At 70.6% G+C, this 112,729-nt stretch carries 105 protein-coding genes, 2 pseudogenes and 1 riboswitch (1 of these 108 running past the window's edge); of the genes and pseudogenes, 52 read left to right on the top strand and 55 right to left on the bottom strand.

Translation table 11 applies throughout. The features are described 5' to 3' along the window. Positions 1–260 precede the first annotated feature (260 nt). The 3 genes from ACIP6N_RS25360 to ACIP6N_RS25350 all read right to left on the bottom strand — a co-directional run bounded on the left by ACIP6N_RS25360 (position 261) and on the right by ACIP6N_RS25350 (position 2,234). Entirely contained in the window at positions 261–806 is a 546-nt protein-coding gene (locus ACIP6N_RS25360; RefSeq protein WP_401819135.1) for an excalibur calcium-binding domain-containing protein, read from the bottom strand. Between the two features lie 200 nt (positions 807–1,006). After that, positions 1,007–1,198 carry a CsbD family protein gene (locus ACIP6N_RS25355; protein ID WP_401819133.1) on the bottom strand — a complete coding sequence of 64 codons (192 nt, stop codon included), beginning with the start codon at positions 1,196–1,198 and terminating at the stop codon, positions 1,007–1,009. A gap of 163 nt (positions 1,199–1,361) precedes the next feature. Beyond that, positions 1,362–2,234, bottom strand: a complete 873-nt coding sequence (locus ACIP6N_RS25350; protein ID WP_401819130.1) for an undecaprenyl-diphosphate phosphatase — start codon at positions 2,232–2,234, stop codon at positions 1,362–1,364. Positions 2,235–2,489: 255 nt separating this feature from the next. Here ACIP6N_RS25350 and ACIP6N_RS25345 point away from each other — a divergent pair, with 255 nt between their 5' ends. Genes ACIP6N_RS25345 through ACIP6N_RS25330 form a run of 4 tightly spaced genes read left to right on the top strand, consistent with a single transcriptional unit; the run spans position 2,490 to position 8,698 of the window. Then, positions 2,490–4,367, top strand: coding sequence for a methylmalonyl-CoA mutase family protein (locus ACIP6N_RS25345; RefSeq protein ID WP_401819128.1), 1,878 nt, complete (start codon positions 2,490–2,492; stop codon positions 4,365–4,367). Beyond that, positions 4,367–6,571: a methylmalonyl-CoA mutase gene (gene scpA / locus ACIP6N_RS25340; RefSeq protein ID WP_401819125.1), complete on the top strand. Its 2,205-nt coding sequence runs from the start codon at positions 4,367–4,369 to the stop codon at positions 6,569–6,571. Before ACIP6N_RS25345 ends, scpA begins: the two co-directional genes overlap by 1 nt. Before the next feature lie 4 nt (positions 6,572–6,575). Continuing rightward, a complete protein-coding gene (gene meaB, locus ACIP6N_RS25335) occupies positions 6,576–7,583 on the top strand; it encodes a methylmalonyl Co-A mutase-associated GTPase MeaB (protein WP_401819271.1) in 1,008 nt (335 codons plus the stop codon). Between the two features lie 56 nt (positions 7,584–7,639). Then, a complete protein-coding gene (locus ACIP6N_RS25330) occupies positions 7,640–8,698 on the top strand; it encodes an enoyl-CoA hydratase/isomerase family protein (protein ID WP_401819123.1) in 1,059 nt (352 codons plus the stop codon). Here ACIP6N_RS25330 and ACIP6N_RS25325 read toward each other — a convergent pair whose 3' ends face one another. Next, complete coding sequence (locus tag ACIP6N_RS25325) at positions 8,699–9,403, bottom strand: TVP38/TMEM64 family protein (protein WP_401819121.1); 705 nt, start codon at positions 9,401–9,403, stop codon at positions 8,699–8,701. 420 nt (positions 9,404–9,823) lie between these two features. On the opposite strand from ACIP6N_RS25325, the gene tuf reads away from it, so the two are divergent. The 3 genes from tuf (at position 9,824) to ACIP6N_RS25310 (ending at position 12,863) form a co-directional block, all read left to right on the top strand. Continuing rightward, a complete protein-coding gene (gene tuf, locus ACIP6N_RS25320) occupies positions 9,824–11,008 on the top strand; it encodes an elongation factor Tu (protein ID WP_401819119.1) in 1,185 nt (394 codons plus the stop codon). A 109-nt stretch (positions 11,009–11,117) separates the two neighbouring features. Further along, a complete protein-coding gene (locus tag ACIP6N_RS25315; RefSeq protein ID WP_401819116.1) occupies positions 11,118–11,957 on the top strand; it encodes a patatin-like phospholipase family protein in 840 nt (279 codons plus the stop codon). Positions 11,958–12,017: 60 nt separating this feature from the next. Beyond that, positions 12,018–12,863, top strand: a complete 846-nt coding sequence (locus ACIP6N_RS25310) for a spermidine synthase (RefSeq protein WP_401819114.1) — start codon at positions 12,018–12,020, stop codon at positions 12,861–12,863. Here the strand turns inward: ACIP6N_RS25310 and ACIP6N_RS25305 are convergent. Continuing rightward, complete coding sequence (locus tag ACIP6N_RS25305; protein WP_401819113.1) at positions 12,825–14,093, bottom strand: MFS transporter; 1,269 nt, start codon at positions 14,091–14,093, stop codon at positions 12,825–12,827. The genes ACIP6N_RS25310 and ACIP6N_RS25305 overlap by 39 nt on opposite strands. A 95-nt stretch (positions 14,094–14,188) precedes the next feature. Continuing rightward, positions 14,189–15,355 carry a hypothetical protein gene (locus tag ACIP6N_RS25300; protein WP_401819111.1) on the bottom strand — a complete coding sequence of 389 codons (1,167 nt, stop codon included), beginning with the start codon at positions 15,353–15,355 and terminating at the stop codon, positions 14,189–14,191. A gap of 93 nt (positions 15,356–15,448) precedes the next feature. On the opposite strand from ACIP6N_RS25300, the gene ACIP6N_RS25295 reads away from it, so the two are divergent. Both ACIP6N_RS25295 and ACIP6N_RS25290 read left to right on the top strand, forming a co-directional pair. Beyond that, complete coding sequence (locus tag ACIP6N_RS25295) at positions 15,449–15,901, top strand: DUF4442 domain-containing protein (RefSeq protein WP_401819109.1); 453 nt, start codon at positions 15,449–15,451, stop codon at positions 15,899–15,901. 72 nt (positions 15,902–15,973) lie between these two features. Then, positions 15,974–16,672 carry a DedA family protein gene (locus tag ACIP6N_RS25290; RefSeq protein ID WP_401819108.1) on the top strand — a complete coding sequence of 233 codons (699 nt, stop codon included), beginning with the start codon at positions 15,974–15,976 and terminating at the stop codon, positions 16,670–16,672. A gap of 54 nt (positions 16,673–16,726) precedes the next feature. Here the strand turns inward: ACIP6N_RS25290 and ACIP6N_RS25285 are convergent, their stop codons facing one another. Next, on the bottom strand, positions 16,727–17,257 hold the full coding sequence (locus tag ACIP6N_RS25285; RefSeq protein WP_401819105.1) for a gamma carbonic anhydrase family protein: 531 nt from the start codon (positions 17,255–17,257) through the stop codon (positions 16,727–16,729). Positions 17,258–17,481: 224 nt separating this feature from the next. On the opposite strand from ACIP6N_RS25285, the gene ACIP6N_RS25280 reads away from it, so the two are divergent. Continuing rightward, positions 17,482–18,720: a cytochrome P450 gene (locus tag ACIP6N_RS25280; RefSeq protein ID WP_401819104.1), complete on the top strand. Its 1,239-nt coding sequence runs from the start codon at positions 17,482–17,484 to the stop codon at positions 18,718–18,720. Positions 18,721–18,811: 91 nt separating this feature from the next. Here ACIP6N_RS25280 and ACIP6N_RS25275 read toward each other — a convergent pair whose 3' ends face one another. From ACIP6N_RS25275 to ACIP6N_RS25255, 5 genes are all read right to left on the bottom strand, one after another. Beyond that, positions 18,812–20,077, bottom strand: a complete 1,266-nt coding sequence (locus ACIP6N_RS25275) for a cytochrome P450 (protein ID WP_401819102.1) — start codon at positions 20,075–20,077, stop codon at positions 18,812–18,814. Further along, on the bottom strand, positions 20,074–20,688 hold the full coding sequence (locus ACIP6N_RS25270) for a GTP-binding protein (protein ID WP_401819100.1): 615 nt from the start codon (positions 20,686–20,688) through the stop codon (positions 20,074–20,076). The genes ACIP6N_RS25275 and ACIP6N_RS25270 overlap by 4 nt, the downstream gene beginning before the upstream one ends. Beyond that, positions 20,669–21,028 (bottom strand): DUF742 domain-containing protein, encoded by a 360-nt coding sequence (locus tag ACIP6N_RS25265; protein WP_401819098.1) that lies wholly within the window; start codon positions 21,026–21,028, stop codon positions 20,669–20,671. Before ACIP6N_RS25265 ends, ACIP6N_RS25270 begins: the two co-directional genes overlap by 20 nt. Continuing rightward, entirely contained in the window at positions 21,025–21,471 is a 447-nt protein-coding gene (locus tag ACIP6N_RS25260) for a roadblock/LC7 domain-containing protein (RefSeq protein WP_401819095.1), read from the bottom strand. Before ACIP6N_RS25260 ends, ACIP6N_RS25265 begins: the two co-directional genes overlap by 4 nt. A gap of 122 nt (positions 21,472–21,593) precedes the next feature. Next, on the bottom strand, positions 21,594–23,324 hold the full coding sequence (locus ACIP6N_RS25255; RefSeq protein WP_401819094.1) for a sensor histidine kinase: 1,731 nt from the start codon (positions 23,322–23,324) through the stop codon (positions 21,594–21,596). 363 nt (positions 23,325–23,687) lie between these two features. Here ACIP6N_RS25255 and ACIP6N_RS25250 point away from each other — a divergent pair, with 363 nt between their 5' ends. After that, positions 23,688–24,443 carry an acyltransferase gene (locus tag ACIP6N_RS25250; RefSeq protein WP_401819092.1) on the top strand — a complete coding sequence of 252 codons (756 nt, stop codon included), beginning with the start codon at positions 23,688–23,690 and terminating at the stop codon, positions 24,441–24,443. Positions 24,444–24,553: 110 nt separating this feature from the next. Here ACIP6N_RS25250 and ACIP6N_RS25245 read toward each other — a convergent pair whose 3' ends face one another. Continuing rightward, positions 24,554–25,420 (bottom strand): EamA family transporter, encoded by an 867-nt coding sequence (locus tag ACIP6N_RS25245; RefSeq protein ID WP_401819089.1) that lies wholly within the window; start codon positions 25,418–25,420, stop codon positions 24,554–24,556. 92 nt (positions 25,421–25,512) lie between these two features. On the opposite strand from ACIP6N_RS25245, the gene ACIP6N_RS25240 reads away from it, so the two are divergent. The 3 genes and pseudogenes from ACIP6N_RS25240 to ACIP6N_RS25230 all read left to right on the top strand — a co-directional run bounded on the left by ACIP6N_RS25240 (position 25,513) and on the right by ACIP6N_RS25230 (position 28,457). Next, entirely contained in the window at positions 25,513–26,085 is a 573-nt protein-coding gene (locus tag ACIP6N_RS25240) for a helix-turn-helix domain-containing protein (protein WP_401819088.1), read from the top strand. Between the two features lie 76 nt (positions 26,086–26,161). Continuing rightward, a pseudogene (locus ACIP6N_RS25235) lies at positions 26,162–27,201 on the top strand (helix-turn-helix domain-containing protein); the annotation flags it as partial. A gap of 323 nt (positions 27,202–27,524) precedes the next feature. Continuing rightward, on the top strand, positions 27,525–28,457 hold the full coding sequence (locus ACIP6N_RS25230) for an aminoglycoside phosphotransferase family protein (RefSeq protein ID WP_401819086.1): 933 nt from the start codon (positions 27,525–27,527) through the stop codon (positions 28,455–28,457). A 135-nt stretch (positions 28,458–28,592) separates the two neighbouring features. On the opposite strand, the gene ACIP6N_RS25225 is transcribed toward ACIP6N_RS25230, so the two are convergent. Continuing rightward, positions 28,593–29,000 (bottom strand): CoA-binding protein, encoded by a 408-nt coding sequence (locus ACIP6N_RS25225; RefSeq protein ID WP_401819084.1) that lies wholly within the window; start codon positions 28,998–29,000, stop codon positions 28,593–28,595. Positions 29,001–29,104: 104 nt separating this feature from the next. Between ACIP6N_RS25225 and ACIP6N_RS25220 the strand changes: the two genes are divergently transcribed. The 3 genes from ACIP6N_RS25220 (at position 29,105) to ACIP6N_RS25210 (ending at position 34,214) form a co-directional block, all read left to right on the top strand. Beyond that, positions 29,105–29,731, top strand: coding sequence for a YigZ family protein (locus ACIP6N_RS25220; protein ID WP_401819082.1), 627 nt, complete (start codon positions 29,105–29,107; stop codon positions 29,729–29,731). Between the two features lie 218 nt (positions 29,732–29,949). Further along, on the top strand, positions 29,950–31,119 hold the full coding sequence (locus ACIP6N_RS25215) for an exonuclease SbcCD subunit D (RefSeq protein WP_401819080.1): 1,170 nt from the start codon (positions 29,950–29,952) through the stop codon (positions 31,117–31,119). After that, positions 31,116–34,214, top strand: coding sequence for an AAA family ATPase (locus ACIP6N_RS25210; protein ID WP_401819079.1), 3,099 nt, complete (start codon positions 31,116–31,118; stop codon positions 34,212–34,214). Before ACIP6N_RS25215 ends, ACIP6N_RS25210 begins: the two co-directional genes overlap by 4 nt. A 34-nt stretch (positions 34,215–34,248) precedes the next feature. Here the strand turns inward: ACIP6N_RS25210 and ACIP6N_RS25205 are convergent, their stop codons facing one another. Then, positions 34,249–35,154 (bottom strand): LysR family transcriptional regulator, encoded by a 906-nt coding sequence (locus tag ACIP6N_RS25205; protein ID WP_401819077.1) that lies wholly within the window; start codon positions 35,152–35,154, stop codon positions 34,249–34,251. A 110-nt stretch (positions 35,155–35,264) separates the two neighbouring features. On the opposite strand from ACIP6N_RS25205, the gene ACIP6N_RS25200 reads away from it, so the two are divergent. Continuing rightward, positions 35,265–36,539 (top strand): MFS transporter, encoded by a 1,275-nt coding sequence (locus tag ACIP6N_RS25200; protein ID WP_401819075.1) that lies wholly within the window; start codon positions 35,265–35,267, stop codon positions 36,537–36,539. Positions 36,540–36,662: 123 nt separating this feature from the next. Here ACIP6N_RS25200 and ACIP6N_RS25195 read toward each other — a convergent pair whose 3' ends face one another. Both ACIP6N_RS25195 and ACIP6N_RS25190 read right to left on the bottom strand, forming a co-directional pair. Continuing rightward, positions 36,663–38,345, bottom strand: coding sequence for a DUF885 domain-containing protein (locus tag ACIP6N_RS25195; protein WP_401819072.1), 1,683 nt, complete (start codon positions 38,343–38,345; stop codon positions 36,663–36,665). A gap of 161 nt (positions 38,346–38,506) precedes the next feature. Then, complete coding sequence (locus ACIP6N_RS25190) at positions 38,507–39,919, bottom strand: GNAT family N-acetyltransferase (RefSeq protein ID WP_401819071.1); 1,413 nt, start codon at positions 39,917–39,919, stop codon at positions 38,507–38,509. A 245-nt stretch (positions 39,920–40,164) separates the two neighbouring features. Between ACIP6N_RS25190 and ACIP6N_RS25185 the strand changes: the two genes are divergently transcribed. The 3 genes from ACIP6N_RS25185 (at position 40,165) to ACIP6N_RS25175 (ending at position 42,624) form a co-directional block, all read left to right on the top strand. Then, positions 40,165–40,929: a GntR family transcriptional regulator gene (locus tag ACIP6N_RS25185; protein ID WP_401819070.1), complete on the top strand. Its 765-nt coding sequence runs from the start codon at positions 40,165–40,167 to the stop codon at positions 40,927–40,929. 237 nt (positions 40,930–41,166) lie between these two features. Then, on the top strand, positions 41,167–42,171 hold the full coding sequence (locus ACIP6N_RS25180) for a hypothetical protein (RefSeq protein WP_401819068.1): 1,005 nt from the start codon (positions 41,167–41,169) through the stop codon (positions 42,169–42,171). A 30-nt stretch (positions 42,172–42,201) separates the two neighbouring features. Further along, on the top strand, positions 42,202–42,624 hold the full coding sequence (locus ACIP6N_RS25175) for a hypothetical protein (protein ID WP_401819067.1): 423 nt from the start codon (positions 42,202–42,204) through the stop codon (positions 42,622–42,624). 65 nt (positions 42,625–42,689) lie between these two features. Here the strand turns inward: ACIP6N_RS25175 and ACIP6N_RS25170 are convergent, their stop codons facing one another. Further along, the gene (locus ACIP6N_RS25170) at positions 42,690–43,847 is read right to left on the bottom strand and encodes an ROK family transcriptional regulator (protein ID WP_401819065.1); all 1,158 of its coding nucleotides are present in this window, start codon (positions 43,845–43,847) and stop codon (positions 42,690–42,692) included. 150 nt (positions 43,848–43,997) lie between these two features. Between ACIP6N_RS25170 and ACIP6N_RS25165 the strand changes: the two genes are divergently transcribed. Beyond that, complete coding sequence (locus ACIP6N_RS25165; protein WP_401819063.1) at positions 43,998–44,441, top strand: nitroreductase family deazaflavin-dependent oxidoreductase; 444 nt, start codon at positions 43,998–44,000, stop codon at positions 44,439–44,441. A gap of 116 nt (positions 44,442–44,557) precedes the next feature. Here the strand turns inward: ACIP6N_RS25165 and ACIP6N_RS25160 are convergent, their stop codons facing one another. Further along, positions 44,558–45,208 (bottom strand): response regulator, encoded by a 651-nt coding sequence (locus ACIP6N_RS25160; RefSeq protein ID WP_401819061.1) that lies wholly within the window; start codon positions 45,206–45,208, stop codon positions 44,558–44,560. A 55-nt stretch (positions 45,209–45,263) separates the two neighbouring features. Then, positions 45,264–46,433, bottom strand: coding sequence for a sensor histidine kinase (locus ACIP6N_RS25155; protein ID WP_401819060.1), 1,170 nt, complete (start codon positions 46,431–46,433; stop codon positions 45,264–45,266). 106 nt (positions 46,434–46,539) lie between these two features. Here ACIP6N_RS25155 and ACIP6N_RS25150 point away from each other — a divergent pair, with 106 nt between their 5' ends. Genes ACIP6N_RS25150 through ACIP6N_RS25140 form a run of 3 tightly spaced genes read left to right on the top strand, consistent with a single transcriptional unit; the run spans position 46,540 to position 48,656 of the window. Further along, positions 46,540–47,454, top strand: a complete 915-nt coding sequence (locus ACIP6N_RS25150) for an ATP-binding cassette domain-containing protein (protein WP_401819059.1) — start codon at positions 46,540–46,542, stop codon at positions 47,452–47,454. Positions 47,455–47,456: 2 nt separating this feature from the next. After that, complete coding sequence (locus tag ACIP6N_RS25145) at positions 47,457–48,197, top strand: ABC transporter permease (RefSeq protein ID WP_401819057.1); 741 nt, start codon at positions 47,457–47,459, stop codon at positions 48,195–48,197. A 33-nt stretch (positions 48,198–48,230) separates the two neighbouring features. Then, positions 48,231–48,656: a hypothetical protein gene (locus tag ACIP6N_RS25140; protein ID WP_401819054.1), complete on the top strand. Its 426-nt coding sequence runs from the start codon at positions 48,231–48,233 to the stop codon at positions 48,654–48,656. Positions 48,657–48,674: 18 nt separating this feature from the next. On the opposite strand, the gene mug is transcribed toward ACIP6N_RS25140, so the two are convergent. From mug to bioB, 10 genes are all read right to left on the bottom strand, one after another. Beyond that, positions 48,675–49,214 (bottom strand): G/U mismatch-specific DNA glycosylase, encoded by a 540-nt coding sequence (gene mug, locus ACIP6N_RS25135; RefSeq protein ID WP_401819051.1) that lies wholly within the window; start codon positions 49,212–49,214, stop codon positions 48,675–48,677. A 1-nt stretch (position 49,215) separates the two neighbouring features. Then, positions 49,216–50,658 (bottom strand): adenylosuccinate lyase, encoded by a 1,443-nt coding sequence (gene purB / locus ACIP6N_RS25130; protein WP_401819049.1) that lies wholly within the window; start codon positions 50,656–50,658, stop codon positions 49,216–49,218. 100 nt (positions 50,659–50,758) lie between these two features. After that, complete coding sequence (locus tag ACIP6N_RS25125) at positions 50,759–51,541, bottom strand: SGNH/GDSL hydrolase family protein (protein WP_401819047.1); 783 nt, start codon at positions 51,539–51,541, stop codon at positions 50,759–50,761. Positions 51,542–51,622: 81 nt separating this feature from the next. Continuing rightward, the gene (locus ACIP6N_RS25120; protein WP_401819045.1) at positions 51,623–52,636 is read right to left on the bottom strand and encodes a hemolysin family protein; all 1,014 of its coding nucleotides are present in this window, start codon (positions 52,634–52,636) and stop codon (positions 51,623–51,625) included. Continuing rightward, positions 52,633–53,991 (bottom strand): hemolysin family protein, encoded by a 1,359-nt coding sequence (locus ACIP6N_RS25115; RefSeq protein ID WP_401819043.1) that lies wholly within the window; start codon positions 53,989–53,991, stop codon positions 52,633–52,635. The genes ACIP6N_RS25120 and ACIP6N_RS25115 overlap by 4 nt, the downstream gene beginning before the upstream one ends. Positions 53,992–54,163: 172 nt before the next feature. Beyond that, positions 54,164–54,589 (bottom strand): GNAT family N-acetyltransferase, encoded by a 426-nt coding sequence (locus ACIP6N_RS25110; RefSeq protein WP_401819042.1) that lies wholly within the window; start codon positions 54,587–54,589, stop codon positions 54,164–54,166. Between the two features lie 103 nt (positions 54,590–54,692). Further along, positions 54,693–55,058 (bottom strand): VOC family protein, encoded by a 366-nt coding sequence (locus tag ACIP6N_RS25105; RefSeq protein WP_401819039.1) that lies wholly within the window; start codon positions 55,056–55,058, stop codon positions 54,693–54,695. Positions 55,059–55,158: 100 nt separating this feature from the next. Next, a complete protein-coding gene (gene bioD / locus ACIP6N_RS25100) occupies positions 55,159–55,878 on the bottom strand; it encodes a dethiobiotin synthase (RefSeq protein ID WP_401819036.1) in 720 nt (239 codons plus the stop codon). A gap of 1 nt (position 55,879) precedes the next feature. Next, positions 55,880–57,229 carry an adenosylmethionine--8-amino-7-oxononanoate transaminase gene (locus ACIP6N_RS25095; RefSeq protein WP_401819034.1) on the bottom strand — a complete coding sequence of 450 codons (1,350 nt, stop codon included), beginning with the start codon at positions 57,227–57,229 and terminating at the stop codon, positions 55,880–55,882. Next, positions 57,222–58,409, bottom strand: a complete 1,188-nt coding sequence (gene bioB / locus ACIP6N_RS25090; RefSeq protein ID WP_401819270.1) for a biotin synthase BioB — start codon at positions 58,407–58,409, stop codon at positions 57,222–57,224. The genes ACIP6N_RS25095 and bioB overlap by 8 nt, the downstream gene beginning before the upstream one ends. 143 nt (positions 58,410–58,552) lie before the next feature. Between bioB and ACIP6N_RS25085 the strand changes: the two genes are divergently transcribed. Further along, a complete protein-coding gene (locus tag ACIP6N_RS25085) occupies positions 58,553–59,698 on the top strand; it encodes an 8-amino-7-oxononanoate synthase (RefSeq protein ID WP_401819031.1) in 1,146 nt (381 codons plus the stop codon). Positions 59,699–59,731: 33 nt separating this feature from the next. Here ACIP6N_RS25085 and ACIP6N_RS25080 read toward each other — a convergent pair whose 3' ends face one another. Both ACIP6N_RS25080 and ACIP6N_RS25075 read right to left on the bottom strand, forming a co-directional pair. Beyond that, positions 59,732–60,016 carry a DUF397 domain-containing protein gene (locus ACIP6N_RS25080; protein ID WP_401819030.1) on the bottom strand — a complete coding sequence of 95 codons (285 nt, stop codon included), beginning with the start codon at positions 60,014–60,016 and terminating at the stop codon, positions 59,732–59,734. Positions 60,017–60,024: 8 nt separating this feature from the next. Further along, on the bottom strand, positions 60,025–60,879 hold the full coding sequence (locus tag ACIP6N_RS25075) for a helix-turn-helix domain-containing protein (protein ID WP_401819027.1): 855 nt from the start codon (positions 60,877–60,879) through the stop codon (positions 60,025–60,027). Positions 60,880–61,136: 257 nt separating this feature from the next. On the opposite strand from ACIP6N_RS25075, the gene ACIP6N_RS25070 reads away from it, so the two are divergent. Next, positions 61,137–61,568, top strand: a complete 432-nt coding sequence (locus ACIP6N_RS25070; protein WP_401819025.1) for an ATP-binding protein — start codon at positions 61,137–61,139, stop codon at positions 61,566–61,568. Between the two features lie 124 nt (positions 61,569–61,692). On the opposite strand, the gene ACIP6N_RS25065 is transcribed toward ACIP6N_RS25070, so the two are convergent. The 3 genes from ACIP6N_RS25065 to ACIP6N_RS25055 all read right to left on the bottom strand — a co-directional run bounded on the left by ACIP6N_RS25065 (position 61,693) and on the right by ACIP6N_RS25055 (position 63,693). Beyond that, positions 61,693–62,166, bottom strand: coding sequence for a C40 family peptidase (locus ACIP6N_RS25065; RefSeq protein WP_401819023.1), 474 nt, complete (start codon positions 62,164–62,166; stop codon positions 61,693–61,695). Positions 62,167–62,169: 3 nt separating this feature from the next. Continuing rightward, positions 62,170–62,355, bottom strand: a riboswitch (cyclic di-AMP (ydaO/yuaA leader). Between the two features lie 377 nt (positions 62,356–62,732). After that, the gene (locus ACIP6N_RS25060) at positions 62,733–63,041 is read right to left on the bottom strand and encodes a hypothetical protein (RefSeq protein ID WP_401819021.1); all 309 of its coding nucleotides are present in this window, start codon (positions 63,039–63,041) and stop codon (positions 62,733–62,735) included. Positions 63,042–63,048: 7 nt separating this feature from the next. Then, a complete protein-coding gene (locus tag ACIP6N_RS25055) occupies positions 63,049–63,693 on the bottom strand; it encodes an ATP-dependent Clp protease proteolytic subunit (RefSeq protein ID WP_401819019.1) in 645 nt (214 codons plus the stop codon). A 72-nt stretch (positions 63,694–63,765) separates the two neighbouring features. On the opposite strand from ACIP6N_RS25055, the gene ACIP6N_RS25050 reads away from it, so the two are divergent. The 8 genes from ACIP6N_RS25050 (at position 63,766) to ACIP6N_RS25015 (ending at position 70,704) form a co-directional block, all read left to right on the top strand. Then, the gene (locus ACIP6N_RS25050) at positions 63,766–64,092 is read left to right on the top strand and encodes a type II toxin-antitoxin system Phd/YefM family antitoxin (RefSeq protein WP_401819016.1); all 327 of its coding nucleotides are present in this window, start codon (positions 63,766–63,768) and stop codon (positions 64,090–64,092) included. Positions 64,093–64,365: 273 nt separating this feature from the next. Then, entirely contained in the window at positions 64,366–64,668 is a 303-nt protein-coding gene (locus tag ACIP6N_RS25045) for an urease subunit gamma (RefSeq protein ID WP_401819015.1), read from the top strand. Between the two features lie 15 nt (positions 64,669–64,683). Next, the gene (locus ACIP6N_RS25040) at positions 64,684–64,995 is read left to right on the top strand and encodes an urease subunit beta (RefSeq protein WP_401819013.1); all 312 of its coding nucleotides are present in this window, start codon (positions 64,684–64,686) and stop codon (positions 64,993–64,995) included. Next, positions 64,988–66,709, top strand: a complete 1,722-nt coding sequence (locus tag ACIP6N_RS25035; RefSeq protein ID WP_401819011.1) for an urease subunit alpha — start codon at positions 64,988–64,990, stop codon at positions 66,707–66,709. Before ACIP6N_RS25040 ends, ACIP6N_RS25035 begins: the two co-directional genes overlap by 8 nt. Next, entirely contained in the window at positions 66,709–67,371 is a 663-nt protein-coding gene (locus ACIP6N_RS25030) for an urease accessory protein UreF (RefSeq protein WP_401819010.1), read from the top strand. The genes ACIP6N_RS25035 and ACIP6N_RS25030 overlap by 1 nt, the downstream gene beginning before the upstream one ends. Before the next feature lie 63 nt (positions 67,372–67,434). Further along, entirely contained in the window at positions 67,435–68,112 is a 678-nt protein-coding gene (gene ureG, locus ACIP6N_RS25025; protein WP_401819009.1) for an urease accessory protein UreG, read from the top strand. Further along, positions 68,109–68,870 carry an urease accessory protein UreD gene (locus ACIP6N_RS25020; protein WP_401819007.1) on the top strand — a complete coding sequence of 254 codons (762 nt, stop codon included), beginning with the start codon at positions 68,109–68,111 and terminating at the stop codon, positions 68,868–68,870. Before ureG ends, ACIP6N_RS25020 begins: the two co-directional genes overlap by 4 nt. Before the next feature lie 250 nt (positions 68,871–69,120). Further along, complete coding sequence (locus ACIP6N_RS25015) at positions 69,121–70,704, top strand: alpha/beta hydrolase (RefSeq protein ID WP_401819006.1); 1,584 nt, start codon at positions 69,121–69,123, stop codon at positions 70,702–70,704. 67 nt (positions 70,705–70,771) lie between these two features. Here the strand turns inward: ACIP6N_RS25015 and ACIP6N_RS25010 are convergent, their stop codons facing one another. Further along, positions 70,772–71,821 carry an NAD-dependent epimerase/dehydratase family protein gene (locus ACIP6N_RS25010; RefSeq protein ID WP_401819004.1) on the bottom strand — a complete coding sequence of 350 codons (1,050 nt, stop codon included), beginning with the start codon at positions 71,819–71,821 and terminating at the stop codon, positions 70,772–70,774. A gap of 64 nt (positions 71,822–71,885) precedes the next feature. Beyond that, entirely contained in the window at positions 71,886–72,629 is a 744-nt protein-coding gene (locus ACIP6N_RS25005) for a lysophospholipid acyltransferase family protein (protein ID WP_401819001.1), read from the bottom strand. 223 nt (positions 72,630–72,852) lie between these two features. Here ACIP6N_RS25005 and ACIP6N_RS25000 point away from each other — a divergent pair, with 223 nt between their 5' ends. Next, positions 72,853–73,722, top strand: a complete 870-nt coding sequence (locus ACIP6N_RS25000; RefSeq protein ID WP_401818999.1) for an LLM class flavin-dependent oxidoreductase — start codon at positions 72,853–72,855, stop codon at positions 73,720–73,722. Between the two features lie 3 nt (positions 73,723–73,725). Here the strand turns inward: ACIP6N_RS25000 and ACIP6N_RS24995 are convergent, their stop codons facing one another. Further along, positions 73,726–75,414 (bottom strand): ABC transporter family substrate-binding protein, encoded by a 1,689-nt coding sequence (locus tag ACIP6N_RS24995; protein WP_401818997.1) that lies wholly within the window; start codon positions 75,412–75,414, stop codon positions 73,726–73,728. Between the two features lie 186 nt (positions 75,415–75,600). Between ACIP6N_RS24995 and ACIP6N_RS24990 the strand changes: the two genes are divergently transcribed. The 8 genes from ACIP6N_RS24990 to ACIP6N_RS24955 all read left to right on the top strand — a co-directional run bounded on the left by ACIP6N_RS24990 (position 75,601) and on the right by ACIP6N_RS24955 (position 83,984). After that, the gene (locus ACIP6N_RS24990; protein ID WP_401818995.1) at positions 75,601–76,581 is read left to right on the top strand and encodes an ABC transporter permease; all 981 of its coding nucleotides are present in this window, start codon (positions 75,601–75,603) and stop codon (positions 76,579–76,581) included. A gap of 13 nt (positions 76,582–76,594) precedes the next feature. Next, positions 76,595–77,512: an ABC transporter permease gene (locus ACIP6N_RS24985; protein WP_401818992.1), complete on the top strand. Its 918-nt coding sequence runs from the start codon at positions 76,595–76,597 to the stop codon at positions 77,510–77,512. After that, positions 77,509–79,545, top strand: coding sequence for a dipeptide ABC transporter ATP-binding protein (locus tag ACIP6N_RS24980; protein ID WP_401818990.1), 2,037 nt, complete (start codon positions 77,509–77,511; stop codon positions 79,543–79,545). The genes ACIP6N_RS24985 and ACIP6N_RS24980 overlap by 4 nt, the downstream gene beginning before the upstream one ends. Before the next feature lie 125 nt (positions 79,546–79,670). After that, entirely contained in the window at positions 79,671–80,552 is an 882-nt protein-coding gene (locus tag ACIP6N_RS24975) for an ABC transporter substrate-binding protein (RefSeq protein WP_401818988.1), read from the top strand. After that, positions 80,549–81,448: an amino acid ABC transporter permease gene (locus tag ACIP6N_RS24970; RefSeq protein WP_401818985.1), complete on the top strand. Its 900-nt coding sequence runs from the start codon at positions 80,549–80,551 to the stop codon at positions 81,446–81,448. The genes ACIP6N_RS24975 and ACIP6N_RS24970 overlap by 4 nt, the downstream gene beginning before the upstream one ends. Then, a complete protein-coding gene (locus ACIP6N_RS24965; protein WP_401818982.1) occupies positions 81,445–82,224 on the top strand; it encodes an amino acid ABC transporter ATP-binding protein in 780 nt (259 codons plus the stop codon). Before ACIP6N_RS24970 ends, ACIP6N_RS24965 begins: the two co-directional genes overlap by 4 nt. 234 nt (positions 82,225–82,458) lie before the next feature. After that, entirely contained in the window at positions 82,459–82,680 is a 222-nt protein-coding gene (locus tag ACIP6N_RS24960; protein WP_401818979.1) for a hypothetical protein, read from the top strand. Between the two features lie 83 nt (positions 82,681–82,763). Next, entirely contained in the window at positions 82,764–83,984 is a 1,221-nt protein-coding gene (locus ACIP6N_RS24955) for an SPFH domain-containing protein (RefSeq protein WP_401818977.1), read from the top strand. 45 nt (positions 83,985–84,029) lie between these two features. Here the strand turns inward: ACIP6N_RS24955 and ACIP6N_RS24950 are convergent, their stop codons facing one another. The 7 genes from ACIP6N_RS24950 to ACIP6N_RS24920 form a co-directional block, all read right to left on the bottom strand. After that, positions 84,030–84,404: an ArsR/SmtB family transcription factor gene (locus tag ACIP6N_RS24950; protein ID WP_401819268.1), complete on the bottom strand. Its 375-nt coding sequence runs from the start codon at positions 84,402–84,404 to the stop codon at positions 84,030–84,032. 71 nt (positions 84,405–84,475) lie between these two features. Continuing rightward, positions 84,476–84,937, bottom strand: coding sequence for an SRPBCC family protein (locus ACIP6N_RS24945; RefSeq protein WP_401818974.1), 462 nt, complete (start codon positions 84,935–84,937; stop codon positions 84,476–84,478). Between the two features lie 169 nt (positions 84,938–85,106). Beyond that, positions 85,107–85,265, bottom strand: a complete 159-nt coding sequence (locus tag ACIP6N_RS24940; RefSeq protein WP_401818971.1) for a hypothetical protein — start codon at positions 85,263–85,265, stop codon at positions 85,107–85,109. 60 nt (positions 85,266–85,325) lie between these two features. Further along, a complete protein-coding gene (locus ACIP6N_RS24935) occupies positions 85,326–86,279 on the bottom strand; it encodes a cytochrome c oxidase assembly protein (protein WP_401818970.1) in 954 nt (317 codons plus the stop codon). Between the two features lie 193 nt (positions 86,280–86,472). Further along, positions 86,473–87,498 (bottom strand): 6-phosphofructokinase, encoded by a 1,026-nt coding sequence (locus ACIP6N_RS24930; RefSeq protein ID WP_401818968.1) that lies wholly within the window; start codon positions 87,496–87,498, stop codon positions 86,473–86,475. A gap of 134 nt (positions 87,499–87,632) precedes the next feature. Then, positions 87,633–88,361 (bottom strand): type 1 glutamine amidotransferase, encoded by a 729-nt coding sequence (locus tag ACIP6N_RS24925; protein WP_401818965.1) that lies wholly within the window; start codon positions 88,359–88,361, stop codon positions 87,633–87,635. Positions 88,362–88,411: 50 nt separating this feature from the next. Beyond that, positions 88,412–89,650, bottom strand: a complete 1,239-nt coding sequence (locus ACIP6N_RS24920; RefSeq protein ID WP_401818964.1) for a MurT ligase domain-containing protein — start codon at positions 89,648–89,650, stop codon at positions 88,412–88,414. Between the two features lie 115 nt (positions 89,651–89,765). Here ACIP6N_RS24920 and def point away from each other — a divergent pair, with 115 nt between their 5' ends. Then, positions 89,766–90,308 (top strand): peptide deformylase, encoded by a 543-nt coding sequence (gene def / locus ACIP6N_RS24915; protein WP_401818961.1) that lies wholly within the window; start codon positions 89,766–89,768, stop codon positions 90,306–90,308. Between the two features lie 86 nt (positions 90,309–90,394). Here the strand turns inward: def and ACIP6N_RS24910 are convergent, their stop codons facing one another. Further along, positions 90,395–91,033 (bottom strand): TetR family transcriptional regulator, encoded by a 639-nt coding sequence (locus tag ACIP6N_RS24910; RefSeq protein ID WP_401818958.1) that lies wholly within the window; start codon positions 91,031–91,033, stop codon positions 90,395–90,397. Positions 91,034–91,207: 174 nt separating this feature from the next. On the opposite strand from ACIP6N_RS24910, the gene ACIP6N_RS24905 reads away from it, so the two are divergent. Further along, on the top strand, positions 91,208–92,437 hold the full coding sequence (locus tag ACIP6N_RS24905; protein WP_401819266.1) for an acyl-CoA dehydrogenase family protein: 1,230 nt from the start codon (positions 91,208–91,210) through the stop codon (positions 92,435–92,437). Between the two features lie 235 nt (positions 92,438–92,672). On the opposite strand, the gene ACIP6N_RS24900 is transcribed toward ACIP6N_RS24905, so the two are convergent. From ACIP6N_RS24900 to ACIP6N_RS24890, 3 genes are all read right to left on the bottom strand, one after another. After that, positions 92,673–93,161, bottom strand: a complete 489-nt coding sequence (locus ACIP6N_RS24900) for a glutathione peroxidase (RefSeq protein ID WP_401818955.1) — start codon at positions 93,159–93,161, stop codon at positions 92,673–92,675. Between the two features lie 82 nt (positions 93,162–93,243). After that, positions 93,244–94,146: an acyl-CoA thioesterase gene (locus tag ACIP6N_RS24895; RefSeq protein ID WP_401818954.1), complete on the bottom strand. Its 903-nt coding sequence runs from the start codon at positions 94,144–94,146 to the stop codon at positions 93,244–93,246. A 107-nt stretch (positions 94,147–94,253) separates the two neighbouring features. Beyond that, entirely contained in the window at positions 94,254–96,827 is a 2,574-nt protein-coding gene (locus ACIP6N_RS24890) for a DEAD/DEAH box helicase (RefSeq protein WP_401818952.1), read from the bottom strand. Between the two features lie 60 nt (positions 96,828–96,887). Here ACIP6N_RS24890 and ACIP6N_RS24885 point away from each other — a divergent pair, with 60 nt between their 5' ends. Further along, positions 96,888–97,682, top strand: a complete 795-nt coding sequence (locus ACIP6N_RS24885; protein WP_401818951.1) for a metal-dependent hydrolase — start codon at positions 96,888–96,890, stop codon at positions 97,680–97,682. A 66-nt stretch (positions 97,683–97,748) separates the two neighbouring features. On the opposite strand, the gene ACIP6N_RS24880 is transcribed toward ACIP6N_RS24885, so the two are convergent. From ACIP6N_RS24880 to ACIP6N_RS24865, 4 genes are all read right to left on the bottom strand, one after another. Next, the gene (locus ACIP6N_RS24880) at positions 97,749–98,600 is read right to left on the bottom strand and encodes an endo alpha-1,4 polygalactosaminidase (RefSeq protein WP_401818949.1); all 852 of its coding nucleotides are present in this window, start codon (positions 98,598–98,600) and stop codon (positions 97,749–97,751) included. A gap of 158 nt (positions 98,601–98,758) precedes the next feature. Beyond that, positions 98,759–100,540, bottom strand: a complete 1,782-nt coding sequence (locus ACIP6N_RS24875) for an ABC transporter ATP-binding protein (protein WP_401818948.1) — start codon at positions 100,538–100,540, stop codon at positions 98,759–98,761. Further along, entirely contained in the window at positions 100,537–102,393 is a 1,857-nt protein-coding gene (locus tag ACIP6N_RS24870) for an ABC transporter transmembrane domain-containing protein (protein WP_401818946.1), read from the bottom strand. The genes ACIP6N_RS24875 and ACIP6N_RS24870 overlap by 4 nt, the downstream gene beginning before the upstream one ends. Positions 102,394–102,554: 161 nt before the next feature. Then, positions 102,555–103,004, bottom strand: coding sequence for a MarR family winged helix-turn-helix transcriptional regulator (locus ACIP6N_RS24865; protein ID WP_401818943.1), 450 nt, complete (start codon positions 103,002–103,004; stop codon positions 102,555–102,557). Positions 103,005–103,107: 103 nt separating this feature from the next. Here ACIP6N_RS24865 and ACIP6N_RS24860 point away from each other — a divergent pair, with 103 nt between their 5' ends. Both ACIP6N_RS24860 and mltG read left to right on the top strand, forming a co-directional pair. After that, the gene (locus tag ACIP6N_RS24860; protein ID WP_401818941.1) at positions 103,108–105,033 is read left to right on the top strand and encodes an ABC transporter ATP-binding protein; all 1,926 of its coding nucleotides are present in this window, start codon (positions 103,108–103,110) and stop codon (positions 105,031–105,033) included. Positions 105,034–105,417: 384 nt separating this feature from the next. Further along, positions 105,418–106,281 (top strand): endolytic transglycosylase MltG, encoded by an 864-nt coding sequence (mltG, locus tag ACIP6N_RS24855; RefSeq protein WP_401818939.1) that lies wholly within the window; start codon positions 105,418–105,420, stop codon positions 106,279–106,281. A gap of 33 nt (positions 106,282–106,314) precedes the next feature. On the opposite strand, the gene ACIP6N_RS24850 is transcribed toward mltG, so the two are convergent. Together ACIP6N_RS24850 and ACIP6N_RS24845 are read right to left on the bottom strand one after the other, a co-directional pair. Then, positions 106,315–107,403: an NAD(P)-binding domain-containing protein gene (locus ACIP6N_RS24850; RefSeq protein ID WP_401818937.1), complete on the bottom strand. Its 1,089-nt coding sequence runs from the start codon at positions 107,401–107,403 to the stop codon at positions 106,315–106,317. 225 nt (positions 107,404–107,628) lie between these two features. After that, positions 107,629–107,823 (bottom strand): annotated as a pseudogene (locus ACIP6N_RS24845) (ABC transporter permease); the annotation flags it as partial. Between the two features lie 66 nt (positions 107,824–107,889). On the opposite strand from ACIP6N_RS24845, the gene ACIP6N_RS24840 reads away from it, so the two are divergent. From ACIP6N_RS24840 to ACIP6N_RS24830, 3 genes are all read left to right on the top strand, one after another. After that, entirely contained in the window at positions 107,890–108,312 is a 423-nt protein-coding gene (locus ACIP6N_RS24840) for a secondary thiamine-phosphate synthase enzyme YjbQ (protein ID WP_401818935.1), read from the top strand. Positions 108,313–109,304: 992 nt separating this feature from the next. Then, positions 109,305–111,449, top strand: coding sequence for an ATP-dependent nuclease (locus ACIP6N_RS24835; protein WP_401818933.1), 2,145 nt, complete (start codon positions 109,305–109,307; stop codon positions 111,447–111,449). Beyond that, positions 111,446–112,729, top strand: partial view of a UvrD-helicase domain-containing protein gene (locus tag ACIP6N_RS24830; RefSeq protein WP_401818931.1) — the 5' portion only. Its footprint extends 531 nt past the window's final position; only the first 1,284 of its 1,815 coding nucleotides appear in the window; its start codon is at positions 111,446–111,448; the stop codon falls past the right edge of the window. Before ACIP6N_RS24835 ends, ACIP6N_RS24830 begins: the two co-directional genes overlap by 4 nt.

The raw sequence follows: 112,729 nt of genomic DNA, 5'->3' as shown, positions 1-112,729 counted from the left end.
GGCCGAGGCTGAGCGGAACCCGGTGGACCGCGAACGGCGGGAAACGTTTCGGGGGTGACCCATTTCATGAACCACTGCGCGGGGACCACCGCCCGGGACGCGCCGCCGCGCCCCACTGGTCCGCACGATGCCCCGCCCTCGGAGCCGTCCCGGGTACGACCCCCTCGGCCGACACGGTCGAGCAGCGACACGCCCCCTCCGTACGGAGGGGGCGTTCTTGTTGCCGGGCCGGCTGATGGAGGCGGTCCGGCGCCGCGCGGCTATTCGCAGCCGACGCCGTCTCCGTCCCGGTCGAGGTGGCGCCCGTAGCCGGGGTCCCCGGCATGGACCGGGGCGGCCCCCGCGGCGCGGGCGGCGGAGCAGTTCGCGTAGTACGCCGAGCCGCCCCCGCCCCCGCCCCCGCTGCCGGAGCCCGAGCCGGACCCGGATCCCGAGCCGCCGGATGTTCCGCTTCCCCCGCCGGCCGCCGGGGCGACCGTGACGCGGACCGTCTTGGTCTCCGTGACGGTCGGCGCCGGTCGCGGCTTGGCCGTGACCGTTTCGGTGACCGCGGGCAGGGGTGTCGCGGAGGCGGTCGTCGTGGCCGTGACGGTCGCCGCCGGGATCGGTTTCACGCTCGCCGCCTGCTCCGCCCGGGCCGGATCGTCGGCCGCCCCCAGGCCGATTCCGAGTGCGAACAGCAGACCCGCCGCGGGGAAGAGAACCCGCTTCCGCGTCCACTTCGGCCGCCCGGCCGGGGACCCGGCGTAGGGATTCGGTCCTGCGGGCGGCTGAGCCCACTGGCCCCACTGCGGCTGGTACGACACACGTCCCCCTATGGGTAGTTCGAGAGGGATGACCGTAGCCGTGGTGGTTGAGCCGGCCGAGGGGTATGCGCTTTTAGTGACTGATCCGTAATGAAAACGTGGAGGCGCGAGTGTGTGGCCGAGCCCTGTTCCGCGAACGGCCGGGCCCCCGCCGATCGCTGGAACTCACGATCGTGGCGGGGGCCCGGTCACCACGGGGCTCAGCTGTCGTCGTGCTTCAGGGAGTCCTTCATGCCCTTGGCACGGTCGCCCGCGTCGTCCATGGTGCTCTTCGCCTTGCCCTTGGTCTGATCGGTCTTGCCCTCGGACTCCTTGCGGCGGTCCCCGGTGGCCTTCCCGGTCATCTCCTTGGCCTTGCCCTTCATCTTGTCCATGGCGCCGTCGTCGGCCATTACTGCTCCTCGGTAGGTGCGATCCCTGCCCCCTCCCACCGTAGGACCGGACGGTGCCCGCTGCCCGGTGAGCGGTCCGCCGGACCCACCCGGTCGTGCCGGGTACGGGAAAGGCCCGGCGCGTGGAGCGCCGGGCCTTTCGTACGGAGCGGGAAGCGCGGCCTCAGCCGGCCGACTCACCGGCGTGCGGGCTCAGCACACCGGCTCCGACCAGGATGAACAGCGCGATGCCGAGCAGGATCCGGTAGATCACGAACGGCATGAAACTCTTCGTGGTAATGAATTTCATGAACCATGCGATGACCACATAACCCACGACGAACGCGACCACCGTGGCCAAGATGGTCGGCGGCCACGACGTGTGGCTCTCGCCCGCGTCCTTCAGCTCGAACACCCCGGAAGCCAGGACGGCGGGGACGGCGAGGAGGAAGGAGTAGCGCGCCGCGGACTCGCGGGTGTAGCCCATCAGCAGACCGCCGCTGATGGTGGCGCCCGAGCGGGACACGCCAGGAACGAGGGCCATGGCCTGGCAGAAACCGAAGATCAGGCCGTCCTTGACGCCCAGATCCTTCAGCGACTTGCGTTCCCTGCTCGCCCGGTGCTTGCGGCCCGTCTCGTCACGGGCCGCGAGGCGGTCGGCGACACCGAGGATGATGCCCATCACGATCAGCGTGGAGGCGATGAGGCGCAGATCACGGAACGGACCCTCGATCTGGTCCTTGAGCGTGACACCGAGCACGCCGATCGGAATCGAGCCGACGATGACCAGCCAGCCCATCTGCGCGTCGTGGTTCTGTCGCATCGCCTTGTTCGTCAGCGAGCGGAACCAGGCCGAGACGATGGTGACGATGTCCTTGCGGAAGTAGATCAGGACGGCGGCCTCGGTGCCGATCTGAGTGATCGCGGTGAAGGCGGAGCCCGGGTCGTGCCAGCCGGCGAAAGCGGCCGTCAGCCGCAGATGCGCGCTGGACGAGATGGGCAGGAACTCGGTCAGCCCCTGCACAAGCCCGAGGATGAAGGATTCGAACCAAGACATGAGGTACTACGCCATCCAAGGAATCATCATGCGCCGGCCGGCGGAGCCGCGGCGCGGTGGCGGACTGAGGGGCGGACAGGGGGCAGACGGGCGATCAGATCAGGCAATGCTCGCTCCGATCATATGGAGAGGCGCGCGCCCGGCTCACGTCGGCTCCGCTTTGCGCCGGCCGACCCCTAGTTCCGACCCGTAGAGACCCCTGATTCCGGCGCCGCCCCAGAAGCGCCGGGAACCGTCTGCTCTAGCATCGGGACCATGACGGTCCTGCCTGACGACGGCCTTTCCCTGGCAGCCGAGTTCCCTGACGCGACCCATGAACAGTGGCAGAGCCTGGTAGCGGGCGTTCTGCGCAAGTCGGGTCGGGACGTCTCGGGCGCGGCGGCGGTGGAGGCGCTCTCCACCACGCTCCCTGACGGGTTCGCCACCCGCCCGCTCTACACCGCCGCGGATGTCTCGCCCGACACCGGCTACCCGGGGTTCGCGCCGTTCACGCGCGGGAGCCGCCCCGAGGGTGCCACGGTCTCGGGCTGGGACGTACGCCAGCGCCATACGCGGCCCGACCCCGCACGGACGAACGAGGCGGTGCTCGCCGACCTGGAGAACGGGGTCGCCTCCCTCTGGATCGCGGTCGGCTCCGCCGGGGTGCCGGTGTCCGGACTCGGCAGGGCGCTCGCCGGCGTCTACCTCGACCTGGCCCCGGTCGCGCTCGACGCGGGTGACGCATTCGGCCCGGCCGCGCGGGAGTTGCTGCGGCTGTACGACGAGCGCGAAGTGGTCCGCGAGCAGGCGCGCGGCACGCTGGGCGCCGATCCGGTCGGACTGCTCGCGCGTACCGGACGGGAAACCGCCGGCCACACCGAAGAAGCCGTCGAACTCGCCCTGCTCTGCCACCGGGACCGCCCCGGACTGCGCGCCATCACCGTGGACGCGCTGCCGTACCACGAGGCCGGTGGCTCGGACGCGCAGGAACTGGGCTGCTCCCTCGCCACCGGCGTGGGCTGGCTGCGTGATCTCACCGCCGCCGGCCTTTCCGCCGAAGCGGCCTGCGCGCAGATCGAGTTCAGGTACGCGGCCACTGCCGACCAGTTCCTGACCATCGCCAAGCTGCGCGCCGCGCGGCGGCTGTGGGCGCGCGTGGCGCAGGTGTGCGGGGCCGGGTCCGCGGGCGGCGCGCAGCGCCAGCACGCCGTGACCTCACCGGTGATGATGAGCAGGCGCGACCCGTGGGTGAACATGCTCCGCACCACGGTCGCCTCACTGGCCGCGGGGGTCGGCGGCGCCGACGCCGTGACCGTACTGCCCTTCGACCACGCCCTCGGGCTGCCCGACGACTTCGCCCGCAGGATCGCCCGCAACACCTCGACGATCCTGGTGGAGGAGTCCCACCTCGGCCGGGTCGTCGACCCGGCGGGCGGCTCCTGGTACGTGGAACAGCTCACCGACGAACTCGCCCACACCGCCTGGGCCTGGTTCCAGGAGATCGAGCGCGCCGGAGGCCAGCGCGCCGCCCTGCGTGACGGACTCGTCGGCGAACGGCTCGCGGCCACCTGGAAGCGCCGCTCCGAGCAACTGGCCAGGCGCCGCGAACCCATCACCGGTGTCAGCGAGTTCCCGCAGCTCGCGCAGGCCCCCGTGGAGCGCGACCCGGCCCCCGAGGTCCCCTCGGGCGGTCTGCCGGTCGTGCGCAGGGACGAGGCGTACGAGGCGCTGAGGGCCCGCTCCGACGCGCATCTCGCCGCCACCGGCGCGCGCCCGAAGGTCTTCCTGGCCGCGCTCGGCCCGGCCGCCGCGCACACCGCGCGCGCCACGTTCGTCAGCAGCCTCTTCCAGGCCGGCGGTATCGAGCCCGTCCACGACCCGGTGTCGGTGGACGCGGACACGGCCGCCGGTGCCTTCACCCGCAGCGGCGCCGCGGTCGCCTGCATCTGCTCCAGCGACGCGCTCTACGCCGAGCAGGCGGAGCCCGTCGCGCGGGCACTCAAGTCCGCGGGGGCCCAGCTGGTGTTCCTCGCCGGGCGCCCGGGCGAACAGCGTGAGACATATCTACAGGCCGGGGTCGACGAGTTCGTCGTCGCGGGCGGCGACGCGGTCGCCGTCCTCACCTCCGTCCTCGACCGGATGGGAGTGGCGTGATGGGGATCCCGGACTTCTCCGAGATCGAACTCGGCGACGGCGCGGCGGACGCTGCCGTCACCGAGGAGCAGTGGCGTACCGCGCTCAAGGAGAACACCGGGGCGTCCGACGGCGAACTGTCGTGGGAGACCCCGGAAGGCATCGCCGTCAAGCCGCTGTACACCGAACAGGACCTGAAGGGCCTCGACTTCCTCGCCACGTACCCGGGCACCGCGCCCTACCTGCGCGGCCCGTACCCGACGATGTACGTCAACCAGCCCTGGACGATCCGGCAGTACGCGGGCTTCTCCACGGCCGAGGAGTCCAACGCCTTCTACCGGCGCAACCTCGCGGCCGGGCAGAAGGGCCTCTCGGTCGCCTTCGATCTGCCCACGCACCGCGGTTACGACAGCGACCATCCCCGGGTGACCGGTGACGTCGGCATGGCGGGCGTGGCCATCGACTCGATCTACGACATGCGTCAGCTCTTCGACGGCATCCCGCTCGACCGGATGAGCGTGTCGATGACGATGAACGGCGCCGTACTGCCCGTACTCGCCCTGTACATCGTGGCGGCCGAGGAGCAGGGCGTACCGCCGGAGAAGCTGGCGGGGACCATCCAGAACGACATCCTCAAAGAGTTCATGGTCCGCAACACCTACATCTATCCGCCGACTCCGTCGATGCGGATCATCTCCGACATCTTCGCGTACACCTCGCAGAAGATGCCCCGCTACAACTCCATCTCGATCTCCGGCTATCACATCCAGGAAGCGGGGGCCACGGCCGACCTGGAGCTGGCCTACACCCTCGCCGACGGTGTGGAGTACCTGCGCGCCGGGCTCGATGTCGGCCTCGACGTCGACGCGTTCGCGCCCCGGCTCTCGTTCTTCTGGGCGATCGGCATGAACTTCTTCATGGAGATCGCCAAGTTGCGCGCGGCCCGGCTGCTGTGGGCCAGACTGGTCAAGAAGTTCGACCCGAAGAACCCCAAGTCGCTTTCACTGCGCACCCATTCGCAGACCTCGGGCTGGTCGCTGACCGCGCAGGACGTCTTCAACAACGTCACCCGCACCTGCGTCGAGGCCATGGCGGCCACCCAGGGCCACACCCAGTCGCTGCACACCAACGCCCTCGACGAGGCGCTGGCCCTGCCCACCGACTTCTCCGCCCGCATCGCCCGCAACACCCAGCTGCTGCTCCAGCAGGAGTCGGGGACCTGCCGGGTCATCGACCCCTGGGGCGGCAGCGCGTACGTCGAGAAGCTGACGTACGACCTCGCCAGGCGCGCCTGGCAGCACATAGAGGAGGTCGAGGCCGCGGGCGGCATGGCCAAGGCCATCGACGCGGGCATCCCCAAGATGCGCGTCGAGGAGGCCGCGGCCCGTACCCAGGCGCGGATCGACTCCGGGCGCCAGCCCGTCATCGGCGTGAACAAGTACCGCGTCGAGACCGACGAGAAGATCGACGTGCTCAAGGTCGACAACTCGTCCGTGCGCGCCCAGCAGATCGAGAAGCTGCGCCGGCTGCGCGAGGAACGCGACGAACAGGCCTGCCAGGACGCCTTGCGCGCGCTCACCGCGGCGGCCGAGGCCGGTTCCACCCCCGGACTCGAAGGCAATCTGCTCGCCCTCGCGGTGAACGCGGCGCGCGCGATGGCGACCGTCGGCGAGATCTCCGACGCCCTGGAGAAGGTGTACGGGCGGCACGCGGGCCAGATCCGTACGATCTCCGGTGTGTACCGCAACGAGGCAGGGAGTTCACCGGCCGTGGACGTCACCCGCACCGCCGTCGAGGAGTTCGAGCAGGCCGAGGGCCGCAGGCCGCGCATCCTGGTCGCCAAGATGGGCCAGGACGGCCACGACCGGGGCCAGAAGGTGATCGCCACCGCCTTCGCCGACCTGGGCTTCGACGTCGACGTCGGCCCGCTGTTCCAGACGCCGGCCGAGGTGGCGCGGCAGGCGGTCGAGGCGGACGTGCACATCGTGGGCGTCTCGTCGCTGGCCGCCGGGCACCTCACGCTCGTACCGGCGCTGCGCGAACAGCTCGCCGCCGAGGGGCGCGAGGACATCATGATCGTCGTCGGCGGAGTGATCCCGCCCTCGGACATAGAGGAACTGCACCGGGCCGGCGCCGCCGCGGTCTTCCCGCCCGGCACGGTCATCCCGGAGGCCGCGCAGGATCTGCTGAAGGCGCTCGCCCACTCACTCGGTCATGAGCGGTGAGCGCGTGCCACCGCGGATCGACATCGACAGCTACGTCAAGGGCGTTCTGGACGGCTCCCGTTCGTACATCGCCCGCGCCATCACCCTGGTCGAATCGACCAGGCCCGACCACCGCGCGCTCGCCCAGCACCTGCTGACCGAGCTGCTGCCGCACGCCGGAAAGGCCCGCAGGATCGGCGTCAGCGGTGTCCCCGGCGTGGGCAAGTCGACCTTCATCGACGCGCTCGGAACGATGCTCACCGGCCTCGGCCACCGGGTGGCGGTGCTGGCCGTCGACCCGTCGTCCAGCAGGACCGGCGGTTCCATCCTGGGCGACAAGACCCGGATGGAACGCCTGGCCGTCGACCCGGCCGCGTTCGTCCGGCCCTCGCCCACCGCGGGCACACTGGGCGGCGTGGCCAAGGCGACCCGCGAGACCATCGTCGTGATGGAGGCCGCGGGCTACGACGTCGTCCTCGTCGAGACCGTCGGCGTCGGCCAGTCGGAGACCGCCGTCGCCAACATGGTCGACACCTTCCTGCTGCTCTCCCTCGCACGCACGGGCGACCAGCTCCAGGGCATCAAGAAGGGCGTCCTGGAGCTGGCGGACGTCATCGCCATCAACAAGGCGGACGGTTCGCACGAACGCGACGCGCGCTCCGCCGCACGTGAACTCGCGGGCGCACTGCGGCTGATGCACCCAGCGGACGCGGCCTGGACACCACCGGTGCTCAGTTGCAGCGGCCGTGAGGGCAGTGGGCTCGACGTCCTCTGGGAGCGCCTGGAGCAGCACCGCGCGGTCCTCGGCGCGGACGGCCGCCTCGAACGCAAGCGGCGCGACCAACAGGTCGACTGGACCTGGACGATGGTCCGCGACCACCTGCTCGACCGGCTGCGCGAGCACCCAGGAGTCAAGCGGCTCACCCCCGGACTCGAACAGCGGGTACGGGAAGGAACCCTCACCCCGACGCTCGCGGCCGACCGGATCATCGAGGCGCTCGACCTGCCGGGAACGGGCACCGGGAACGCCTGAACGGCCCGGAACGGTACGGCGGCACGCCGTCACGACCAGGGAAGGACCCGCGCGAGATGGCCCACGAAGAACCGGTGCTGTGCGGCCTCGCCGGCCGCACGGCCCGTATCACGCTGAATCGGCCCCGCGCGCTCAACGCACTCACCCACCCCATGGTGACCGCGATCGACGCGGCCCTCACGGAGTGGGAGCGGGACGGACGCGTCGCGGCCGTCGTCATCGACGGAGCGGGGACACGCGGGCTGTGCGCGGGCGGCGACATCCGCGCGATCCACGAGGACGCGCGTACGGGCGGCGGTGCCTCGGCGGCCTTCTGGCGTGACGAGTACCGCCTCAACGCCCGCATCGCCCGTTACCCCAAGCCGTACATCGCGCTGATGGACGGCATCGTGATGGGCGGCGGTGTCGGTGTCTCGGCGCACGGGAGCGTACGGATCGTCACCGAACGCTCCGTCGTCGCCATGCCGGAGACCGGCATCGGCCTGGTCCCCGACGTGGGTGGCACCTACCTGCTGTCGCGGGCCCCGGGCGAGCTGGGCACCCATCTCGCCCTCACCGGCGCCCTGATGAGGGCGGGGGACGCCGTACTGTGCGGGCTCGCGGACCACTTCGTCGGCGCGGACCGGCTGCCTGACCTGCTCACCGCGCTCGCGGCGCCCGGCAGTGACCCACTGGAGACCGTACGCGCGTACACGAGCCCCGTCCCCGCGGACGGGCTCGGCGCCGACCGTGCGTGGATCGACGCCTGCTACGCGGCGGATTCCGTCGAGGAGATCACCGAACGGCTGCTGACCCACGGGCATCGGGCGGCCGCGGAAGCCGCCCGCACCCTCGTGACCCGCTCACCCACCGCCCTCAAGGCGACCCTCGCCGCGCTTCGCCGCGCCCGCGAACTGCCCACGCTGGAGCAGGTGCTCGACCAGGAGTACCGCGCGTCCTGCGCCGCGCTCGTCACCCACGACCTGCGGGAAGGCATCCGGGCCCAGGTCATCGACAAGGACCGGGACCCGCACTGGTCCCCGAAGGAACTGGCCGAGGTCACGGACGCGGACGTGGCGCGGTTCTCCGCCGTACCGCCCGGCGGCGACCTCGGGCTCGGCAGGCGGCTCCCGTGATCAGCGGGGGCCGAAGCGGTCGCGCTTGAACCAGGCGACCACCGCCGCGGCGAGTCCCGTCAGCACGATGAAGCCCATCGCGATCAGGAAGGCGGGCGACGTCGGAGACGAGGCCTCGCTGCCCGCGATCACATACGCGGCGGTGTTGGGGATCGAGCCGAGCCCCGTCGCCAGTACGAAGGGCCCCCAGCGCATCCGCGACACGGCGGCGCAGTAGTTGGCGGCGACGAACGGCACCCCGGGGAAGAGCCGGATCGCCATCATCGACCGGAAACCGTGCCGGCTCAACTGGCCGTCCGCCGCCTTCAGCCAGCGGCCCCGCACCAGCGGCCGCAGCGCGTCCTGCCCGAGGAAACGGACGAGCCCGAACGAGACCGAGGCCGCCAGGACGGTCCCGACGACCGAGGCGAGCAGCCCGAGCTGGGAGCCGAACACCGCTCCCGCCGCGAGATTGAGCAGCGGACGCGGGACGAACGCCACGGCGCACACCCCGTACCCGACGGCGAACAGCGCCACCGCCGCGCCCCCGCTGATGTGCGGCGGCCGGCCCTCCGTCAGCAGCTTCTGCGGCTCGAACAGCAGCACAGCCACCGCCCCCGCGCTCAGCAGGACGACGAGAAGTGTGAACCGTGACCAGGGCGAGAACAGCACTCGCGAGCAACGGACAGCGAACCGCGGAGTAGTCCGGGCGACGTTGTCGAGCATCAGGGGGAGCCTCACTGACAAGTGGCAACGGGCTGAGAACGTAAAACAATTCGACGGGACGGGTGCCTTCGGCCAGGATCGGGGCATGTTCCGGTACGCCTTCCCCGCAGCGCCGTCCGCAGTCGCGGACGCGCCGAAGGCTGCCGCGACCCCCGCAGCATATGCGGCCTCAGCGCCCTTCGGCGGCGCCCGAAGCTGACCCTTCCCGGACAGTCCGGCGGACCCCACAGGGGGAGGGTCGGCAGGGACAAGGGGTCCCACGCACGTTCCGCACGCGTGGCGAGTCAGGCTTCGCACCACCGGTCGAACAGCGTTTGACAGCACTTCACGTGCCCATCACGCGCACTTCACCGGCAGGCCGAGCGCACCTCGAACGCGACGGGCGTACCTCGAGCATGCCTCACGTCTGGTTAAGGAATCATGCCCAAGACGGCATACACGCGTACCAAGCCGCACCTCAACATCGGCACCATGGGCCATGTCGACCACGGCAAGACCACCCTCACCGCCGCCATCACCAAAGTCCTCAGCGACCGCGCGGGCAGCGGAACTTCCTACGTCTCGTCCGACCGTATCGACCGGGCGCCCGAGGAAGCCGCCCGCGGGATCACCATCAACCTCGCGCACGTCGAGTACGAGACCGACACCCGCCACTACGCGCACGTGGACATGCCGGGCCACGCCGACTACATCAAGAACATGGTGACCGGCGCCGCGCAGCTCGACGGGGCCATTCTCGTCGTCTCGGCGCTCGACGGAATCATGCCGCAGACCGCCGAACACGTCCTGCTCGCCCGCCAGGTGGGCGTGGACCACATCGTCGTCGCCCTCAACAAGGCCGACGCGGGCGACGACGAGCTGACCGACCTGGTGGAGCTGGAGGTACGCGAACTGCTCACGCGGCACGGCTACGGAGGTGACACGGTGCCCGTCGTCCGGGTGTCGGGGCTGCGGGCGCTGGAGGGCGACCCGCGCTGGACCGCGGCCGTCGAGGCGCTGCTCGACGCGGTTGACACGTATGTGCCGGTCCCGGTCAGATACCGGGACGCGCCGTTCCTGCTCCCCGTCGAGAACGTGCTCACCATCACCGGACGCGGCACGGTCGTCACGGGCGCCATCGAGCGCGGCACCGTACGGATCGGCGACCGGGTGGAGGTGCTGGGCGCGGACACCGGTCCGCGGACCAGCACCGTCACCGGCCTGGAGACCTTCGGCAAGCCGATGGACTCCGCCGAGCCCGGCGACAACGTCGCGCTGCTGCTGCGCGGCATGCCCCGAGACACGATCCGCCGCGGCCATGTCGTGGCCGCGCCGGACAGCGTCGTCCCCAGCAGGCGCTTCACCGCGCGGGTGTACGTCCTCTCGGCGCGCGAGGGCGGTCGCAGGACCGCTGTGGGCAGCGGTTATCGGCCGCAGTTCCATATCCGTACCGCTGATGTGGCCGGTGGCGTCGACCTGGGAGAGGCGGCCGTCGCGCGGCCCGGTGAGACGGTCACGATGACCGTCGGACTGGACCACGACGTACCGCTGGAGCCGGGGCTCGGATTCGCGATCCGCGAGGGCGGCCGCACCGTCGGAGCGGGAACGGTCACGTCCCTGGCCTGAACCACGGCCGTTCGCCCGCCACTTCGTACCCAGGGGTGGCGGGCGCACGGATGTACGGGACACTTCTTCCGAGCCGGGCGGCCCGTCCGGCGGGGGAGAGGCGGAAGACATGACGCGTACGGCCCTGGTCCTCGGCGGCGGCGGAGTCACCGGTGTCGCCTGGACGCTCGGAATCCTGCACGGTCTCGTCCGCGCCGGTACGGACCCCACCACCGCGGACCTCGTCGTCGGCACCTCGGCGGGCTCGGCGGCCGGCGCCCAGATCACGGCCGGCGCCCATGACCTGGAGGAGCTGTACGAGCGCCAGCTCACCCCCGGAAACGAGCGTGCCGCGAAGCTCGGCGGCGCCGCACTCCTGCGCTATGTGCGTGCCGCGCTCGGCGCCCGTACCCCCGAGGCCTACGCCCGCAGGCTCGGCCGGTTCGCCCTCGCAGCCTCCACGGTCCCGGAGGCGGACCGCAGGGCCGTCATCGCCGACCGCATCCGGATCAGCACCTGGCCGGAGCGGCGGCTCGTCGTCACGGCCGTGGACGCGCTCACCGGAGAGCTGCGGACGTTCGACAGGGACAGCGGTGTCCCGGTCGTGGACGCCGTCGCCGCGAGCTGCGCGGTCCCCGGCGTCTGGCCGCCGGTGACCATCGAGGGCCGCAAGTGGATCGACGGCGGCATGCACTCACCCGCCAACGTCCAGCTCGCCGCCGGCTACGACCGGGTCCTGGTCATCGCACCCATCGGCTCCGGCAACGGGGTGATCGCCTCCCCGGGCACCCAGGCCGCCGCGCTCGCGGCGGCGGGAACCCGCGTCGAGGTCATCACGCCCGACAGCGCCGCCAGGAAGGCGATAGGACGCAACCTCCTCGACCCGGCCCGCCGGCCGCCCGCCGCACGGGCCGGTCTGGCGCAGGCGACAGCGCACGTTGAGGCCGTCGCCGCGCTCTGGACGGACTGACGCGCCGGTCGCCGGGAAGCGGCGCACCGGCTCACCGGCAGGCGGCGCACAATGGGGGGCGTGAACGAGCCGATCCCCGTCATCCGCGCCGTGGACCACGGCACCGCCAAGCTGCTCCCCGATGTCGACCGGGAACGCGCCTGGCTGCTGACGGTCGACGGCGCGCCCCAGTCCTACGTCGACCTGGACGAGCCCACCCACCTGGAATTCGAGTACGTACAGCGCCTCGCCCACGTCATCGACCACGCGGCCCCCACGGGCGACCCGCTCGCCGTGCTGCACCTCGGCGGCGGCGCCTGCACGCTCCCTCGCTACGTCGCCGCGACCCGTCCCGGCTCGGCGCAAACCGTGGTCGACTCCGACGCGGCCCTGCTCGAACTGGTCGCGGAACACCTGCCGATGCCCGCGGACGCGGACATCACCGTGTACGGCACCGACGCCAGGCGCTGGATCGAAACGGCACCCGACGGCTCGGCGGACGTACTGGTCGCCGATGTCTTCGGTGGCTCACGGGTGCCCGCGGCCCTGACCTCCGTCGAGTACGCGCGGCAGACCGCACGGGTCCTGCGGACGGGCGGCATCTACGCCGCCAACCTCGCCGACGGCGCGCCCTTCGGCTTCCTCCGCTCCCAACTGGCCACCTTCGCGGCGGCCTTCACGGAACTGGCGCTGATCGCGGAACCGTCCGTACTGCGCGGCCGCCGCTTCGGGAACGCCGTACTGCTCGCCTCGCACACCCCGATCGACACGGTGGAGCTGGCCCGCCGTACCGCCTCCGACGCCTTCCCGGCGCGCGTCGAGCACGGCAAGGCGCTGCGGCGGCTCATCGGGGACGCCGCGGTGGTACGGGACGCCGGAGCCGTACCGTCACCCCGGCCGCCCGAGGGCGCCTTCAGTATCGGCTGACGGGCCGGCGGCCGGCGCGGTCACCGGCCGCTGCGCGGGGACGTCCTGGGTGCGGCGGGTCAACTGCCGTACGCCCGGCACGAAAAGCACCGCCACTGTCAGCAGCACGGCCAGCGCGGAACACCCCCACAGCGCGGGCGTACGCCCGAAGGAACTCTCCGCTGGACCCGCGAGCGCCGTCGCCACCGGCACCATGGCGATGGAGCCGAGCCAGTCGTACGCCGAGACCCTGGACAGTTTGTCCTCCGGGATCTCCTGGTGCAGCGCCGTCATCCAGGAGACGCCGAACACCTCGATGGAGAGGCCGCAGAGGAACATCACGCCGACGAGGGCCCACAACGGCAGCGGCACCGCGAGCCCGGCCGGCGGAAGGGTGTACGGGAAGACGCAGAGAGTGCCCACGAGCAGCAGCCTGCGCGGCTTCCAGCGCGTCATCAGCAGCGCGCCGCCGACGGTACCCGCGCCGAACGCCGCGAGGGCCGTGCCCCACGGGCCGGGGCCGCCGAGGTCGTCCCTGGCCACCAGCGGCCCGTACACCGACTGCGCCGCCGCGACGACCGCGTTGACCACGGCGAACTGCAGCACGATGCTCCACAGCCAGGGCCGTCCCGTGAACTCGCGCCAGCCGTCCCGCAGATCGGCGAGCATGCCGCGGCCCGCGGGGCGCGGCGGGACATGGCTGACGTCGAGGAAGGCGCGCAGCGACCCCGCCACCAGGAAGCCGAACGAGTCGATGGCGAGCACCCAGCCGGGCCCGGCCACCGCGATCAGCATGCCGCCCAGCGCGGCGCCGCCCATACTGGCGCCGTTCAGGGCCATCCGGTAGAGCGCGAACGCGCGGCTCGCCTGTTCGCCGCTGACGCTGGACATCAGCATGCCTTCGGAGGCCGGGGCGAAGAACGCCTGGCCCGTGCCACCGAGACCGGCGAGCACGATCATCTGCCACAGCCGTGGTTCGCCCGCCAGGACGAGGACGGCGAAGGCCGCCTGGGAGAGGCAATTGAGGGCGTTGGCCGCGACCATCACATGGTGGCGGGGCAGCCGGTCGGCCAGCGCGCCGCCGATCAGGAGGAACAGCACGAGCGGAATGGTGCGCGCCGCCGCGACGAGGCCCACGTCACCGGCGTCGCCGCCCGCTTCCAGGACGGCGAACGCCGAGGCGATCAGAGCACCCTGGCTGCCCAGAGTGGTGGCGATCGCCGCAGCGGTCAGCAGGGTGTAGTTGCGCACCCGGGGACTATGGCCGCAACGGCTCCGGGGCGCCAACCGGTTATCCGGCCCAGTGGACGGTTACGGCCACGGCGGGTTCGGTTTCAGAGCCACGGTCAGGAGGACTTCATCAGTCTCACGGTGCTGAGGATCCGCTTGACCGTCGTGTCCGGAATCTCCTCGGGCACCCCCTTGTTGGCGTACAGCACCCAGGTCGTGAAGTCGCCCTGGGCATTGGTGAAGGTGAAGGCGATCGACTTGCCGTCGGTGTCGCACTTGTTCCTCTTCGCGAGCCCGGTGGCGGTGGCCGTCGCGTAATTCCCCGTGAGACCGGACGTGGTGGTGTACGGCTGCGCCTTGCTGACCTGGACCTTCTGCTTGATGGTCTTCTCGGGCTCCCCCTGGGCGTAGGCGGCCCAGGCCCACGTGTGGGCTTCGGTCACCGCGGCCGACGCCGTGTCCTTGGCGCCCCCGCTCCCCTTGGTGCCGGTGCCGCCGAGACCGACGTCCTCCATCTGCCCGTCTTTGTCAGCGTCCTGCTCGCACCACTTCGACGTGAAGTACGCGGGTGCGGAGAACAAGGCGACGCTGGAGCCGTCGTCCTTCTTGACGTCCTCGAATCCGTATGAGGTGCCGGGACTGTCGACCTCCCACTCCGGCGGGACATCGAACTGCGTCCCGCGCTTCGGGTTGGACACGACCTTCCAGCCGGCTATCTGCGGCTTTCCGGCCGCCGAGCCGTCCCGGGGATTGGCGACGGACTCGCTCGTATCCGGCTCGGGCGACGCGGACGACGAGGAGCCGCCGTTCGCCACCGTTCCCTTGCCGTCGTTTCCGCCCAGCACCAGGAAGCCGGTCACCGCCGCCGCGACCACGACAGCGGTGGCCGCGACGATCGCGACGACGGTGGTCTTCCTCCGGTCGTCGGACGGACCGCGCCCGCCGGGCTGCCCCGGCGCCGCGTACTGCGGCACGGTCGGCTGCTGGTACGGGTACCCCGGCTGCTGATACCCAGGCTGTTCGTACCCCGGCTGCTGCTGCGGATAGCCGGGCTGCTGCTGGTAGCCGGGCTGCTGGTACCCAGGCTGTTCGTACGCCGGCTGTTCGTACCCCGGCTGCTGGTACGGATTCGGCGGGGGACTCTGCTGCTGGTGTCCCCCTTGCCCGTATCCCTGCTGCGGAAGTCCTTCCTGGCCGTACCCCGGTTGCTGGTACGGATTCTGGTTCGGGTTCTGGTCCTGCGGGTTCTGCTCGCCCCCGGGCGGCTGCTGTCCTGGCCACATGGCCCGTAACCATAGAGGTGCGGCAATGCGGCGGCCACGGCCGCCCGCGCGGAGGATGGCCAACTCGCACTACTCGTGGGTAACATCTTGTGCATGAGCGCTGATCAGATGTCCGTGGGCGAGCAGCTCGCCGCCACCGTCCCCATGGCCAAGACCCTCGGTCTCGAATTCCTGGAGAGCACGGCCGAGCGTGCCGTGGTCCGGCTGCCCGACCACGCCGACTTCCACAACCACGTCGGCGGACCGCACGCCGGTGCGATGTTCACCCTCGCCGAGACCGCCAGCGGTGCGATCGTCCTCGCCGCCTTCGGCGATCAGCTCGGCCGCGCGGTTCCCCTCGCTGTCAAGGCGGAAATCGGCTACAAGAAGCTCGCCATGGGGAGCGTCACGGCGACGGCGACACTGGGCCGCCCCGCCGGTGAGGTCGTCGCCGAACTCGACCGGGGAGTCCGTCCGGAATTCCCGGTGACCGTCGCCATCACACGCGCGGACGGGGCCGTGACGGCCGAGATGATCATCGTCTGGACCCTGCGGCCGAAGGCCTGACGGACCCCGGGCCACCAGGTAGGCTTCCCGTTTGTAGGCCAGAGAGGCACGGGAGCAGCGGAGGGACCGGCAGTGCACGTGCAGGAGTGGCTCGACTCCGTCCCCCCGATCGTGATCTATCTCCTGACGGCGGGCGTCATCCTTGTCGAGAGCGTCGGCATTCCGCTGCCCGGCGAGATCGTCCTCGTCGCCGCCACGCTGCTCGCCTCCCAGCAGGGTGACGTCAACCCGTACGTTCTCGGCGCCTGCGCCTCCGCCGGTGCGATCATCGGCGACTCGATCGGCTATGCCATCGGCCGCAAGGGCGGCCGGCCACTGCTCGCCTGGCTCGACAGGAAATTCCCCAAACACTTCGGCGAGAAACAGGTCGCCGTGGCGGAGCGGTCCTTCGAGAAGTGGGGCATGTGGGCGGTCTTCTTCGGCCGCTTCATCGCGCTGCTGCGCATCTTCGCGGGGCCGCTGGCCGGTGTCCTGCGCATGCCGTACTGGAAGTTCCTCACCGCCAACCTGCTGGGCGGTGTGGTCTGGGCGGGCGGTACGACCGCCGTCGTCTACTCGGTCGGAATCGTCGCGGAGGACTGGCTCAAGCGCTTCTCGTACTTCGGTCTCGCGGCCGCCGTGCTGATCGGGCTCACCTCGTTCCTTCTCGTGCGCAACCGTGCCAAGAAGTCCCACGCGCGGGCGGAGGCCGCCGCGGTGGCGGCAGCCGCGGCAGCGGTCGTGCCGGCGGCTGCGGAAGCCGACGCGGCACCCGCACCCGCCGCCGACTGAAGGTCCGGACGAACGGCCGGACGAATGACCGGACGGGCCTGGCGGGTCCCGGCGTCAGTTCTCCAGGGCCTCGCGGTGAGCCGCGGCGAGATCCAGGTATACGGCCGCGTTCAGCTTGATCCCTTCCCGCTCCTCATCGGTCAGCCGGCGCCTGACCCTGGCGGGGACCCCCGCGACCATCGATCCGGGCTCCACCCGCATCCCCTGCGGTACGAGCGTCTGCGCGGCGACCAGTGAGCCCGCGCCGATGTGCGCGCCGTTGAGGACCGTGGCACCCATCCCGATCAGCACGTCGTCCTCGACCGTGCAGCCGTGCAGCACCGCGTTGTGACCGACCGACACCCGCGCGCCGACCGTCAGCGCGGAGCCGGGGTCGGAGTGCAGGGTGCAGTTGTCCTGGATGTTGCAGTCCTCCGCCAGCTCGATCGCGCCGCAGTCGGCCCTGAGCACGGTGTGGTACCAGACGCTCGCGCCGGCGGCCACGGTGACATCGCCGACCACCACGGCGGTCGGAGCGACGAATGCGGCGGGGTCGATTCTGGGGTCCTTGCCGCCCACCCCCGTGATCAGCGCGCGCTGCGTCATGCCCTCTCCTCCGTGGTCGCCGGTGCTCGTGGATGCTCGTCCGTACCCGCCGGCAAGGCGTACGGCACACCGTAGGTGACCGCTTCCCGCGCATGCACATCAGGTAGGCCAGGAGTTGGCTGTCTCTTCTGCCACACGGTCAATAACCTGTTCCATACGGCCTGTTAGTGACCGGACACAGACCGGATGGACCGAGTTCGATCGAGATCGACCGAGGGAGCAGCATGGCCACCGCACAGCAGGTCCCCGACATCCTGTCGTCCGAGTTCGCCGAGGACCCCTATCCCGTCTACCGGCTGATGCGCGAGAGCGCGCCGCTGATCTGGCACGAGGCGACCCGCAGCTACATCATCTCGCGGTACGACGACGTCGAGCGCGCCTTCAAGGACAGAGAGTCGGCGTTCACCACCGACAACTACGACTGGCAGATCGAGCCTGTGCACGGCAAGACGATCCTCCAGCTCAGCGGGCGTGAACACGCCGTACGCCGGGCACTGGTCGCGCCCGCCTTCCGCGGCAGCGATCTGCGGGAGAAGTTCCTGCCGGTCATCGACCGCAACGCCCGCGAGCTGATCGACAGCTTCCGCCACACGGGCTCCGCCGATCTCGTCGACGACTTCGCCACCCGCTTCCCCGTCAACGTCATCGCCGACATGCTGGGCCTCGACAAGGGCGACCACGCCAAATTCCACGGCTGGTACACCGCCGTCATCGACTTCCTGGGCAATCTGTCCGGCGACGCCGCCGTCACGGCCGCCGGTGAGCGCACCCGCGTGGAGTTCGCGGAGTACATGATCCCGATCATCCGCCACCGGCGGGAGAACCCCGGCGACGATCTGCTGTCCGCGCTGTGCGCCGCCGAGGTCGACGGCGTACGGATGAGCGACGAGGACATCAAGGCGTTCTGCAGTCTGCTGCTCGCGGCGGGCGGCGAGACCACCGACAAGGCGATCGCCAGCATCTTCGCCAATCTGATGCTCCACCCCGATCAGCTCGCGGCGGTCCGCGCGGACCGCACGCTGATAGCGAGGGCCTTCGCCGAGACGCTCCGGTTCACCCCGCCGGTGCACATGATCATGCGCCAGACGGCCGCGGACGTGGAGCTGAGCGGCGGCACGATCCCGGCGGGGGCCACCGTCACCTGCCTGATCGGCGCCGCCAACCGCGACCCCTCCCGCTACCGGGACCCGGACACCTTCAACATATTCCGGGACGATCTGACGACCGACACCGCGTTCTCCGCGGCGGCCGATCACCTCTCCTTCGCGCTCGGACGGCACTTCTGCGTCGGCGCGCTGCTGGCCAAGGCCGAGATCGAGGCAGGCGTCGGCCAGCTGCTCGACGCGATGCCCGACCTGCGGCCGGCCGAGGGGTACGACCCGGTCGAGCAGGGCGTGTTCACGCGCGGACCGCGCTCGCTGCCCGTGCGGTTCACGCCCGTCACCCCGGCCGCCACGCGCTGACGTTCCTCACACCTGACTGCGCCCGCCGGCCGGGTCCCGGACGTACGCCCAGGACCCGACCGGCGGCCGGCCGCCGCTCGTCGCCCGCTCGTCACCGCGCGACGGGTGTGAAACGCACCGGCAGAGCGGCCAGGCCGCGCATCCAGATCGAGGGCCGCCAGGTCAGCTCGTACGGCTCCACACCGAGCACCACATCGGGCAGCCGTTCGAGCAGCGTCTCGATGGCGTTGCGCGCGATGACGTCGGCCAGCAGCGGCGCCGGGTACGGGCAGCGGTGCTCGCCGTTGCTGAACGAGAGATGCGCGGAGTTCTCGGGGCCGACATGGCCCTCGGGCCAGATCTGCGGATCCGTGTTGGCCGCCGCGAGCCCCAGGACCACGCAGTCGCCGGCCTTGATCTGCCGGCCGCCGAGCTGGGTGTCACGTACCGCCCACCGACCGATGAAGTTCTGCGTCGGGGTGTCCAGCCAGAGCACCTCGTTGAGTGCCTGACCGACGCTGAGCCGCCCGCCGGACACGTTCAGCGCGAAGCGGTCGTCGGTGAGCAGCAGACGCAGGGTGTTGCAGATCCAGTTGGCGGTCGGCTGCTGCGCGGCGGCGATGACGGTGATCAGGTCCTGGACGATCTCCGCGTCCGTCAGCGCCGCCGGATGGAGCAGCATCCGCGACGTGATGTCCGAGCCCGGATTGCTCCGCTTCTCCCGCACCAGCCGCTCGATGCGCTCCTGCACCCGCAGATACGCGGCGACCGGGTCGGCGCCGTCCACCGCGTCCAGTGAGGTCCGCAGGTCACGCACCAGGTCGTCGGTGTCCGTACCGCCCGCGGGCATGCCGCAGAGCTGGACGACCGCCCGCATCGGCACGGCATGGGCGTACACCGACATCAGCTCGGCCCGGCCGCTGCCGGAGAACGTGTCGATCAGGCCCTCCGCGATCATGCGGCACATCTGGGCCAGTTCGAACTGGTCGACCGCCTCCAGCGCCTCCGTGATCACACCGGCACGGCGCTGGTGTTCCGGACCTTCGGTGAACAGGAGCGAGGGCTGGTAACCGACGTACGGCATCAGCGGCCAGTCGGCGGGGATGTTCTCCCACTGGTTCCAGCGGCGGGAGTCGCGCGCGAACAGCTCGTCGTGGCCGGTGACGTAGGAGACCTCGGTGTACCCGAGCACCAGCCAGGCGGGGACGTCACCGTCGAGCAGGACCGGGGCGACCGGGCCGTGTTCCTTGCGCAGGTTTCGGTAGAGCTGGGACGGGGTCTGCTGGTACTCCAGGCCGCCCAGCCGCACGGAGCCCGTGTGCGCGGGACAGCCCTGGGGCGGGGACGGGTCGGTGAGGGGGCCGGTGGGGTCGGTCATGGGGTCATCTCCCGGGCCATGGCCAGTTCGTACAGGTGATCCACGAGGGTGATCAGGACGTTCTTGCCGGACGAGCGGACGCGTGCGTCGCAATCGATCATCGGGATGCTGTCCGGCAGCGACAGGGCCTGGCGGATCTCCCCCAGGGAGAACGACGCCATGTCGTTGTCGAACCGGTTGACCGCGACCACGAACGGTGTCTTGTGGTGTTCGAGCCGGTCGATCGCGTACCAGGACTCGCTCATCCTGCGGGTGTCGACGAGGACGACGGCGCCCAGCGTGCCGGAGAACAGCCGGTCCCACAGGAACCAGAATCGTTCCTGCCCGGGAGCGCCGAACAGGTAGAGCACCATCCGGTCGCTCAGGCTGATCCGGCCGAAGTCGAAGGCGACGGTGGTGGTGGTCTTCGTGGCCACTCCCGTGGTCTCGTCCACACCTACTCCCGCCTGGGTCATGACTTCTTCCGTGTTGAGCGGGCGGATCTCACTGACGGACCTGACGAGGGTCGTCTTGCCGACGCCGAAACCACCGACCACGACGATCTTCAGGCCGGTTTCCGCCGCGTCCGCCAGGGGCGTACGGGCGGGCAGTTCAGAGACTGCGGAGTCCATGGAGCACCTCCATCAAGAGAGCGGAGTCGGGCAGCGCGGAAGACAGCCGGGCGGAGCGGGGATGCCGGGCGGTGATCCTGCCCATGGCGGTGAGATCGCCGAGGAGGATCCGTACCACTGTCACCGGCAGCTTCATCTCCGCCGAGATCTCCACGACCGCCGTGGGATGGCGGCACATGTCGAGGATCCGTACGTGCTCCGACTGCATGCCCTGGGCCGGCGTACATTCGCTGACGATCAGCGTGACCAGGTCGAAGGCGTCGTCGTCGACCCGGCTGCGGCCGCCCGTCACGGTGTAGAGCCGGTCCGGGGTACCGATGTCGACGGGCCTGCGGGTCATGACGGAGAACCCTCCCGGGAGGGTTTCCGCGGCTCGGCGCGCAGATGGTCACCGATCTGCTCGACCAGATCGGTCATCTGGAAGCCCACCACACCGGGATCGGCGCCGTCCGCGGCGACGACGGCCAGGTGCGCGCCCTCACCGGCCTCCACGATGAACAGCAGCCCGCCGTGGAACTCCGTCATCGAGTGCCGTACGCCGCCCGTCCCGTTGCCGAACTCCACGGACGCGCCCTGGGCCAGCGCCTGGATTCCTGAGCAGATCGCGGCCAGCTGGTCGGCCTGGTCGAGCGTGAGATACCTGCTCCAGCAGAGCTTCAGCCCGTCACGGGAGAGCACCAGGGCGTGCCGGGTGCCGGGGGTGCGTTCCAACAGGGCCTCAAGGAGCCAGGTCAGGCTGTTGTCGGTGGTCTGCGGGGCATGCGGGGAATGCGTGGGATGCATGGGTGCGTGGGGCGGGTGGTCCCGGTCGGGCAGGACCACGGGCCCGTGCCTCCAATCTCGACGTTCTCGGGCAGGGGTGGGGCGCCGGTACCCGGGCGCCGTACGGGGGAGAAGCCGGCCGCTCACTCGGCCGGGGTGCTGTCCGGTCCGCCGGAGGAGTGGCGTGAACGGTGGAACGCCCGGAACTGGGAACCCGCGTCGCGGCCGGGACGTACCTCGCCGGTCTCAGGACCCGGCCCCGGCTCCACGTCCGGGTACGGCCTGTCGCGGTCGGCGGCGGCCATGGTGCGCCCCGGTGGCCTGACGGGCAGACCGCCGGGAGTGGCGACCCGCGGGCCCTGGCCCCAGAGCGACGAGACGTCCGCGCCCGCCGGGGGCAGTTCCGCCCTGGGCAGTTCGGCCGGGGGCAGTGTGGTCGGCGGCGGGGAGGCGGGCGCGGGCACGAAGGCGCGGGCGGGCGGCGGATCGAGGACGGGGCGGCGTACGGTCTGCTCCCAGTCCACGTCCCTTTGCTGGGCGAGGAGTTGGGGCGGGAACAGCACCACGACACCGGTACCGCCGCGCGAGGAGGGGCGGAAGTTGACACTCATGCGGTACTTGGCGGCCAGCCGGCCGACCACGGCGAGGCCGAGCCGGGTGCCCTGGAGTGTCGCGAGGTCGTTGGAGCGGCCCGACACGGACTCCTCGGCGCGCCTCATCGCGGCGTCGGCCATCTTCAGACCGCTGTCCTCGATGGTCACCACGATGCCGGCGGCGCGCTCCTCGACGTAGACATGGACCTCGTCGATGGGCGGGGAGAAGTTCGCCGCGTTGTCCATCAGTTCGGCGAGGAGGTGCATCACGCCCTCCGCGGCGAACCCGGCGATCGCGGCATTGCTCGAACAGTGCAGCCGCACCCGCCGGTAGGCGGCGATACGGCCGACCGCGCCGCGCAGGATGCTCTCCATGACGATCGGTCTGTTCCAGGAGCGGCTGCCCCGGCCGCCCATGAGGATGGAGAGCCGGTCCGCGAGCATGCCGAGCTGTGAGGTGTTGTGGTCGAGCTGGAGCAGGTCGCCGAAGATCTCCTCGCCGTACCTGTCCTGCATCTCGCGCAGATCGGCCAGCATGGACACGGCCTTGGCCTGGACCCGGCTCAGCGCCTTGGTACCGGCGCCCTGTGCGGCGGCCGAGCGCCGCTCACTGATGGCGAACTCTCTGACCAGCGCGTCCATCAGGACCCGCAGCCGCGGATCCGCCGGCGGGTCGAGGCTGCCGAGCACCGTGTCGGCGGAACCGCCCTGGCGCAGCCCGCCGATGGCCGCCGGGAGGGTCTTCGTCGTGAGCCGGTCCAGTTCGTCCGCCGACTGCGACAGCCTGCGCACGGCGGTCCCGCACTCGGCGTCCGCGGTGGCGGCCCGCCGCTCGCTCGCGGCCACCTCGACGGCGAACACCTGCAGCACACGGCGAAGTTGGGGATCGGTGGGCCGCCGAGTGTCCTCCAGTGCCTCCTCCGCGTCCACGCCGTCCCGCAGTCTCTTGACCACGGCGGGCAGTGTGACGTTCACCAGCTGCGAGGCGTCCGCCCCGGTCCGGGCCAGCCGCGCCTGGATCGTACGGATCTCACCGTCGGCCGCGAGGGCTCCGCGCCGGGCGCGGTTCAGCAGCAGAGCCGCCGTGACGACCGTCAGCGCGAGGCACACCCAGGCGGTCGTGACCGTGGACGTCACCCACGCGCGGGCGGGCTCGGGGGCGGCGGCGGCCACCGCGCTCGCCACCCCGCCGGCCATCACGAGCAGGGCGAGGGGTAAGAAAAGCGACAACGACCGTGTCTTGCGTATGCGGTGCGGGCTGGGGGTGACGGGCACTGACATTCCGCGGTTCCTCGGTATTGAGTGCGGGGGAGTTGGCCGGCCGGCGTCGTGGGCCGGCCGCGTGGGTGGCAGGGGGCACCGATGGGGACGGTGGTGCTGCGCTCCGTGTACGGCGGCTCATGCTAGGCAGCCGGACCCGCCGAAAAGCCGGAGAAGCGCGCGGGGTGCACACGCACGGAGGAGTTAGCGGCGAAGCCGCCCAACGCGAGGCGAGGACGTGATAAGCGAGGTGACTCGCGGGCCGGGGAGGTCGCCGGTGAGGCGGGCTGAGGCCGGGTGACCTGGGCTGACATGGGGGTCATGGGGTGAAGATCACAGACAGTGGCACCGGTCGACCGGCCCTCCGCCGACTACCGTGTCGGCGTGCCGAAGAACAGAAGCACGCTCCCCTTCCGCCCGTTCGCGTCACTGGCCACCTGGCGGCGCCGGCTGGGCTCGTGGGCCGTGCACCGGGGGTGGCACTGGGTCCAGGAGGCGGGCGCGATCACCGCCGAGCGCCCCGGGCGGCTGCGCTTCGCCCGGATCGGCGCCGGAGCCCGGATCGCCTTCCCCCAGGGCACGATCTTCGGTGAGCCGTGGATCGAGGTGGGCGAACGCTGTGTGATCGGCGCGCAGGTCACACTGACCGCCGGGATGATGCCCGGTCTCGACCTCGGCCGCACACCGATACTGACGCTCGGCGACGAAGTGGTCCTGGGACGCGGCAGCCATGTGGTCGCCGACGTGGCGGTCACCATAGGCCGCAAGACGTACTGCGGTCCCTACGTCTACATCACGTCGACCAACCACAGTTACGACGATCCGCACACCCCCGTCGGCGAACAGTGGCCCCGGATGGCGCCCGTTGTCATCGGGCCCGGCAGCTGGCTGGGGACCGGCGCGGTGATCCTGCCCGGCGCGCGCCTCGGACGGAACGTGGTGGTGGCCGCGGGCGCCGTCGTACGGGGCGAGGTGCCGGACCACGCGGTGGTGGCCGGGGTGCCCGCCAGGATCGTACGGACCTGGGACGAGGAGCGCGGCTGGCAGCCACCGCTGCGCACTCCGGCGCCGGTGCCGATCCCGGAAGGCATGACCCCTGAACAACTGCTGCGTCTGGCCGAGTCGGAAGCGGATTCCTGACCCTGGCGCGCGTCACCCCGGCGCGCGGGCGACAGCCGAGGTCAGCGGCTTCAAGCGGGGCCAGGCCTCCGCGTCGCCCCGGCGCGCGGGCGACAGCCGGCAGGCGCGCCTCAGCCGGCCGCGAGCAGTACGGTGCCCACCAGCGCGAGCCCCGCGCCCGCCGCCTGGACGGTGCGCAGCCTCTCCTTCAGTACACCGCGCGCCGCGATCGCCGTGATCACCGGATAGAGCGAGGCGAGCACGGCCGCGACGGTGACGGGCCCGTGCTGCGCGGCGATGGAGTACGTCCCGTTGGCGGCCACGTCCGCGAGGCCGACGAAGGCCAGGGCGGGCAGCGCGGCCCGCACGATCCGCGCACCGCCGTCCAGGGGCAGGGCGGGAGCGCCCCGCCGTGCGGAGACGTACAGCGCCGTGCCGCCGACCATGACATTGGCGACGCGCTGGACGAAGAGCGCGAGGAACAGTCCGGTCAGGGTCGTCGAGGCCGCCGAGATCAGCGTCATCACCGTGCCGAACCCGAACGCGGCGACCAGGGCGAGCAGCACCGCGCGGCGCTGCACCGGCGCGCCGCGCAGCTGGGGCCCGCCCGCGAGGACGATCCCGGCCACGGCCACCGCGATCCCAGCGAGTTGCGGCAGCCCGGGCCGCTCGCCCACGACGACCCCGACCCCGACCGGCACGGCGACACCGAGCGAGCCCAGCGGCGAGACCACGCCCATCGGGCCGAGAGCGAGGGACTTGTAGAAACTGAGCATGGCGACAGGTCCGACCACACCGGCCGCGACGGCGAACCAGAGCCGCGGACCCGCCTCCGTCCAGCCGCCCGTGGCCACCACGATCGCGCCGAGGACGACCACGGCGATCGACTGCGAGGCCGTGACGACCGTCAGCGCGGGCAGCCGCCGCGTGAGCAGCCCGCCGCCGAAGTCGGCGAGACCCCACAGCACGCTGGTGGCCAGGGCGAACAGTGCGGTCATGGGGGCCCTCGCAGTACAGTTTGATGCACGTTTCAGTACACCACACCGTAGTGCAGTTTATTGAACTGCGCCATTAATATATTGGACTTGACGTGTCGGACCTTGACCAGCTCACACAGTCGCTCGCCCGCAACCTCAAGCGCTGGCGCGGTGAACGAGGCTTCACGCTCGACGCTCTCGCCGCCCGCGCCGGGGTCAGCCGCGGCATGATCATCCAGATCGAGCAGGCCCGTACGAACCCGAGCGTCGGCACCACGGTGAAGCTGGCCGACGCCCTGGGCGTCAGCATCACCACGCTCCTCGACTACGAGCAGGGCCCGCAGGTCACGATCGTCCCCGCCGATCAGGCGGTCCGCCTGTGGTCCACCCCGGCGGGCAGCCGCAGCACCCTGCTGGTGGGCGCGGAGACCGGCGGCCCGCTCGAACTGTGGTCCTGGGTCCTGATGCCGGGCGACGCCAGCTCCTCCGACCCCCACCCCGACGGCACGACGGAACTGCTGCACGTCACCGCGGGCGAACTGACCGTCGTGGTCGACGGCACGGCACACGCCGTACCGGCGGGAGCGTCCGCGTCGTTCGACTCGAACGTGCCGCACGCGTACCGCAACGACGGCGCCGAGACGGTCGAACTGATCATGGCCATCTCCGTCCCGCCGGTCCGCTGAGGGCGGGTGGGCTTCGTTCGTGCGGCGGCGTACCGTCAGCCGGGTGAGCGAGCATCTTGGGGAGAAGCTTCGGCGTCTGCGGAAACTGCCAGGGTTGACGCAGGAGGCCTTGGCCGAGCGGTCCGGCGTGTCGGTCGATGTCATCAGGCACCTTGAGCAGAAGCGGAAGGCGTCGGCCAGGCTGCCGACCCTCCACTCCCTCTCGAAGGGCCTCGGGATCGAACTGACGTCACTGCTCGGCGACCCGCCCGGCGTCCCTTCCAACGGCGAGAGCGACCCGCCGCAGATGGTCGCTCTGCGCCGCGCCATCATGCCGCCGCTCTACGCACCCGTGGCGGAGCCCGGCGGGTCGAGACGCTGACCGTCGACCTTCTGCGGGCCGAGATCGCGGACGCGTGGACGCTCTACCACGACGCCGAGTTCGGGCGGCTGATGGAGATCCTGCCCGGCGTGATCGCGGACGCGAGGCAGACGGCGACCACAGGAACCGTCGAGGAGCGTGCTGCGGGCCAGGCGGCACTCGGCAAGGCCCTGCAACTGGGCGGACATCTGCCGATCCGCATGGGCATGACAGATCTCGCGCTGGCCGGCCTGGAGCGGGCCGTGGCTGCCGCGGATTCCTCGTCCGACCCGCTGCTCGGTCCGATGATGGCGAACAGCGTCGCGTGGGCCTATCAGCGCCAGAACCGCTTGGACGACGCGATGGTCGTTGCTCGGCACGCGGCCGACCAAGTGAAGCGCTCCCACTTCGACGACGCGGAAGGCGTCAAGGTGTGGGGCGGACTGATCATGTCCGCGGCAACGAGCTACGACAGGAGCAACGACTACGAGCGCGCGGACGAGATGATGCGCGCCGCCGAGAAGGAAGCGGAGCGGGTCGGCGGAATGCCGGCGAACGAGGACAGCCGCATGCTCAGTGTGTTCAGTAAGTCGTCTGCCCGCATCGAGCGTGTCAGGCTCGCGGTGCAGTACGGCCGTCCGAAGGAAGCCCTCCAACTGGCCAAAGGGATGCGCCTGTCCAAGGACACGGCTCCGTCGTGGCGTACCTGGCTGCTCCTGGACGTGGCCCGCGCGCACACCGACTTCGGCGACGCCGAAGGCGCGGTCAAGGCGCTGGGTGTGTGGCGCCCCAGCGGTGCTGTTCCTCCGCGACGACAGGACGCGGTGGTTCACCTGCGTCACACACCACGGGGCGCGATAACGCTGCGGCTGCTCCGCGGCGACCTTCAGGGCACACCGACGTAGACGCTGTTGAAGGAGCTGCACCGGAGGGGTGGCGAGGCAGCGAACGGTGGAGCGGAGATGCGGCGACCGGCCCCGCCTTGCTGCCCCGGCCGAGCAAGCCTCGCGCTCTCATTTCGCGGGAGCGTCCGGTGGCCGGCGGAAGCCGGGCCTTGAGCGCAGTGGTTATGTGCTGTCGCTGAGCGTAAGGTGCCGGGATGATCGCGGTACCGGACACGTTCTCTCGGACCACCGTCGAGCGCGAAGGTGAGCGCGGAGTGGTGTGGCTCGCCGAACTGCCCGGACTGGTGGATGAGCTGCTGGAACGCTGGGGGTGTGTCCCGGAGGGCGACGTGACGCACGGGGGCATCGGGATCGTCGTCCCGGTGCGGCGGCAGGCCGAGGGGTCCGCCGTGCTGAAGGTGTCGTTTCCGCATCCGGGCAACGTCCATGAGCCGGACGCCTTCGTTGCCTGGGGCGGGCGCGGAGCCGTTCTGCTGTATGAGCGTGAAAACGAGAATTTCGCGATGCTGCTCGAACGGGCTTACGCATCGCCCCTGTCGGAAGTTGAAGACACCGACGAGGTGGTGACGGTCGCGGCGCGGATCAGTCGCCGCCTGGCCGTCCCCGCGCCGCCCGGTCTGCCCCGGCTGAGGGAGCGGGCCGGCACTTGGGAGGAGCAACTGCGCCGGGACGACGGGGAACTGGCGCACGCGATGTCGCGCTACGCCGTGGACGCCGCCGCGGCGACCATCCGTGAGCTGGGCGCAGTCCAGCCCGATGTCCTCATCCATGGCGATCTGCATGCCAGGAACATCCTGCGCGCCGACCGCGAGCCCTGGCTGGCCGTCGATCCCAAAGGCTACGCCGGGGACCCCGCGTACGACGGCGGCACGCTGCTCAAGTCGCGCGCGTTGAAGCTCCTTGAAGCGGACGACATGCGCCGGGCCGCCCACCGCATTCTGGACGTCTTCGCCGAGGCCGCGGAACTGGATCGCGTACGCGTCCAGCGGTGGGCTCAACTCCACGCTGTCCAGGCCGCGTTCTCTGGTCGTCGGCACGGCTTCCGGCTGGCCCGCGGCGGGGCTCTGCTGGACCGGCTCACCGAATTCGCGGACCGCCTCGCGGAGTTGCTCACGGAACGCGTGTGAAACCTGATCCCGGTCCTCCGGCCGGGCATCGTCCCGGGCCCCGGGGCGACAGGTGCGAATCGCACGGTGTCCCGCGCCGTCCGAGGCCCCGCGGATGCGTTCCCGGCCGACGCCGGGGCCCCGGAGCGGTCGCGACTACCGCAGGGAGCCGATCTCGATCGCGGGGCAGCGGTCCATCACCATGTCGAGTCCGGCGGCGCGGGTGCGCTCGTACGCGGCCTCGTCGATGACGTTCAGCTGGAACCAGACCGCCTTGGCGCCGATCGCCACGGCCTCGTCGGCGACCGCGCCCGCGAGAGAGCTGTTGACGAAGACATCCACCACGTCCACGGCGAACGGGATGTCGGCCAGCGAGGCGTACCCCCGCTCACCGTGTACCGTCGCCGCCTTCGGGTGCACCGGCACGACGCGCTTGCCGAACCGCTGGAGCACCTCGGCTACTCCGTATGCCGCCCGGGACCGGTTGTCGGACAGACCCACCACGGCCCAGGTGTCGCCCGTGTCCTCGAGGATCTTGCGGATCGTCTCTGCGTCTGCGTACATGACCGGGACAACCGGTCCGGTCCCCCGGCCATTCCCCGGGGTCCTGCTCCCGGGGGCCCGCTCCCGCAGGTCCCGCTGTCAGAGGCCCCGCATAGGGTGGAGCGATGCAGGAGCAGTACACGACCATCGCCCGCGCGGGTGTGCACGAGACCGAGATCAACCGCTCGCGTTTCCTCTGCGCGCTCGCGCCCGCCGCGACCGAGCAGGAGGCGCAGGAGTTCGTCGCGCGCGTCCGCAAGGAACACCCGACGGCGGGCCACAACTGCTTCGCGTACGTGATCGGCGCCGACGCCTCCGTGCAGAAGGCGAGCGACGACGGTGAGCCCGGCGGTACGGCGGGGGTGCCGATGCTCCAGATGCTGACGCGGCGCGAGATGCGGTATGTGGTCGCCGTGGTCACCCGGTATTTCGGCGGGGTCAAGCTCGGGGCCGGCGGCCTGATCAGGGCGTACGGGGGAGTGGTCGGCGAAGCGCTGGACGCGGTGGGATCGCTCACCAGGCAGCGCTTCCGGCTCGCCACCGTCACCGTCGACCACCAGCGCGCGGGCAAGCTGGAGAACGATCTGCGGGCCACCGGCCGCGCGGTCCGCGAGGTGCGGTACGCGGAGGCGGTGACCATCGCGCTCGGGCTGCCGGCCGCCGAAGTGGACGCCTTCCGCGCCTGGCTGGCGGACACCACGGCGGGCACGGCCGTCCTGGACCTCGGCGGCGAGGCGTACGTGGACACGTGAGAGGCGGCGAGGCGTTCGTGGACACGTGAGAGGTGGCCAGGTGTAAGCGGGCAGGCGAGAAATGGCGAGCGCACGCGCGCGGGCGCCCGAACCGGGGTCCGCAGGGTACGCGGCGCGACCGGCGCCGGCGTGATGGGTTCTGACCGCGGAGTCCCGCATCCGTCCGATGCCGGTTCCGGGAGGTGGAGGAAGACAGATATGCGGAGCGGGGCCGGCACATGAGGATTCTGCATACATCGGACTGGCATCTTGGACGGTCGTTCCACCGGGTGAGCCTGCTCGACGCCCAGGCCGCCTTCCTCGACCACCTGGTGGAGACCGCACGCTCCCGTGAGGTCGACGTGGTCCTGGTCGCCGGTGATGTCTACGACCGGGCGGTGCCGCCGCTCACCGCCGTGGAGCTGTTCGACACCGCGCTGCACCGTCTCGCGGGAGCCGGCGTACCCACCGTGATGATCTCCGGGAACCACGACTCGGCCCGCAGGCTCGGTGTCGGCGCCGGTCTGATCGAGCGCGCCGGAATCCACCTGCGGACGGACCCGGCCGGGTGCGCCACCCCCGTCCTGCTCGCCGACTCCCACGGCGAGGTGGCCTTCTACGGACTGCCCTACCTCGAACCCGCCCTGGTCCGGGACGAGTTCAAAACACAGAAGACCGGCCACGAAGCGGTGCTCGGTGCCGCGATGGAGCGCGTACGCGCCGACCTCGCGCACCGTGCCCCCGGCACGCGCTCCGTCGTCCTCGCGCACGCCTTCGTCGCGGGCGGCGACCCCAGCGACAGCGAGCGGGACATCACCGTCGGCGGTGTGGCCGCCGTCCCCGCGGGTGTCTTCGACGGCGTCGACTACGTCGCCCTCGGTCATCTGCACGGCTCCCAAGCCCTCAACGAGCGCGTACGCTACGCCGGTTCGCCACTCGCCTACTCCTTCTCCGAGACCGCCCACCGCAAGACCATGTGGCTGGTGGACCTGGGCCCGGGCGGCGAGATCGAGGCCGCCGAGCGCATTGACTGCCCGGTGCCGCGCGCGCTGGCCAGGATCCGCGGCCGGCTCGACGTCCTCCTGGACGATCCCGTGCTCGCCCGCCACGAGGAGTCCTGGGTCGAGGCGACGCTCACCGACCCCGTGCGCCCCGCCGATCCCATGGCCCGGCTCGCCGGACGTTTTCCGCACACGCTCAGCCTCGTCTTCGATCCGGAACGGACCGGCGAGGACCCGCTCGCCGGCTACGCACAGCGCCTCAAGGGCCGCACCGACCAGCAGATCGCCGAGGACTTCGTGGCGCACGTACGAGGCGGATCCGGACCCGACGCGCGTGAACGCACCGTGCTGCGCGGCGCGTTCGACGACGTACGGATCGACGCGACCGTCCGCGAGGTGACCCCGTGAGACTGCACCGGCTGAGCATCACCGCCTTCGGTCCCTTCGCCGCCACCCAGGAAGTCGACTTCGACGCGCTCTCCACCGCCGGGATCTTCCTGCTGCACGGTCCCACCGGCGCGGGCAAGACCTCGGTGCTCGACGCGGTCTGTTACGCGCTGTACGGCGCGGTCCCCGGCGCCCGCCAGAGCCCGGGAACCACCCTGCGCAGCGATCACGCGGCGCCCGGTACGTACACCGAGATCGTGCTGGAACTGACCGTGGGAGAAAGGCGGTTGGAGATCACCCGGCGGCCCGCGCAGGCACGCCCCAAGCGGCGGGGCGCGGGGTTCACGACAGAGAAGGCGCAGAGCTGGCTGCGGGAGTACGACGCGGAGCGCGCCGAGTGGCGGGCGCTGAGCCGTTCCCACCAGGAGATCGGCGAGGAGATCGGGCAGCTCCTGGGGATGAGCCGCGAACAGTTCTGCCAGGTCGTGCTGTTGCCGCAGGGGGACTTCGCGCGCTTCCTGCGCGCCGACGCCGAGGCACGCGGCAAGCTGCTCGGCAGGCTCTTCGACACCAGCAGGTTCGCCGCCGTCGAGGACCGGCTCGCCGAGCTGCGCCGCACGGCGGAGCAGCGGGTGCGCGCCGGGGACGAGCGTCTGCTCGCCATCGCGCAGCGCATCGCCCAGGCGGCCGGCGAGCGTTCCGGTATGGACAACGACCCGTCGAAGGGCGGCCGTTCGGCGACGCGAAGACGCGCCTCGACCGGTGACCGCGCCGAGGCCGGCGGCTCGTCCGCGTCGGCGCTGCCCGGGCATCAGCCGGGCGACCCGGGACTCGCGCCCGCTGTCCTGGAGTGGGCGGCGCTGACCCGCTCGGAAGCCTTCGAGCGCGCGGACATCGCCGGATCGGCGCTCGCCGCCGCCGAGAGACGGCAGGCCGAGGCCCGCCTCGCGCTGGACTCCGCGCGTGAACTGGCCAGACTTCAGGAGCGGTTCGCCGATACCCGGCTCCGCGAGGAAGCACTCGAAGTCCGGCGGCCCGAACGCGATGTGGCCCGGGCCCGGTTGGAGCGCGCGCTGAAGGCGGAGCGTGTCGCACCGGCGCTCCGCCTGCGCGACGACGCGGAGCGCGCGCACCGCACGGCGATCGCCGGCCACAACCGGGCGCGCGACCTGCTCCCCGCCGAGATCGCCGACGCCGGTACGGAACAACTCGCCGCGCTGGAAAGGACCATGCGCGAACAGCTCGGCGCCCTCGACGCGGCCCGCGGCGCGGAGCGGCGCAGCACGGCGATCAGCGCGGAGCGCGCCGCGCTGGAGAGGGAGGCACGGGCCGACGAGGACATCGTCCGGGACGCGGACGGCTGGCTCACCGACTGGGACGGCAGGCGCGGTGCGTTGCGGGAGCGCATCGATGCCGCCCAGGAGGGTGCGACCCGCGCCGAACAGCTCGCGGGACAGCTGGACCCCGCCAGGCAGCGCCTCGAAGCGGCCCGTCTGCGCGACTCCCTCCACACGGCCGCCATGGCCGCCGAGGAGCGGCTGCACACCACCAGGGAACAGGCCAACACCGCCCACGAGACCTGGCTGACCCTGCGCGAACGACGGCTGAAGGGCATGGCGGCCGAACTCGCCGCCGGGCTCCTCGACGGCGAACCCTGCGTGGTCTGCGGCTCCGCGGACCATCCCGCGCCCGCCCGGACGGCGGACAGCCAGGTGGACGCCGCCGCCGAGGACGCCGCGCTCACGGCGTACCGTCTCGCCGGTGAGGCGCGCGACGAAGCCGATCGGGCGCACGCCTCCGTACGGGAGGAGTACGCGGCCGTCGCCGCCCGGGCGGGCGAAGCCGACATCGCCGAATTGACCGCGCTCACCCAGCGGTTGGAACGGGAGCATGCCGAGGCCCATGGGCTGGCCGCTGGAGGCCACGCGGCCCGTGAAGCGCTCGCACGCGCCGAGCGGGAGCACGAAGGCCGGCTGGCAGCACAGCGCGAGGCCGAGCGCCGGGTCGCCGCCCGTACCTCGCGCCGCGAAGCGCTGGAGAGCGAGCAGGCCTCCCTTCAGGCGGAGTTGGTCCGGGTCCTCGGCGCTTCGGTCACTGCCGCCGAGCGCGCGGCCCAACTGGAGGACCGGGCCAGGTGGCTCGCCGAGGCCGCCGAGGCGGTGCGCGCGGTGGAGACAGCGGCGGAGCGCCTCAAGGAGGCCGACGGCACACTCGCCGACGCCGCGTTCCGCGCGGGCTTCGACACCCCGCGCGCCGCGGCCGCCGCACTGCTCGGTGAAGCGGACCGGCGTGCGCTGCAGCACCTTCTGGACGACTGGCAGACCGAGGCCGCGAAGGTCGCCGACCGGCTCGCGGAACCGGAGACGAAGGACGCCGGCGCGCATCCCCCGGCCCGGGCCGACGCGGCGCGGGCCGCCCATGACGCGGCCGAACTCGCCCTGCGGGACGCCTCATCCGTATACGCGACCGCCCAGCAGCGCCGCTCCGAACTGGCCAGACTCTCCCGGCTGGCCGGGGAAGAGGTCCGCGGGCTCGGACCGACCCGGGAGGAGTACGACCGAGTGGCGCGCCTCGCCGGTCTCACGGCCGGCACCTCCAGCGACAACGAACGCCGGATGCGCCTGGAGTCGTACGTCCTGGCCGCGCGCCTGGAACAGGTCGCGGCCGCCGCTACCGTACAGCTCCAGCGCATGTCCTCCGGCCGGTACGCGCTGGTCCACTCCGACGCCAGAACCGGCGGAACGCGCAGGTCCGGGCTCGGGCTCCAGGTCGTGGACGCCTGGACGGGCAGCGCGCGCGACACGGCCACCCTCTCGGGCGGCGAGACCTTCTTCGCCTCCCTCGCCCTCGCGCTCGGCCTCGCCGGAGTCGTCACCGATGAGGCCGGCGGCGTACGCCTCGACACGCTGTTCATCGACGAGGGGTTCGGCAGCCTGGACGACCAGACGCTGGACGAGGTCCTCGACGTCCTCGACTCGCTGCGCGAACGGGACCGCAGCGTCGGCATCGTCAGCCACGTCGCCGACCTGCGCCGCCGGATCCCCACCCAACTGGAGATCGTCAAGGACCGCGACGGCTCCAGCGTCAGGCAGCGCGGAACCGGTCAGCCGGGCTGAGCGAATGACACGCCGGGCGAGACGGACCCGCGGCTCACTGGATTCGCGGCTGTGTGAACAGGTACTGGTCGATCAGATCCAGCATGGCCCGCAGCGTGGCGCTTCTGCGGCGCTGGGAGGAGACGGCGATGGACATCGGCCAGATCAGGGAATGGTCGCTGACCTCCAGGATCCGCAGGTCCTCGGTGTCCTCGCCCACGACGAATTCGGGCAGGAAGGCGACGCCGAGTCCGTGTCGTACGTAAGCCGTCGTGGTGCCGATGTCCGGGGCCTCCAGCGAGACCCGGCGGGTCAGGCCGGCCGCGGCGAAGGCCCGGTCGACCAGATCGCGGTTGCCGTAGCCCACGGGGGAGTCGATGAACTGCTCGTCGGCCAGCTCGGGCAGGGTGACGTCGTCCTGCCCGGCGAGCCGGTGGTCCCGCGGAGTGACCAGCACCATGCGGACCGCCACCAGATCCCGCGTGGTCAGGCCGGCCGGTACGCGGTCGCCCAGTGATACGAAGGCCACGTCGAGGTCCCCCGCGATGACGCTCTGGGCCAGGCCCGCCGAGCCGGAGGGGGACACCCGCAGCCGCAGCGCGACCTGCGGGTGCTCCGCGTGGTAGCGGCCCAGCAGCGCGGGCACGTCGAGGAGGCTGATCGACGTCATGGAGCCGATGCGCAGGGTGCCGCGCAGCTGCCCGTGGGTTTCGAGTACCGCGTCCCGCGCCGCCTGCGCGGCCTCCAGCGTGGCGTGCGCCTGCGGCAGGAGCGCCTCGCCCGCGGGGGTCAGGCTCACGCGCTGCGACGAACGCTCGAACAACGCCACGCCCAGCTCTTTCTCCAGGGCGCGGATCGCCGCTGACACGCCGGACTGGACGACGTGCAGCCGCTGCGCGGCCCGGGTGAAGTTCAGCTCCTCGGCCACGGCGACGAAATATTCGAGGTTGTGCAGGTTCATCAGGCCATCATCACAAATAGTGATGGATAGCAGCAAGAAGATTCGTTGGACGTGAACGTCCGGTGGGGGCCAGTCTGGGCATCGAACCCAGTTGTTGAGGAGTCAAGTACATGTCTGCCCCGTCTTCCCTTAAGTCGCCCGACACCGGTCTGCCGGCGCCTGGTCGGAACGACCACGTCGGCCACCGCCGGCCGCGTGGCGTACCGCAGGCGTCGCACGGCCTCGGATTCTGGTTCGCAGCGGTCTCCTTCGCCGCTCTCATCGCGTTCGGTACCGCACCCACCCCCCTGTGGCCGCTCTACGAGGCGCGGGACGGATTCGGCGCCACCACGGTCACCGTCGCGTTCGCCGTGATCGTCATCGGCACCGCCCTGGGCTTCCTCGGGCTGGGACACCTGTCCGACCGCTACGGGCGGCGCCGGATCGTGGTGCCCGCGCTCGCTGTCGCGATAGCCGCGGCTCTGGTCCTCACGTTCTGGACCGCGCTGCCCGGCCTGCTGGTCGGGCGGTTCCTGAACGGTGTCGGCATCGGTCTGATGGCCTCGACCGCGACCACCTACCTGCATGACCTCTACCACCAGGCACATCCCGACCGCCCGAAGTCGGCTGTTCCCGGAATCGTCGCGACCAGCGCGAACCTGGGCGGCCTCGCCCTCGGCCCGCTCATCTCCGGCGTGATCGCCCAGTGGGTCCCGAACCCGCTCACCACCACCCAGCTCGGCTTCGCGATCGCCATGACCATCGCGCTCGTGCTGTCGCTCTCCACGCCGGAAACGGTCGACCGGATAAAGAGCTCCGCCACGCGGCCGGCCAGGTTCGCCCTGCGGTCCGGCGGGCGGCCTGCCTTCATCTCGGCCCTGGCGCTGGGCTTCTTCTCCTTCGCGCTCTTCGGCCTGGTCGGCTCGCTCGGCCCGCTGATGCTGCACAGCAAGCTCGAGATCAGCTCGCTCTTCATCGCGGGTATCGCGTCGGCCATGATGTACGCGTCCGCCACCGTCGCGCAGCTGGCGCTGGGCAAGCTCTCCGCCGGCAGGCTGCTGGCCGTCGGAGCGACCGTCTTCCCGATCGGCCTGGGACTGGTCGCGCTCTCGCTGTACGAGCCCACCCTGTGGATCTTCCTGCTCGCGGTCTCCGTCGCGGGTGCCGGCGCCGGCATCCTCTTCAAGGGCGGCGTGGTCAAGGCGGTGTCGGTCGCGGCGCCCGCGTCGCGGGCCGGAGTGCTGGCCGTGTACTTCGTGGTCGGCTACCTCGGTATGGGACTGTTCCCCATCGTCTTCAGCATCATCATCAAGCACCTCAGCATGGAAACCACGATGATCGGCTTCGCGGCCGTGCTGTCGGTCGGAGCGGCGCTCTCCTCCGCCGCCGGTTCCAGGCACCACTGACCCGCGTGGCGCTCGCCCTCTGAAGCGACGCGGCCGGCTGTATGCCGGCCGCGTCGCCGACGGCTGTTCCTGCCGGGACGGTCAGCGCCTGATCGTCCCGGCGCGATGGCCGGAGTCCGATCGTCAGAGCGTCGACAGCTCGTCCACCAGGTCGTCAAGGCCCAGTGAGCCCTGCGAAAGCGCCGCCATGTGCCACGCCTTCGCGTCGAACGCGTCGCCGTGACGCTTCTTGGCGTTCTCCCGGCCGAGCAGCCACGCCCGCTCACCGAGCTTGTAGCCGATCGCCTGGCCCGGCATCGACAGGTAGCGGGTCAGCTCGCTCTCCACGAAGTCGGCCGGACGGCCGCTGTGGCTGCCGAAGAATTCCTGCGCCAGGGCAGGCGTCCAGCGTTCGCCCGGGTGGAACGGCGAGTCCGCCGGGATCTCCAGCTCCAGGTGCATGCCGATGTCCATGATCACCCGGCAGGCCCGCATCATCTGCGCGTCCAGGTAACCGAGCCTGCGCTCCGGATCCGGCAGGAAACCCAGCTCGTCCATGAGCCGTTCCGCGTACAGGGCCCAGCCCTCCACATTGGCGCTGACCAGGCCGACCGAGGCCTGGTAGCGGGACAGCTGGTCGGCCACGTGCGCCCACTGCGCCAGCTGCAGGTGGTGCCCCGGCACACCCTCGTGGTACCAGGTCGACACCAGGTCGTAGACCGGGAAGCGGGTCTCGCCCATGGTCGGCAGCCAGGTGCGGCCGGGGCGCGAGAAGTCCTCGGAAGGACCGGTGTAATACGGGGCGGCCGCGCCACCGGGCGGGGCGATCCTGGACTCCACCTTCCGTACCCGCTCGGCGAGTTCGAAGTGGGTGCCGTCCAGCGCCTCGATCGCCTCGTCCATCAGGCTCTGCAGCCACTTCTGGACTTCGTCCACCCCTTCGATGTGCTTGCCGTGCACATCGAGATGGGCCAGCGCCTCCCAGGGGGTCGCGCCCGGCAGGATCTTCCCGGCCTCGCTCGTCATCTCGGCGCGCAGCCGGTGGTACTCGGACCAGCCGTAGGCGTACGCCTCTTCGAGGTCGAGGTCCGTGCCGTTGAAGTAGCGCGACCAGCGGGCGTAACGCTCGCGGCCCACGGTGTCGGGAGCGTCCTTGACGGCGGGCGCGTACACGTCCCGCATCCAGTCGCGCAGCGCGGCGACGGCCTCGGTGGCGGAGCGGCCCGCCGTGTCCAGTTCGGTACGCAGTGACTCGGGACCCGCCGCGGCGAAGTCCTCGAACCAGCCCCGCTCCTCGCCCGCCCAGTCCGTCAGCTGGCCGACGAAGGTCGCGGTAGGACGAGGTCCTGCCGGCAGGCCGCGTTCCAGGCCCAGGGCCAGGGAGGCCCGGAAGCCTTCCAGCGCGGTGGGCACGGCCCGCAGCCGTTCGGCGACCACCGCCCAGTCCTCGTCCGTCTCGGCCGGCGTGACGGTGAAGACCTCGCGGATGCTGTGCGCGGGCGAGTGGATGTTGCTGACGCCGCGCAGCCCCTCGTCCGCATCATGTACGGCGAGTTCCGCCGTGAGCCGCTCACGCAGCAGCCGTCCGCAGCGCCGCTCGGCGTCGGTGTCGGCGCCGGGCAGCTTTTCGGCCTCGTCGAGCCTGGCAAGGGTCTCGCGCGCGAGATCGGCGAGAGCCCGCTGTCCGGCCGGGGAGAAGTCGGGGAGATGGCGGTTGCTCTGCGCGACGCCCAGATAGGTGCCGGTGATCGGATCGAGTTCGATGAGTGCGTCGACGTACGTGTCGGCGACCTGGCGGGGCAGCGCGCTGCCGGCTGTGTCTGACATGCGGACATCTTCGCCGAGGAGAGCGGGTCCCGTCACCCTTCAAGGAGTTGTCCGGCCGCCGGAATGGCTGACGAACGGCGCATTCCGGCGGCCGGTGCACAGATCCGGCCGGGCCCGGGCCGCCGACGGGCCCGCGCACCCGGGACCGGCCTGAGTGCCCGTCAGTTGCCGGTCCGTTCCGACGGGAAGAGGCCCGGCTCGCGGGGCGGGACCGGTCGCGCGGCCGACGGGTCCAGCCGGGCCGTGACGACCAGCGTGCCTTCCTCGATCTGGTAGTCGAGTGGCAGACCGAGCCCGCGCATGGCCGCGACCATGCCCGTGTTGGACGACTGGGTCACGGCGTACACCTGGGCGCAGCCCGCCTCCGCTGCCAGCGCCGTCAGCCTGCTCAGCAGCTCGGAGCCGATACCGCGCCCCTGCCAGGCGTCTTCGACCAGCAGCGCGACCTCCGTCTCGTCGCCGTCCCAGAGGAGGTGGCCGAGGGCTACGACGCGGCCCGACGCGCTCTGGACCGCGAGGGTACGGCCGAAGCGCGGGCTGAGCAGATGGTCGAGGTAGCGGTCGGCGTCGCCCACCGGGCCGTGGTAGCGCAGGCCGAGTGTGCGTTCCGAGCAGCGCTCGTGCATGGCGCGGGCGGCGTCGAGGTCGGACTGATCGGCGCGCCGGACGGTGATGTCCTGGCCCTTGGCGAGGGTGAACACATCCTGGCCACGAGGGATCCGGGGCCCGAGGCGCGCGTCGAGTTCGACCAGCGCGCGAGCGCGGGCGAATTCGGTTGGGGTGAAGGGGAGATAGGGCCGGTCGACGGTGATCGTGCCGCCGTTCGGGTCACGCAGCCGCATGGAGGTGTCCTCCAGTACGCCTTCCACGGGGGCGCCCTCCCCGGCCGGACGGTCGGTGACCGATGCGGCGGGCCGGGAGTGGATGGTGCAGCGGCCGAGCAACTGGCGGAGCGCGAGCGGCAGTTCCGCCGCGTCCAGCGCGGTGCGGGTGGCCAGGCCGAGGACCCGGGTCGGGGTGTCCACCAGGTCGTGGGCGTCGGCCCGCTCGATCCAGGTGCCACGGCCACCGGCGGCGGCGATCTCGCGGGTGAGGTCCCTGGCCTGGAGCGCGGCGGGGGAGCGCAGCAGGAATTCGTCGACCGTGCCCACGGCCAGCGGGTGGGTCTGGAGCGTGAGGATGTCCACCCGGTGCGCGGCGAACGCGGCGCACAGCGCGGCCAGGCTGCCCGGCTCGTCCCGCACGGTGGTCCGCATCCGCCACAGGGTGGTGGCCGCAGGCGCTGCTCCGGTGCCTGCCGCGGGTCCCGGCGCCGGTCCGGGAGCGGGTGCGGGTGTCGGCGCCGCCGGTGGTGCGTGGCTGTGGCGGCGCGCCCACCACGTGTGGAACGTGGCCGTGGCGATCAGCGCGGCCGCCGAGGCGACCAGCAGGAACGGACCGTCAGGTACGTGCGCGATCATGTTCGCGATTGCCTCTGCCACCGCCACCGCGGTGAAGAGGGCGGCGAGCTCGACAAGATCGCGTCGCCAGTGGTGTGGGCGGCGGGCACTCTTCACGGAAGCTGCATCGGTCATGCCCTCACTCTGACTCAGTGGTGTTGCGCGGTCACGAACGGTTTGTGACTGATGGGTTAAGCATGGATCTGTTGCGTTTTGAGTCGTCTTTGGCGATTTTCGATTTGGCGTGCTCGCTTCCATGACGCCTCCTGGGCATTGGTCTTGACCAACCAGATGTGTCGTCCTATCGTCGTTAGTTAGTGCAGGAACCTTTAATAAACAAGGGCGCGGAAAACAGCCGGCCACGGCATTGCGGAGGATCAGTGGGGACCACGCAGCTCGAAACGGTGCCGGAGCCCAAGTACTGGCACCTCAAGACCGTCCTCCGCGAAGCGCTCGACGCCGATTTCGCGGTGGGGGAGATCCTGCCCAACGAGCGTGATCTCGCCGCTCGGTTCGGTGTCGCGCGCGCCACGCTCCGCCAGGCGCTCGAACAGCTGGAGCTGGAAGGCAGGCTCCAGCGCCGCCGCGGTGTCGGCACCACCGTCGCCCCGCCACGCGTGGGTGTGGACGTCTCCACGACGCGGGGAGAGTGGCCCGGCGCGGCTCAGGACGCCTGGCGGCCCGTCGACTGCGACCTGACCGGCGTGCCCGCGGAGGTCGCGACGCTGCTGGAGACAGAGGTGGGCGAAGAGGTCCACACGGTCCGGCGCATCCGGATCAGCCACGGCCAGTCCGTGGCGGCCGAGCGGCTGTACGTTCCCGCCTCCTCGGTACCCGAACTGTCGGCCATAGACGCGCCTTCGGGGCCGGCCCGCGCCCGCGGTGTGCTGCGTGAGCTGCAGCATCTGGGCCTCGACGGCCAGGACCGCGCGGTGGAGCTGGGCTCGGCGGGCGCCGACGACGCCAGGGAACTGGACCGGCTCCCGGGCGCGCCTGTCCTCGTGGTCACGACGCGTTACGTCGCCGGGGGCCGCACGGCGGCCGTCTCGGTGGCCACGTACCGCGCCGACACCTGCCGCCTCACCTTCGGCGCCTCCGGCGACCTGGAGATCGGCGAAAACCCGCAGGAGCGCCAGGCGTCCTGACCAGTCTCTCCGGTCGGTCAGGTGACTGGCCGGTGGCCGGGGTACGGGGTGGCGAGAGGACCCGGCGTCGGCACACCCTGGCTCCGTCACCGGCTCACATCCGGTGGATATGGACCAAGTACGATGCGCACGGCCGCCGTTGTGCGGCCGGAACCTGGGAGCGTCGTACTTCCTTCGCCGTCTTATTCGGTGTCACGGGGCGACGCTGCGGTCCGACTGGGGTGGGAGTGACAGCGCATGAGCCGTACTGACGTGGTTCCGGACACCTCCCGTCCGCCCGGGCGCTCCCGGCGCACGGCGTGGATCGCCTCCGTCGCGGGGGCGGTCGTCCTGCTCGCCGGCACGTTCACCTACTTCAACACCAACGTCCTCACACCGGACCGGATCTGCCACGGCTGGGTCACGCCGGTCGAGGCGGCCGACGCGATGGGTGGCGGTCCTGGGCGTGTCACTGCTCGGGACGGCTCCGACACGACATGCGTGATCCACAAGGCGAACTGGCTGCCGGGCAGTGCCGACAAGCACCTCGAACTGAGCACGGAGACGGAGGACACCACCTTCCCGTTCTACAGCGGTGTCTGGGAGATCTCAGCCGTCCGGCATGTGATGACCGGGGGCATCCCCGGCGCGTTCGACAACTACGGAGGCTGGGCACTGCTTCCGGAGTCCTGCACAGAGGTTGTCTTCGGTTACGCGCCACAGCATCCGCAGCCGGTGTTGAGGGCTTACGGTTTCGGCAGCGAAGGGGAAGCCGCCGGCATCGGCCCGCTGCTGGCGTCGGCCGCCAGAGCCATCATCTCGGGGCCGAAGGGATGCGCCGCCGCAGGCGTCGGTGAGGAACCCACCCGCTTCCTTTCCACGTCCGGCCCCAGGACGACAGACTTCGACAAGGTATGCGGTATCCCGGGGTTCCGCCTCGCGAAGATGACGGGACCCAAGGGACAGCGGGTGTTGGAGCGGACATCCGGATCTCTCAAGGACGGTCTGTACTGCGACCTCTCCTTCGAGGGTGACAAGGAAGGGCCGTTCGACCGTCTGGCGGTCGTCAATGATGCCGCGCTCGTGGACATCCTCAAGAGCCGGAAGTTCGACCGGGTGAACTGTGGCGGCCGGCCAACCGTCCTCGCTTACGACTGGGGGTACGCGGATGAGGCGGAACTCGCCAGGACAGGCCGGCCGGACGCCGCCGGACTGGCGAAGGCGTTCAGCGGAGCCGCACGCGAGGCACTGCACTGCGAGTAACACGACGACCGCACGGGGAGACAACACACGATGAGCGACACCGGCGCGAGCGGGACACAGGGACAGCCGAACCCGTTTCTGACGGACCCCGGAGCCGGTGGCAACGGCTTCCCACCACCGCCGTATCTGGCCTCCTCCCCCGAAGCGAAGAGAAAGGCGGCGAAGTCCATCGATGAGCACATCGAGCCGGACATCCGCAAGGGCGGCGTTGTGGCCGACGAGTCGACGAGCACGGCGGTGAAGGCGTTCGGAGCCAAGGACGGTGACGGCTGGGTGACGTCCAGCGGGCTCAAGACGGCCCACGCGACGTGGAGCGATCAGGTCAAGGCCTTGCTGAACCGGCTGGCTTCGGAGAAGAGCGCGCTGCTCGCGACGAACACGGTGCTGGGCGGCACGGACCTCCAGACCGGCGCGGGGGTCAAGCGCATCCCGTCGTCCTTCGACGGGTACTAGGCGTTCTCTCCACGGAGATCGACGGCGGTGACCGGACGCCCCGTCCCGTCCGGCCCGTCGTCCGCTCAGCGGCGGGCCGTCACCGTTCCCTGCACCGCGAACAGTTCCTCCTCGACATGGTCGAGCGCCAGCCGCAGCGCGCCCGTGGCCACCGCCGCCTCGCCGAGCAGCGAGAGCGTTACGCGGGGTGGCCGCAGGCAGTAGCGGGACAGTTCGTCGCGCAGCGGGTCCAGTACGCCGTCGAGGCCGGCCGCCCAGCCGCCGATCACCACCAACTCCGGGTCCAGCGCGAGCACCAGCGCCGCCACGTCGTGCACCAGCCGCTGGATGAACCGCTCGACGGCCTCCTGCGCGCGCACATCACCCTGCTTGGCCTCGGCGAAGACCTTGGCCACCGCCTGCTCGTCCAGCGGGTGCAGCGGCTCGTCCGTCGTCGAGAGCAGCCGCTCCGGAGTGACCTCGCGGCCCAGCAGGTGCAGCGCGCCGATTTCGCCCGCCGCGCCCCCGAAACCGCGGTGCAGGCGCCCGCCGATCAACGCGCCCGCGCCCGGGCTGAGTCCGGCGAGTACGAAGACGATGTCGTCGGATTCGGTGGCCGCGCCCTTCCACTGCTCGGCCAGGGCCGCCGCGTTGGCGTCGTTCTCCACCAGTACCGGGCAGCGGAACGAACGCCGCAGCCGCTCACCGAGCGGGAGCCCCGTCCACTGCGGCAGCGCCGTGCCGAGCCGTACCGTCCCGTCGGTCTCCACGATGCCCGGGCTGCCGACCCCCACCGCGCGCAGTGAGCTGCGCGCCACTCCCGAGCGCCGCAGCACGTCCGTGACCGCTAGCCTGACCCGCTCCAGCCGCGCGTCCGCGTCGGCCGTCTCCGAGACGTCCCGGGAACCGGAGCCGATGATCCGGCCGTCGAGACCCGCGAGCAGCGCGGCCACCCGGTGCGGCCCGATCTCGATGCCCAGCAGATGCCCCGCCTCGGCACAGAACCTGAACCGGCGGGCCGGGCGGCCCTGTTTACGGGTCTCGCCCTCCTCGGGCGCGCACTCGACGACGAGGCCTGTCTCCATCAGCCCTTCGATCACGCCCTCGACCGTGGGCCGGGACAGACCCGTCACCCGGGTCAGATCGGTGAGCGTCAGCGCACCGGCGCCCCGCAAGGAGTGCAGCACCACCGCCGAATTGATCCGCCTCAACAGGGATGGGTCTCCGCCGGTCAGCCGCCCCACGGTTTGTCCTCCCAGCTCGTACAGGTGTCCGGCGATGCTACTCGCTGGTTACGCAGCGTGCGAGAGCAGCGCGGGTGAGTACAGAGGGGTCTGGGGGACAGCCTTAGTCTGAGAGCTGGTTCGACCGCCGAACACGCCGGAGGAGAGACGATGCCGCAGGACGAAGAGATCGTGATCAGCCCCACCGACTGGGTCGCCGATCAGGCGAAGATCTACGAGGAGTCCAACGGGACGGAGGGAACGACCATGCAGGACGGCGCGCCCTGCCTGCTGCTGGACTACCGGGGCAGGCGCACCGGAGCGTGGCGGCGTACGGTCCTCATCTACGGGCAGGACGGTGACGACTACCTGATCGTCGCGTCCAAGGGCGGGGCGGACGAGCACCCGCTCTGGTACCTGAACCTCGTGGCGGAGCCCGACGTCGAACTCCGGGTCGGTGCGGAGCGGTTCAAGGCCCGCGCCGAGACGGTGCCGCCCGAGGACAAGGCCCGGCTGTGGCCGGGACTGGTGGAGATCTTCCCGCCCTACGCGGACTACCAGCGCAAGACGGACCGCGACATCCCGGTCGTACGGCTGCGGCGCACCGCGAGCTGACCGCCGGGCGTACGAGGCGCGTCCGTACGCGCTGCACGCCCTCGTACGCGCTGCACGCGCTCAAGGGGACGGCCCCGGCATCGCGGGGCCGTCCCCGGACTTGCTGCGGCTTTGCCTCAGGCCGGGGTGACGAAGCCCGACTCGTAGGCCGCGATGACCGCCTGCGTCCGGTCCCGCGCCCCCAACTTGCCGAGAACCGCGCTCACATGGGACTTCACGGTCTCCGTGCCCACCACCAGCTTCACCGCGATCTCCGCATTCGTCAGACCGCGCGCCATCAGCCGCAGTACGTCGGCCTCCCGGTCGGTCAGCCGCGCGGCCTCCAGCCCCTTGCGGGCCGTCGCGTTGCCGTACGCGGCGGCCAGCGCGCGCACCGCCGCCGGAAAGAGCAGGGAGTCGCCGGCGGCGATCAGCCGGACCGCGTGCACGATCTCGGCGGGCCTGGCGCGCTTGAGCAGGAAACCGTCGGCTCCCGCGCGCAGCGCCTCGTACACGTATTCATCGTTCTCGAAGGTCGTGACGACCAGGATCTTCGGCGGCGCGGACACACCACGGAGCACTGCCCTGGTGGCCTCGATCCCGTCCATCAGTGGCATCCGTACGTCCATCGCCACCACATCCGGGCCCAGTTGACGAACGAGCGGGACCACGGCAGCTCCGTCGGCGGCCTCACCCACCACTCGGATATCCGGCTGCGCCTCCAACACGGCGCGCAGGCCCGCGCGTACGAGCGGTTCGTCGTCGACCAGCAACACATTGACCGGCATCCGGTCAGCCTAAGCCCGGTGTGCGCAAGGGCTGTTCACGGCCGGGCCGGTCGGCTCACCGGCTGTCCAGCGGCAGCCTCGCACGCACCCGCCAAGTGCCCTCGTGCGGACCGGTCCGCGCCTCCCCGCCCAGCAGCGCCGCACGCTCCCTGATGCCGCGCAGCCCGTTGCCGGCCGACGGCGCCACTGCGTCCCGTTCGAGCGGATTGGTGATCTCAAGACCGAGAGCGCTCGCCGTCACCTCGATGCTGACCCGTACAGGTACCGCGCCCGAGTGCCGCAGCGCGTTGGTCAGCGCCTCCTGCACAATGCGGTAGCCCTCCCGGGAGACCGGGCCCGGCAGTTGGTCCAGTGGCCCCGACACCTCGGCCTCCACCCGCGCCCCGGACGCTCGCGCCGACTCCAGCAGCCGACCGGCCTCGGCAAGGGTCGGCCGCTGCGAGACGGGCCGCTCCGACTCCCGCAGGACGAGCAGTACCCGTTCCAGATCCTCCAGCGCCGCCCTGCCCGTCTCCTCGATCGCGGCGAGCGCGCGGTCGGTGAACGCGGGATCGGCGGCGGCACGCGCCGCGCCTGCCTGGAGCACCGCGACGGTGAGCGCGTGCCCGATCGAGTCGTGCAACTCGCGTGCGATGCGGGTGCGTTCCAGCAGTTGTTCGGTGCGCTCCTCCAGAGCGGCCAGCCGCTGCGCCCGGGACGGTCCGAGCAGCCCCCGGGCGATCGCGGTGATCAGCCTCCCCAGCGCGTACACGGTCACCGGCAGGAGGAGCAGCGTCGGCGGGACGAGCAGGAGATATGCCCAGTTCCGTTCGGATACCCGTATGACCGCGTCGCCGTCCGGCGTCCCGCCGGTGCCCGCGACGACGAAGTCATAGGCCAGCAGCGGGATACGGACGCTGAGCAGGGCCGTCACCCAGCCGATCAGCAACCGGATCTCCAGCCACAGGACCGTACGCGCGCGATCCGCCCAGCCCACGGATTCGACGGCTGCGATCGAGGCGTCCGGCTTTCCCCGCTCGTCGGGCACCAGCATCAACTGCGCCTGGACGCCCTCCATCAGCCGTACCCAGGGAATCAGCCCCACCGGTACCAGCATCAGCGGCGGCACATAGACACTGCGCCGGTCGACGAACATCCACAGCCCGGAGACCACCACCGGCAGGAAGAGATGCAGCCAGCGGACATACGTGACCGGCCTGAACAGCGGGCGCAGCAGTGGGGACATGGCGCCATCGTGTCAGCGGACCCGGCCCTCCGGCTCCCCCTCGCGGGGGAGAGGAAACCCTCCGGCGGGGGAGGCCGGCGGCCGTGGCCCCGGCCAGCCTTGAGGCATGACCAGCATCGAAGTACGGGAACTCACCAAGGAGTACGGCCGGACCCGCGCCGTGGACCGTCTCACCTTCCGGGTGGAACCGGGCCGGGTCACCGGCTTCCTCGGACCGAACGGCGCGGGCAAGTCCACCACCCTGCGGCTCGTCCTCGGCCTCGACCGGCCCACCTCCGGCGGCGCGACCGTCGGCGGGCGCCGGTACGCCACGTACGACGAGCCGTTGCGCCAGGTCGGCGCGCTGCTCGACGCCCAGGCCGCGCACGGCGCCCGTACGGCACGCGACCACCTGCTCGCGCTCGCGGTGAGCAACCGCATCGGGGCCGCACGCGTGGACGAGGTGCTGGCGGAGACCGGCATCGCCGCCGTCGCCCGGCGCCGGATCAGGACCTTCTCGCTCGGTATGCGCCAGCGCCTCGGCATCGCGGCGGCCCTGCTCGGTGATCCGCCCGTACTGATACTGGACGAACCGGCCAACGGTCTCGACGCCGAAGGAATGCTCTGGATACGCGAGTTGACGCGGCGCCTCGCCCGTGAGGGCAGGACCGTCCTGATCTCCAGCCATCTCATGACCGAGATCGCGGCCACCGCCGACCAGCTCGTCGTGCTCGGCCGCGGGCGGCTCCTCGCCGACCTGCCGATGCGGGAGTTCATCGCATCCCGCGCCAACCCCCGCGCCCGCGTGCGCAGTACGGATTCCGACCGGCTGCGTGCCGCGCTGAACCGCGCGGGACTGCTGCCGGTGCCGGGCGAGGGCGGGCTCTGGACCGTCGACGGCGCACGGGCCGAGGACATCGGCGCGCTCGCCGCGCGTGAGGGGATATCCGTCCTCGAACTCACCGACGAGCAGGGGTCCCTGGAACAGGCCTATCTGCATCTCACCTCGGCCGACGCCGAGTTCACGGCGAAGGAGGTCTGACGATGTCCTCGTCCACCGCTCTCCTCCACTCGGAGTGGATCAAGATCCGATCGATGCGTGCCACAGCCGGGTCGCTGCTCGCCGTCCTGGCGGCCACGGCAGGCATCACGGCTCTCGCCGGCGCGGCCTTCGGCACGAGCGACGCCGGTACGGCCGGCTTCGATCCCCTCTACGGCTCGTTCTACGGGCTCAACTTCGGCCAGATCGCCGCCATCGCGTTCGGCGCCACCGCCTTCTCGTCCGAATTCCACAACGGAGCCCTGCGCGTCTCACTGGCCGCGGTGCCGCGCAGAGGCGCCTTCTACGCGGCCAAGACGGCCGTGGTGGGCGGGAGCACGCTCGCCGTCGGATTGCTCACCGGCTGTGCCACCTTCTACGCGGGACAGACGTTCCTGGGGCGCTACGCCCTCGGCCTGGGAGACCCGGCCGCGCTGCGCGCCGTGCTCGGCAGCGCTGTCTACCTCACGCTCATGGCCCTGCTCGCGTCCGGCCTGGCCGCCGTACTGCGCAGTGGCGTCGCCGTGCTGAGCATCCTCGTCCCGTTCATCCTGATCGTGTCCTTCGTCCTCGGTGACAAAGCCACGGGAGTCGCCGCGTACCTGCCCGACCGGGCAGGACAACTCGTCCTGCACCAGCACCCGGACGCGCCCTTCGGCCCGTGGACCGGTCTCGCCGTGACGGCGGGATGGGCGGCGGTGGCGGTGGCGGCCGGATGGTTCGCCGTCCGACGCCGTGACGCCTGACGGCCGGACATCCGGAGGGGGTTTACTGGGTGCATGAGCATCGCACGGCACCTCGCCACCATCGAGCTGCTGCGCACCCGGGACTTCCCGCCGGAGCACGGCCCGTGCGGCGTGGACGACCGCGCGGGCGCGAGCGGGCCCGGCTATCACCTCGCCGAACTCGCCCGCGCTGAAGCCCACATGCCGGACGACGGGCAACACGCGGCGGAGTACGACGCGCTGATCGATCTGCTCACCCGGCGTCTGGGCGAGCCGCAGTGGATCAGCCTCTGGAGCATCCGGGAGCGCGCCGGCCGCGGTGAGGCGATACCGCGGCCCTGGTACGAGCTGAGCGCCGGCCATGAGTCCGTGCACCTGTGGCGGACGGAGAGCCGTTGGCTCGCACTCGCGGTGGCCGACGGCAGTGGTGATCAGCCCCGACGGCTGATCGCCGCGGTCACGGAGACGGACCCGCCCTGAACGGATCCGGCACCCGGCTCAGCCCGCTTCCGCCGCCGTCCGCAGCCTGGCGAACTCCTCGGCCATCGTCTGCGTCGTCCAGTGCGCGTTGAGCCCGCTCGGGTTGGGCAGTGCCCAGATCCTCGTGGCGCCGATCATCCGCTCCTGCGGGCCGATGTGGGCCTTCTTCTCGCCGAAAGCCGTGCGGTAGGCGGTCACTCCGACCACCGCGAGCCACCGGGGCTTGCGCAGCTCCACCTTGGCGGTGAGGATTCTGCCGCCCTCGCGGAACTCCTCGTGGCTCAACTCGTCGGCCCGCGCGGTCGCCCGTGCCGCGACATTGGTGATGCCCAGGCCGAAGTCGAGCAGTGTGTCCTGCTCGGCCGGCTTCAACTGCCGTGCCGTGAAGCCCGACAGGTGGAGCACCGGCCAGAAGCGGTTGCCGGGGCGTGCGAAGTGGTGGCCGGTGGCCGCCGACATCAGCCCCGGATTGATCCCGCAGAACAGTACGCGCAGACCGTCCGCGACCACGTCGGGAATGACGCGGTCGCGGGCGGCCTCAAGCTCCTCGGGACGCATCTCAGAGAATGGAGCCCGGGGTGTATCCGGCGGCGTCGGGGTGCTGCTTCAGGATCTCCTCGATCCGGGAGACCACCGCCGTGATCTGGTCACCCGCCGCACCGGTGAAGGACAGCTTGTCGGCCATCAGCGCGTCCAACTGGCCGCGGTCCAGCGGCATCCGCTCGTCGGCCGCGAGCCGGTCGAGCAGTTCGTTGCGCTCCGCGCCCTGCTCGCGCATCGCCAGAGCCGAGGCCACCGCGTGCTCCTTGATGACCTCGTGGGCGGCCTCCCGGCCGACTCCCGCGCGTACCGCGCCCATCAGCACCTTCGTCGTCGCGAGGAAGGGCAGGTAACGGTCCAGCTCACGCGCCACGACAGCCGGGAACGCGCCGAACTCGTCCAGCACCGTCAGGAACGTCTCCAGCAGTCCGTCGAACGCGAAGAACGCGTCGGGCAGCGCCACCCGGCGTACCACCGAGCACGAGACGTCGCCCTCGTTCCACTGGTCGCCCGCCAGCTCGCCCGTCATCGACGCGTAGCCGCGCAGGATAACCATCAGGCCGTTGACGCGCTCGCACGAGCGGGTGTTCATCTTGTGCGGCATCGCGGACGAGCCGACCTGGCCGGGCTTGAAGCCCTCGGTGACCAGTTCGTGCCCGGCCATCAGCCGGATCGTCTTCGCCACCGACGACGGAGCCGCGGCGAGCTGGACGAGCGCCGTCACCACGTCGTAGTCGAGCGAGCGCGGGTACACCTGGCCGACCGAGGTGAAGGCGTGCGCGAAGCCCAGATGGGCCGCGATCCGCTGCTCGAGGTCCGCCAGCTTCGCGGTGTCCCCGCCCAGCAGGTCGAGCATGTCCTGCGCCGTGCCGACCGGGCCCTTGATCCCGCGCAGCGGGTAGCGGCCCAGCAGGTCCTCCAGCCGTCCGTACGCCACCAGCAGCTCGTCGGCCGCCGTCGCGAACCGCTTGCCCAGGGTGGTCGCCTGCGCGGCGACGTTGTGCGAGCGGCCCGCCATCACCAGCTCGCCGTACTCGCCCGCGAGCTTTCCGAGCCGGGCCAGCACCGCGACCGTACGGGCCTGCATCAATTCCAGCGAGAGCCTGATCTGAAGCTGCTCGACGTTCTCCGTCAGGTCGCGGGACGTCATGCCCTTGTGCACCTGCTCGTGGCCGGCGAGGGCGTTGAACTCCTCGATCCGTGCCTTCACGTCGTGCCGCGTGACCTTCTCACGCTCGGCGATCGACGCCAGGTCCACCTGGTCGAGCACGCGCTCGTAGTCGGCGATCGCGGTTTCCGGGACCTCGATCCCGAGGTCCCGCTGCGCCCGCAGCACGGCGAGCCACAGCTGACGCTCCAGCTTCACCTTCTGCTCGGGGGACCACAGCACAGCCAGCTGCGCCGAGGCGTAGCGGCCGGCAAGGACATTGGGGATGCGAGGCTTCGCAGACACGGCAGTCACGTGGCCCGATTCTACTGGGCATTCACGCAGGTCGGCGCCGCGCCCTTCTTTGCGGCTCGCCGCAAGGGGCCGCACGCCGTCTCCAGGAGCCCGTACGGTCCTACCTGGGCGCCGGCGGTTCGTACGGCAGCAGCTCGGGCCTCTTCGGCATCCGGCCGTCGCCCGTCGACCGTCCGGTCAGCCGCCTCATGACCCACGGCCCCAGGTGCTGCCGCGCGAAGCGCACATCGCTGCTCCGCCGCAGCATCCACCGCACGGGCGCGGCCGGCGGCAGCGCCGTACGCCAGTCGTCCTCCGCCTCGTGGCCCAGCGCCTGCCACACGGCCTCGGCGACCCGGCGGTGTCCCTCGGCGGTCAGATGCAGCCGGTCCACGTCCCACATCCGCTGATCGCCGAGCGCCGGGGTCCCGTACAGGTCCACGACCAGGGCACCGTGCCGTTCCGCCAGCTCGTCGATGAAGGTGAAAAGCTCCTCCATGCGCGGGCGGATACGTTCCATCACGGGTCCGTCGCGGCCCGGGCTGCGCATCAGCACCAGCTGCCCGCAGGACGGGGCCAGCTTCTCCACGGCCTCTTCGAGCAGCCCGCGCACCCTGCCGAGGTCGACCGTGGGCCGCAGGGTGTCGTTGAGACCGCCCACCAGCGTCACGACGTCGGCCGACATCGCCGCCGCGATGTCCACCTGCTCCTCGAGGATCTGGCCGATCAGCTTGCCGCGTACGGCGAGGTTCGCGTACCGGAAACCGGGGTTACGGGCGGCGAGACGCGCGGCGAGCAGATCGGCCCAGCCGCGGTACGAGCCGTCGGGCAGCAGGTCGGACATGCCCTCCGTGAAGGAGTCACCGACCGCGACGAAACTGGTGTAACGAGCATTCATCTCCATGGCGGAAGCGATCGTACCGTGCGGTAGGGGTCTCTCGGACTCCCGTCCGAGAGACCCCGGGCCGACCGGTCCGAGAGGCGTTTACGCGTGCCGCCCCACCAGCTCGCGCAGCACGTCCTCCATGGTGACGAGACCCTCCAGCTTGCCGTCCTCGTCCAGCACCGCCGCCAGATGCGTACGGCTGCGGCGCATGGCCGTCAGGACGTCGTCCATCGGCGTCGCGTCCCGTACCCGCGCGATCGGGCGCATCCCCGACACCGGGAACGGCAGCTCGCGCGGTGTCGCGTCCAGCGCGTCCTTCACATGCAGGTAACCGAGGATGCGACGCGAGGAGTCCACCACCGGGAAGCGGGAGAAACCGGACTGCGCGGAAAGCCGCTCCAGCTCCTCCGGCGTGATCCCGAGCTGCGTGGAGACCACGCGCTCCAGCGGCATCACCACATCACGTACCGGACGGCGGCCCAGCTCCAGCGCGTCGTGCAGCCGCTCGGTCGCCCGGTCGTCGAGCAGCCCCGCGTGGCCCGCGTCCGTGACGAGCCTGGCCAGCTCGTCGTCGGAGAAGGTGGCCGCCACCTCGCTCTTCGCCTCCACCCGCAACAGCTTCAGCAGCGCGTTCGCGAAGGCGTTGACGGTGAAGATCACCGGCCGCAGCGCGCGGGCCAGGGCCACCAGCGGCGGACCGAGCGCCAGCGCGACCCGGACGGGCCCGGCCAGCGAGATGTTCTTCGGCACCATCTCGCCCAGCAGCATGTGCAGATACGTCGCCAGGGCCAGCGAGATGACGAACGAGATCGGATGGACGAGGCCGTGCGACACCCCGACGGCGTCGAACAACGGCTCCAGCAGGTGGACGATGGCGGGCTCGGCGACGATGCCGAGCACCAGCGTGCAGAGCGTGATGCCCAGCTGCGCCGCGGCCAGCAGCGCCGACACGTGCTCCAGGCCCCAGATGACGCTGCGCGCCCGCCGGTCACCCTCCTCCGCCTGCGTTTCGATCTGGCTGCGGCGCACCGAGATCAGCGCGAACTCGGAAGCCACGAAGAAGGCGTTGACGACCAGCGTCAGCAGCGCGATGAGAAGCTGGATCGCGGTCATCGTCCGGCCTCCGTCGTGTTGTCGTCCGTGTCGCTCGTACGCGGCGCGTGCAGCAGCAGGCGCGCGGCGCGCCTGCCGGAGGCGTCCACCACGTCCAGTTGCCAGCCGGCCAGGTCGAGGCGGTCGCCCTCGGCCGGGATACGGCCCAGCTCGGCGGCGACGAGCCCGGCCAGCGTCTCGTACGGGCCGTCAGGGATCCGCAGTCCGATCCTCTGGAGCCGGTCGGTGCGCGCGGCGCCGTCCGCCGACCAGAGCGCGCGGCCGTCCACGTCCTCGCCCATCGGGGCCAGGTCGGGGGTCTCGTGCGGGTCGTGTTCGTCGCGTACCTCGCCGACGACCTCCTCGACGATGTCCTCCAGCGTGACGACACCGGCCGTACCGCCGTACTCGTCGATCACGACGGCCATGGTCGAGACCTCGGCGGCGGAGCGCCCGGAGAGGCGGTCGAGGAGCTTGTCGACCGTCAGGGTCTCCGGCACGAGCAGCGGCTCGCGCAGCAGCCCGGTCACCGGATACCTGGACCTGCGCTCCGCCGGGACCGCGAGCACGTCCTTGATGTGCGCGATGCCGACGACGGTGTCCAGGCTGCCCCGGTAGACGGGGAAGCGGGAGAGACCGGAGGCCCGGGTCGCGTTGGCGACGTCCTCGGCGGTTGCCTGCGCGTCGAGGGCCATCACCTGCACCCGGGGGGTCATCACGTTCTCCGCCGTCAGCGCCGAGAGACTCAGTGTCCGTACGAACAGCTCGGCGGTGTCCGCCTCCAGCGCACCCTCCTTGGCGGAGTGCCTGGCCAGCGCGACCAGCTCCTGCGGGCTGCGGGCCGAGGCCAGCTCCTCGGTCGGCTCCAGACCGAACGCGCGCACGATGCGGTTCGCGGTGTTGTTGAGATGACTGATGAAGGGCCGGAAAGCCGCGGTGAAGTACCGCTGCGGGGTGGCCACCACCTTCGCGACGGCCAGCGGCGAGGAGATAGCCCAGTTCTTCGGGACCAGCTCACCGACGACCATCAGGACCACGGTCGACAGCGCCGTACCGATCACCAGGGCGACGGAGGACGCCACGGACGAGGACAGGCCGATGTCCTCGATCGGCCCGCGCAGCAGCTTCGAGATGGACGGCTCGGAGAGCATTCCCACGATCAGGTTGGTCACCGTGATGCCGAGCTGTGCGCCGGAGAGTTGGTAGGTGAGGCTGCGTACGGCCTTCAGGGCGCTCGCGGCGCCCCGCTCGCCACGCTCGGCGGCCTGTTCGAGACTGCCGCGCTCCACGGTGGTGAGGGAGAATTCCGCCGCGACGAAGGCACCGCAGGCGAACGAGAGCAGTACCGCCACGACGAGCAGGAGCACTTCGGTCATCGGTTCACCTCCGTCCCATGATCGGTCAGGGGAAGAAGGACCGCGCGATGTCGTACACCACGGTGCTCACTACTGGGAGGTTCGCCCATGGGCGGACTCTCACACCTTTCGGTCGAAGGCTGATAATCCCCCTATAGTAAAGGACCGGCAAAGCCGCCCCGTGTGGGCGACCTCAGCTCTCCAGCGGCCTCACCCAGCGGCTCCACTGCTGCTGCGGCGCGTACCCGGCCGCGTGCCAGGCGTGGTGGGCCTGCTCGTTGCGGTTGAGGATCATGGCGTCGGCGCGCCGCCCGCCCAGCCGTACGAAGCGCTCCTCGGCGGCGGCGAGCAGTGCCCGGCCGACGCCCTGGCGCCGGTGGTCGGGGTGGACCGCGAGCCGGTAGAGGTGGCAGCGCCAGCCGTCGAAGCCCGCGATGACCGTGCCCGTGAGCCCACTGTCCGACTCCGCGAGGATCAGCGCGCCGGGATCATGATCCACCAGCCGCTCGACCCCGGCGCGGTCGTCACTGATGCTCGTGCCTTCCGCGGCGGTCTTCCAGAAGGCGAGCACGGCATCGAGGTCGGCCGGCGACGCGGCCCGAATCCGAAGATCATCCATGCCGGAGTGGTTACCCATCTCACTCCACGTCACTCACCGACCACGCGGCAGCGGCCGAATCACGCGCATGTCCCGCGAGACCGCGTCCGGGAGGGGCCGGAGTTCAGTCCTGGCCGTCCGGCGGGGCCGGCTGGACGAAGCAGAACTCGTTGCCCTCGGGGTCCAGCAGGACCTGGAAGTCCCCGGCCTTCTGGCTGACGATCCCGCCCACCCGGGACGCCCCGAGGCGTACCGCCTCTGCCGTCGCCGTCCCGATGTCGCCCGCGTCCAGGTCGAGATGGAGCCGGTTCTTGGCGGTCTTGCCCTCGGGAACGCGCTGGAACGCGATCCGGGCGAACCCCGGCGGGTCGATGTACGACCAGTCGGGGTCGCGTTCCACCGGACTGCCGCCGAGGAGGGTTGACCAGAACCGGGCCAGCGTCCCCGGGTCTGCGCAGTCGAAGACGATCTCGTCGATGTGTGCGCGCATGACGGTCAGCCTAGGTCCTGTCCGGCGGCGCGCGGCCGGAGCGGTGTCCCCGCCCGAGCGTGCGCGGGCCCCCGTGCCGGCCCCCGCCGGACTCCGCGCTTCACCCCGCGTCGAACTCCGCGCCGAACCCCGCCGCGTCCCAGTGGCCGTCCAGCTCCGGCGCCAGCCAGTCGGCCACGCCCGCGCGGAACCTCTCCGGTGCCAGCGCGCCGATCCCCTGCGGCAGCGCGCCGAGCAGTGGCGCCCCCGCCGCCTCCGGGAGATCCACGAGGTTGCACCGAGCGGCCAGGTCCGGTGCCGCGGGCCAGCTGCCGACCACCACCCCGAGCGGATCCAGCTCCCGCGCCCGCAGGGCCTCGCAGGTCAGCGCCGTCGCGTTGAGCGTGCCGAGCCCGGCGGGCGCTACCACCAGGACGGGAGCCCGCAGCAGCCGCGCCGCGTCCGCCAGCGTGCCGCCCGCGCCGTCGAACCGTACGAGCAGTCCGCCCGCGCCCTCGACCAGCACGAGATCGTGCTCGGTGGCCAGTTTCTCCGCCGCCTCCGCGACCTCGCCGGGCGTCACCGGCGTGAGGCCGGCCCGCCGTGCGGCGGTCGCCGGGGCCAACGGCTCGGGGAACCGGGCCAGTTCGACGGCGGTGACCTGCCCGGCCAGCCGGGCCGCCTCCGCCGCGTCGCCCGGCTCCCCGGGGCCGAGCCCGGTCTGCGCGGGCTTGAGCACCGCGACCGTACGTCCGCGCGCGAGCGCGGCGGCGGCGACCGCCGCCGTGACGACGGTCTTGCCGATCTCGGTCCCCGTGCCGGTGACGATCAGTACCGTCATGTCAGCCTTCCCGTGCGACCGCGCCCACCGCGCGGCAGATCGTGGCGATGTCCTCGTCGCCGGTCACATACGGCGGCATGGTGTACACGAGATCGCGGAACGGCCGCAGCCACACACCCTCGCGCACCGCGGCCCGGGTTGCGGCCGCCATGTCCACCTCGTGGTCGAGCTGTACGACACCGATGGCACCGAGCACCCGTACGTCCCGTACCCCCGGCAGCCCCTCGAACTCCGCGAGCCCGTCGCGCAGCCCCGTTCCGATCCGCTTGACCTCGCCCTCCCAGTCCTGGTCGAGCAGCAGGTCGATCGAGGCGAGGGCCACGGCGGACGCCAGCGGATTGCCCATGAAGGTCGGTCCGTGCGCCAGTACGGGCACCTCGCCGCGCGAGATCCCCTCGGCGACCCGGGACGTGCAGAGCGTCGCCGCCATCGTGAGGTAACCGCCGGTCAGCGCCTTGCCGACACACATCACATCGGGTGAGATCCCGGCCTGTCCGGCGGCGAAGAGCGTGCCCGTACGGCCGAACCCGGTCGCGATCTCGTCCAGGATCAGCAGGACGCCGTGCTCGTCGCACGCCTCGCGCAGCACCCGCAGATAGGCGGGGGAGTGGAAGCGCATCCCGCCCGCGCCCTGCACCACCGGCTCGACGATCACCGCGGCGAGTTCGTCCGCGTGCCGGGCGATCAGCGCGCGCAGCCCGTCCGCGTACGTCTCGTCGTACTCGGTGGGCGGGGCGTCCGCGAAGATCTGGCGCGGCAGGATGCCCTGCCACAGCTCGTGCATGCCGCCCTCGGGGTCGCACACCGACATCGGCTGCCAGGTGTCGCCGTGGTAACCGCCGCGCCAGGTCAGCAGCCGCTGTTTGGCGGGCCTGCCGAGCGAACGCCAGTACTGGAGGCACATCTTGACCGCGACCTCGACCGACACCGAGCCCGAGTCGGCGAGGAAGACATGGCGCAGCGGCTCGGGCGTGATGCCGACCAGCCTGGCCGCGAGCCGGACGGCGGGCTCATGGGTGAGCCCGCCGAACATCACATGGCTCATCCGGTCCAGCTGTCCGCGTGCCGCCTCGTTGAGCACGGGGTGGTTGTAGCCGTGGATCGCCGACCACCAGGACGCCATGCCGTCGACCAACTCGCGCTGCCCGTGGGCCGCTTCGGCGAGGCGCAGCCGAACCCCCGACGCGGACTCCACGACCAGCGGGTCCACCCGGCCCGGCATGGGGCCGTACGGATGCCAGACGTGGGCCCGGTCGAGCTCCAGCAGCCCGGCCGTCGCGGTAACGGCGTTCGCGGTCAAGGGCGTTGAGAAACCGGGCGTCAGGGGCTCGGGCGTGGCGGAATCAGGCATTGGGCGCGAGATCCGTACCGGCTCCGCGACGGCGAACGGACACCAGATCCGTGCGCGGGGACGAGGTCGCCTCGGCGGGAGCGGCGACGGCAGCGCCGTCGGAAGTGGCCGGAACGGCTCCCCCGCAGCCGGTGCCTCCCTCGCTCTGCTCCCCGCACGGACCGCAGCCGCCGCCCGCGCGGTGCTCGGGCAGCGTCGTCGTGTCCGCGCCCTCCACCTCGAAGCCCGCGTCGGCGATCATGTCCAGGTCCGCCTTGCCCTCCTGGCCCTCGCTCGTGAGGTAGTCGCCCAGGAAGATCGAGTTGACCAGGTGCAGCGCCAGCGGCTGCATCGAACGCAGGTGCACCTCGCGGCCGCCCGCGAGCCTGACCTCGACGTCGGGGCAGACGAACCGCACCATCGCCAGGATGCGCAGGCAGCGCTGCGGGGTGAGGTTCCACTCCTTGGCGAGCGGGGTGCCCTCGAACGGGATCAGGAAGTTGACCGGCACCGAGTCCGGGTCCAGGTCGCGCAGCGAGAAGACCACGTCCACCAGATCGGCGTCGCTCTCGCCCATGCCCGCGATCAGCCCGGAGCACGCGGACAGACCGGCCGCCTGCGCCTGCTGCACCGTCTCCACGCGGTCCGCGAAGGTGTGGGTGGTGGTGATGTCGCCGTACGTCGCCTCGGACGTGTTCAGGTTGTGGTTGTACGCGTCGGCGCCGGCCGACCGGAGCCGGTCCGCCTGGCCGTCCGACAGCAGGCCGAGACAGGCGCAGACCTCGACGCCCTCGTTCTGCTCCTTGATGGCCTCGATCGTCTGCGAGACGCGGTCGACGTCCCGGTCCGTGGGGCCCCGCCCGCTCGCGACCAGGCAGACCCGCTTCGCGCCGCCCGCCACTCCGGCGGCGGCGGCCTTCGACGCCTCATCGGGCTTCAGCCAGGTGTACTTGAGGATCTCCGCCGTGGAGCCGAGCCGCTGCGAGCAGTACGAGCAGTCCTCCGGGCACAGACCGGACTTGAGGTTGACCAGATAGTTGAGCTTCACCCGCCGCCCGAACCACTGGCGGCGCACCTTCCCGGCCGCGGCCACCACATCGAGCAGCTCCTCGTCGGAGGTCGCGAGCACCGCGAGTGCCTCTTCGCGGGTCGGCAGCTCGCGCCGCAGCCCCTTCTCCACCAGTGTCTTCAGCAGATCCATGGGGCCGATCTTCGCGTACGCGCGCGGCTCGAAGCCAGGGAGGAATCCCACAACACCGAAGAAACGAACTGTGTGTATGACCACATCCTGACCTGGTCGGGCCGCCGATAGGGTCTGTGCGCAGCCTACAAAAGGACCGGACCATGGAGCAGGATCCCTTCGACTGGACCGACGGGGAAGCGCGCGGGCGCGCCGCGTCGGGTCTCGTACGCACGCTCCGCCCGCGCCCCGCGGACTCCGCGGTCCTGGATCTCGCGAGCAACGACTATCTGGGGCTCGCCCGCCACCCCGTGATCACCGGGGCCGCCGCCGGGGCCGCGCGCCGCTGGGGTGCCGGCTCCACCGGCTCGCGGCTGGTCACGGGCAGCACGGAGCTGCACGCGGAACTGGAGCGTGAACTGGCCGAATTCTGCGGCTTCGAGGCCGCGCTCGTGCTGTCCTCCGGCTACGCGGCCAACCTCGCCGCCCTCACCGCGCTGACGGCTCCCGGCTCGCTCATCGTGTCCGACGCGGGCAACCACGCCTCGATCATCGACGGCTGCCGGCTCTCGCGCGCCGAGACCGCCGTCGTACCGCACGCGTCGACCGCGGCCGTACGCAAGACACTTGAGGCGCACCCCGGCCGCCGCGCCCTGGTGGTGAGCGACGCGGTGTTCTCCGTGGACGGCGACGCGGCTCCGCTGCGCGAACTGGCCGAGATCTGCCGTACCAGGAACGCGGCGCTGCTCGTCGACGACGCGCACGGCCTCGGCGTACTGGGCGCGGGCGGCCGCGGCGCGCCGGACGCCGCGGGGATCGCGGGCGCGTCCGGGGTGGTGGCGACCGTCACCCTGTCCAAGTCCCTGGGCAGCCAGGGCGGGGCGATCCTCGGATCCGCACGGGTGATCGACCATCTCGTCAACACCGCGCGGACGTTCATCTTCGACACCGGACTCGCGCCTGCGGCCGTCGGGGCGGCCCTGGCGAGCCTGCGGCTGCTGCGCGGAGACCCGTGCCTCGCGGAGCGGGCCGGGACGGTCGCGAGGACGCTGCACCGGCGGCTGACCGAGGAGGGCCTGACCGCCGTGCGGCCCGACGCCGCTGTCGTGTCCGTACAGGCGCCGTCACCGGAAGCGGCGGTGCGCTGGGCCGCGGACTGCCGTGCGGCGGGGCTCGCGGTGGGCTGTTTCCGGCCGCCTTCGGTGCCGGACGGCATCTCCCGGATCAGGCTCACCGCGCGCGCCGACCTGACGGATCAGCAGATCGGCGCGGCGGTGCGTACGGTGGTCGCGACGGCGCCGGCCGGCTGAGGCGGCGTCACGGCGCTCTGCTCATGCCCGGCGTCAGGCGGTGATGTCCTCCTCTGCCGGGCCGGATATGAGCCCCGGCACGACACCGGACACGAAGGACGTCCACGCCGTCGGGGTGAAACGCAGCTGCGGCAGCGCCACGTTCTTGGAATCACGTACGGCGAGGACGTCCGCGCCGGTGCGGGCCGTCTCCACGCAGTTGTTCATTCCCACGCTGTAGCTGCTGCGCCGCCAGGTGAGAAGGGCTGAGGTGGTCGAGGGTGTGGGGGGTGCCGTCTGGGTCGTCTGGGCAGGGGGATGTGCGAGGTAAGCGGTCATGATGCTCCCTACACGCCGTCACCGATCCCGGCGATGAGATCCAAAGAGTCCTCGGGCGAAAGGGCGCGCGCCTGCATCCTGCGGAAAGCAGCGCTGTACGCCTCGAGGTCTTCTTTCCCCTCCAGGTAAAGGCTACTCGTCAAGTGGTCAAGGACGACCAAATCCAGGTCATTGATATTCGGAAAGGTAAAGATCATAAAAGGCCCGGTGAGCCCGGCGTATTCACCGACGGCGAACGGCATCACTTGCAGCAGGATGTGCGGCAGCGGAGCCAGCGCCTGCAATCTCCGTAACTGATCCCGCATCACCTCGGGCCCGCCCACCTCGCGGCGCAGGACGGACTCGTCAAGCACCGCGTGCAGCTTCAGGGGCACCGGAGTGCGCAGAACTTCCTGGCGGGCGAGCCGTACTTCCACCAGGGAATCGACCGTCGAGGCCGGCGGACCGTCCAGGGCGGCGCGTGTCACGGCCCGTGCGTACCCCGGCGTCTGGAGGAGCCCGGGCACCACCGAGGTCTCCAGTGTGCGCGCCGTACGGGCCTGGGACTCCAGGCTGATGAAGTCCCGGTACTGCGGCGGAATCACGCCCCCGTAAGCCTCCCACCATCCCGGGCCGCCGTCCGCCGCGCCCGCCAATGTGGCTAATAACGTGCGCAGTTGCGGATCATGGACGCCCAACGCGTCCAGCAGCCGGGTGAGATCGCCGTCCTTCACCCCGCTGACTCCCGTCTCGATCCTGCTCACCTTCGACTGGTTCCAGCCGAGCAGCCGCGCGGTCTCCCCGCTGGTGAGTCCCGCGCTCTGGCGCAGTCCCCGCAATTCCTCGCCGAGCCGGCGTCTGCGTACCGCGGGACCTTGAGGCATGAGTGTTCCCTTTCGCCTGGGCCGTGACCGGACGCCAGGGGGCGCCGCGGCGGAGAAGGTATCTTTCCGCCGCCCGGATGAGGGCGCGCCGCGCAGAGTTCACCGCTTTGAGCGACAGATATATGCATATCTCGGTGGATCGGCGCTATCAGCGGCACCATGAGTGGCACGCTGTCGCGAGGCACAGTCCGAGGCCGTCCGCGCAGTCATCCGCTCTGTGCCGGACCGAGGTCCGGCGGGAAAGGGACCGCGTTGTCATGGCAGATCACCAAGAAGCATCCGTCATCCTGCCGAGTGCTCCGGCCTCGGTTTCCGCGGCGCGCAGATTCGTCGCCGAACACCTCTCCGAATGGGGGATGCCGGCGGAAGGAGACACCGCCGAAACGGTACGGCTGATCGTCTCCGAGCTGGCCACCAACGCCGTCCAGCACACCTTCGGCCAGTCGCCCACGTTCACCGTGCGACTCGAACTGGAGCTGGACGAACAGCTGCGGATCGGCGTGACCGACAGTCATCCGCGCTGGCCGCGGCGGCTGCCCGCGGCCGTGCAGCAGGACAACGGCCGCGGCATGGTCATCATCCGCTGGCTGGCCGCCGAGAACGGCGGCAGCATGTCCGTCACGCCGACTCCGGAAGGCGGCAAGACGGTCTGGATCGCCCTGCCCTGGACGGCGCGTGTGCAGAGCTGACCCGCGCCTACGAGACGGCCCGCCGCATGAAAAGTCCGGTCTGAACAGGCCCGCACGGACAGGCCCGCACGGGGACCGGGCCGACGGAGGGGCGGCGGCCCCCCGCGGCCGGCGCACCGGCCGCTCAGCGCACCCGCCCGTACCACACGCTCTTGGACCAGATCCGTTCGAGACGCACCACGGCGCCGGTCTTGGGCGAGTGCCAGATCTTCCCGCTGCCCGCGTAGATCCCGACGTGGTAGACGTTGTTGCCCCAGTGGAAGAACACCAGGTCGCCCTTCTTCCGCTTGGAGGCGGAGATATGGCGGGTCTTGTTGTACTGCTGCTGTGTCGTGCGGGGGAGCTTCTTGCCGGCCTTCTTGTACGAGTAGACCGTCAGCCCCGAGCAGTCGAACCGCCTCGGGCCCGTGGCTCCCCAGCTGTACGGCGATCCTTTCTTCGACGCGGCGATCTGCAGCGCCTTGACCGCGTGCGTGGCGGCGTACGCCTCGGAGGTGACGCCCGGCGCCAGCGTGGTACCGCTGACCGCGACGAGCGTCATGGCCGATACGGCGCCGACTCTGAAGGACAAAGACGGGACATGTGTCTGCGCAGTCATGCGCAACCCTTCGTCAGCCGCCTGTGAAGGATGACCTGTCGGGTTCGGACTGGCGAAGTCGCCCGGCCGCGCGAACGCGGCTTCACCCCGAGGGACAGCCCGTTTCCGGGCCGACCCGTACTGCTCGGGTCCTCCACTCCTGCCGATCCACTCCTGTCGACCAGTCATCCGGAGCGGCGGCAGGACTCGGCGTCCGCCCGGACCGCCTCGCCGCGGTGGCGGGGGCTTGTCGTCCCAGGGATCTTGACGTGGCGGGTGCGGATTTCCGAGTCGAAACGACGATATGTGAATTACATCACTCTTGGACCGTATGGGGGTTTAAGTCCCTTATGTGTCGATATATCCACATCGTGGCGAGGGCCCCACCTGCGGCGGGACGGCCGCGCGCATCACGTACCAGATCGCTTCGCGCAACTCGAAGCCGCGGACGCCCGCCGGCGGCGCGTACGCCGAACGAGGGGCGGCGTTCCCGTACGGGCGCGTCCGAACGGGAACGCGGCTTGTCCCGCGCGTAGCTGAGGGCCGCTCACCTCCACCAGGACCGGCTCCTCCCCGCCGGCCCGCGCTCATCCCGGCGGCTGGGGCGGCAGCGTGACCCGGCTCGCCCGCCGCTCCCCGTCGAGCATCCGCAGCGCGCGGGTCAGCGTCGACGCGTGCAGGTCCGTCTCGCCGCGCGCGTGCATGGTCGTGAGGGCGTCCAGCAGCTCCGCCGCCCGTGCCGGCAGGGCCTGCGCGGCGCGCAGCGCGCTGTACGTGTCCGCGCCATGGGCCGGATTCATCCGGCCCAGCAGATCGACCACCAGGAGATAGCTGTCGATGAAGGCGCCCTCGGCCCGGGTCAGCGCGGGCAGTGGCGGCAGTTCGGGCGGCAGCATCGGGGGTTCACCGCCCGTCGGAGGTGCCGGACGGGTCAAGAGAGGTCCTGCGGTTCTGGACCACATGGTCGACCAGGCCGTACGCCTTGGCGCCGGGCGCGTCGAACACCTTGTCCCGGTCGATGTCCTGGTCGATCCGCTCGGCGCTCTGGCCCGTGTGGTGCACCAGCAGGCGGGCCAGCCGGGTCCGCTGCCGGACCAACTCGTCGGCGTGGATGGCCAGATCGGACAGCTGGCCCCGAACGGGATCCGTGACGGCGGGCTGCTGGAGGACCAGGCGGGCTCCGGGCAGCGCCATCCGCTTGCCGGGGGTGCCGGCGGCCAGCAGCAGGGCGGCGGTCGAGGCGGCCTGGCCGAGGCAGGTGGTCTCCACGTCGCAGGTGACGAGCTGCATCGCGTCGTAGATGGCGGTCATGGCGCTGATCGAGCCGCCGGGGGAGTTGATGTAGAGGCAGATGTCCTGGTCGGGGGCGTCGTACTCCAGGTGCAGGAACTGCGCGATCACGTCGTTGGCGGCGGTCTCGTCCACAGCGGTGCCGAGGAAGACGATCCGCTCGCCGAAGAGCTTGGAGTACGGGTCGAGCGTGCGATTCCCGTAAGTGGTGCGCTCGTTGAACTCGGGCAGTACGTAGCGGGCGGAGGGGCTGATCATGACGACGGTTCTCCTCGGCGCAGGCTCGGATGTAAAAAATGTACAGGACGTACAGCACGTAACATGGGGAGCATGGCTTACGAGATTCCGGTGACGCAAGCCCGGGCAGAACTCGCCGACCTGATCAACCGCGTCGTCTACGGCGGCGAACGGGTGGTCGTGACCCGGCACGGCAAGCCGCTTGTCGCGCTGGTTTCTGCCGCTGACCTGGAACGACTCGAAAAGGAGCAGGAGGCGGAGGAAGAGCGGGTGATCAGCTCCGTCTCCGCGATCGGCTCCCTGTCGTCCGCTCCCGGCGAACGGCGGCGCTTCGGCATCGCGGCCGAACACGCGGCGGAACACCGCACGGAGGGCCGTGGCCCGGAGAGCGGCGAACGGCCGCCGGGCCACGGACGCTGAGGCCCGTACCGAGCGCCGCCGCCTCCGTATACGACCCGCTTCCCGGCCGGTATGCCGAGGGCAGCGCGGTTTGTCCTCCCGCGTACGCAAGCCGGCCGCCGATCGGGAGATCAGTTAACGCGCCGGAAAAACTTCCGCCTTACCGTGCAACCCTGACCGCGGGGGATCGGAACCTCAGGTCACCAGTGAGTTGAAGGCGGCCGGACGGACGCGGGGCCCACCAGTACCCTCGGAGCCCGGCCGCCGCCGGACTCCGGACTGTGAGGTGGAAGCGTGCAACTGACCCCGCACGAGCAGGAACGCCTGCTCATCCATGTGGCCGCGGACGTGGCGGAGAGGCGCAGGGCACGCGGGCTGCTGCTGAACCACCCCGAGGCCGTCGCGCTGATCACCTCCCACCTCCTCGAAGGCGCGAGGGACGGCCGTACCGTCGCCGAACTCATGGCATCGGGACGCAAGGTGCTCACCCGCGACGACGTCATGGAAGGCATCCCCGAGATGATCCACGACGTACAGGTGGAGGCGACCTTCCCGGACGGCACGAAGCTCGTCACCGTCCACGACCCGATCGTCTGAGGGGGAGCGCCGCCGATGATTCCCGGAGAGATCCTGTACGGGGACGGGCCCGTCGCCCTGAACGAGGGGCGCGAGGTCACCGCGCTCACCGTCCTCAACACCGCCGACCGGCCCGTCCAGGTCGGTTCGCACTACCACTTCGCCGAGGCCAACCCAGGCCTCGACTTCGACCGCGCCGCCGCCCGCGGCAAGCGGCTGCACATCGCGGCGGGTACCGCCGTCCGCTTCGAACCCGGCATCCCCGTCGACGTCGCGCTCGTCCCGCTCGCCGGACTGCGCGTCGTGCCCGGGCTGCGGGCCGAGACCGGAGGTCCCCTCGATGACTGAGCTGTCGCGCCCCGTGTACGCCGATCTCTTCGGCCCCACGACAGGTGACCGTATCCGTCTCGCCGACACCGATCTGCTGGTCGAGATCGAGGAGGACCGCTGCGGGGGTCCCGGCCGCGCCGGTGACGAAGCGGTGTTCGGCGGTGGCAAGGTGATCCGCGAGTCGATGGGCCAGTCCCGTACGACGCGGGCGCAGGGCGCGCCCGACACGGTGATCACCGGCGCCCTGATCATCGACCACTGGGGCATCGTCAAGGCCGACATCGGCATCAGGGACGGCCGGATCACCGGCATCGGCAAGGCCGGCAACCCGGACACCATGGACGGCATCCACCCCGATCTCGTCATCGGTCCTGAGACCGAAGTCATCGCGGGCAACGGGAAGATCGTCACCGCGGGCGCCATCGACGCGCACGTCCACTTCATCTCGCCGACCATCGTCGACCAGGCGCTCGCGACCGGCGTCACCACCCTCGTCGGCGGCGGCACGGGACCCGCCGAGGGCACGAAGGCCACCACCGTCACCCCGGGATCCTGGCACCTCGCCCGGATGTTCGAGGCGCTGGAGACCTTCCCCGTCAACATCGGGCTGCTCGGCAAGGGCAACACGATGTCGCGTGACGCCATGCACGCCCAACTGCGCGGCGGCGCACTCGGCTTCAAGATCCACGAGGACTGGGGAGCGACCCCCGCCGTCATCGACGCCTGCCTCAGTGTCTGCGAGGAGACCGGCGTCCAACTCGCCATCCACACCGACACCTTGAACGAGGCCGGCTTCGTCGGGGACACCCTCGCGGCCATCGCCGGGCGCACCATCCACGCCTACCACACCGAAGGCGCCGGCGGCGGGCACGCTCCCGACATCATCACGGTCGTCTCCGAGCCCCACGTACTGCCCAGTTCGACCAACCCGACCCGGCCGCACACCGTCAACACCATCGAGGAACACCTCGACATGCTGATGGTCTGCCACCACCTGAACCCGGGCGTGCCGGAGGACCTGGCCTTCGCGGAGTCCCGGATCCGCCCCTCCACCATCGCGGCCGAGGACATCCTGCACGACCTCGGCGCCATCTCGATCATCTCCTCGGACGCCCAGGCCATGGGACGTGTCGGCGAGGTGATCATGCGCACCTGGCAGACCGCGCACGTGATGAAGAAGCGCCGCGGCGCACTGCCGGGCGACGGCCGCGCGGACAACCACCGCGCGCGTCGCTACGTGGCCAAATACACCATCAACCCCGCTGTGGCGCAGGGGCTCGACACGGAGATCGGCTCGGTCGAGAGCGGCAAGCTCGCCGATCTGGTGCTCTGGGATCCGGCGTTCTTCGGCGTCAAACCGCAACTCGTCATCAAGGGTGGCCAGATCGCCTACGCGCAGATGGGCGATGCCAACGCCTCCATCCCGACCCCGCAACCGGTGCTGCCCCGCCCGATGTTCGGCGCGCTGGGCCGGGCCGCCGCCACGGGCTCGTTCAACTTCGTCGCGGGCGCGGCGATCGAGGACGGTCTGCCAGAACGCCTCGGCCTGGCCAAGAAGTTCGTGCCGATCAGTGACACCCGGCGGATCACCAAGGCCGATATGCGGGAGAACGACGCGCTGCCACGTGTCGAGGTCGACGCCGACACCTTCACGGTGACCATCGACGGCGATGCGGTCGAACCCGCACCGGCCGCCGAACTCCCGTTGGCCCAGCGTTACTTCCTCTTCTGATGAGCCGCGCGGCGCTTCTCGTCCTGGCAGACGGGCGGTTCCCGGCCGGCGGACACGCGCACTCCGGCGGCGCGGAACCGGCCGTCAGGGCCGGGCGGATCAAGGACGCGCAGACCCTGGCGGCCTTCTGCCGGGGCCGGCTGCACACCACGGGCCTGACCGCGGCGGCGCTCGCCGCCGCGGCGGCCCAGGGCCTTGACCCGCAGGCCCTTGACGAGGAGGCCGACGCCCGCACACCCTCACCGGCGCTGCGGGCGACCGCGCGCAAGCTCGGCCGCCAGCTGACCAGGGCGGCCCGCGCCACCTGGCCGAGCCCGGAACTCGACGCGCTCGCCGCGGCCCGGCCACGTGGCGCGCACCAGCCGGTCGTGCTCGGTCTCGTGGCGCGTGCCGCCGGGCTCACCCCGGTGGACGCCGCGTACTGCGCGGCATACGAAACGGTCAGCGGCCCCGCCACCGCCGCCGTACGGCTGCTGAGCCTCGATCCCTTCGAGGCCACCGCCGTACTCGCCCGCCTCGCGCCCGACCTCGACCGCGTCGCCGAGCGCGCCGCCCTCGCGGCGTACGACGGCATCGACGCGCTGCCCGCCGCCTCAGCACCCCTCCTCGACATCACGGCGGAAGCCCACGCGGCCTGGCCGGTAAGGCTGTTCGCCTCCTGAAGCTTCTCTTCCCGGTCGTCGCCCCTTCCCGGCCTTCGCCTCTCCCCGACAGGAGCCGCATCCATGCACCTCGATCACCCCCACACAGGGCCGGCCGCCGTCAGCGCCGACGCGCTGCGCCCCGACGGTGTCAGGCGCGCGCTGCGCATCGGACTCGGCGGGCCCGTCGGCTCAGGCAAGACCGCCACCGTCGCCGCGCTCTGCCGCATCCTGCGCGATCAGTTGTCGCTCGCCGTCGTGACCAACGACATCTACACCCGCGAGGACGCGGAGTTCCTGCTGCGCAACGCCGTTCTGCCGCCCGAGCGGATCCAGGCGGTCGAGACGGGGGCCTGCCCGCACACCGCGATCCGCGACGACATCTCCGCCAACCTCGAAGCCGTGGAGGACCTGGAGGACGCCGTCGGGCCGCTGGACCTGATCCTCGTCGAGTCCGGTGGTGACAATCTCACCGCGACCTTCTCGAAAGGCCTGGTGGACGCGCAGATCTTCGTCATCGACGTGGCGGGCGGCGACGACATCCCCCGCAAGGGAGGACCCGGCGTGACCACCGCCGACCTCCTCGTCATCAACAAGACCGACCTCGCACCGTACGTCGGCTCGGACCTCGGCAGGATGGCCCGCGACGCCAAGGAGCAGCGCGGTGAACTCCCCGTCGTCTTGACCTCGTTGAAGGCGGAGAACGGCGTCGAGCCGGTGGTCGCGTGGGTGCGCGGGCTGCTCGCCGACTGGACCGCATGAGCGTCCACGCCACCGCCCGCATCGTCGCCACGCGCGAGGGCCTGCCCGTACTGACGGGCGAGGGGCCGCTCGCGGTGCGCAGGACCCGCGCCACGGGACCGGGCAGCCGTGTCACCGTCGTCGGTGCGATGAGCGCGCCGCTCGGCGGCGACCGGCTCGCGATCGAGGCGGAGGTACGGGACGGTGCCGCGCTCACGGTGGACGCGGCGGCGGCGACGGTTGCGCTGCCCGGCCGCGCCGCGGGAGGCGTTGACGCGAGCCAGCCCGAACACGCCTGCTACGAAGTCCGGTTGGCCGTAGGTGAGAACGCCGAGCTGAACTGGCTTCCCCAGCAGCTGATTTCGGCGAACGGCAGCGATCTGAGGATGCGCACCCGTGTCGAACTGGCCGCAACCGGGCGCCTGGTCCTGCGCGAGGAGCAGATCCTCGGCCGTCACGGCGAACGGCCCGGCACCCTCACCACCAGACTCACCGTTCGTCGCGCGGACCGCCCGCTGTTCGACCAGGAGCTGAGCTTCGGGCCGGGCGCCCCGGGCGGCTGGGACGGCGGCGCGGTACTCGGCGGACACCGAGCGGTGGGCCAACTGCTCATCGCCGGGCCGGAATTCGAGAAGGAGCCGGCCAAGCCGAGGTCGCTCGGCGAGAACGCGGTACTGACCCCGCTCGCGGGACCCGGCGTACTGGTCACGGCCGTCGCCCACGACGCACGGGAACTTCGGCGGACCCTGGACGAGGTGCTGCTCGACGCCTGGTGGTGACACCGGCTCCGGCCCCACCGACACCGTCTCCCGGCCCGGAGCGGCACTGGCGCACGGCCGCGATACCGCTGACCGGCACGGCGTGCCCGGCTATCGGTTCGATAAAGATAAGCCCGCACAGCCTGTTCGCAGGAACCTCACAGGCGAAAGGATCCCCGGAAGCACCACCAGCGCAGCACCACCAACGCACCAGACACGCACCAGACACCGCGCTGCCCCGGGCAGCGCACCACTTCAGGGGGAGGCACACGTGAGACGCACAGCACTGCTCGGCTCGGCCTGCACGCTGCTGGCCGGCGCGCTCATAGCGGTCGCGACGGCCGCTCCGTCGGCGACCGCCGAAGGACGCCACCGGAATCACGGCGACTCCGCCGCGCACGGCGTCGAGATCGCCGCCCAGCGGGCCGCGGAGAAGGGCGTCGACTGGCAGGACTGCCCGGCGGACTGGGGTTTCACGAAGCCCGTCCAGTGCGGCTGGGTCAGCGTCCCGCTCGACTACACGAAGCCGGACGGCAAGCAGATCAAGCTCGCCGTCGACCGGGTCGCCAACACCGGTACCAAGCAGGAGCGTCAGGGAGCCCTGGTCTACAACCCCGGCGGCCCCGGCGGCTCCGGCATGGCGTTCCCCAACCGGGTCGTCAACAAGAACGCCATCTGGGCCGACGCCGCGAAGGCATACGACTTCGTCGGCTTCGACCCGCGCGGGGTCGGCCACTCAGCCCCCATCTCCTGCGTCGATCCCCAGGAGTTCGTGAAGGCACCGAAGCTCGACCCGGTCCCGCACAGCGAGGCCGACAAGCGCGTCCAGCGCAAGCTGGCGGCCGAGTACGCGGACGGCTGCAAGGAGCGCAGCGGCTGGATGCTGCCGCACATGACGACGCCCAACACCGCGCGTGACCTCGATGTCATCCGGGCCGGGCTCGGTGAGAAGAAGCTCAACTACCTGGGCGTCTCCTACGGTACGTATCTCGGCGCCGTCTACGGCACGCTCTTCCCGTCGCACGTGCGGCGCATGGTCGTGGACAGCGTGGTCAACCCGTCGAAGGACAAGATCTGGTACGAGAACAACCTCGGCCAGGACATCGCCTTCGAGGGCCGGTTCCTCGACTGGAAGAAGTGGGTCGCGCGCAACGACGCGGCCTTCCACCTCGGGACCACCGCCGACCGCGTCCAGAAGAACTACGACACACTCCGTGCCGCGGCCAAGAAGGCGCCGTTCGGCGGGCTGGTCGGACCGGCCGAGCTGGACGCCCTGTTCCAGAGCGCCGCGTACTACGACTCCAGCTGGGTGCCCGTCGCCGACGTCTGGAGCAGTTACGCCGCGGGAGACACGCAGGCGCTCGTCGACGCGGCGGCCCCCGACCTGTCCGACACGGCGGGCAACATCTCCGCGGAGAACGGCAACGCGGTCTACACCGCCGTCGAGTGCGCCGACGCCGCCTGGCCCGCCAGCTGGCAGAAGTGGGACCGCGACAACACCCGCCTCAACCGGGACTACCCGTTCCTCACCTGGGGCAACGCCTGGATGAACCTGCCGTGCGCCACTTGGGGAGCCAAGCAGCAGACCCCGGTCGAGGTCACGACGGGCAAGGGGCTGCCGCCGGTGCTCATCGCGCAGTCCACGCGGGACGCGGCCACCCCGTACGAGGGCGCCGTCGAACTGCACAAGCGGTTCAAGGGCTCGCGCCTGATCACCGAGCAGGACGCCGGCTCGCACGGCATCACCAACCTGGTGAACCCGTGTATCAACGACAAGGTGAAGGCCTACCTGCTCACCGGCGCGCTGGACCGCAAGGACGCCACCTGCGGCCCGCACGCCACACCCACGCCGTAACCGGTTCCGCATCGCGTGAGGCACCACGGGGGCGGTCCGCTCAGGCGGTCCGCCCCCTCGTCTCCGCTCAGCCCCGCCGCCCCGCCAGCCAGGCGTCCTCGTCCGCATAGCCGAAGGGATCCCCGTACCCGGCGAACTGGGCCGCCAACGCGGGGAAGGCGTCCTCCCAGGCGCGCTCCGCGAGCTGCTCGGACAGCCAGGCGACCGTCTCCGGCAGGGACTCGGCGTAGCCGGTGACCGGCCGGTAGCCCAACTCCCTTTCGGCTGCGGACATGGAGTAGACAATGGGGTTGTCCGCCCCCCAGGGAGTGGAGCCCACGATGCCCACCGGCGGGGGCCCGTCCACCAGGACTGTTTCAGTCTCCGTGCCCATCACCGCGTCGATCGCCTCGCCGATCTCCGCCGTGGTCGGAGCCTCGGGATCGGCGGCGTTGAGGACCCGGGAGCCCGGCCGCAGCGCCGCCAGCCTGATCAGCTCCGCGACATTCGACGTATGGACGGGATGGAAGCGGCTCTTGCCGCTGTACGCGAGCACCCGCCGTCGGCGGCCGTCCAACACCCTCTTGACGAAGATCAGTTCTCGCGGTGCGCGGGAGTGCGGGCCGTGAATCGCGCCCGCACGCAGCAGTGTGGTCGGCAGGGCCTCGCCCGCCGCGACCAGATCCCGTTCCAGCTCCACCTTCCGCGTTCCGTACGTGGTGCCACCGGGGGCCACGGTCGGCTGGCTCTCCAGGATCGGCACCGGGTAGCGCGGAAGGCCGTCCGGATCGCCCTGGGTGTCGAAGCTGCGGCCCTGGCCGTCCTCGTAGATCGCGCCGCTGGAGATCACCACCGCCGAACCGATCCGGTCCGCGAGACGGGTCAACTGCCGTGCGTGCGGGGCCCCGTAGGCCACCATGTCGACCAGCACATCGCAGCCGTCACCGAGCGCCGCGGCGAACGCGCCGTCGTCGTCCCGGTCAAGAGCCACCGCCTTCACGCCCTCCGGCCAGCGCTCGTCCCTGCCACCACCGCGCGAGAACGCGCGCACCTCCCAGCCGTCCTCGGCGAGCGCCCGTACGGCGGCCCGCCCGATCTGTCCTGTCGCACCCACTACTACCGCGCTGCCTCTGCTCATACGAGGGACGCTAAGGCAGGGGTACCGGCGCTCCCAGCGGTGTTCGCCGCTCGCGGATCCGCTCTCAGCGCCGCGGGCGGGGGAACTTCTTCGCCGGCCGGTCCTTCACCCGCCCGGCCTTGGCCCGGTCCGTCTCTTGCTCCGCCTTCACGTCGGCCGCGTACCGGTCGACGTACTCCTGCCCGGACAGCGCCAGGATCTCGTACATGATCTCGTCGGTGACCGCGCGCACGGCCGCCTTCTCGTTCTCCAGGCCCGCGTAGCGCGAGAAGTCCAGCGGTTCGCCGAAGCGGATGGTCACCCGCTTGATGCGCGGGACCTTCTGCCCGGGAGGCTGGATCTCGAAGGTCCCGACCATGGCGCACGGCACCACGGGCACGCCCGCGGTGATCGCCATCACCGCGACCCCGACCTTGCCCTTGTAGAGGCGGCCGTCGAGCGACCGGGTGCCCTCCGGATAGATCCCCAGCAGCTCGTCCTTGCCCAGCACTCCGAGCCCTTCCCGGATCGCGGCCTTCCCGGCCTCCTTGCCCGACCTGTCCACCGGTATCTGACCGGCGCCCCGGAAGAAGAAAGCGGTCAGCCGTCCCTTGGGGCCGCGCCCGGTGAAGTACTCCGCCTTCGCGAGGAACGTGATGCGCCGTTTGAGGATCGCGGGCATCAGGAAGTGGTCGGAGAACGACAGGTGGTTGCCCGCGACGATCGCTCCGCCCTCGGCCGGAACATGCTCAAGACCCTCGATTCTGGGCCGGAACAACAGGCGCAGCACGGGCCCCAGCAGGACGAATTTGAGCACGTAGTAGAACACCGGGAGTGCTCCTCACTCTGCCGTTCCGGCTCGGGACCGCGTTGTCCCGGGCCGAACGGGTACCCGGGAGGCCGCGCCGTATGTGTGACGGCGGTCGGCGAAGCGGCCAGGCCCCGGGCCCTCCTGACGGCCCCCGGACACCCCGGGGCCGGTTTCCCTCCCCGGATGCGGGGCAGGGCGAAGCGGCGGAGGCTGGACGGACCACGAAGGAAGGAACGACGGAATGCGCATCGGTATCGCCATCCCGAACACCACCCAGGGCACGACGGGACCGCTGGTCCTGGACTGGGCACGGCGGGCGGAGGAGCGCGGATTCGCCTTCGTCTCCACGATCGGCCGCGTTCCCTATCCGTCGTACGACTCGCTCACCGCGCTGGCCGCCGTGGGCGCCGCCACCTCACGTCTCGGCCTGCTGACCAACGCCGTGCTCGGCCCGACCTATCCGGACGCCGTGCTGGCGAAGATCAGCGCCACCGTCGCGCAGCTGAGCGGTGACCGGCTGACCCTGGGCCTGGGTGTCGGCGCCCGGGAGTCCGACTACCGCGCCTCCGAACGCGACTTCGCCGACCGGGGCGCCGCCTTCGACCGGCAGCTGGAGTACCTGCACCGGGCGTGGCAGGGCGAGGCGGTGGAGGAAGGCGACTTGCCCGGCGAGCGGCGCGCCGTCGCTCCGCCCGGGAACACCGTTCCGGTGCTCATCGGCGGCCACGGGAAGCGCGCCGTACGCCGTACCGCGCGCTGGGGCGCGGGCTGGACCGGGGCCGGCGGCGGCCCCCGGCGCGCCGAGCCGATGGTGGGCGAGATCCTGGACGCCTGGCGGGCGGCGGGCCGCGAGGGAGATCCGCGGCTGCTGGGCCTCGCGTACTTCTGCGCCGACCCCCGCCGGGAGGCCGAGTCCGACGCGAACATCCGCTCGTACTACGCCTACGCCGGAGACCACGGGAACGCGATCGCCGAGGGCGTCGTCCGTACGCCGGAGCGCATCCGGGGGATCGTGGCGGAGTTCGCCGCGATCGGCATGAACGAGCTGACGTTCACCCCGACCGTGGCGCGGCTCGACGAGGTCGACCGGCTGGCCGACCTCGTCCTGTGAGCGCTACTTCAGCCATCCCATGGTGAGGACGTTCCAGTCCCCGAGACCGGTGGCACCGAAGTTGGCCAGTCCGCTGCGTACGGCGCTGATCTGCGGCCGCTGGTACAGCTCGATGGAGTGCCCCTCGGCCCAGATCAGCCGGTCCGCCCGGTTGTAGAGGCCGTTCGACTTCGCGACGTCCGTGGTCCGCGCCGCCTCGGTCAGCAGCGCGTCGATCTCCGGCGAGCTGACGCCGCCGAAGTTCTGGAACAGCTGCTTGCCCCTGGGCTGTTGGAAGGTCGAGAACAGCTGGGAGTGGAAGGGGAAGTCGACGTTGCGGAAGCTGACCAGATCGAAGCTGCCGCGGTTGACGAACTTGTCGAAGAAGTCGGCGGCCGGGACCTTCTGGATCCGTACGGCGAAACCGGCCTCTCCCAGCTGCTGCTGGACGATCTGGGCCTGGTCCACCTGCGCGGAGCTGGAGCCGGCGCTGATCAGATATTCCAGCTTCAGCTGCAGGCCGCCCTTCGTGCGCGGCTTGCCGGGTCCGTTGTCCTTCCAACCCGCTTCGTCCAGCAGCTTCTTGGCGCCGTCCAGGTCGAATGTGCCCCATTTTCCTGCGGTGTTCTCGTAGCCCGCCTGGTTGGGCATGAAGAAATGGTTGTCGAGCGTGGCCAGGGGAAAGGCCAGATCCTTGGCGAAAGCCGCGACGATGCCCTTGCGGTCGGTCGCGAGGTCCACCGCCTGGCGCACCTTCAGGTCCTTGAGCGGGCCCCGGGTACCGAGCGTGATGTGGACCTCGTCCCACCGTGCGCCGCGCCTGATGTCCGTACCGGGAGCCTCGACCAGCCGCTTGTAGTCCTCCGGCAGGATCGCGGGCGCCGAGTCGATCTCCTTGTTGAGATACGCCTCGGTCTGTGCCGGCAGGTCCAGCGCGCGCCAGGTGATCGAGTCCAGAAGGGGCTTGGGACCCCACCACTTGGGGTCGGGAGCCGTCGACACCGTCTGCGCGGTCTTGTCGAAGGACGTGATCCGCCAGGCGCCCGCGGTGACCGGGATCTTCTCGATCCAGCCCTTGTTGAACCTGTCCGGGGTGTTGATCTCGTCGGCGGGCAGCAGCGTGCGGAACAGCCGCTGCCAGTCCGCGTACGGCGTGCGGAAGGTGACGTTCACCTCCTGGTCGTCCGAGCCCCGCTCGATCTTCCCGATCTGGTCGTATCCGCTGCCGTCGGAGACCAGGTACCGGTCGTCGCTGCCGTCCAGGGCCTTGCCGAGCGCCGCGAAATCCCGGTAGCTCAAAGGCTTTCCGTTCGACCACTTCGCCTTCGGGTTGAGCTTGTACGTCACCACCTGAGGACTGGTCGAGGTGACCTCGGCGGAGAGCAGGTAGTTCGGGTCGGGGTGCGGGACGCCCTTGGCGTCCTTCGGCATCAGCACCGGCTCGACCTGCTCCAGAATCGCCGAGGCGTCCCCGTTGGCGCCGTCCACCTGGTAGGAGTTGTACTGGTGGATCCACTGCTGGGTGGCGAGTTTCAGCGTCCCGCCCCGGCGCAGCTTGGACACCGGCTGCGCGTTGACGTCCTGCGAGCCCGCCGCCGGAGCCGCCCCCTTCTTCGGAGCGTCCTTCCCGTCACCGGAAGAACCGCAGCCTGCCAGCGCCAGAGCGGCCGCTACGGCGGCGGTGAGGGCGGTGGACCTCAGGGGTCTGGGCATGAACGTTCCTCCGGGGGCGTGCGGGGTGGGGGAGCCGGTACGACGGCCGTACTGCGCCGCGATCGGGATGGTAGATCGCGCGAGGAGGACGCGTAAGCGATTCCGGGGGTTGACATGCGCTCTTCACAGGGCCGCAATGTACGGCTACGAAGATCGAACGCGTACCCCAGCGGAGAGGACACGCATGTGACGGCCTACCTGGCCAGGAGACTCGGCTACTACGCGGTACTGCTGGTGGTCGCCATCTGTCTCTCCTACCTCCTCGCCGCCGTCGCGCTCGATCCGCGCGCCTACTTCCAGGACCGCATTCCCCCGCCGCCGCCCGCCATGATCGACGCCCAGCTCAGTACGCTCGGCCTCAACGACCACACCCCGCTCGCCGATCGCCTCTGGCGCTGGTTCACCGGCGCGGTCCACGGAGACCTCGGCCGCACCATCGACGACACGTCCGTGACCGCCGAACTGGGACGCAGGCTCGGCGTCAGTACGCGGCTGCTGCTCGCCGGTACCGTGCTCGGCACCGTCGTCGGCATCCTTGCCGGAGCCTGGACCGCCGTACGCCAATACCGGTTCTCCGACCGGACCGTGACCCTGGTGTCGTTCCTGCTGCTCTCCACGCCGACCTTCCTGCTCGCCGTGCTGCTCAAGATCGGTGCCATCAAGCTGAACGCGGTCCTCGGCACCGATCTGATCCAGTTCACCGGCGAGAAGGACCCTGACCTGCATGCCGGTCTCTGGGCCGAACTGCGCGACCGGGGTGTGCACCTGCTGCTCCCGACGCTCTCCATCGGGCTGGTCACCGCCGCCGCCTACAGCCGCTACCAGCGCAACACCATGCTCGACGTACTGGGCGCCGACTACCTGCGCACCGCACGCGCCAAGGGCCTCAGCCGCCGGACCGCACTGCTCAGACACGGCCTGCGCACCGCGCTCATCCCGATGTCGACGTACTTCTCCTACGGATTCCTCGCCCTGTTCACCGGTGCCACCTTCACCGAGATCATCTTCGGCTGGCACGGCATGGGCGAGTGGCTGGTCGACTCCATCGGCAAGAACGACGTGAACTCCGTCGTCGCCGTCTCCACCTTCGCCGCCGTGGTCGTTCTGCTCTCCGGCTTCCTCGCCGACATCCTGCACGCGGCCCTCGACCCGCGCGTCCGCACCTGAAGGAGACCGACGCATGACAGCTGAATCCGTCGCGGCGGCCGCGGACGCCGCCGACCATCACGATCCGGCCGAACCGCCCGCCGGCCGCGCGCGGGTGGTGCTGCGCCGCTTTCTCGCGAGGAAGACCGCGCTCGCCGGCCTGCTGGTGGTGGTCCTGCTCTTCGTCCTCGCCTTCGCCGGCCCCCTCCTCACCCACTGGAGCTACGCCGACATCGACTACACCGCGCTGCGCTCCGCCCCCTCGGCCGAGCACTGGTTCGGCACCAACCGCATCGGCCAGGACGTCTTCGCGCAGACCGTGCGCGGCCTCCAGAAATCCCTGCTGATCGGCCTGTTGGTCGGCATCGGCGCGACGCTCGTCGCCGCCGTGGTCGGCGCGTGCGCGGGCTACTTCGGCGGCTGGGCCGACCACGGACTCATGTTCGCCGTCGACCTGCTGCTCGTCTTCCCCGGCTTCCTGGTCATCGCGATCCTCGCGCCCCGGCTCAAAGGAGGCGGCTGGCTCGCGTTCGCCGGACTGCTGGGCCTCTTCGCCTGGATGATCACCGCGCGGGTCGTCCGGTCCATGACGGTCTCGCTGCGGGAGCGTGAATTCGTGCGCGCGGCCCGGTACATGGGAGTGCGGCCGCTGCGGGTCATCGTCCGGCACATCCTGCCGAACGTCGCCTCCTTCCTGATCATCGACGCGACCCTCGCGGTCGGCGGCGCCGTGATGAGCGAAACAGCCCTGTCCTACTTCGGCTTCGGCGTCCAGTCGCCCGACGTCTCGCTCGGCACCCTCATCGCCGACAGCACGGGCGCAGCCGTCACCTACCCCTGGATGTTCTTCTTCGCGGCCGGACTGCTGGTGGTCTTCGTGCTCGCGGTCAACCTCATCGGGGACGGACTGCGTGACGCGTTCGACCCGACGTCCCGAAAGGCCCGGTCATGACCGCCATTCTCGAAGTACGCGGCCTCACCGTCGACTTCGCGGACACCCCGGCCGTACGAGGCGTCGATTTCGAGCTGGCGCGCGGCGAAGTCCTGGGCATCGTAGGGGAGTCGGGCTCCGGCAAGTCCGTCACCGCACTCGCCGTCCTCGGCCTGCTGCCGCGTACGGCGGCGGTGCGCGGCTCGGTACGGCTGGACGGTACGGAGCTGATCGGTGCGCCCGAGTCGACGCTCAACTCCACACGCGGGGCCCGGATCGCCATGGTTTTCCAGGACCCCCTCTCCGCCTTCACCCCCGTCTACCGGATCGGGGACCAGATAGTCGAAGCGGTCCGCGCCCACCAGGACATCTCCAGAGAAAAGGCGGCGGCGCGCGCTGTCGAACTCCTCGACCTCGTCGGTATCCCGGAACCACGCCTCAGGGCGGCTGCCTTCCCGCACGAGTTCTCCGGCGGCATGCGCCAGCGGGCCATGATCGCCATGGCCGTCGCCAACGACCCCGACATCATCCTCGCCGACGAACCCACCACGGCGCTCGACGTCACCATCCAGGCGCAGGTACTCGACGTCCTGCGCACCGCACGGCGCGAGACCGGCGCGGCCATGGTGCTGGTCAGCCACGACCTCGGAGTCATCGCGGGCAGCGCGGACCGGGTCGCCGTCATGTACGCGGGCCGCATCGTCGAAAGCGCCCCCGTGGACGAACTGTTCGCCGGACCGCGGATGCCGTACACACTCGGCCTGACCGGCGCCGTACCGAGGCTGGACGAAACGGACCGCGCCCCCGCGGCGCTCGTTCCCATCCCCGGCACACCGCCCGCCCCCGGCGCGCTGCCGGCCGGCTGCCCCTTCGCACCGCGCTGCCCGCTGGCCGACGACGTGTGCCGGGCCGCGGAACCGGAACTGACCGGTACGTCCCACCGCGCCGCGTGCGTCAGGGCGGACGAGATAGCCGAACGCGGCCTCGGACCCACCGACGTGTTCCCCGTCCCTCCGGTCCCGGCCCGCCCCGCCGGTCACACAATGGGCGAACCCGTACTCCGCGTAAGGCAGTTGGCCAAGACGTTCCCGCTCTACCGGGGCTCCGTCTTCAAACGCCGCACCGGCACCGTCCATGCCGTGGACGGAGTGGACCTGGACATCCGCCAGGGCGAAACCCTGGGCCTGGTCGGAGAATCGGGCTCCGGGAAGTCCACCACCCTGTTCGAGATCCTGGCCCTCGGGCGGCCGGAACACGGCACGATCGACGTGCTGGGCCGCTCCACGGACCACCTGACGCGTGAACAGACCCGGCAGCTCAGATCTCGGATCCAGATCGTCTTCCAGGACCCGATGGCCAGCCTCGACCCGCGTATGCCGGTGGCCGACATCATCACGGAGCCGCTGCGCGCGCAGGGCGCGGACCGGGCGTGTGCCGCCCGCCGCGTACCCGGACTGCTGCGCCAGGTCGGCCTTGAGCCGTCCCACGCCGCACGCTTCCCGCACGAGTTCTCCGGCGGGCAGCGTCAGCGGATCGGCATCGCACGGGCGCTGTCGGTCGACCCCCGGCTGCTCGTCCTCGACGAGCCGGTCTCGGCGCTCGACGTCTCCATCCAGGCCGGTGTGCTGAACCTGCTCCACCAGCTCAAGGCGGAACTGGGCCTGGCCTACCTCTTCGTCTCCCACGACCTGTCCGTCGTACGGCACATCGCGGACCGGGTGAGTGTCATGTACCTGGGCCGTACGGTCGAGGCCGGAGCGGTCGGCGAGGTCTTCGCGCGGCCGAGGCACCCGTACACCCAAGCGCTGCTGTCGGCCGTCCCGCTGCCCGACCCCGCCAAGGAGCGCCGCAGGGAGCGGATCCTGCTGGCCGGTGACCCGCCGAGCCCGACCGTCCGCGAGGAGGGCTGCCGCTTCCGGGGCCGCTGCCCGGTCTTCGCGGGCCTGACCGCCGACGACCGCACGCCCTGCGAGACGCGAAGGCCCGCGCTCCTCCCGTACGGCACCGACCAGGTCGCGGCCTGCCACTACCCGCGGGCACGCGACGTCGTCTGAATGCCCGCCCGAGACCCCACGGCACCCCGGAACACCACACCAATGCCGACCCAGATCTGCCGAATTCATACGTTCGCAACGCGCTGATCTCGACAAACACCCCCGCACAGTGCGATTCTCCCGCCATGCAGCTCAGCGCCGGAATCGGCTTCCCCGCCCTCTTTGTCATAGCCGTCGCAGCCACCGGCTGCGCCCCGCAGGAGGCGTCGACATCCGCCGGCGCCTCCGCCGGCGCGCCGTCCTCCGCCGCGTCCTCCTGTGACAAGGGCACGCTGGCCACGGCCGCCGAGGGCAAGCTGACGGTCGGTACGGACAAGCCGGCCTACGCCCCGTGGTTCCTCGACGACGCCCCGGCGAGCGGCAAGGGATTCGAGTCCGCCGTCGCGTACTCCGTCGCCAAGGCGCTCGGCTACGAGAAGGACCAAGTCGTCTGGCAGACCGTCCCGTTCAACAACTCCTTCGCCCCGGGCGCCAAGAACTTCGACTTCGACATCAACCAAGTCAGCGTCAGCGACGACCGCAAGAAGGCCGTCGACTTCTCCTCCGGCTACTACGACGTCCGCCAGGCCGTCGTCGCGCTCAAGACCTCCCCGTACGCCAAGGCCACCACCGTCGCCGATCTCAGGGGCGCCAAACTCGGCGCGCAGGTGAGCACCACCAGCCTCGACACCATCAACGACATCATCAAGCCCAAGCAGCGGCCCGCCGTGTTCCAGAAGAACGACTTCGCCAAGTCCGCTCTGCGCAACGGCCAGGTCGACGCGATCGTCGTCGACCTGCCCACCGGCTTCTACATCACCTCCGCCGAGGTCCCGGAGGCGAAGGTCGTCGGCCAGTTCGCCACGTCCAGCGGGCCCACCGAGCAGTTCGGACTCGTCCTGGACAAGGGCAGCGCACTCACCTCCTGCGTGACCCGTGCCGTCGACGGCCTGCGCGCCGACGGCACGCTCGCCGCCCTGGAGAAGCAGTGGCTGTCCGACGCCGTGAACGCGCCGGTGCTCAAGTGACCGGTGCCCAGGAGACGGCGGAGGCCGCGCACCAGGACGCGGCCTCCGACCACTACAGGCCCTCCGAACGCCGGCTGGAGCGCGAGCGCTACAAACGTGCCCGCGCGCGCCGGGCCAGCGCCGTCGCCGCGCTCTCCACCCTGGTCACCGGCACGGTCCTCTACCTCGTCATCACCGGCTCGCCCGGCTGGCAGCGCACCCGCGAGACGTTCTTCAGCGCGAAATACGCCCGCATCGCGCTGCCCGACGTCCTCGACGGGCTCCTGCTCAACCTGCGGCTGCTCGCCGTCTGCGGCGTGTGCGTACTCGTGCTCGGCCTGCTGCTCGCGGTCGCCCGCACGCTGCGCGGCCCGGTCTTCTTCCCGGTCCGCGCGCTGGCCACCGCGTACACCGACTTCTTCCGGGGCCTGCCGCTGATCATCTGCCTGCTGATCGTCGTCTTCGGCGTACCCGCGCTGCGGCTCCAGGGCGTCACCACCGACCCCGTGACGCTCGGCGGCACCGCGCTCGTCCTCACGTACTCCGCCTACGTCGCGGAGGTCTTCAGGGCCGGCATCGAATCCGTCCACCCCTCGCAGCGCGCCGCGGCACGCTCGCTCGGGCTGTCCAGCGCCAGGACCCTGCGCTACGTGGTCCTCCCGCAGGCCGTACGACGCGTGGTGCCGCCCCTGCTCAACGACCTCGTGTCGCTCCAGAAGGACACCGGGCTGGTCTCGATCGCCGGCGCGGTCGACGCCGTCTACGCGGCCCAGATCATCGCCGGGAAAGACTTCAACTACACGCCGTACGTTGTCGCGGGCCTCGTCTTCGTGGCCCTGACGATCCCCATGACCCGCTTCACCGACTGGGTCACGGCCAGGATGGACCGCAGGCGCGCCCAGGGAGGAACCGTATGACCGCCGAAGCGACACCCGGACCGTCGGCCGGTCCCGTGCTGCGTCTGGAGTCCGTGCGCAAGACCTTCGGCCGTGACCGCGTCATCCTGCGCGACGTCTCCCTCGACGTGCCCCAGCACACCGTGACCGCGCTGATCGGTGCCTCCGGATCCGGCAAGTCGACGCTGCTGCGCTGCGCCAACCTGCTGGAGGAGATCGACGACGGGGCGATCTTCCTCGACGGCGAGGAGATCACCGACCCCCGGGCCGACCACGACGCCGTACGGCGCAGGATCGGCGTGGTGTTCCAGGCGTACAACCTCTTCCCGCACATGACGGTCCTGCAGAACATCACCCTGGCGCCCCGCCGCGTCCTCGGGGTCCCGCGCGAGGAGGCGGAGGACCGGGCCAGGGAACTGCTCGTCCGCCTCGGTCTCGGCGACAAGGCGGGGGAGTACCCGGACCGGCTCAGCGGCGGTCAGCAGCAGCGCGCCGCCATCGTCCGCGCCCTCGCCGTACGGCCCAGGCTGCTGCTCCTCGACGAGATCACCGCCGCGCTCGACCCGGAGCTGGTCGGCGAGGTGCTTTCGGTCGTACGGGACCTCAAGGACGAGGGCATGACGATGGTGCTCGCCACGCACGAGATGGGATTCGCCAGGGAGGTCGCCGACCAGGTGTGCTTCCTGGACGGTGGCGTCGTGCTGGAGCGCGGCACACCGCAGCGGGTCTTCGGAGAGCCGCAGGAGGACCGTACGAGGCAGTTCCTGCGCCGGATCGTGGAGGCCGGCCGGCTGTGAGGACGCGCACGGCCGGATCCCGGCCGTGTACACGCCGTCGGCCTTGCTCAGAGTGACGCCCTCCTGACACCTCGCGGAGTAGTGTGAAGGAATCGAGGGCATGTCGCCGTCGGCCGGTTCGCCGAGGGCGTCCTCGGTGGTGGACGAGGTCGGAGGCGCGGCCCTCCAGAAGGCGTGGTCACCCCATGACGGTCCGGCAGGCGGTCCTGAAGGGAACGGGCGGGGCAACGACGTATGTGCGCGGCAGATGACTCCGGGCAGAGCCCGGTCGGCGCGATCGGCCGGGTCACGGTGCCGATCCCGGCGGACGGTCCCGGCGAGGTACTGGTGGCCGTACGGGGTGGTTCCGAGGCCTACGCGGCCTGGTCGGAAAGCCCCATCGGCAGACACATACGGGTGATCGTCACCGAGAGCATTTCCGCTCGGTCGGTGATCGTGGAGCCCTTTCCTTCATGAACCCTCATTCGTTCCGAATTCTCTTCGAACCTTCTCCGGAACCCGAAGAGCCATCGTGACCACGCAGTGCGACAGGAGTGCTCATGCTGTTCTGGCATGTACCCGCGCCCAACGAGGCAATGCTCATCTCCGGCTCCAAACGTCAGGCGCAGGACACCCAGTTCCGGATCGTCACCGGACACGGGAGTTTCGTTCTGCCCATCAAGCAGAAAGCCCGCATGCTGTCGCTGGCGTTGCGGGAGGCGGAAATCATCGAGGACTGCGTCACCCAGCAGGGCATTCGCCTGAACGTACGCGCGGTGACGGTCTTCAAGGTCGGCGACGACGCCGTGTCGATCGCCAACGCGGCCCGCAGGTTCCTGGCGGAACAGGACCGGATGCAGGAGCTGGTGGGCCGGATCTTCGCCGGTCACCTGCGCTCCATCATCGGCGGCCTTACCGTGGAACAGATCATCCGCGAGCGTGACCGGGTCGCCCAGGAGGTGAAGGCGGGCAGCCACAGCGAGATGGAGAAGCTGGGCATCGTCGTGGACGCCCTCCAGATCCAGGAGATCAACGACGCCACCGGCTACATCAACAACCTGGCCGCGCCGCACGCTGCGGCGGTCGCGTCCCAGGCGCGGATCGCCCAGGCCAAGGCGGACCAGGAGGCGACCGAGCGCGAACAGCAGGCGGCGGCGCTGAAGTTCGAGTACGAGCGGGACACCGCGATCAAGCGGGCCGGCTTCCTGGCGGAGACGGAACAGTCCAACGCCCGTGCCGCACAGGCGGGACCGCTCGCGCAGGCCAGGGCCTCCCAGGAAGTCATCGAGGAACAGACCGCGCTGGCCCAGCGAGAGGCCCAACTGGCCGCCCAGCGGCTCGAAGCCGAGGTCAGGCGCCCGGCCGACGCCGAGGCGTACCGGCAGCGCACCCTCGCCGAGGCCGCCCGTGACCAGGCGAAGTTCGAGGCGGACGGCTCCGCGTACGCCGAGCGCACGCTCGCCCAGGCACAGGCGGACGCGAACTCGGTCCGGGCGGCGTCGCTGAAGGACGGCAACCAGGAACTGATCGCGGCCAACCGCATCGTCGAGAACCTTCCGGCGCTGACGGAAGCGGCGTCCCGCGGCATCGCCGGGGCGAACGTGACCGTCCTCAACGGCACGGACGGGGTGAACGAGATGGCTGCGAGTCTGGTCGGCCAGGGCATGGCGATCCTCAACTCGCTCCAGAGCGGTGGCGGTACGCCGAACGCCAAGCAGAACCAGGGCCCGAACGGGAAGGGCGCGACGCACCTGCACGACGGCCACCGGGCCGACCACTAGGAGTGCGGGTACTGATCACGCGGCCCGCGCGGACGGGCCCCGGCTCTACGCGAGCCGGGGTCCGTCCGTACGTCCGCCACCGGCGGCCTCCCGGGCGTCCGCACCGGTGGCGGCTTCCGCGGCCTCCGCCAGACGTTTGATCGCCGCGAGCCGTACGTCCCACTCCGCGGCCTTGCGGTCTAGCCACCGGGCGGTGGCGCCGAGCCGCGCGGGAGCGACCGCGTACCGCGCCTCGCGCCCCTCCCGGCGCCCCGTGACCAGCCCGGCTCTGTCCAGGACCGCGAGATGCTTGACGATCGCCTGCCGGCTGACAGGCAGCTCCGTCGCCAGGACGGTGGCCGTCGCCTCGCCGCGCGCGGCGAGGGCGTCGAGTATCCGGCGGCGGGTCGGATCCGCCAGCGCGGCCAGGACTTCGGTCACCGGCTCCTGAGGCTCCCCGGGGCGGGGAGCCTCGCCGGGGTCCGCGTCCGGACCGGTGCGCGGTGTGCGGCTCATGCGACGGGCTGCTCGGCGTACTGCTGAAGCCGCTCGGTCATGGTCGCCCAGCCCGTCGTGTGACTCTCCCTGGAGGCGTCGTGCCTCGTGGCCTCCGGGACGACGAGATCGGCGAAGCCGGACTCCACCACCCGCAGCCGGGTGCCGTCCCCCTCGGGGACGAGCGTGAACTCGACCAGGGTGGAGTTGCCCTCGTCCGCCACCACTCCGGGGTAGCCGCTCGCCCAGCGGTACGAGAAGCAGTGCGGCGGGTCGACCGTCACGATCGTCGTCGGGAAGTCGTGGCCCTTGCCGTGGTCCAGGCGCATGATGCCGCCGGGACGCAGGTCGATCGGTGTCGGTGCGCCCATTCCGAACCACCGGCCGACGTGCTCGGGCTCGGTGAGGACGGACCACACCCGCTCCACGGGAGCGGCGATGCTGATCTCCCGCTCGACGCGGTCATCGGTACCGGACATGAGAGGAACCTCCTCCACTCGATCAACACGATCAGCTTGTGCAACTCAAGGGTTGCACTATGAGGTCCCCGGTGCAACCGAAGGGTTGCGTGAACGTCGGCCGGGTCGTGAGAGCACGAGAGAGCCGGGATGCACGGAGCGTCCCGGCCCTCTCGCGTGATCGGCGCTGTCAGTGGCCGCGTGCGACCACGAGCCCGAGGGTGACCAGGCCCAGCACCACCCAGCCGAACCAGAGCCATCCATTGCTTCCGAGCGCTGCGGTGTACGCGGTCACCACGACCAGCGCACCTACCGTGACCACACCCATCGTCTTCGCGGATCCGGACATATGCGTCTCCTCCCGGCCAAGACCGTGGACGCCATAGTCGCCCGTGAAGGGGGGTTCGCGCTACTGCCCGCGGGTCTGGAGCGAAGCGAGATACGCGTTGTACGCCGCCAGTTCCTTGTCACCGTCCCGGTCGGCGGCCCGGTCGGAGCGCCGCGCCTGGCGCTGTTCCGAGCGGTACCACTGGTAGACCAGGGCGATCAGGACCAGTACGGACGGGATCTCGCTGAAGGCCCACGCGATGCCGCCCGCCGCGCTCTGGTCGGTGAGCGCGTCGATGCCCAGCGACGCCGGAGGGTCGAGGTACGCGTCGACCATCGGCTCGCTCGCCATCATCAGCGCGATACCGAAGAAGGCATGGAACGGCATCCCGGCGAACAGCTCCAGCATCCGCATCACATAACCGGGCCTGTTCGGCCCCGGGTCCACCCCCATGATCGGCCAGAAGAAGACCAGACCGACCGCCAGGAAGTGCACCATCATCGTGATGTGCCCGGCCCTCGAGCCCATGAGGAAGTCGAAAAGCGGTGTGAAATAGAGCCCGTACAGGCTCGCGATGAAGAGCGGGATGGTGAAGGCGGGGTGCGAGACGGCCTGCACGAACCGGCTGTGCAGCAGCACGAGCAGCAGTTCGCGCGGACCCTTGCGGCCCCGCCGGCTCGCCACCGGCAGTGCGCGCAGTGCCAGCGTCACCGGAGCGCCGAGCAGCAGCAGGATCGGCGAGACCATGCTGATGATCATGTGCTGGACCATGTGCACGCTGAACATGACCATGCCGTAGTCGTTCAGCTTCGTACACATCGTCACGGCGATCGTCAGCACACCGAGGGCGAAGGAGACGGTACGCCCCGGGGACCAGCTGTCCCCGCGCCGGCGCAGTCGCAGCACACCCCAGCCGTACAGGGCGAGCCCCAGCAGACAGCCGATCAGGAAGAAGTAGTCGGGGGAGTACTGGAGACCGCGCCCCAGCGTGAACGGCGGCAGATCCATCGTCATGCCGTGCCCGCCGTGATCCATTCGCGCTCTCCTGTGGGGCCGTCCTGCCGCGTGCCACTCGTGCCGCGTACCGCGTGTGGGCATACCGCGTGTGGCGCGTACCGCTTGTCTGGTTCGTACCGCTGTGGATTCGTACCGCTTGTCCGCACCAGAGTAGAACCGCCCCCGGTCGCGGCTGCGACCGGGGGCGGTTCCGTGGGGCGTTCTCAGGCGGTCAGAGCACGCACTCCGCCTCGGCGTACCGCTCCGCGGGCACCGTCTTGAGCGTCTGCACCGCTTCCGCCAGCGGCACCATCACGATGTCCGTACCGCGCAGCGCCGTCAGCATGCCGAACTCCTCGCGGTGCACCGCCTCCACGGCGTGCCAGCCGAAGCGGGTCGCGAGGACGCGGTCGTACGCCGTCGGGGTGCCGCCGCGCTGCACGTGGCCGAGTATCACCGGTCGCGCTTCCTTGCCCAGCCGCTCCTCCAGCTCGATGGAGAGCTGCCTGGCGACCCCCGCGAAGCGCTCGTGGCCGTAGATGTCCTTGGCGCCGACGTCGAACTCCATCGAGCCCTCACGCGGTTTCGCGCCCTCCGCGACGACCACGATGGCGAACCGCTTGCCCGCCGAGAACCGCTTGCCGACCAGCGTGGCCAGCTCGCCGATGTCGAAGGGCCGCTCGGGTACGACGATGGCGTGGGCGCCCGCCGCCATGCCGGAGTGCAGGGCGATCCAGCCCGTGTTGCGGCCCATGACCTCGACGATCAGCACACGCTGGTGGGATTCGGCGGTGGTCTTCAGCCGGTCCAGCGCGTCGGTGGCGACACCGACGGCCGTGTCGAAACCGAAGGTCACATCGGTCGACGCGATGTCGTTGTCGATGGTCTTCGGCACACCGACGATCGGCAGCCCGGCCTCGGAGAGCAGGCTGGCGGCCTTGAGGGTGCCCTCCCCGCCGATCGGGATGATCGCGTCGAGACCGAGGTCGGCCACATGGCCCCTGGCTCGCTCCACCCCGTCACGCAGGTGTGCGGGCTGGACACGGGAGGAGCCGAGGATGGTCCCGCCGAGGGCGAGGATGCCACCGACCGCCTCAAGATCGAGCTTGCGGTAGTCGCATTCCAGGAGGCCCTTCCAGCCGTCGTGGAAGCCGATCACCTCGTCGCCGTGGTCGACGACCGCGCGGTGGACGACCGACCTGATCACGGCGTTGAGGCCGGGACAGTCGCCGCCTGAGGTGAGCACACCAATTCGCATTGCCCGGACTACCTTCGCAAAAAGTGGGCCGACGTCCGGACCGCTTTGTCCGGACCCGATCACCGTCAGCCTACCGGCGCACCGGCGGGGGGCCGAACCCGGCGTCCGACTGCTGGACAGGCCCCCTGCGGTGCTTACGCGGGCTGCGTCGCCGCCGTGATGCGCTCGTTCCGCAGCGCGTCGTACCACCGGTCGTCGGTGGGCGGCAGCGCGTTGACATCGAGGGCCAGCTTCAGGAGCAGGTCCGCGATGTGCGGGTTACGGGCCATGACGGGACCGTGCATGTACGTACCGAAGACGGTGTCGTTGTACGCGCCCTCCGTGCCGTCCCCGGTGCCGTTGCCCCGGCCCAGCGAGACCCGCGCGAACGGCCGGGCAGCGGGGCCCAGGTGTGTGATGCCCTGGTGGTTCTCGAACCCGGTCAGCGGCGGCAGGCCGAGACGCGGGTCGATGTCGCCCAGTACGTCACCGACGCACCGCTCGCCCTCGCCCCGGGTCGAGACCACGTCGAGCAGTCCGAGCCCCGCCTCGCGCTCGCCGAGGTCGTTCACGAACTCGTGGCCGAGGATCTGGTAGCCGGCGCACACCGAGAACACGATGGCGCCGTTGGAGACGGCCCTGCTGAGCCCGCCGTCACGGCGCAGCCGCTCCGCGGCCAGCCGCTGCGGCCTGTCCTCGCCGCCGCCGATCAGATAGATGTCGCCGGAGGTGGGCACGGGCTGGTCGCTGCGCACGTCCACCCGGGTCACATTCAGGCGGCGCTGCCGGGCCCGGCGCTCCACCACCAGGGCGTTGCCCTGGTCCCCGTACGTGCTCAGCAGGTCCGGGTAGATCCACACCAGGCGCAGGCTGTTGTTACTCATGCTCGCTCGTCCTTCATGAGGGCCGGCTTCAAGGGGTCCATCGTGGTGTCTCAATTGCCCACGCGGCGGCGCAGGTCCTGGAACGAGGTGTAGTTGGCGATCGCCTCGATCCGTCCGGGCGGTGCCATCTGTACGGCCTCGTCGGCGGTCTCGCAGACCCGGAAGTCGAGGCCCGCCACTTCGAGACGCACGGCGAGGTCCATCTTCCTGTCACCGATGACGAAGATCGGGTGACCGGCGAGCCGCGTGTAGTCGACGTCCCACAGCCACGACGTGTCCGTCCCGTCCGCGCCACGGGCGTTGACGGCGAGGATGACGGGCGTCGGCGGCCCGTCGATCAGGGAGAACGTCTCCAGCCAGCCCGCCGGGTTCTTCGCCAGCAGCAGTCGCAGATCGCGGCCGAGGAACGACACCACGTCGTACCGTCCCGCCACGGCCTGCACCCGGTACATCCGCTCCAGGGCCACCTGCGGCGGCACCCCGAACGTCGCGGCGACCGCGGCGGACGTCGCGGCGTTCGCCTTGTTGGCGCGGCCCGGCAGCTGCAGATGGATCGGCCAGGCCGAGCCGTGCGGGTCGAGTACGTGGTCGCCGTGCAGCGCCCAGCTCGGAGCGGGTCTGCGGAATCCGCACTCGCCGCAGAACCAGTCGTCGCCGGGGCGCTGCATCACACCGCCGCAGGACGGGCACGACCAGGCGTCGTCCTTCCACTCCTGGCCCGCGGCCACCCACACCACATTGGGGGAGGAGGAGGCCGCCCAGACGATCAGCGGGTCGTCCGCGTTGGCGATGACGACCGCCTTCGTACCGGCAAGTCCCTCCCGCCACTTCTCGGCGAGCATGCGGGTCTCCGCGGCGCGGTCGAGCTGGTCGCGGGAGAGGTTGAGCAGCGCGATCGCCTTCGGCGTCGTGTCGCGTGCCACTCCGGCGAGGTACTTCTCGTCCACCTCGATCACGCCGTACCTGGCCTCGGAGCCGCCCGCCAGCGCCGACGTGATGCCGGCCGGCATATTGGCGCCCAGGGCGTTGGAGACCACAGGTCCCGCCGCGCCCAGTGCCTCGGCGATCAGCCGGGTGGTCGTGGTCTTGCCGTTCGTCGCCGACACGAGAATGACATCGAGGTGTTGCGCCAGCCGCCCCAGCAAATCGGGGTCGAGTCTGAGCGCCACCTTCCCGCCGATCACCGAGCCGCTGCCGCGGCCGGCCGCGCGCGACACCGCCGCAGCCGCCTTGCCCGCCGTCACGGCCAGCTTGGCCCGCGGCGACAGCGGGTCCGTGTTGCCTGACATCGTCCTTGGTCCTCCTCGCATCGGTCCGTGGGTCAGCCTATCGAGATCCGGCCAGGGGCCCGAACCGTGGCACCGGCAGAAGGCAGAGGTCACCGAGGACCGTACCCTGACCGTCATGCGAAAACGTCCGATCCCCGGCGCCGCCGGGCGAGTACGAGCCATGAGGATGCTCGGCGATCCGGTGCTCCACGCCCCGTGCGAACCCGTGACCCGCTTCGGTCCCGAACTGGCCGCCCTGGTCGACGACCTGTTCGCGACGATGTACGCGGCACGCGGTGTGGGACTGGCGGCGAACCAGATCGGTGTTCCTCTGCGGGTGTTCGTCTACGACTGCCCCGACGACGAGGACGTCCGCCATCTCGGACACCTCGTCAACCCCCGGCTGACCGCGGCGGACGGCCTCGTCCTGCGCGGCCCGGAGGGCTGCCTCTCGCTGCCGGGCATCGAGGCGGGGACGGAGCGGTACGACCACGCCGTGGTGGAGGGCGTGACGGTGGAAGGTGAGCCGGTACGGATCGAGGGCTCCGGGTTCTTCGCGCGCTGTCTGCAGCACGAGTGCGACCATCTCGAAGGGACCGTCTACCCCGACCGGCTGACCGGGTGGCGCCGGGCGAGGACACTCCGTACGGCGCACCGCGCCCCCTGGAGCCGGAGCTGAGCTCCGGGAGCGGGAGCTGAGCCTCCGGGCCCGCGTAACGGCGGCTCAGGCGTGTGCGGGACCGTGATCCCCGGGAGGCGGGCGGCTCAGAACCCCGGGCCGTCCGGGCGGTTGCCCGCCTCGGCCAGCCTTCCCCACAGCAGGTCTGCCAGACTGCGTACCAACTGCTCGCGTGAACAAGGGCGTTCGCCGAGCCACCAGTCACCTGCCGCGTGCATCATGCCGACGATGCCATGGCCCCAGACCCGCGCCAACTGCGCGCTTTCCGGGCCGAGTTCGACCCGTTCTTCAATGACCTTGGCCAGTTCCTCGCCGAGACGCCGCAGCAGCGGCGCCGAGTGGCGGCCCATGTCGAAGCCCTGCTCGGGCAGGGTGTCCTCCGGATGCATCAGGAAGCGGTAGACCTGCGGACGCGCCTCGATCGCGGCGAGATAGGTGTCGAGGGTCGCCTCGACCCGCCGGCGGCGGTCGGCGGGCGCGTCGAGCGCGGCACGCAGGGCCAGCAGCAGCCCGTCGGTGTGGCGCTTGGCGAGCGCGCGGTACAGGCCGCCCTTGTCGCCGAAATGCCGGTAGAGGATCGGCTTGGTGATGCCGGCCTCGGCGGCGATGGCGTTCATGGACGCCCCGGGACCGTCCCTGAGCACCACCCGGTCCGCGGCCTCCAGGAGCTGTCGCCGTCTCTCCTTCGTCGACCGCTGCTGCTCGGCCTGCTGTGTGGTGCTCATCGTGCTCTCCCCGCCCTGCGATGTCCGTGACGCCTTGGCAACGTAACACCCTGTCCGCCCGCGACGCGGACCGGACCGTGATCGGTTGACACCGGCTACTTGCGAGTAACAGACTGCTGTTACCGTAAGTAACGCATGTGCAGACGGATGAAGTCACCGCAGCTGGAGGGCAACATGGCCGAGTTCACGCTCGAACTCAACGATGACCAGAAGCAGGTCCGTGACTGGCTTCACGGCTTCGCCGCGGACGTCGTCCGACCGGCGGCCGCCGAGTGGGACGAGCGCGAGGAGACACCCTGGCCGGTGATCCAGGAGGCCGCCAAGATCGGTGTCTACTCCCTCGACTTCTACGCCCAGCAGTACTTCGACCCCACGGGCCTCGGCCTCCCTGTGGTGATGGAGGAGCTGTTCTGGGGCGACGCCGGAATCGGCCTGTCGATCGTCGGTACGGGGCTGGCCGCCGTCGGCGTCCTCGCCAACGGTACCGACGAACAGATCGGCACCTGGGTGCCGCAGATGTACGGCGACGCGAACGACGTGAAGCTCGCCGCGTTCTGCTCCTCGGAACCCGACGCGGGCTCCGACGTCTCCGCCATGCGCACCCGCGCCGTGTACGACGAGGCGAAGGACGAGTGGGTGCTCAACGGCACCAAGACCTGGGCGACCAACGGCGGCATCGCCAACGTCCATGTCGTGGTCGCCGTCGTCGACCCGGAGCTGGGCACGAAGGGCCACGCGTCCTTCATCGTCCCGCCCGCCACCCCGGGGCTGTCCCAGGGACAGAAGTTCAGGAAGCACGGCATCCGCGCCTCCCACACCGCCGAGGTCGTCCTCGAAGACGTCCGTGTCCCCGGCGACTGCCTGCTCGGCGGCAAGGAGAAGCTGGACGAGCGGCTGGCCAGGGCCCGCGAGCGGGCCGCGTCGCCCGGCGGCGAGCGCGTGAAGAACGCGGCCATGGCCACCTTCGAGGCGTCACGCCCGGCCGTCGGCGCGATGGCGGTGGGCACCGCGCGCGCCGCCTACGAGGTCGCTCTCGACTACGCCAGGACCCGCAGCCAGTTCGGCCGGCCGATCATCGACAACCAGGGCGTCGCCTTCCAGCTCGCCGACATGCGCACCCACATCGACGCCGCACGGCTGCTGGTCTGGCGGGCCTCCTGGATGGCGGCCACGGGCAAGCCGTTCACCTCCGCCGAGGGCTCCATGTCGAAGCTGTACGCGAGCGAGACCGCGAAGAAGGTCACCGCGCAGGCCGTACAGATTCTGGGCGGCAACGGGTTCACCCGCGAATACCCGGTGGAGCGCATGCACCGGGACGCCGCGATCTACACGATCTTCGAAGGGACGAGCGAGATCCAGCGCCTGGTGATCGCCCGCACGCTGTCGGGAATGCCGATCCGCTAGGGCCTGTCCGGCACATAGCGCCGTCCCCCGAAGGGTGGGGCTCGCGGCGTCTGGTGCGTGCATCGCAAGGCGGAGGATCGCCCGCGTACTGGACGCACTCGGGCGACTCCGACCACGCGGCGAGTGTGCGTGCCAGGCGTCGCGAGCCAGGCGGGATTTGTACAGACAGACCCTGGATCCCGGTACGGCTCCGCCCCCGGTCCCCGCGCGGACCGGGGGCAGAGCCTTCGGCAGGTCAGGCCGGGAGCTGCGCCTCGATGGCCGCGACGACCTCGGGGGCCTCGGGCTCCGTGCCGGGCCGGATCCGGGCGACGACCTCACCCTTCGGGGAGATCAGGAACTTCTCGAAGTTCCAGCCGACATCGCCGGCGGCGCCCTCGGCGTCGGCGGTCTTCGTCAGCTCCGCGTACAGCGGGTGCCGGGTCTCCCCGTTCACATCCGTCTTCGCCAGCAGCGGGAAGCTGACGCCGTACGTCGCCGAGCAGAACGTCTGGATCTCCTCGGCGGTGCCCGGCTCCTGGCCCGCGAACTGGTTGCTCGGTACGCCGAGAACGGTGAAGCCCCGCTCGCCGTACTGCTGCTGGAGCCGCTCCAGACCCGCGTACTGCGGTGTGAGGCCGCACTTCGACGCGACGTTCACCACGAGGACGGCCTTGCCCTCGTAGGCGGCCAGGGAGGTGGGCTCGCCGGAGAGAGTGTGCAGCGGGATGTCGTACAGGCTCATCGATGTCTCCTTGGTACGGGCGTTCTCTGTCGGTGATATACCCGGCGGCGGAGCGCCGCCACCACCGGTACGGCTGATGTGCCTACCGCGCGGTGGACGGTGCGGCGGTCTGCACGGCGGTGTGCGGCCGGAACAGCCCCTCCTGCACGACGGAGACCAGCAGCCGGCCCTCCCGGTCGTAGATCCGGCCGCGGGCCAGCCCCCGGCCGCCCGTGGCGATCGGGGACTCCTGGTCGTACAGAAACCACTCGTCCGTGCGGAACGGGCGGTGGAACCACATCGCGTGGTCCAGCGACGCCATGTCGAAGCCCCGCGGCCCCCACAGCGGCTCCACCGGAATCCGTACCGCGTCCAGCAGCGTCATGTCGCTCGCGTAGGTCAACGCGCAGGTGTGCACCAGTGGATCATCGCCCAGCGGGCCCACCGCGCGCATCCACACCGCGCTGCGCGCGTCGGTGTCCTTGATCTCCTCCCGCGTCCAGCGCAGCCGGTCGACGTACCTGATGTCGAAAGGCTGCCTGCGGGCCATCCGCTCCAGCGCCGTCGGCAGCTCGCCGAGATGCTCGCGTACCTCGTCGGACACCGACGGCAGGGTCTCCGGATCGGGGAAGTCGAGGCGCGGCGGCAACTGGTGCTCGAAGCCGCCCGGTTCCGGCAGGTGGAAGGAGGCCGTCAGATTGAAGATCGTGCGGCCCTGCTGGACGGCGGTGACCCGGCGGGTCGTGAACGACCGTCCGTCCCTGACGCGTTCGACCTGATAGACGATCGGGACACCGGGCGTGCCGGGCCGCAGGAAGTACGCGTGCAGCGAGTTGACGGGACGGTCCCCGTCGGTGGTACGTCCAGCCGCGACCAGCGCCTGCCCGGCCACCTGCCCGCCGAAGACCCGTTGCAGGGATTCGTCGGGGCTGCGGCCGCGGAAGATGTCGACCTCGATCCGCTCCAGATCGAGCAGATCGACAAGCCGCTCGGCGGGATTTGTCATGGTGCGGTTTCCTCCGGTGTGGTGGCGGGTCCAGGCCGTGTCTTCAAAGTGGCGTCTGGCCGGAGGCCCCGCCCTCCGGGCGGACGACGCCACTTTGAAGACACGACCTAGAGCTGGCCCACGGCGGTGACACGGAGGACGGCAAGGCCCTCCTCGTCGGAGGCCGCGAGGTCGACCTCCGCGCTGATGCCCCAGTCGTGGTCGCCGTTCGGGTCGGCGAACGTCTGCCGTACGCGCCACAGGCCGTGTTCGGGGTCCTCCTCGATGGCGAGCAGCTTCGGGCCGCGCGCGTCGGGGCCCGTGCTCATGTCCTCGTACTCGTCCCAGTACGCGTCCATCGCCTCGCCCCACCGGTCCGCGTCCCAGCCCGACTCGCCGTCCATCTCGCCCAGTTCGCCGACCTTGTCGAGGGCGGCCAGCTCCACGCGGCGGAACATCGCGTTGCGCACGAGGACGCGGAAGGCGCGGGCGTTGCCCGTGACCGGCCTGACCTGATCGGCCTTCTCCTGCGCCTGTTCGGCCGTCTCCACCTCGGGGTTGGCCAGCTGCTCCCACTCGTCGAGAAGGCTGGAGTCGACCTGCCGGACCATCTCGCCGAGCCAGGCCGTCAGATCCTCCAGATCCTCCGACTTCAGGTCGTCGGGGATGGTGTGTTCGAGCGCCTTGTAGGCGCCCGCCAGATACCGCAGCACGATGCCCTCGGTGCGGGCCAGCTCGTAGTGGGACGTGAACTCCGTGAACGTCAGAGCCCGTTCGTACATGTCCCGGATCACGGACTTGGGCGACACGGGATGGTCGCCGACCCACGGGTGGCTCGTGCGGTACGTGTTGTAGGCGTGGACCAGCAGCTCTTCGAGGGGCTTCGGGTACGTGACCTCCTGAAGCCGCTCCATCCGCTCCTCGTACTCGATACCGTCCGCCTTCATCGCCCCGACCGCCTCGCCGCGCGCCTTGTTCTGCTGGGCGGCGAGGATCTGGCGCGGGTCGTCCAGCGTGGACTCCACGACCGAGACCATGTCCAGAGCGTACGAAGGGGATTCGGGGTCCAGCAGTTCGAACGAGGCCAGGGCGAACGTCGAAAGCGGCTGGTTCAGCGCGAAGTTCTGCTGCAGGTCCACGGTGAGCCGGACGATACGGCCCTCCGCGTCCGGAGTCTCCAGCCGCTCGACCACTCCGCCGTCCAGCAGCGAACGGTAGATGGCGATGGCCCGCCGGATGTGCCGCAGCTGCTGCCTGCGCGGCTCGTGGTTGTCCTCCAGCAGATGCCGCATCGCCTCGAACGCGTTGCCGGGACGGGCGATGACGGCGAGCAGCATGGTGTGCGAGACCCGGAACCGGGAGGTCAGCGGCTCGGGGTCGGAACCGATGAGCTTGTCGAAGGTCGTCTCCGACCAGGCCACGAACCCCTCGGGCGCCTTCTTGCGCACCACCTTGCGGCGCTTCTTGGGATCGTCGCCGGCCTTGGCGAGCGCCTTCTCGTTCTCGACCACATGCTCCGGCGCCTGTGCCACGACCAGCCCCGTGGTGTCGAATCCGGCGCGCCCGGCCCGGCCGGCGATCTGGTGGAACTCCCGTGCGCGCAGCGTGCGTACACGCGTGCCGTCGTACTTGGTGAGCGCGGTGAACAGCACCGTGCGGATGGGGACGTTGACCCCGACCCCGAGGGTGTCCGTACCGCAGATGACCTTCAACAGGCCTGCCTGGGCCAGCTTCTCGACCAGCCGCCGGTACTTCGGCAGCATGCCCGCGTGGTGCACGCCGATGCCGTGGCGCACGTAACGCGAGAGATTGCGGCCGAACTTGGTGGTGAAGCGGAAGTTGCCGATGAGATCGGCGATCTTGTCCTTCTCCTCGCGCGTGCACATGTTGATGCTCATCAGCGACTGCGCCCGCTCCACGGCGGCGGCCTGCGTGAAGTGCACGATGTAGACCGGCGACTGCCTGGTCTCCAGCAGCTCGGTCAGCGTCTCGGTGATCGGCGTGAGGCGGTACTCGTAGAACAGCGGGACCGGGCGGGTCGCGGACCGTACGACGGAGGTGGGCCTGCCCGTGCGGCGGGTCAGGTCCTCCTCGAAGCGGGACACGTCCCCGAGCGTCGCCGACATCAGGATGAACTGGGCCTGCGGCAGCTCCAGGATCGGGATCTGCCACGCCCAGCCGCGGTCCGGCTCCGCGTAGAAGTGGAACTCGTCCATGACGACCTGGCCGATGTCGGCGTACTTCCCGTCGCGCAGGGCGATGGAGGCGAGTACCTCGGCGGTGCAGCAGATCACCGGCGCGTCCGCGTTGACGGAGGCGTCGCCGGTGAGCATGCCGACGTTCTCGGTGCCGAAGAGCTTGCACAGGTCGAAGAACTTCTCGGAGACCAGCGCCTTGATCGGCGCGGTGTAGAAGGTGACCTTGTCCTGGGCGAGCGCGGCGAAGTGCGCGCCGGCCGCGATCAGGCTCTTCCCGGATCCTGTGGGCGTGGACACGATCACGTTCGCCCCGGACACCACCTCGATCAGAGCCTCCTCCTGGGCCGGATAGAGCGTGATGCCCTGGCCCTCGGCCCAGGTGGAGAAAGCCTCGAAGAGGGTGTCGGGGTCGGCGTCCGGCGGCAGCTGATCGATAAGGGTCACCACCCCATCTTGCCTGCCTTCTGCCCCCGGAGGGGAACCGGATGTGGGACCGAAGATCATGAGGGATACGCTGGCGTGTCAACTGAGCCTGTACACAACAGCAATGGGGCGGATACGACCATGATGGGACCGGCACACTCTTTGTCAGGGGCGGCGGCCTGGCTGGGGGCAGGAGCCGTGGCCTCCGCAACCGGCTATCCGATGCCGTGGCCCGTACTGGTCGTCGGCGCGCTGATCTGCGCCGGCGCCGCGCTCGCCCCCGACCTCGACCACAAGGCCGCGACGATCTCGCGGGCGTTCGGTCCTGTGTCGAAGAGAATGTGCGAGATCGTCGACAAGCTGTCGCACGCCACGTACAAGGCGACCCGGATGAAGGGCGACTCCGCCAGCAGGAAAGGCGGTCACCGCACCCTGACCCACACCTGGCTCTGGGCTGTCCTCGTGGGCGCGGGCGCTTCGGCGATGGCGATCTTCGGCGGGCGCTGGGCGGTGCTGTTCATCCTCTTCGTGCACATGGTGCTCGCGGTGGAGGGCCTGCTCTGGCGGGCCGCGCGGGTCTCCAGCGACATCCTGGTCTGGCTGCTCGGCGCGACGAGCGCCTGGAGCCTGGCGAACACCCTGGACCAGCCGGGCAACGGCGCGGACTGGCTCTTCACCGGGCCGGGCCAGGAGTACATGTGGCTCGGCCTGCCGATCATCCTCGGCGCGCTGGTCCACGACATCGGTGACGCCATCACGGTCTCGGGCTGCCCGATCCTGTGGCCCATACCGGTGGGCCACAAGCGGTGGTACGCCCTGGGCACGCCGAAGGTGATGCGGTTCAAGGCGGGCGCCTGGGTGGAGAACAAGGTGCTGATGCCGGCGTTCATGGTGGTCGGTGGCCTGTGCGGAGTGGTGGCGATGGGCTGGGTCTGAGCCGGCGCGGGGGTACCGGTGGTCCCGGCACCCCCACAGCGGTCGCGCGCCGCAGATCCGGCTCGCTCAGCAGGACTGGTGGACGTGCCCGTCCGTGCCGGCGGGGCCGACCTCGCGGTCGCGCAGGGTCAGGGACAGCTCTGCTCCCCAGGCCCGACAGGCGGCGGTGAAATCCTTCTTCACGTACTCGACGTCGAAGATCCTGGCGTCGTAGGCGTCGCTGAACTCACCGCACTCGTCGTAGCGTCCGCATTCCTCGACCACGGCGAAGTCGAAGCCGATGTCCCCGTGCTGCGGCAGCAGACCGGCGGTGTTCTTCTGAGCGATGGCCAGGTGCCGCCGGTGCGCGCGGGCGGCCAGGAGCCGGGCGAAGGCGGCCGCGTGCCGGCGGGTGAGCCTGCCGCCGGACCGCTCGTAGGAGTCGAGGTTGTCCGGTTCCACCGCGTCGTAGCCCGCGGTGGCGCAGCCGTCGATCCAGGGACCGACGACATCCATCAGGGCCTGGCGTTTCGCCGGGGTGGAGATGTCGAGCAGCGGCTCGTCCCAGTCCTCGTCGACGATCAGGTCTCCGTCATCGTTCCGCAGGAGCAGGTCCGGGTGGTGTTTGCGCCACCAGGTGACGGCTTCACCGGGCTGCGTCTGGAAGGCGTTGACGTAGCAGATGTTGTAGAGCCCGCCGACGGGCTTTTCGCCGCGGTCGCGGGACACGGCCCGGACAGTCTCTGAGGGCGGGTACGCGCCGCCGAGCTGGTAGTCGAAACCGACGTTCGCGGCCGGCACCCGTACCTTCGCCGGACCACCGGAACCGCTGCCGGCGGGTCCGGGCGCAGGCCGCGATCCGGCGGCGGAACACGCGGTGGCAAGGGCCGCGAGTACGACCATGACGGCGACAGCGGCGCGGGCTGGGCGAAGAGGCACGGAGGCAGCCTACGGGCGGGCCGCGTCCCGATCGGTCTCGGCCGACCCTCCCGATGTCAGTGGTGGCTGCCACACTCAAGCCGTTCCCGACAGAGGAAGGCAGACCATGACCGCCACACCTGCCCCCCAGCGCATATAGGGGCCGGCGCCGCGCCGGCTCAGTCGTGCCAGGAACGCCACAGCGCCGCGTACGCGCCGTCCGCCGTGACCAGGTCGTGGTGGCTGCCCAGCTCGGTGATCCGGCCGCGCTCCACCACCGCGATCACATCCGCGTCGTGCGCGGTGTGCAGCCGGTGCGCGATCGCCACGACCGTACGGCCGTCGAGCACCCGGGCCAGCGAGCGCTCCAGGTGCCTGGCCGCGCGCGGGTCGAGCAGGGACGTCGCCTCGTCCAGGACCAGGGTGTGCGGGTCCGCGAGCACCAGCCTGGCCAGCGCGATCTGCTGAGCCTGGGCCGGGGTCAGGGCCGTGCCCCCGGAACCGACTTCCGTGTCCAGGCCGTTGTCGAAGGCGCGCGCCCAGCCGTCCGCGTCGACCGCCGTGAGCGCCGCCCACAGCTCCGTGTCCGCCGCGCCCGTACGGGCCAGCAGCAGATTGTCGCGCAGCGAGCCGACGAAGACGTGATGCTCCTGGTTGACCAGGGCAACATGCTGCCGCACTCGCTCCGCCGGCATCCGGGACAGCTCCGCGCCGCCCAGGGTGACGCTGCCCGTGCGGGGGCCGTACAGCCCGGCGAGCAGCCGTCCCAGCGTCGACTTGCCGGCGCCCGACGGGCCGACCAGCGCGAGCCGGGTGCCCGGCGGGACGTCCAGCGAGACCTGGTGGAGGACGTCGACGCCCTCCCGGTAGCCGAAGCTGACCTCGTCCGCGCCGACGGTCCTTCCGTCCGGCACCACCGTCTCGTCGCCCGCTTCCGGCTCGATCTCGCGCACGCCGACGAGGCGGGCGATCGACACCTGCGCGACCTGGAGTTCGTCGTACCAGCGCAGGATCAGGCCGACCGGGTCCACCAGCATCTGGGCGAGGAGCGCGCCCGTGGTCAGCTGCCCGATGCCGATCCAGCCCTGGAGGACGAAGACCCCGCCGATGACCAGCACGGCGAGGAAGATCGTCGTGTGCGTGAGGTTGACGACCGGGAACAGCACCGACCGGAGGAAGAGTGTGTACCGTTCCCACGCCGACCACTGGCGGATACGTTCCTCCGACAGCGCCACCCTGCGCCCGCCGAGGCGGTGCGCCTCGACGGTGCGCCCGGCGTCGACCGTCTCGGCGAGCGCGGAGGCGACAGCCGCGTAACCCGCCTCCTCCGCGCGGTACGCCGAGGGCGCCCGCTTGAAGTACCAGCGGCAGCCGGTGATCAGCAGCGGCAGCGCGATGAGGACCGCGAGCGCCAGCGGCGGCGCGGTGACGGTGAGCGCGCCCAGCAGCACGATCACCCAGACGACGCCGATCGCGAGCTGCGGCACCGCCTCGCGCATGGCGTTCGCCAGCCGGTCGATGTCGGTGGTGATCCGGGACAGCAGGTCCCCCGTCCCGGCCCGTTCGAGCACACCGGGCGGCAGCCCGACGGCCCTGACGAGGAAGTCCTCGCGCAGATCCGCGAGCATCCGCTCGCCGAGCATCGCGCCGTGCAGCCGTACCGTCCGGGTGCACACCGTCTGGAGGACCAGCGCGACCGCGAACACCCAGGCGGTGCGCCCCAGCGGCAGTTCGCGCACCCCTTCCGACAGGTCGTCGACGATGTCGCCGAGGAGATACGGGCCCGCCATCGACGCGATCACGGAGACGGCGTTGACGGTGACCAGCAGGACGAACGCGGTACGGTGCCGCCGCAGCAGCCCGCCCACGTAGGCCCGTACCGTCGCCGGTGTCCCGACGGGCAGGGTCGTCGCCGAGCGCGGGGCCGCCGCGTCGTGGTCCGGTGGTGCCAGGCCGATCATGCTGTCTCCCCGATCTCTTCGCGTGTCGGCGCCAGTTCCGTCTCCAGGATCTGTCCCCGCGGCTCCATGACCTGTTCCTGCTCGGTCTCGCGCGTGACGACCTCCCGGTAGCGGCGGTCCGCGCGCACCAGTTCGCGGTGCGCGCTCACGGCCGCGACCGCGCCCTCGTGGACGAGCACCACGCGGTCCGCGGCGTCGAGCAGCAGCGGGGAGGAGGAGAACACCACGGTCGTACGCCCCGCCCGCAGCTTCTTCAGGCCCACCGCGATCCGGGCCTCCGTGTGCGAGTCCACGGCGGACGTCGGCTCGTCGAGCACCAGCACCTCCGGATCGGTCACCAGCGAGCGGGCCAGTGCGAGACGCTGGCGCTGCCCGCCGGAGAGCGAGCGGCCGCGCTCGGTGATCCGCGCGCCCATCGGGTCCCCGCTGCCGCCCGGTGACGCCTGCGCGAGCGCGTCCAGTACGTCGCCGCACCGCGCGGCGGCCAGCGCCTCGCGGATGCGGACGGAGCCCGAGCCCGGTACGTCGAGCAGCTCCGCCAGCGTCCCCGAGAGCAGGACCGGATCCTTGTCCTGGACGAGCACGCGAGCACGCGCGGTGCTCAGCGGCAGATCGTCCAGCGCCACCCCGCCGAGCAGCACGGACGCGCCGCCTGCCGTCTCCTCGCCGGCCGGGTGCCCGCCCAGTCGCTCGGCGAGCCGGCCGGCCGCGTCCGGGTCGCCGCACACCACGGCGGTCAGCTGTCCCGCCGGGGCGAGCAGTCCGGTCACCGGGTCGTGCAGATCGCCGGCGGGACGCGCCGTGGTCTCGTCGGCGCCGGTCGTACCGCCGGGTCCGCCGGCCGCGCTGTCGTACGACGTGCGCCGCAGCGCCAGCACGCGCGCCGCGCGTTTCGCGGAGGGACGGGAGAAGGAGTACGCCATGGCGATCTCCTCGAACCGCCCCAGCGGGAACAGCATCAGCGTCACCGTGCTGTAGACAGTCACCAGCGCGCCCACGCCGATACGTCCGTCCAGCGCGAGGTGGGCGCCGTACCAGACCACCGAGATCAGCATGATGCCGGGAAGCAGGACCTGGCCGGCCGAGATCAGCGACCACATACGGGCGCTGTGGACCGCCGCCTGACGTACCTCCTGCGAGGCGGCGCGGTACCGGCCGAGGAACAGTTCCTCGCCGCCGATGCCCCGCAGGACCCGGAGCCCGGCGACGGTGTCCGAGGCCAGTTCCGTCGCCCTGCCCGCCTTCTCCCGCTGTACGTCGGCGCGTTGAGTGGCGACGGGGAGCAGAGGCAGCATGGCGAGGGCGAGGACCGGCACGCCGGCGGCCACGAGCCAGCCCAGCTCGGGCAGGTAGAGGACGAGTCCCACGCAGATCAGGACGATGGTGACGGCGGCGGCCAGGAAGCGGGAGACCGCCTCCACGAACCAGCCGATCTTCTCGACGTCGCCGGTGGAGACCGCGACGACCTCGCCCGCGGCGACGCGGCGGGTCAGGGTCGAGCCCAGCTCCGCGGCCTTGCGGACCAGCAGTTGCTGGAGCCGGGCGGCGGCGGTGATCCAGTTGGTGATGGCGGTGCGGTGCAGCATCGTGTCGCCGACGGCGATCGCGACACCGAAGAGGGCGATGAGCCCGCCGCTGAGCGCGAGCCGCCTGCCGGAGCCGTCGACCACCGCCTGTACGGCGAGCCCGGCTCCGAGCGGCAGCCCCGCGACGCCCAGGTGGTGCAGCAGGCCCCACGCCAGCGCCTTGAGCTGGCCGCCCAGCTGGCCGAGCCCGAGCCACAGCAGAAAGCGCGGGCCCGACCTGACATCGGGGGTTCCTGGATCGGCGTACGGAAGATCGCGAATCTTCATGAGGTCCCATGACTGGTCGAGTGGCCCAAACCGTGCAAGGTTCGCCTTTTCGACTGTCAGGGGCAATCGCTTTTCGCCGGTGGCGCTCCGATTGAGCCAGTGGGGGCGCGGAGTCGGTCAGGGACGGTGACGGGGTCCGCCAGCGGCGGTGGCGGCGTCCTTCAGCAAGGGTGACGGTGGTGCGGGCCTCCGTCGACCAGCGCGGACAACAGGCCGCCCAGTACGTCGCGCTGCTCGGCCGTCAGGGGGGCGAGGACGCTCTCCGCGGCCGACCGGCGCGCTGCGCGCAGTGAGGTGAGGGTGTCCCTGCCGGTGTCGGTCAGCTCGATCCGGATCACCCTGCGGTTGGTCGGATCGGGTACGCGGCGGACCCACTCACTGGCCTCCAGGCCGTCGACCAGGGTCGTCACGGCGCGCGGCACCACTTCGAGGCGCTTGGCCAGATCGGCCATGCGCGGCGGCTGCTCGTAGAGGGAGAGCGCGCGCAGCAGCCTGGCCTGCGCCGGGGTGATGCCGATCGGCTCCAGGTGGCGCGTCTGGATGCGGTTGATCCGTCGGGTGAGCCGCAGCAGCTGCTCGGCCAGCATGCCGTCCGCGTCGGGGTTGTTCATGCCGGAACATTATCAGGATCTTGTTCATTGTGTACATAGGTAACTGTGAGCTAGGCTCTCAAAGTCGCCCCTGTCGCCGCCGTATTTCCTCCTGAAGGAGCCCATGAAATCCGAACTGTCCACCTGGACACCCGCGCCTCGCCCCGGCGGGAAGGCGCAGCAGCCGGAGTCGCCGCCCGAACTGCGGCGCATCTTCGGTCTCTTCCGCCCCTACCGCGGCCGGCTCGCCGTCGTCGGCCTGCTCGTCGGCGCCTCGTCGCTGGTCTCGGTCGCCTCGCCGTTCCTGCTCCGCGAGATCCTGGACACCGCGATCCCGCAGGGCCGCACGGGGCTGCTCAGCCTGCTCGCGCTCGGCATGATCCTGACCGCGATCGTCAACAGCGTCTTCGGCGTGCTCCAGACCCTGATCTCCACGACAGTCGGCCAGCGTGTCATGCACGACCTGCGCACGGCCGTCTACACGCAGTTGCAGCGCATGCCGCTCGCCTTCTTCACCAGGACCAGGACCGGTGAGGTCCAGTCCAGGATCGCCAACGACATCGGCGGCATGCAGGCCACGGTGACGTCCACCGCGACGTCGCTGGTCTCCAACCTCACGTCCGTCATCGCCACCGTCGTCGCGATGGTCGCGCTGGACTGGCGGCTCACCATCGTCTCGATGCTGCTGCTCCCGGTCTTCGTGTGGATCAGCCGCCGGGTCGGCAGCGAGCGAAAGAAGATCACCACCGAGCGCCAGCGGCTGATGGCCACCATGGCCGCCACGGTCACCGAATCGCTGTCGGTCAGCGGCATCCTCCTCGGGCGCACGATGGGGCGGGCCGATTCGCTCACCAAGTCCTTCGCCGACGAGTCCGAGCAACTGGTCGACCTCGAGGTGCGCTCCAACATGGCGGGCCGCTGGCGCATGTCGACCATCGGGATCGTGATGGCCGCCATGCCGGCCGTCATCTACTGGGTCGCGGGCCTGGCGCTCCAGACCCAGGGCCTCGCCGTCTCGATCGGTACGCTCGTCGCCTTCGTCTCGCTCCAGCAGGGCCTGTTCCGGCCCGCCGTGAGCCTGCTCGCCACCGGCGTGCAGATGCAGACGTCGCTCGCGCTCTTCCAGCGCATCTTCGAATACCTCGATCTGCCAGTGGACATCACCGAGGCGGACCACCCCGTCAGGCTCGACAAGGTCGACGGTGAAGTGCGTTTCGAGGGGGTCGGCTTCAGCTATGACGACAAGGGCGGCGCGACTCTCGACGGCATCGACCTCACGGTCCCGGCGGGCAGCAGCCTCGCCGTCGTCGGTCCCACGGGCTCGGGCAAGTCGACGCTCAGCTACCTGGTGCCCCGGCTGTACGACGTGACGGGCGGGCGGGTCATGCTCGACGGGGTCGACGTACGCGACCTGGAATTCGACACCCTCGCACGGGCCGTCGGGGTCGTGTCCCAGGAGACCTATCTGTTCCACGCCTCGGTCGCGGAGAACCTGCGGTTCGCCAAGCCGGAGGCCACGGACGAGGAGTTGGAGACGGCCGCGAGGGCGGCGCAGATCCACGACCACATCGTCTCGCTGCCCGACGGCTACGACACCCTCGTCGGTGAGCGCGGCTACCGTTTCTCCGGCGGCGAGAAGCAGCGGCTCGCGATCGCCCGCACGATTCTGCGTGATCCGCCGGTCCTGATTCTCGACGAGGCGACCAGCGCCCTCGACACCCGTACCGAACACGCCGTACAGCAGGCCATCGACGCCCTGTCCGAGGGGCGCACCACGATCACCATCGCGCACCGGCTCTCCACGATCAGGGACGCGGACCAGATCGTCGTCCTCGACGGGGGGCGGACGGCCGAGCGCGGTACCCATGAGGAACTGCTGGCGCGGGACGGGCGCTATGCCGCGCTGATCCGCAGGGACAGCAGGCCGGCCGAGCCGGTGATGTCCGGAGATCCTGGGGAGACCTCCGGTTCCGGGGCGGTTTCCGGGGCCGGTTCGGCAAGCGGGTCCGGTGGTACGGAGGCCGGCGCGCTGGCGCCCGCCGCCCCCTGAGACGCGGCAGTGCCGCCGCTTCCTGGGACGGGAAGCAGCGGCACCGCTTTCAGTGCGGGACGTGTCAGACGAGCCAGCCCACGAGGTGGACGAGACCGGCGAGCACGTTGGTGAGGATGTTCATGAGCGATTTTCTCCTTGATGCGTCATGCATGTGTGGGACTGCCACGGATGGGACTGCGCGGTCGAGGTCTGCAGCCCGTCTCCCGCGCACCACAAGAATCAGTCGCCGCAGTGGGAGAAGAGGATGAAATCCAGTGTGATCACACGTTCTGACGAACATCCGATCCTATGTTCGCGCCGTGCCCGTGTCGCCGCCCTTCAGGTGCCGGAATCGGTGGCCACTCCGGGTTAGCGTGCCCGCATGACGAACGACGTGCCCGCATGACGAACGAGCCGGGGCGGGCGAGACCCGGTCGCAGCCCCCGTCTGACCCGGCGTGGCCGCGTGGTCCTGGTGGTGGCCGCCGTGCTCGTGGTGGCGGCCGCGGTGCTCGTACCCGTCCTGCTGATGCGCGGTCGCGGCACCATGGAGCAGTCCACGCCTCTCGTAGTCCCCGAGGGCCGGCGCGCCTCGCAGGTGTACGCATCGGTCGACAACGCGCTGTCCGTCGCGCCGGGTACCACGCGCAAGGCGGTCGCGGGAGCCGGGCTCGCGCTGCCGGAGGACGCGCGGGGCAACCCCGAGGGCTATCTGTTCCCCGCCACCTATCCGGTGGTCGCGCGCACGACCCCGGGCGGGCTGCTCAGATACATGGTCGACACCGCGAACCAGCGCTTCGGGACCGGCCGCATCGGCGCCGCCGCCCGGCGTAACGGTGTCACCGTCTACGAGGCGGTGACCATCGCCAGCATCGCGCAGGCGGAGGCGGATACGAAGGCCGACATGGGCAAGGTGGCCAGGGTCATCCTCAACCGGCTCTCCCGGAAGATGGCGCTCCAGATGGACTCGACGCTCAACTACGCGCTGAACCGTTCCACGCTGGACACCGCACCGGAGGACCTGAAGACCGACAGTCCGTTCAACACCTACCTGCACAAGGGGCTGCCGCCCACGCCGATCGGGAACCCGGGGGACGAGGCGATGAACGCGGTGACGGAAGCGCCGTCCGGCGGCTGGCTCTACTTCGTCACGGTGGCACCCGGCGACACCCGTTTCGCGACCACGTACGCCGAACAGCAGAGGAACGTGCGGGAGTTCAACGAGAAGCGAAGAGGCGGGAGCGGCCGGGGCCGAGCGCGCCGCTGACCGTGTGCACCGGCCTCGGGCCGGTCCGGCCCGTCAGGCCGCCGCGGGCTCGCGTTCCAGCAGCCGCCTGATGTCCCGTACCGCCGCGCGCCCGGCCCGGTTGGCGCCGATGGTCGAGGCCGAAGGCCCGTACCCCACCAGGTGGACGCGTTCGTCCCGTGCCGCGTGCGTCCCCTCGATCCGGATTCCGCCGCCGGGCTCCCGCAGCCGCAGCGGCGCCAGGTGCTCGACGGCGGGACGGAAGCCGGTGGCCCAGAGAATGACGTCGGCCCGCACCGTCCGGCCGTCGTCCCAGACCGCGCCCTCGGGAGTGATCCGGTCGAACATCGGCAGCCGGTCGAGCACCCCCGAGGCACGTGCCCGCGCGATCGCCTCGGTCACCGGCAGCCCGGTCACCGAGACCACGCTCTGCGGCGGCAGCCCCTTGCGTACGCGTTCCTCCACGAGCGCGACGGACGCCCGCCCGTCCTCCTCGCTGAACGGTCCCTCGTGGTAGACGGGCGGCCTTCGCGTGACCCATGCCGTGTCCGCCGCCACCTCCGCGATCTCCATCAGGTGCTGGGTGCCGGACGCGCCGCCGCCGACCACGATCACCCGCAGCCCGGCGAACTCCTCGGGCCCCGGATAGTCCACGGTGTGCAACTGCCGCCCGCGGAAGGTCTCCTGGCCCGGGTAGCGGGGCCAGAAGGGGCGGTCCCAGGTGCCCGTAGCGTTGATCAGGGCCCGCGCCGACCAGGTCCCCTCCGACGTCTCGACCAGCAGCCGCCCGCCCACGCCCTCGCGGACCGTACGGACATCCACCGGTCGGCGGACGCGCAGGCCGAAGCGTTCCTCGTACGCCGTGAAGTACGCGCCGATCACCTCGGACGAGGGCCGTGCCGCGTCGGCGTCCGTGCCGACCAGCTCCATGCCGGGCAGCGCGTGCATGCCGTGGACCTTGCCGTACGTCAGCGACGGCCAGCGGAACTGCCAGGCACCGCCGGGCCGCGGCGCGTGGTCGAGCACCACGAAATCGCTATCGGGTTCGAACCCCGAGCGCCGCAGGTGGTAGGCGCTGGACAGACCTGCCTGCCCGGCGCCTATGACCACCACGTCCACGTCCTGTACCCCGAAGTCGTTCACGTTTCTACCAACAGGGACGGGTGCGCGGATCTTCCCGCTCGCCTCCATGGAGCCCGGCCGGTCAGCGGCGGAGCCCGGCCAGGTCGGCGAAGCGGCCCGGCCGGGTCAGCGGCCTCCGGCGAAGAGCAGCGGTGCGTCGCCTTCCCCTGACGTGGCTCCGCCGGGACCGGGCCGCTCTCCATCGCCGGCGAGCAGCCCGCGCGCGGCCTGCTCCGGCCGAGCGCGGGCGGCGGCGAGCGAGTGCCGCAGCCCGGTCATCGCGCCGGGCTGCGCTCCCGGCAGTCCGACGTGCCGCACCGGCCCCCCGGCCGAGTCCCAACGTGCCTCCGGTTTAGGCGAGTTGTTCGTCCACACCACGGAGGCCGCGTACACGTCGAGACGGAGGCGCAAGGCGGCCCCCAGCGCGATCAGCGCGGTCCGGATCCGGTCAATGGCGTCTCGGCACGCGGACGAGCGACCTCGCGCGCCGGGCGCGAGAATGATCGTATGGCTGACGCATTCACTACCAGGATCCTCAACATCAGCACCGGCGCCGAGGAGGCCGTGACCGACCTGACACGCGCCTGCGAGGATTTCCTCCGGGAGAGCGCGGCGGGCCGCGACGGCCTGCTGAACGTCTTCGTGCCCCACGCGACCGCCGGGATCGCCGTGATCGAGACAGGCGCGGGCAGCGACGACGATCTCCTCGCCGCGCTCCACACGCTGCTGCCCGCCGACAACCGCTGGCAGCACGCCCACGGCAGCAAGGGCCACGGCAGGGACCACGTCCTCCCGGCCCTGGTGCCCCCGCACGCCACCCTGCCGGTCATCGGGGGCCGGCTGGAACTGGGCACGTGGCAGTCGGTCTGCCTCGTGGACACGAACACGGACAACCCGAACCGCCAGGTGCGGCTGAGCTTCCTGGGCTGACCAAGATCGTTCAGCTGGGGCGTGCCGCCGATTCTCCGTACCATGCGTGCGCGAACGGAGAGCATCTTGCACGGTCCAGCCCCACACATGATCGAGCGTCCCTATGACGGATGCAGCAAATGCCTGCTCGGAGTGCGGCGGTTGTCGCGCGTGAAGCTGGCTACATCATCCCCCGAGCGCCAGGGGAGAACGCGCTTACCGCCGCTGCGTCCGTGGGCGCGCACATCATCGGCTGGGCCGACGGCTGGGAGGTCTCAGGCGCCACGGACCCCATCAAGTGTCCGGAGTTGCCCCTGGCTGCGCGATGAGAGGGGCCCACTCAAGCACATCACGCTTAGCCCCAACCGGATCAGGGACATCGCCCGCTCCGCCCTTGTCCTCAACGGAATCTGGAAGTAACCACCGTTGAGAAAACGTCAGTGGCTGCTCCTGGCCTTCCAGGTGAGTCAGGGTAAGTGCCGGTGGCCGGCGGAGCGCGGGGGTCCCGTTTGGCGACGGACCTGCTGGTGGGTGCCGCCGTGGCGTCGGCGTATGACGACGTCCCTGCACGGCGTCCGTCCTCTCGCTCCTTCCCCGCAGCCTCTTCGATGACGAAAAGGTCGCAGTGCCGAACCAGGCCTCAAGGATCCGACGCAACTAAACATGGGTTGCCATTGGGCCTGGTACAGGGCCCCTTCACCGCTTCTGCCGCAAGGCCGCAGCTGAGTACCGGTCACGCCGTGCGACTCGTACATGGTCATCCCTCACCCGGTCCGTCGGCCTGTGAGGTGGTGGCCGTATGGGCGCCGTATGTCAAATATTTGAGAGTGAATTTAGATCGATAAATGACCGAATTTAAATCAAATCTGACCGTTGTGCATTGAAGGAATTATCGTGAAAAGATGCGGCTTCAGATCCTGAGGGGGTGACGGCATCTCATGGGGCTTGTGGCTCCGTTGATGCGCGCTTTTCCCCGATGCTCGGGGTGTGTACGAGCGCAGCAAGGAGCCGCGATGACCCAGCCCAGTGAGCCGCATGCCATTCCGGGCCCGCGACACGGCTCCGCCGAACCACGCCCGCCCCGACTCACCAAGGCAGTCATCTGCAACTTCCGGTTGCTCCGTAGAACCGAACTCTCCTTCACCGAAAAGGTGACGCTGTGTGTCGGCCGCAACAACACGGGAAAGACCTCGCTGGCGAAGCTGTTCGAATTCTTCGTGGCGAGGAAGAAGGCCGCGCTGCGCATTGAGGACTTCTCCGCTGACTGCTACGAGGAGTTCCTTGCCGCTCATCGCCTCTTCGCCTCGGGTGAGGCGGAGCAAGCGCGTGACACAGTTCCAGCAGTCACCCTCACTCTCCGTATCTCCTATGACAAGGATTGCGGCCAGTACGGACCCCTGGCTCCCTTCGTGGTGGACCTTGATCCCGACTGTTCCGAGGTGGTGATCAGGTTTGTCTATGCGTTGAGGGACGGTGCCTTGAAGGAGTTCTTCGACGGTGTGCCGGTGGGACCGGATGCCGCGGCCACGCTTGAGTTGCTGGGCAGAGGCATTCCGAAGCACTTCGAGATGTCGGTGGTGGCGGTCGACCCGACCGACGAGGGGAACGTCCGAACGGTTGACCTCGCGGACGTGCGCACCCTGGTGAGGGTGGACTTCGTCGAGGCGCAGCGAGGGCTGGACGACGAGGGCGAGGGGCATGTCGCGCCGATCGGAGCAGTCTTCGAACAACTGCTGGCCGCCGCAGAGAAGAGTCACAATGCGACGTGGCTGGAGGAGCTCGCCGCGAGCATCGATAAGACGCTCGTGACCACCTCCGGCAGTCTCGACAGCAGCCTCCAGAAGGTCCGCGAACAGGTGGCGCCGACGTTGAAGGCCTTCGGCTATCCAGGTCTGGGCAACCAGGAGTTCGTCACGGCTGCCCGGCTGGACTCCAAGAGGCTGCTCAGGAACTTCGCACGTATTCACTACCCGGGGGTGGCCGGAGTGCGGTTCCCGGAGTCGTACAGCGGCCTCGGTACGCGGAACCTGGTGATGATTCTGCTCAGGCTCTTCGCCTGCTACCGCGACCACACGGCGATCTCTCCGGAGTCGGGTATCCATCTCGTTTTCCTGGAAGAACCAGAGGCCCATCTGCATCCTCAGATGCAGGAGGCGTTCATTCAGCGACTCACGGACTCTGTCTGTCTGTTCCCTCGAATCGATGCGCAGATGAGAGCGAACATGCCCGGGCAGGCGGGAGCGGTCGAGGAAAGCAGCACCGCAGGCCACAGCAGCCCTCGGTGGAACGCTCAGTTCGTGGTGACCACCCACTCGGCACACGTGGCCAACCGGGGTCACTTCTCCGACATCCGATACTTCCGGAAGGAGGAGAACACCGTGGAGAGCGGAGACAAGCCGGGGCCAGCCCGCACCGTTATTAAGGACCTTTCCCAGGTAGCTGGCGACGAGAGGTTCCTCCGCAAGTACCTGACTCTCACCCGGGCCGACCTCTACTTCGCGGATAAGGCCATCCTCGTCGAAGGCGCCAGCGAGCGTGTCTTCGTTCCAGCTGCGGAGGAGAAGCTGGCGGCGAGGAGGCCCGGAGAGACATCCCAGCACCAGTACGTGACCTTTATGGAGGTCGGCGGGGCGTATGCCCACAAGTTCTATCCGCTGCTGAGGTTTCTCGGGATCCCGGCCTTGATCATCACGGACCTCGATCCCGTAGACGGCAAGGTGCCCAAGAGCCGCAAATGCCTGGTGTCCGAGTCCGGGCGCACATCCAACCAGTCCATCAGGGCGTGGTCCCCCGAGATGGCGGACACCACGGTGGCCGGGCTGCTGCAGCGGGCCGAGACGGATCTGCCGATCATCGGCGGCAGCATGTGCCTCGCCTACCAGGTGCCGGAGGAGCCAGGCGGTCCGTGCGGCCGCACTTTCGAAGACGCGTTCGCGCTGGCAAACCGGGCCCTGTTCGGTATCCCCATGGGTGACGCTCCGGCCGCGGAACTGGAGCAACAGGCCCGTAGCAGCGTGGAGACCGGGGGCAGCAAGGTCGACTTCGCCCTCGACCACGTCCTCGGGGGCCACGACTGGCAGGTTCCGAGGTACATCAGACGTGGCCTCGAGTGGCTCATGGCACAGGACGGGACGGCTACGAAGGCGGACGTCCAGTGACGACCGATGCGGAAGACGTCACGCGCACGATCCTGACGGCTCTCCAGGGAGGCCGTCACTTCAAGGTGGAGGCCGGCGCCGGTGCGGGCAAGACCAGCTCACTGATCGAGGCGCTTCAGAGCATCCTGGCCGATCGCGTCCGCTACCTCCCGCGGCGCCATCAGCGCGTCGCCTGCATCACCTACACCAATGTGGCCCGCGACGAGATCATCAGTCGTACCGACCGCAGCCCGCACGTGTTCGCTGAAACCATCCATGGCTTCCTGTGGCAGCTGCTCTCCCCTTTCCGTAAGCACCTGTTGCGCCACATCGTCGAGCTGGACATCATGCTGTCGAAGATGGAGGGCCACACCTCGCTGGACGGCTACACCGTCGAGTACAGCACCGGCTTCCAGAAAGTGGACCACGATACCCGTCGCGTGCACCTGGGGCACAACGATCTGCCCGTCCTCGCGAGGGTGCTCTTCGGCCTTCCCAAGTTCCGGGCCCTGGCTGCCGACCGGTTCCCGATCATCTTCGTGGACGAGTACCAGGACACTCCCGCCGGTCTGGCGGAGGCCATGCTGGGCACGCCGGGCGATGAGGCCACCGAGCGTGGCCCCCTCTGCGGCTTTTTCGGGGACCACTGGCAGCAGATTTACGACAACGCTTGCGGGGCGCTCCAGGACGTCCGCCCGACACCGGTCTTCAGAGTGCGCAATCGACGCTCACAACGCGCCGTCGTGAACCTCCTGAACACGATGCGTCCCGAACTGACGCAGACCACGGCGTCAGGAGCTGGCGAGGGCACTGTCGCCGTCTATCACACCAACGAATGGGCCGGGACAAGGCTCACTCACCACCAGAAGGGGCAGCTCGGCTGGGACGCGGCCCACGCGGCTCGGAAATGGGTACTGGACGACGTCCGCGACCGGTTCTGGAGCACCAGGGCATCCGGTCGCGATGCCCAGGTGATGGCGGAGGAGCCCAGCACCAAGATCCTCATGCTCACGCACGAGACGATCGCCGGCGAACTGGGATACCAGAAGCTCCACGGGGCCTTTCGGCGCAGCAATTCCTACGTGAGGAAGGAGGACCATGCAATGGCCTTCTTCATGGACACGCTGGAACCGGCACTGCTTCACCACCGGAACAAGCGCTACGGCGCGATGTTCGACGCACTCGACCCCCGTGGCCGTCCACCCGTCAACTCGTCGGCCGACAAGCAGGAATGGATGGCGTTCCTGACGAAACTAGGGCAGGCCCGGGAGACTGGCACGGTCGGCGATGTCCTCGATCTC

The organism is Streptomyces sp. NPDC088725, from assembly GCF_044751305.1.
Lineage (GTDB): Bacteria > Actinomycetota > Actinomycetes > Streptomycetales > Streptomycetaceae > Streptomyces.
Note: the sequence above shows the minus strand (reverse complement) of the source record. Positions and strands in the feature narration are given on the sequence as shown.

Coding starts and splice junctions, on each gene's coding strand:
- ACIP6N_RS25355 (WP_401819133.1), bottom strand. CDS start 1,198: ATGGCCGACGACGGCGCCATGGACAAGATGAAGGGCAAGGCCAAGGAG.
- ACIP6N_RS25350 (WP_401819130.1), bottom strand. CDS start 2,234: ATGTCTTGGTTCGAATCCTTCATCCTCGGGCTTGTGCAGGGGCTGACC.
- ACIP6N_RS25345 (WP_401819128.1), top strand. CDS start 2,490: ATGACGGTCCTGCCTGACGACGGCCTTTCCCTGGCAGCCGAGTTCCCT.
- scpA (WP_401819125.1), top strand. CDS start 4,367: ATGGGGATCCCGGACTTCTCCGAGATCGAACTCGGCGACGGCGCGGCG.
- ACIP6N_RS25330 (WP_401819123.1), top strand. CDS start 7,640: ATGGCCCACGAAGAACCGGTGCTGTGCGGCCTCGCCGGCCGCACGGCC.
- ACIP6N_RS25325 (WP_401819121.1), bottom strand. CDS start 9,403: ATGCTCGACAACGTCGCCCGGACTACTCCGCGGTTCGCTGTCCGTTGC.
- tuf (WP_401819119.1), top strand. CDS start 9,824: ATGCCCAAGACGGCATACACGCGTACCAAGCCGCACCTCAACATCGGC.
- ACIP6N_RS25315 (WP_401819116.1), top strand. CDS start 11,118: ATGACGCGTACGGCCCTGGTCCTCGGCGGCGGCGGAGTCACCGGTGTC.
- ACIP6N_RS25300 (WP_401819111.1), bottom strand. CDS start 15,355: ATGTGGCCAGGACAGCAGCCGCCCGGGGGCGAGCAGAACCCGCAGGAC.
- ACIP6N_RS25295 (WP_401819109.1), top strand. CDS start 15,449: ATGAGCGCTGATCAGATGTCCGTGGGCGAGCAGCTCGCCGCCACCGTC.
- ACIP6N_RS25285 (WP_401819105.1), bottom strand. CDS start 17,257: ATGACGCAGCGCGCGCTGATCACGGGGGTGGGCGGCAAGGACCCCAGA.
- ACIP6N_RS25280 (WP_401819104.1), top strand. CDS start 17,482: ATGGCCACCGCACAGCAGGTCCCCGACATCCTGTCGTCCGAGTTCGCC.
- ACIP6N_RS25275 (WP_401819102.1), bottom strand. CDS start 20,077: ATGACCGACCCCACCGGCCCCCTCACCGACCCGTCCCCGCCCCAGGGC.
- ACIP6N_RS25270 (WP_401819100.1), bottom strand. CDS start 20,688: ATGGACTCCGCAGTCTCTGAACTGCCCGCCCGTACGCCCCTGGCGGAC.
- ACIP6N_RS25265 (WP_401819098.1), bottom strand. CDS start 21,028: ATGACCCGCAGGCCCGTCGACATCGGTACCCCGGACCGGCTCTACACC.
- ACIP6N_RS25260 (WP_401819095.1), bottom strand. CDS start 21,471: ATGCATCCCACGCATTCCCCGCATGCCCCGCAGACCACCGACAACAGC.
- ACIP6N_RS25255 (WP_401819094.1), bottom strand. CDS start 23,324: ATGTCAGTGCCCGTCACCCCCAGCCCGCACCGCATACGCAAGACACGG.
- ACIP6N_RS25245 (WP_401819089.1), bottom strand. CDS start 25,420: ATGACCGCACTGTTCGCCCTGGCCACCAGCGTGCTGTGGGGTCTCGCC.
- ACIP6N_RS25230 (WP_401819086.1), top strand. CDS start 27,525: ATGATCGCGGTACCGGACACGTTCTCTCGGACCACCGTCGAGCGCGAA.
- ACIP6N_RS25225 (WP_401819084.1), bottom strand. CDS start 29,000: ATGTACGCAGACGCAGAGACGATCCGCAAGATCCTCGAGGACACGGGC.
- ACIP6N_RS25220 (WP_401819082.1), top strand. CDS start 29,105: ATGCAGGAGCAGTACACGACCATCGCCCGCGCGGGTGTGCACGAGACC.
- ACIP6N_RS25215 (WP_401819080.1), top strand. CDS start 29,950: ATGAGGATTCTGCATACATCGGACTGGCATCTTGGACGGTCGTTCCAC.
- ACIP6N_RS25205 (WP_401819077.1), bottom strand. CDS start 35,154: ATGAACCTGCACAACCTCGAATATTTCGTCGCCGTGGCCGAGGAGCTG.
- ACIP6N_RS25200 (WP_401819075.1), top strand. CDS start 35,265: ATGTCTGCCCCGTCTTCCCTTAAGTCGCCCGACACCGGTCTGCCGGCG.
- ACIP6N_RS25195 (WP_401819072.1), bottom strand. CDS start 38,345: ATGTCAGACACAGCCGGCAGCGCGCTGCCCCGCCAGGTCGCCGACACG.
- ACIP6N_RS25190 (WP_401819071.1), bottom strand. CDS start 39,919: ATGACCGATGCAGCTTCCGTGAAGAGTGCCCGCCGCCCACACCACTGG.
- ACIP6N_RS25180 (WP_401819068.1), top strand. CDS start 41,167: ATGAGCCGTACTGACGTGGTTCCGGACACCTCCCGTCCGCCCGGGCGC.
- ACIP6N_RS25175 (WP_401819067.1), top strand. CDS start 42,202: ATGAGCGACACCGGCGCGAGCGGGACACAGGGACAGCCGAACCCGTTT.
- ACIP6N_RS25165 (WP_401819063.1), top strand. CDS start 43,998: ATGCCGCAGGACGAAGAGATCGTGATCAGCCCCACCGACTGGGTCGCC.
- ACIP6N_RS25160 (WP_401819061.1), bottom strand. CDS start 45,208: ATGCCGGTCAATGTGTTGCTGGTCGACGACGAACCGCTCGTACGCGCG.
- ACIP6N_RS25155 (WP_401819060.1), bottom strand. CDS start 46,433: ATGTCCCCACTGCTGCGCCCGCTGTTCAGGCCGGTCACGTATGTCCGC.
- ACIP6N_RS25150 (WP_401819059.1), top strand. CDS start 46,540: ATGACCAGCATCGAAGTACGGGAACTCACCAAGGAGTACGGCCGGACC.
- ACIP6N_RS25145 (WP_401819057.1), top strand. CDS start 47,457: ATGTCCTCGTCCACCGCTCTCCTCCACTCGGAGTGGATCAAGATCCGA.
- ACIP6N_RS25140 (WP_401819054.1), top strand. CDS start 48,231: ATGAGCATCGCACGGCACCTCGCCACCATCGAGCTGCTGCGCACCCGG.
- mug (WP_401819051.1), bottom strand. CDS start 49,214: ATGCGTCCCGAGGAGCTTGAGGCCGCCCGCGACCGCGTCATTCCCGAC.
- ACIP6N_RS25125 (WP_401819047.1), bottom strand. CDS start 51,541: ATGGAGATGAATGCTCGTTACACCAGTTTCGTCGCGGTCGGTGACTCC.
- ACIP6N_RS25120 (WP_401819045.1), bottom strand. CDS start 52,636: ATGACCGCGATCCAGCTTCTCATCGCGCTGCTGACGCTGGTCGTCAAC.
- ACIP6N_RS25115 (WP_401819043.1), bottom strand. CDS start 53,991: ATGACCGAAGTGCTCCTGCTCGTCGTGGCGGTACTGCTCTCGTTCGCC.
- ACIP6N_RS25110 (WP_401819042.1), bottom strand. CDS start 54,589: ATGGATGATCTTCGGATTCGGGCCGCGTCGCCGGCCGACCTCGATGCC.
- ACIP6N_RS25105 (WP_401819039.1), bottom strand. CDS start 55,058: ATGCGCGCACACATCGACGAGATCGTCTTCGACTGCGCAGACCCGGGG.
- bioD (WP_401819036.1), bottom strand. CDS start 55,878: ATGACGGTACTGATCGTCACCGGCACGGGGACCGAGATCGGCAAGACC.
- ACIP6N_RS25095 (WP_401819034.1), bottom strand. CDS start 57,229: ATGCCTGATTCCGCCACGCCCGAGCCCCTGACGCCCGGTTTCTCAACG.
- bioB (WP_401819270.1), bottom strand. CDS start 58,409: ATGGATCTGCTGAAGACACTGGTGGAGAAGGGGCTGCGGCGCGAGCTG.
- ACIP6N_RS25085 (WP_401819031.1), top strand. CDS start 58,553: ATGGAGCAGGATCCCTTCGACTGGACCGACGGGGAAGCGCGCGGGCGC.
- ACIP6N_RS25080 (WP_401819030.1), bottom strand. CDS start 60,016: ATGACCGCTTACCTCGCACATCCCCCTGCCCAGACGACCCAGACGGCA.
- ACIP6N_RS25075 (WP_401819027.1), bottom strand. CDS start 60,879: ATGCCTCAAGGTCCCGCGGTACGCAGACGCCGGCTCGGCGAGGAATTG.
- ACIP6N_RS25070 (WP_401819025.1), top strand. CDS start 61,137: ATGGCAGATCACCAAGAAGCATCCGTCATCCTGCCGAGTGCTCCGGCC.
- ACIP6N_RS25065 (WP_401819023.1), bottom strand. CDS start 62,166: ATGACTGCGCAGACACATGTCCCGTCTTTGTCCTTCAGAGTCGGCGCC.
- ACIP6N_RS25060 (WP_401819021.1), bottom strand. CDS start 63,041: ATGCTGCCGCCCGAACTGCCGCCACTGCCCGCGCTGACCCGGGCCGAG.
- ACIP6N_RS25055 (WP_401819019.1), bottom strand. CDS start 63,693: ATGATCAGCCCCTCCGCCCGCTACGTACTGCCCGAGTTCAACGAGCGC.
- ACIP6N_RS25050 (WP_401819016.1), top strand. CDS start 63,766: ATGGCTTACGAGATTCCGGTGACGCAAGCCCGGGCAGAACTCGCCGAC.
- ACIP6N_RS25040 (WP_401819013.1), top strand. CDS start 64,684: ATGATTCCCGGAGAGATCCTGTACGGGGACGGGCCCGTCGCCCTGAAC.
- ACIP6N_RS25035 (WP_401819011.1), top strand. CDS start 64,988: ATGACTGAGCTGTCGCGCCCCGTGTACGCCGATCTCTTCGGCCCCACG.
- ACIP6N_RS25030 (WP_401819010.1), top strand. CDS start 66,709: ATGAGCCGCGCGGCGCTTCTCGTCCTGGCAGACGGGCGGTTCCCGGCC.
- ureG (WP_401819009.1), top strand. CDS start 67,435: ATGCACCTCGATCACCCCCACACAGGGCCGGCCGCCGTCAGCGCCGAC.
- ACIP6N_RS25020 (WP_401819007.1), top strand. CDS start 68,109: ATGAGCGTCCACGCCACCGCCCGCATCGTCGCCACGCGCGAGGGCCTG.
- ACIP6N_RS25010 (WP_401819004.1), bottom strand. CDS start 71,821: ATGAGCAGAGGCAGCGCGGTAGTAGTGGGTGCGACAGGACAGATCGGG.
- ACIP6N_RS25000 (WP_401818999.1), top strand. CDS start 72,853: ATGCGCATCGGTATCGCCATCCCGAACACCACCCAGGGCACGACGGGA.
- ACIP6N_RS24995 (WP_401818997.1), bottom strand. CDS start 75,414: ATGCCCAGACCCCTGAGGTCCACCGCCCTCACCGCCGCCGTAGCGGCC.
- ACIP6N_RS24985 (WP_401818992.1), top strand. CDS start 76,595: ATGACAGCTGAATCCGTCGCGGCGGCCGCGGACGCCGCCGACCATCAC.
- ACIP6N_RS24980 (WP_401818990.1), top strand. CDS start 77,509: ATGACCGCCATTCTCGAAGTACGCGGCCTCACCGTCGACTTCGCGGAC.
- ACIP6N_RS24975 (WP_401818988.1), top strand. CDS start 79,671: ATGCAGCTCAGCGCCGGAATCGGCTTCCCCGCCCTCTTTGTCATAGCC.
- ACIP6N_RS24965 (WP_401818982.1), top strand. CDS start 81,445: ATGACCGCCGAAGCGACACCCGGACCGTCGGCCGGTCCCGTGCTGCGT.
- ACIP6N_RS24960 (WP_401818979.1), top strand. CDS start 82,459: ATGTGCGCGGCAGATGACTCCGGGCAGAGCCCGGTCGGCGCGATCGGC.
- ACIP6N_RS24955 (WP_401818977.1), top strand. CDS start 82,764: ATGCTGTTCTGGCATGTACCCGCGCCCAACGAGGCAATGCTCATCTCC.
- ACIP6N_RS24945 (WP_401818974.1), bottom strand. CDS start 84,937: ATGTCCGGTACCGATGACCGCGTCGAGCGGGAGATCAGCATCGCCGCT.
- ACIP6N_RS24940 (WP_401818971.1), bottom strand. CDS start 85,265: ATGTCCGGATCCGCGAAGACGATGGGTGTGGTCACGGTAGGTGCGCTG.
- ACIP6N_RS24935 (WP_401818970.1), bottom strand. CDS start 86,279: ATGGATCACGGCGGGCACGGCATGACGATGGATCTGCCGCCGTTCACG.
- ACIP6N_RS24930 (WP_401818968.1), bottom strand. CDS start 87,498: ATGCGAATTGGTGTGCTCACCTCAGGCGGCGACTGTCCCGGCCTCAAC.
- ACIP6N_RS24925 (WP_401818965.1), bottom strand. CDS start 88,361: ATGAGTAACAACAGCCTGCGCCTGGTGTGGATCTACCCGGACCTGCTG.
- ACIP6N_RS24920 (WP_401818964.1), bottom strand. CDS start 89,650: ATGTCAGGCAACACGGACCCGCTGTCGCCGCGGGCCAAGCTGGCCGTG.
- def (WP_401818961.1), top strand. CDS start 89,766: ATGCGAAAACGTCCGATCCCCGGCGCCGCCGGGCGAGTACGAGCCATG.
- ACIP6N_RS24910 (WP_401818958.1), bottom strand. CDS start 91,033: ATGAGCACCACACAGCAGGCCGAGCAGCAGCGGTCGACGAAGGAGAGA.
- ACIP6N_RS24905 (WP_401819266.1), top strand. CDS start 91,208: ATGGCCGAGTTCACGCTCGAACTCAACGATGACCAGAAGCAGGTCCGT.
- ACIP6N_RS24900 (WP_401818955.1), bottom strand. CDS start 93,161: ATGAGCCTGTACGACATCCCGCTGCACACTCTCTCCGGCGAGCCCACC.
- ACIP6N_RS24895 (WP_401818954.1), bottom strand. CDS start 94,146: ATGACAAATCCCGCCGAGCGGCTTGTCGATCTGCTCGATCTGGAGCGG.
- ACIP6N_RS24890 (WP_401818952.1), bottom strand. CDS start 96,827: ATGATCTTCGGTCCCACATCCGGTTCCCCTCCGGGGGCAGAAGGCAGG.
- ACIP6N_RS24885 (WP_401818951.1), top strand. CDS start 96,888: ATGATGGGACCGGCACACTCTTTGTCAGGGGCGGCGGCCTGGCTGGGG.
- ACIP6N_RS24875 (WP_401818948.1), bottom strand. CDS start 100,540: ATGATCGGCCTGGCACCACCGGACCACGACGCGGCGGCCCCGCGCTCG.
- ACIP6N_RS24870 (WP_401818946.1), bottom strand. CDS start 102,393: ATGAAGATTCGCGATCTTCCGTACGCCGATCCAGGAACCCCCGATGTC.
- ACIP6N_RS24865 (WP_401818943.1), bottom strand. CDS start 103,004: ATGAACAACCCCGACGCGGACGGCATGCTGGCCGAGCAGCTGCTGCGG.
- ACIP6N_RS24860 (WP_401818941.1), top strand. CDS start 103,108: ATGAAATCCGAACTGTCCACCTGGACACCCGCGCCTCGCCCCGGCGGG.
- mltG (WP_401818939.1), top strand. CDS start 105,418: ATGACGAACGAGCCGGGGCGGGCGAGACCCGGTCGCAGCCCCCGTCTG.
- ACIP6N_RS24840 (WP_401818935.1), top strand. CDS start 107,890: ATGGCTGACGCATTCACTACCAGGATCCTCAACATCAGCACCGGCGCC.
- ACIP6N_RS24835 (WP_401818933.1), top strand. CDS start 109,305: ATGACCCAGCCCAGTGAGCCGCATGCCATTCCGGGCCCGCGACACGGC.